Source organism: Cellulosimicrobium funkei, assembly GCF_004519295.1.
GTDB classification, from domain to species: domain Bacteria; phylum Actinomycetota; class Actinomycetes; order Actinomycetales; family Cellulomonadaceae; genus Cellulosimicrobium; species Cellulosimicrobium funkei.
In genome coordinates, this window is the sequence record NZ_SOZH01000006.1 from 229,933 (window position 1) to 345,275 (window position 115,343).

99 protein-coding genes, 3 tRNA genes and 1 other RNA gene (1 of these 103 running past the window's edge) are annotated in these 115,343 nt (G+C 74.1%); 61 read left to right on the top strand and 42 right to left on the bottom strand.

Going from position 1 to position 115,343, the window contains the following annotated elements:
- The 8 genes from E1O70_RS11750 to E1O70_RS11785 form a co-directional block, all read left to right on the top strand.
- Positions 1–740: the 3' portion of a 16S rRNA (uracil(1498)-N(3))-methyltransferase gene (locus E1O70_RS11750; RefSeq protein WP_061266747.1), read on the top strand. It extends 73 nt beyond the left edge of the window; 740 of the gene's 813 nt are visible here — the last part of the coding sequence; the start codon falls outside the window, past its left edge; its stop codon occupies positions 738–740.
- A complete protein-coding gene (locus E1O70_RS11755; protein ID WP_021482946.1) occupies positions 737–1,099 on the top strand; it encodes an HIT domain-containing protein in 363 nt (120 codons plus the stop codon). Before E1O70_RS11750 ends, E1O70_RS11755 begins: the two co-directional genes overlap by 4 nt.
- A gap of 121 nt (positions 1,100–1,220) precedes the next feature.
- The gene (locus tag E1O70_RS11760) at positions 1,221–2,309 is read left to right on the top strand and encodes a PhoH family protein (protein ID WP_021482947.1); all 1,089 of its coding nucleotides are present in this window, start codon (positions 1,221–1,223) and stop codon (positions 2,307–2,309) included.
- Positions 2,306–2,758 (top strand): rRNA maturation RNase YbeY, encoded by a 453-nt coding sequence (gene ybeY, locus E1O70_RS11765; RefSeq protein ID WP_021482948.1) that lies wholly within the window; start codon positions 2,306–2,308, stop codon positions 2,756–2,758. Before E1O70_RS11760 ends, ybeY begins: the two co-directional genes overlap by 4 nt.
- Positions 2,755–4,089 carry a hemolysin family protein gene (locus E1O70_RS11770; RefSeq protein WP_061266746.1) on the top strand — a complete coding sequence of 445 codons (1,335 nt, stop codon included), beginning with the start codon at positions 2,755–2,757 and terminating at the stop codon, positions 4,087–4,089. Before ybeY ends, E1O70_RS11770 begins: the two co-directional genes overlap by 4 nt.
- Entirely contained in the window at positions 4,086–5,036 is a 951-nt protein-coding gene (gene era / locus E1O70_RS11775) for a GTPase Era (RefSeq protein WP_061266745.1), read from the top strand. The genes E1O70_RS11770 and era overlap by 4 nt, the downstream gene beginning before the upstream one ends.
- A 77-nt stretch (positions 5,037–5,113) precedes the next feature.
- Positions 5,114–6,712 (top strand): alpha/beta hydrolase family protein, encoded by a 1,599-nt coding sequence (locus E1O70_RS11780; protein WP_061266744.1) that lies wholly within the window; start codon positions 5,114–5,116, stop codon positions 6,710–6,712.
- An 82-nt stretch (positions 6,713–6,794) separates the two neighbouring features.
- Positions 6,795–8,447, top strand: coding sequence for an outer membrane protein assembly factor BamB family protein (locus E1O70_RS11785; RefSeq protein ID WP_061266743.1), 1,653 nt, complete (start codon positions 6,795–6,797; stop codon positions 8,445–8,447).
- An 8-nt stretch (positions 8,448–8,455) separates the two neighbouring features.
- Here the strand turns inward: E1O70_RS11785 and E1O70_RS11790 are convergent, their stop codons facing one another.
- From E1O70_RS11790 to E1O70_RS11815, 5 genes are all read right to left on the bottom strand, one after another.
- The gene (locus E1O70_RS11790; RefSeq protein WP_157464291.1) at positions 8,456–9,448 is read right to left on the bottom strand and encodes a hypothetical protein; all 993 of its coding nucleotides are present in this window, start codon (positions 9,446–9,448) and stop codon (positions 8,456–8,458) included.
- Positions 9,449–9,522: 74 nt separating this feature from the next.
- Positions 9,523–10,140, bottom strand: a complete 618-nt coding sequence (locus tag E1O70_RS11800; RefSeq protein ID WP_061266741.1) for an ABC transporter ATP-binding protein — start codon at positions 10,138–10,140, stop codon at positions 9,523–9,525.
- On the bottom strand, positions 10,137–11,201 hold the full coding sequence (locus tag E1O70_RS11805) for a peptidoglycan-binding domain-containing protein (RefSeq protein ID WP_163186977.1): 1,065 nt from the start codon (positions 11,199–11,201) through the stop codon (positions 10,137–10,139). The genes E1O70_RS11800 and E1O70_RS11805 overlap by 4 nt, the downstream gene beginning before the upstream one ends.
- Before the next feature lie 34 nt (positions 11,202–11,235).
- Positions 11,236–11,724 carry a hypothetical protein gene (locus E1O70_RS11810; protein WP_128957480.1) on the bottom strand — a complete coding sequence of 163 codons (489 nt, stop codon included), beginning with the start codon at positions 11,722–11,724 and terminating at the stop codon, positions 11,236–11,238.
- 169 nt (positions 11,725–11,893) lie between these two features.
- On the bottom strand, positions 11,894–12,277 hold the full coding sequence (locus E1O70_RS11815; RefSeq protein ID WP_061266738.1) for a hypothetical protein: 384 nt from the start codon (positions 12,275–12,277) through the stop codon (positions 11,894–11,896).
- A 270-nt stretch (positions 12,278–12,547) separates the two neighbouring features.
- Between E1O70_RS11815 and E1O70_RS20130 the strand changes: the two genes are divergently transcribed.
- The 8 genes from E1O70_RS20130 (at position 12,548) to E1O70_RS11855 (ending at position 21,569) form a co-directional block, all read left to right on the top strand.
- A complete protein-coding gene (locus E1O70_RS20130; protein WP_061266737.1) occupies positions 12,548–14,794 on the top strand; it encodes a DUF7937 domain-containing protein in 2,247 nt (748 codons plus the stop codon).
- A 231-nt stretch (positions 14,795–15,025) separates the two neighbouring features.
- Positions 15,026–16,807, top strand: coding sequence for a 2-isopropylmalate synthase (gene leuA / locus E1O70_RS11825; RefSeq protein WP_043651760.1), 1,782 nt, complete (start codon positions 15,026–15,028; stop codon positions 16,805–16,807).
- A 120-nt stretch (positions 16,808–16,927) separates the two neighbouring features.
- Positions 16,928–18,049, top strand: a complete 1,122-nt coding sequence (locus E1O70_RS11830) for an ABC transporter permease (protein WP_061266736.1) — start codon at positions 16,928–16,930, stop codon at positions 18,047–18,049.
- Complete coding sequence (locus tag E1O70_RS11835; RefSeq protein WP_061266735.1) at positions 18,046–18,756, top strand: ABC transporter ATP-binding protein; 711 nt, start codon at positions 18,046–18,048, stop codon at positions 18,754–18,756. The genes E1O70_RS11830 and E1O70_RS11835 overlap by 4 nt, the downstream gene beginning before the upstream one ends.
- A 120-nt stretch (positions 18,757–18,876) precedes the next feature.
- Positions 18,877–19,449 carry a TetR/AcrR family transcriptional regulator gene (locus E1O70_RS11840; RefSeq protein WP_009862740.1) on the top strand — a complete coding sequence of 191 codons (573 nt, stop codon included), beginning with the start codon at positions 18,877–18,879 and terminating at the stop codon, positions 19,447–19,449.
- Between the two features lie 54 nt (positions 19,450–19,503).
- Positions 19,504–20,322 (top strand): DNA repair protein RecO, encoded by an 819-nt coding sequence (gene recO, locus E1O70_RS11845; protein ID WP_061266734.1) that lies wholly within the window; start codon positions 19,504–19,506, stop codon positions 20,320–20,322.
- Positions 20,322–21,125 (top strand): isoprenyl transferase, encoded by an 804-nt coding sequence (locus E1O70_RS11850; protein ID WP_061266733.1) that lies wholly within the window; start codon positions 20,322–20,324, stop codon positions 21,123–21,125. The genes recO and E1O70_RS11850 overlap by 1 nt, the downstream gene beginning before the upstream one ends.
- A 69-nt stretch (positions 21,126–21,194) precedes the next feature.
- Positions 21,195–21,569: a VOC family protein gene (locus E1O70_RS11855; protein ID WP_061266732.1), complete on the top strand. Its 375-nt coding sequence runs from the start codon at positions 21,195–21,197 to the stop codon at positions 21,567–21,569.
- Between the two features lie 30 nt (positions 21,570–21,599).
- On the opposite strand, the gene E1O70_RS11860 is transcribed toward E1O70_RS11855, so the two are convergent.
- From E1O70_RS11860 to E1O70_RS11885, 6 genes are read right to left on the bottom strand one after another with little or no spacing between them, the layout of a single operon-like run.
- Entirely contained in the window at positions 21,600–22,277 is a 678-nt protein-coding gene (locus E1O70_RS11860; protein ID WP_061266731.1) for an alpha/beta fold hydrolase, read from the bottom strand.
- A gap of 30 nt (positions 22,278–22,307) precedes the next feature.
- Entirely contained in the window at positions 22,308–22,916 is a 609-nt protein-coding gene (locus E1O70_RS11865) for a DedA family protein (protein WP_076405531.1), read from the bottom strand.
- A 3-nt stretch (positions 22,917–22,919) separates the two neighbouring features.
- Positions 22,920–23,312: a Fur family transcriptional regulator gene (locus E1O70_RS11870; protein ID WP_009864106.1), complete on the bottom strand. Its 393-nt coding sequence runs from the start codon at positions 23,310–23,312 to the stop codon at positions 22,920–22,922.
- On the bottom strand, positions 23,309–24,277 hold the full coding sequence (locus E1O70_RS11875) for a metal ABC transporter permease (RefSeq protein WP_061266730.1): 969 nt from the start codon (positions 24,275–24,277) through the stop codon (positions 23,309–23,311). The genes E1O70_RS11870 and E1O70_RS11875 overlap by 4 nt, the downstream gene beginning before the upstream one ends.
- Positions 24,274–25,104 carry a metal ABC transporter ATP-binding protein gene (locus E1O70_RS11880; protein ID WP_082774215.1) on the bottom strand — a complete coding sequence of 277 codons (831 nt, stop codon included), beginning with the start codon at positions 25,102–25,104 and terminating at the stop codon, positions 24,274–24,276. Before E1O70_RS11880 ends, E1O70_RS11875 begins: the two co-directional genes overlap by 4 nt.
- The gene (locus E1O70_RS11885; RefSeq protein ID WP_061266788.1) at positions 25,101–26,117 is read right to left on the bottom strand and encodes a metal ABC transporter substrate-binding protein; all 1,017 of its coding nucleotides are present in this window, start codon (positions 26,115–26,117) and stop codon (positions 25,101–25,103) included. Before E1O70_RS11885 ends, E1O70_RS11880 begins: the two co-directional genes overlap by 4 nt.
- Positions 26,118–26,272: 155 nt before the next feature.
- Here E1O70_RS11885 and E1O70_RS11890 point away from each other — a divergent pair, with 155 nt between their 5' ends.
- Positions 26,273–27,676 carry a glycine--tRNA ligase gene (locus tag E1O70_RS11890; protein WP_031316194.1) on the top strand — a complete coding sequence of 468 codons (1,404 nt, stop codon included), beginning with the start codon at positions 26,273–26,275 and terminating at the stop codon, positions 27,674–27,676.
- Between the two features lie 111 nt (positions 27,677–27,787).
- Here E1O70_RS11890 and E1O70_RS11895 read toward each other — a convergent pair whose 3' ends face one another.
- Complete coding sequence (locus tag E1O70_RS11895) at positions 27,788–27,946, bottom strand: hypothetical protein (protein WP_021483859.1); 159 nt, start codon at positions 27,944–27,946, stop codon at positions 27,788–27,790.
- Between the two features lie 116 nt (positions 27,947–28,062).
- Between E1O70_RS11895 and dusB the strand changes: the two genes are divergently transcribed.
- A complete protein-coding gene (dusB, locus tag E1O70_RS11900; protein ID WP_082774204.1) occupies positions 28,063–29,298 on the top strand; it encodes a tRNA dihydrouridine synthase DusB in 1,236 nt (411 codons plus the stop codon).
- A gap of 135 nt (positions 29,299–29,433) precedes the next feature.
- On the opposite strand, the gene E1O70_RS11905 is transcribed toward dusB, so the two are convergent.
- A complete protein-coding gene (locus E1O70_RS11905) occupies positions 29,434–31,287 on the bottom strand; it encodes a glycoside hydrolase family 13 protein (protein ID WP_061266729.1) in 1,854 nt (617 codons plus the stop codon).
- A 181-nt stretch (positions 31,288–31,468) separates the two neighbouring features.
- The gene (locus tag E1O70_RS11910; protein WP_228485004.1) at positions 31,469–32,545 is read right to left on the bottom strand and encodes a LacI family DNA-binding transcriptional regulator; all 1,077 of its coding nucleotides are present in this window, start codon (positions 32,543–32,545) and stop codon (positions 31,469–31,471) included.
- A 264-nt stretch (positions 32,546–32,809) separates the two neighbouring features.
- On the opposite strand from E1O70_RS11910, the gene E1O70_RS11915 reads away from it, so the two are divergent.
- From E1O70_RS11915 to E1O70_RS11930, 4 genes are all read left to right on the top strand, one after another.
- Entirely contained in the window at positions 32,810–34,042 is a 1,233-nt protein-coding gene (locus E1O70_RS11915) for a sugar ABC transporter substrate-binding protein (protein WP_043651729.1), read from the top strand.
- A gap of 151 nt (positions 34,043–34,193) precedes the next feature.
- Entirely contained in the window at positions 34,194–35,840 is a 1,647-nt protein-coding gene (locus E1O70_RS11920) for an ABC transporter permease subunit (protein ID WP_061266727.1), read from the top strand.
- A 1-nt stretch (position 35,841) separates the two neighbouring features.
- The gene (locus tag E1O70_RS11925) at positions 35,842–36,753 is read left to right on the top strand and encodes a sugar ABC transporter permease (RefSeq protein WP_009864775.1); all 912 of its coding nucleotides are present in this window, start codon (positions 35,842–35,844) and stop codon (positions 36,751–36,753) included.
- A 4-nt stretch (positions 36,754–36,757) separates the two neighbouring features.
- The gene (locus tag E1O70_RS11930) at positions 36,758–38,599 is read left to right on the top strand and encodes a glycoside hydrolase family 13 protein (RefSeq protein WP_061266726.1); all 1,842 of its coding nucleotides are present in this window, start codon (positions 36,758–36,760) and stop codon (positions 38,597–38,599) included.
- Positions 38,600–38,608: 9 nt separating this feature from the next.
- On the opposite strand, the gene E1O70_RS11935 is transcribed toward E1O70_RS11930, so the two are convergent.
- Positions 38,609–39,040, bottom strand: coding sequence for a hypothetical protein (locus E1O70_RS11935; RefSeq protein WP_009862091.1), 432 nt, complete (start codon positions 39,038–39,040; stop codon positions 38,609–38,611).
- Between the two features lie 113 nt (positions 39,041–39,153).
- Here E1O70_RS11935 and E1O70_RS11940 point away from each other — a divergent pair, with 113 nt between their 5' ends.
- Positions 39,154–40,443, top strand: coding sequence for a deoxyguanosinetriphosphate triphosphohydrolase (locus E1O70_RS11940; protein ID WP_051027575.1), 1,290 nt, complete (start codon positions 39,154–39,156; stop codon positions 40,441–40,443).
- A gap of 21 nt (positions 40,444–40,464) precedes the next feature.
- Here the strand turns inward: E1O70_RS11940 and E1O70_RS11945 are convergent, their stop codons facing one another.
- Positions 40,465–40,917 (bottom strand): VOC family protein, encoded by a 453-nt coding sequence (locus tag E1O70_RS11945; protein ID WP_061268625.1) that lies wholly within the window; start codon positions 40,915–40,917, stop codon positions 40,465–40,467.
- A 96-nt stretch (positions 40,918–41,013) separates the two neighbouring features.
- Between E1O70_RS11945 and E1O70_RS11950 the strand changes: the two genes are divergently transcribed.
- The gene (locus tag E1O70_RS11950; RefSeq protein ID WP_061268624.1) at positions 41,014–41,976 is read left to right on the top strand and encodes an AraC family transcriptional regulator; all 963 of its coding nucleotides are present in this window, start codon (positions 41,014–41,016) and stop codon (positions 41,974–41,976) included.
- Positions 41,977–41,985: 9 nt separating this feature from the next.
- Positions 41,986–43,932, top strand: coding sequence for a DNA primase (dnaG, locus tag E1O70_RS11955; RefSeq protein ID WP_061268623.1), 1,947 nt, complete (start codon positions 41,986–41,988; stop codon positions 43,930–43,932).
- A gap of 198 nt (positions 43,933–44,130) precedes the next feature.
- Here the strand turns inward: dnaG and E1O70_RS11960 are convergent.
- Together E1O70_RS11960 and E1O70_RS11965 are read right to left on the bottom strand one after the other, a co-directional pair.
- A tRNA-Asn gene (locus E1O70_RS11960) sits at positions 44,131–44,203 on the bottom strand.
- Positions 44,204–44,258: 55 nt separating this feature from the next.
- Positions 44,259–44,774: a hypothetical protein gene (locus tag E1O70_RS11965; RefSeq protein ID WP_061268622.1), complete on the bottom strand. Its 516-nt coding sequence runs from the start codon at positions 44,772–44,774 to the stop codon at positions 44,259–44,261.
- A gap of 58 nt (positions 44,775–44,832) precedes the next feature.
- On the opposite strand from E1O70_RS11965, the gene E1O70_RS11970 reads away from it, so the two are divergent.
- Positions 44,833–44,906, top strand: a tRNA-Ile gene (locus E1O70_RS11970).
- 51 nt (positions 44,907–44,957) lie between these two features.
- Entirely contained in the window at positions 44,958–45,317 is a 360-nt protein-coding gene (locus E1O70_RS11975) for a DUF488 domain-containing protein (RefSeq protein WP_205688645.1), read from the top strand.
- Here the strand turns inward: E1O70_RS11975 and E1O70_RS11980 are convergent.
- Entirely contained in the window at positions 45,290–46,408 is a 1,119-nt protein-coding gene (locus tag E1O70_RS11980; RefSeq protein ID WP_061268621.1) for an acyltransferase family protein, read from the bottom strand. The genes E1O70_RS11975 and E1O70_RS11980 overlap by 28 nt on opposite strands.
- A 142-nt stretch (positions 46,409–46,550) precedes the next feature.
- On the opposite strand from E1O70_RS11980, the gene E1O70_RS11985 reads away from it, so the two are divergent.
- The 3 genes from E1O70_RS11985 to E1O70_RS11995 all read left to right on the top strand — a co-directional run bounded on the left by E1O70_RS11985 (position 46,551) and on the right by E1O70_RS11995 (position 48,579).
- The gene (locus E1O70_RS11985; RefSeq protein ID WP_240696682.1) at positions 46,551–47,357 is read left to right on the top strand and encodes a DUF1206 domain-containing protein; all 807 of its coding nucleotides are present in this window, start codon (positions 46,551–46,553) and stop codon (positions 47,355–47,357) included.
- Between the two features lie 67 nt (positions 47,358–47,424).
- Positions 47,425–47,910 (top strand): peptide deformylase, encoded by a 486-nt coding sequence (def, locus tag E1O70_RS11990; RefSeq protein ID WP_021481144.1) that lies wholly within the window; start codon positions 47,425–47,427, stop codon positions 47,908–47,910.
- Positions 47,911–48,078: 168 nt separating this feature from the next.
- The gene (locus tag E1O70_RS11995; RefSeq protein WP_021481145.1) at positions 48,079–48,579 is read left to right on the top strand and encodes a DUF3145 domain-containing protein; all 501 of its coding nucleotides are present in this window, start codon (positions 48,079–48,081) and stop codon (positions 48,577–48,579) included.
- Between the two features lie 112 nt (positions 48,580–48,691).
- On the opposite strand, the gene E1O70_RS12000 is transcribed toward E1O70_RS11995, so the two are convergent.
- From E1O70_RS12000 to E1O70_RS12020, 5 genes are all read right to left on the bottom strand, one after another.
- The gene (locus E1O70_RS12000) at positions 48,692–49,936 is read right to left on the bottom strand and encodes a beta-ketoacyl-[acyl-carrier-protein] synthase family protein (protein WP_061268620.1); all 1,245 of its coding nucleotides are present in this window, start codon (positions 49,934–49,936) and stop codon (positions 48,692–48,694) included.
- Positions 49,937–50,033: 97 nt separating this feature from the next.
- Positions 50,034–50,282 (bottom strand): acyl carrier protein, encoded by a 249-nt coding sequence (locus E1O70_RS12005; RefSeq protein ID WP_021482065.1) that lies wholly within the window; start codon positions 50,280–50,282, stop codon positions 50,034–50,036.
- Positions 50,283–50,445: 163 nt separating this feature from the next.
- Positions 50,446–51,453: a beta-ketoacyl-ACP synthase III gene (locus E1O70_RS12010; protein WP_034651764.1), complete on the bottom strand. Its 1,008-nt coding sequence runs from the start codon at positions 51,451–51,453 to the stop codon at positions 50,446–50,448.
- On the bottom strand, positions 51,450–52,436 hold the full coding sequence (locus tag E1O70_RS12015; protein ID WP_061268619.1) for an ACP S-malonyltransferase: 987 nt from the start codon (positions 52,434–52,436) through the stop codon (positions 51,450–51,452). The genes E1O70_RS12010 and E1O70_RS12015 overlap by 4 nt, the downstream gene beginning before the upstream one ends.
- A gap of 131 nt (positions 52,437–52,567) precedes the next feature.
- Positions 52,568–53,767: a PucR family transcriptional regulator gene (locus E1O70_RS12020; protein ID WP_370670920.1), complete on the bottom strand. Its 1,200-nt coding sequence runs from the start codon at positions 53,765–53,767 to the stop codon at positions 52,568–52,570.
- Between the two features lie 119 nt (positions 53,768–53,886).
- Here E1O70_RS12020 and E1O70_RS12025 point away from each other — a divergent pair, with 119 nt between their 5' ends.
- Positions 53,887–54,573 (top strand): hypothetical protein, encoded by a 687-nt coding sequence (locus tag E1O70_RS12025; protein WP_034651756.1) that lies wholly within the window; start codon positions 53,887–53,889, stop codon positions 54,571–54,573.
- 85 nt (positions 54,574–54,658) lie between these two features.
- Here the strand turns inward: E1O70_RS12025 and aceE are convergent, their stop codons facing one another.
- Positions 54,659–57,421, bottom strand: coding sequence for a pyruvate dehydrogenase (acetyl-transferring), homodimeric type (gene aceE / locus E1O70_RS12030; protein WP_034655442.1), 2,763 nt, complete (start codon positions 57,419–57,421; stop codon positions 54,659–54,661).
- A gap of 432 nt (positions 57,422–57,853) precedes the next feature.
- On the opposite strand from aceE, the gene E1O70_RS12035 reads away from it, so the two are divergent.
- The 10 genes from E1O70_RS12035 (at position 57,854) to E1O70_RS12075 (ending at position 72,801) form a co-directional block, all read left to right on the top strand.
- Complete coding sequence (locus E1O70_RS12035; protein WP_031316633.1) at positions 57,854–58,267, top strand: DUF3052 domain-containing protein; 414 nt, start codon at positions 57,854–57,856, stop codon at positions 58,265–58,267.
- Positions 58,251–58,748, top strand: coding sequence for a peroxiredoxin (locus E1O70_RS12040; protein ID WP_061268617.1), 498 nt, complete (start codon positions 58,251–58,253; stop codon positions 58,746–58,748). The genes E1O70_RS12035 and E1O70_RS12040 overlap by 17 nt, the downstream gene beginning before the upstream one ends.
- Before the next feature lie 69 nt (positions 58,749–58,817).
- Positions 58,818–58,891, top strand: a tRNA-Val gene (locus tag E1O70_RS12045).
- 142 nt (positions 58,892–59,033) lie between these two features.
- Positions 59,034–62,759, top strand: a complete 3,726-nt coding sequence (locus E1O70_RS12050; protein ID WP_061268616.1) for a DUF4132 domain-containing protein — start codon at positions 59,034–59,036, stop codon at positions 62,757–62,759.
- 36 nt (positions 62,760–62,795) lie between these two features.
- Entirely contained in the window at positions 62,796–64,217 is a 1,422-nt protein-coding gene (locus E1O70_RS12055) for a YihY/virulence factor BrkB family protein (protein WP_061268615.1), read from the top strand.
- Positions 64,214–65,347: an ATP-binding protein gene (locus tag E1O70_RS12060; protein WP_061268614.1), complete on the top strand. Its 1,134-nt coding sequence runs from the start codon at positions 64,214–64,216 to the stop codon at positions 65,345–65,347. The genes E1O70_RS12055 and E1O70_RS12060 overlap by 4 nt, the downstream gene beginning before the upstream one ends.
- The gene (locus E1O70_RS12065; RefSeq protein ID WP_061268613.1) at positions 65,338–67,845 is read left to right on the top strand and encodes a DUF5682 family protein; all 2,508 of its coding nucleotides are present in this window, start codon (positions 65,338–65,340) and stop codon (positions 67,843–67,845) included. The genes E1O70_RS12060 and E1O70_RS12065 overlap by 10 nt, the downstream gene beginning before the upstream one ends.
- A complete protein-coding gene (locus E1O70_RS12070; RefSeq protein ID WP_205688646.1) occupies positions 67,821–69,026 on the top strand; it encodes a VWA domain-containing protein in 1,206 nt (401 codons plus the stop codon). The genes E1O70_RS12065 and E1O70_RS12070 overlap by 25 nt, the downstream gene beginning before the upstream one ends.
- Positions 69,023–71,113, top strand: a complete 2,091-nt coding sequence (locus tag E1O70_RS19910) for a hypothetical protein (RefSeq protein WP_061268612.1) — start codon at positions 69,023–69,025, stop codon at positions 71,111–71,113. The genes E1O70_RS12070 and E1O70_RS19910 overlap by 4 nt, the downstream gene beginning before the upstream one ends.
- Complete coding sequence (locus E1O70_RS12075) at positions 71,110–72,801, top strand: bifunctional 3'-5' exonuclease/DNA polymerase (RefSeq protein ID WP_061268611.1); 1,692 nt, start codon at positions 71,110–71,112, stop codon at positions 72,799–72,801. The genes E1O70_RS19910 and E1O70_RS12075 overlap by 4 nt, the downstream gene beginning before the upstream one ends.
- A 28-nt stretch (positions 72,802–72,829) precedes the next feature.
- On the opposite strand, the gene E1O70_RS12080 is transcribed toward E1O70_RS12075, so the two are convergent.
- From E1O70_RS12080 to E1O70_RS12095, 4 genes are read right to left on the bottom strand one after another with little or no spacing between them, the layout of a single operon-like run.
- Positions 72,830–73,318 (bottom strand): VOC family protein, encoded by a 489-nt coding sequence (locus tag E1O70_RS12080; protein WP_061268610.1) that lies wholly within the window; start codon positions 73,316–73,318, stop codon positions 72,830–72,832.
- Complete coding sequence (locus tag E1O70_RS12085) at positions 73,284–74,189, bottom strand: helix-turn-helix domain-containing protein (protein ID WP_061268609.1); 906 nt, start codon at positions 74,187–74,189, stop codon at positions 73,284–73,286. Before E1O70_RS12085 ends, E1O70_RS12080 begins: the two co-directional genes overlap by 35 nt.
- Positions 74,190–74,206: 17 nt before the next feature.
- Positions 74,207–75,919, bottom strand: a complete 1,713-nt coding sequence (locus E1O70_RS12090) for a SulP family inorganic anion transporter (RefSeq protein WP_061268608.1) — start codon at positions 75,917–75,919, stop codon at positions 74,207–74,209.
- Positions 75,916–76,362: an ArsR/SmtB family transcription factor gene (locus E1O70_RS12095; protein ID WP_061268607.1), complete on the bottom strand. Its 447-nt coding sequence runs from the start codon at positions 76,360–76,362 to the stop codon at positions 75,916–75,918. Before E1O70_RS12095 ends, E1O70_RS12090 begins: the two co-directional genes overlap by 4 nt.
- Positions 76,363–76,452: 90 nt before the next feature.
- On the opposite strand from E1O70_RS12095, the gene E1O70_RS12100 reads away from it, so the two are divergent.
- The 3 genes from E1O70_RS12100 to E1O70_RS12110 all read left to right on the top strand — a co-directional run bounded on the left by E1O70_RS12100 (position 76,453) and on the right by E1O70_RS12110 (position 79,501).
- Positions 76,453–77,430 (top strand): Nif3-like dinuclear metal center hexameric protein, encoded by a 978-nt coding sequence (locus E1O70_RS12100; RefSeq protein WP_082774663.1) that lies wholly within the window; start codon positions 76,453–76,455, stop codon positions 77,428–77,430.
- 80 nt (positions 77,431–77,510) lie between these two features.
- Positions 77,511–78,254: a zinc ribbon domain-containing protein gene (locus E1O70_RS12105; RefSeq protein ID WP_034653131.1), complete on the top strand. Its 744-nt coding sequence runs from the start codon at positions 77,511–77,513 to the stop codon at positions 78,252–78,254.
- A complete protein-coding gene (locus E1O70_RS12110; protein ID WP_061268606.1) occupies positions 78,251–79,501 on the top strand; it encodes a bifunctional RNase H/acid phosphatase in 1,251 nt (416 codons plus the stop codon). The genes E1O70_RS12105 and E1O70_RS12110 overlap by 4 nt, the downstream gene beginning before the upstream one ends.
- Positions 79,502–79,558: 57 nt before the next feature.
- On the opposite strand, the gene E1O70_RS12115 is transcribed toward E1O70_RS12110, so the two are convergent.
- Together E1O70_RS12115 and E1O70_RS12120 are read right to left on the bottom strand one after the other, a co-directional pair.
- On the bottom strand, positions 79,559–79,894 hold the full coding sequence (locus tag E1O70_RS12115) for a TfoX/Sxy family protein (RefSeq protein ID WP_061268605.1): 336 nt from the start codon (positions 79,892–79,894) through the stop codon (positions 79,559–79,561).
- 104 nt (positions 79,895–79,998) lie between these two features.
- Positions 79,999–80,841 carry a YaaA family protein gene (locus E1O70_RS12120; RefSeq protein WP_061268604.1) on the bottom strand — a complete coding sequence of 281 codons (843 nt, stop codon included), beginning with the start codon at positions 80,839–80,841 and terminating at the stop codon, positions 79,999–80,001.
- 86 nt (positions 80,842–80,927) lie between these two features.
- Between E1O70_RS12120 and E1O70_RS12125 the strand changes: the two genes are divergently transcribed.
- Positions 80,928–81,308, top strand: a complete 381-nt coding sequence (locus E1O70_RS12125) for a tautomerase family protein (protein WP_061268603.1) — start codon at positions 80,928–80,930, stop codon at positions 81,306–81,308.
- 57 nt (positions 81,309–81,365) lie between these two features.
- Here E1O70_RS12125 and recQ read toward each other — a convergent pair whose 3' ends face one another.
- On the bottom strand, positions 81,366–83,195 hold the full coding sequence (recQ, locus tag E1O70_RS12130) for a DNA helicase RecQ (RefSeq protein WP_061268602.1): 1,830 nt from the start codon (positions 83,193–83,195) through the stop codon (positions 81,366–81,368).
- Between the two features lie 68 nt (positions 83,196–83,263).
- Entirely contained in the window at positions 83,264–85,342 is a 2,079-nt protein-coding gene (locus E1O70_RS12135; RefSeq protein ID WP_061268601.1) for a HelD family protein, read from the bottom strand.
- Between the two features lie 118 nt (positions 85,343–85,460).
- On the opposite strand from E1O70_RS12135, the gene rnpB reads away from it, so the two are divergent.
- Positions 85,461–85,874: RNase P RNA component class A (gene rnpB, locus E1O70_RS12140), an RNA gene on the top strand.
- Positions 85,875–86,340: 466 nt separating this feature from the next.
- Here the strand turns inward: rnpB and E1O70_RS12145 are convergent.
- Positions 86,341–86,700 (bottom strand): tyrosine-type recombinase/integrase, encoded by a 360-nt coding sequence (locus E1O70_RS12145; RefSeq protein ID WP_240696683.1) that lies wholly within the window; start codon positions 86,698–86,700, stop codon positions 86,341–86,343.
- 64 nt (positions 86,701–86,764) lie between these two features.
- Here E1O70_RS12145 and E1O70_RS12150 point away from each other — a divergent pair, with 64 nt between their 5' ends.
- From E1O70_RS12150 to E1O70_RS12170, 5 genes are all read left to right on the top strand, one after another.
- Positions 86,765–87,151, top strand: a complete 387-nt coding sequence (locus tag E1O70_RS12150) for a hypothetical protein (RefSeq protein ID WP_061268599.1) — start codon at positions 86,765–86,767, stop codon at positions 87,149–87,151.
- A gap of 1,552 nt (positions 87,152–88,703) precedes the next feature.
- Positions 88,704–89,306 carry a hypothetical protein gene (locus tag E1O70_RS12155; protein WP_128957482.1) on the top strand — a complete coding sequence of 201 codons (603 nt, stop codon included), beginning with the start codon at positions 88,704–88,706 and terminating at the stop codon, positions 89,304–89,306.
- A 6-nt stretch (positions 89,307–89,312) separates the two neighbouring features.
- Entirely contained in the window at positions 89,313–90,692 is a 1,380-nt protein-coding gene (locus E1O70_RS12160; protein ID WP_128957483.1) for a hypothetical protein, read from the top strand.
- A 572-nt stretch (positions 90,693–91,264) separates the two neighbouring features.
- Positions 91,265–92,143, top strand: coding sequence for a DUF2971 domain-containing protein (locus tag E1O70_RS12165; RefSeq protein ID WP_082774662.1), 879 nt, complete (start codon positions 91,265–91,267; stop codon positions 92,141–92,143).
- A 356-nt stretch (positions 92,144–92,499) separates the two neighbouring features.
- Positions 92,500–92,745: a hypothetical protein gene (locus E1O70_RS12170; RefSeq protein WP_134724198.1), complete on the top strand. Its 246-nt coding sequence runs from the start codon at positions 92,500–92,502 to the stop codon at positions 92,743–92,745.
- A 438-nt stretch (positions 92,746–93,183) separates the two neighbouring features.
- Here E1O70_RS12170 and E1O70_RS12175 read toward each other — a convergent pair whose 3' ends face one another.
- Both E1O70_RS12175 and E1O70_RS12180 read right to left on the bottom strand, forming a co-directional pair.
- On the bottom strand, positions 93,184–93,507 hold the full coding sequence (locus E1O70_RS12175; protein WP_061268594.1) for a hypothetical protein: 324 nt from the start codon (positions 93,505–93,507) through the stop codon (positions 93,184–93,186).
- Positions 93,504–94,208 (bottom strand): hypothetical protein, encoded by a 705-nt coding sequence (locus E1O70_RS12180; protein ID WP_061268593.1) that lies wholly within the window; start codon positions 94,206–94,208, stop codon positions 93,504–93,506. The genes E1O70_RS12175 and E1O70_RS12180 overlap by 4 nt, the downstream gene beginning before the upstream one ends.
- An 873-nt stretch (positions 94,209–95,081) precedes the next feature.
- Between E1O70_RS12180 and E1O70_RS19915 the strand changes: the two genes are divergently transcribed.
- From E1O70_RS19915 to E1O70_RS12195, 4 genes are all read left to right on the top strand, one after another.
- Positions 95,082–95,228 (top strand): hypothetical protein, encoded by a 147-nt coding sequence (locus tag E1O70_RS19915; RefSeq protein ID WP_157464314.1) that lies wholly within the window; start codon positions 95,082–95,084, stop codon positions 95,226–95,228.
- 129 nt (positions 95,229–95,357) lie between these two features.
- Positions 95,358–96,176, top strand: coding sequence for a bifunctional hydroxymethylpyrimidine kinase/phosphomethylpyrimidine kinase (gene thiD / locus E1O70_RS12185; protein WP_021483778.1), 819 nt, complete (start codon positions 95,358–95,360; stop codon positions 96,174–96,176).
- A gap of 260 nt (positions 96,177–96,436) precedes the next feature.
- Positions 96,437–99,046, top strand: a complete 2,610-nt coding sequence (locus tag E1O70_RS12190) for a phosphoenolpyruvate carboxylase (RefSeq protein ID WP_240696688.1) — start codon at positions 96,437–96,439, stop codon at positions 99,044–99,046.
- A 326-nt stretch (positions 99,047–99,372) separates the two neighbouring features.
- Positions 99,373–99,738: an STAS domain-containing protein gene (locus E1O70_RS12195; protein ID WP_021482430.1), complete on the top strand. Its 366-nt coding sequence runs from the start codon at positions 99,373–99,375 to the stop codon at positions 99,736–99,738.
- 54 nt (positions 99,739–99,792) lie between these two features.
- Here the strand turns inward: E1O70_RS12195 and ppgK are convergent, their stop codons facing one another.
- Positions 99,793–100,590, bottom strand: a complete 798-nt coding sequence (gene ppgK, locus E1O70_RS12200) for a polyphosphate--glucose phosphotransferase (RefSeq protein ID WP_061268591.1) — start codon at positions 100,588–100,590, stop codon at positions 99,793–99,795.
- Positions 100,587–101,492 (bottom strand): type I methionyl aminopeptidase, encoded by a 906-nt coding sequence (gene map / locus E1O70_RS12205; RefSeq protein WP_061268590.1) that lies wholly within the window; start codon positions 101,490–101,492, stop codon positions 100,587–100,589. Before map ends, ppgK begins: the two co-directional genes overlap by 4 nt.
- Positions 101,493–101,561: 69 nt before the next feature.
- Between map and E1O70_RS12210 the strand changes: the two genes are divergently transcribed.
- Both E1O70_RS12210 and E1O70_RS12215 read left to right on the top strand, forming a co-directional pair.
- Positions 101,562–101,783 (top strand): hypothetical protein, encoded by a 222-nt coding sequence (locus tag E1O70_RS12210; RefSeq protein WP_043653514.1) that lies wholly within the window; start codon positions 101,562–101,564, stop codon positions 101,781–101,783.
- Complete coding sequence (locus tag E1O70_RS12215; protein ID WP_167496883.1) at positions 101,780–102,697, top strand: N-acetylmuramoyl-L-alanine amidase; 918 nt, start codon at positions 101,780–101,782, stop codon at positions 102,695–102,697. Before E1O70_RS12210 ends, E1O70_RS12215 begins: the two co-directional genes overlap by 4 nt.
- Positions 102,698–102,718: 21 nt before the next feature.
- On the opposite strand, the gene panB is transcribed toward E1O70_RS12215, so the two are convergent.
- Positions 102,719–103,567, bottom strand: coding sequence for a 3-methyl-2-oxobutanoate hydroxymethyltransferase (gene panB, locus E1O70_RS12220; protein WP_034653916.1), 849 nt, complete (start codon positions 103,565–103,567; stop codon positions 102,719–102,721).
- A gap of 55 nt (positions 103,568–103,622) precedes the next feature.
- On the bottom strand, positions 103,623–105,326 hold the full coding sequence (locus E1O70_RS12225) for an NAD+ synthase (RefSeq protein WP_061268588.1): 1,704 nt from the start codon (positions 105,324–105,326) through the stop codon (positions 103,623–103,625).
- 116 nt (positions 105,327–105,442) lie between these two features.
- Between E1O70_RS12225 and glnA the strand changes: the two genes are divergently transcribed.
- Both glnA and E1O70_RS12235 read left to right on the top strand, forming a co-directional pair.
- Positions 105,443–106,780: a type I glutamate--ammonia ligase gene (gene glnA / locus E1O70_RS12230; protein ID WP_021483141.1), complete on the top strand. Its 1,338-nt coding sequence runs from the start codon at positions 105,443–105,445 to the stop codon at positions 106,778–106,780.
- Positions 106,777–109,932 (top strand): bifunctional [glutamine synthetase] adenylyltransferase/[glutamine synthetase]-adenylyl-L-tyrosine phosphorylase, encoded by a 3,156-nt coding sequence (locus E1O70_RS12235; protein WP_061268587.1) that lies wholly within the window; start codon positions 106,777–106,779, stop codon positions 109,930–109,932. Before glnA ends, E1O70_RS12235 begins: the two co-directional genes overlap by 4 nt.
- Positions 109,933–109,953: 21 nt before the next feature.
- On the opposite strand, the gene E1O70_RS12240 is transcribed toward E1O70_RS12235, so the two are convergent.
- Positions 109,954–110,742 (bottom strand): NADPH-dependent F420 reductase, encoded by a 789-nt coding sequence (locus E1O70_RS12240; protein ID WP_338077834.1) that lies wholly within the window; start codon positions 110,740–110,742, stop codon positions 109,954–109,956.
- Between E1O70_RS12240 and E1O70_RS12245 the strand changes: the two genes are divergently transcribed.
- Positions 110,684–112,279: an SLC13 family permease gene (locus E1O70_RS12245; protein ID WP_228485379.1), complete on the top strand. Its 1,596-nt coding sequence runs from the start codon at positions 110,684–110,686 to the stop codon at positions 112,277–112,279. The two genes, E1O70_RS12240 and E1O70_RS12245, sit on opposite strands and share 59 nt — an antisense overlap.
- Positions 112,280–112,399: 120 nt before the next feature.
- Positions 112,400–114,133 carry a flavin-containing monooxygenase gene (locus E1O70_RS12250; RefSeq protein ID WP_061268586.1) on the top strand — a complete coding sequence of 578 codons (1,734 nt, stop codon included), beginning with the start codon at positions 112,400–112,402 and terminating at the stop codon, positions 114,131–114,133.
- Positions 114,134–114,252: 119 nt separating this feature from the next.
- On the opposite strand, the gene E1O70_RS12255 is transcribed toward E1O70_RS12250, so the two are convergent.
- A complete protein-coding gene (locus E1O70_RS12255; protein WP_061269445.1) occupies positions 114,253–115,170 on the bottom strand; it encodes a glycoside hydrolase family 19 protein in 918 nt (305 codons plus the stop codon).
- Positions 115,171–115,343: the final 173 nt, after the last annotated feature.

Sequence of the window (115,343 nt, forward strand, 5' to 3'; positions counted from 1 at the left end):
GCGCGGAGGGCCGGCACGCGGGCGTCGTGCAGCGGCGCGGCGCGGGGGAGCGCGTCGACGTCGTCGACGGTGACGGGCTCCGGCTGCGGTGCGTCGTCGAGCACGCCGAGTCGGGCCGCGTGACGCTCCTCGTGCAGGAGGTGGACCGCGAGCCGGCGCCGGACGTCGTCGTGACGCTCGTCCAGGCGCTCGCCAAGGGCGACCGCGACGAGATGGCGATCGAGGCGGCGACGGAGATCGGCGTCGACGTGGTCGTGCCGTGGCAGGCGGAGCGCTCCGTCGTCGTGTGGCGCGGCGAGCGCGCGGCGAAGTCCCGCGCGCGGTGGCTCGCGACGGTCCGCACGGCGACCAAGCAGGCCCGGCGGGCGCGCCTGCCTCGCGTCGAGGTCGCGCTCGACTCGCGCGGCCTCGCGGCGCGGGTCGTCGACGTCGTCGCGGCGGGCGGTCGGGCGATCGTCCTGCACGAGGAGGCGACGACGCCCCTCGCCGACGTCGGGCTGCCCGCCGGCCCGGCCACGGACGGCGCGCCCGCGCCCGAGGTGCTCGTCGTCGTCGGCCCGGAGGGCGGGATCTCCGACCGGGAGCTCGCCGACCTCACGGCGGCCGGCGCGGTCGCGGCGCGGCTCGGGCCCCACGTGCTGCGCACGTCGACCGCCGGCCCGGTGGCCGTGGCGCTGCTCGCGGAGCGGCTCGGCCGCTGGGGCGTGGCCGGGACGCGTGGTCTAGCCTCGGGGTCATGACGAGCACCGACCTGCGCACCGACCCGGACTGCCTCTTCTGCCGCATCGTCGCGGGGGAGGTGCCGGCCGACGTCGTGGCGACCAGCGAGCGCTCGATCGCGTTCCGCGACATCGACCCGCAGGCGCCCGTGCACGTGCTCGTGGTGCCGCGCGACCACCACGGCGACATCGCCCAGCTCGCGGCGGCGGACCCGGAGCTGCTCGGCGACGTCGTCGCGCTGGCGGACGAGGTGGCGGGCGACCTGGCCGACGGCCAGTTCCGGCTCATCTTCAACTCGGGGCCGCGCGCCGGCCAGAGCGTGTTCCACGTGCACGGCCACGTCATCGCGGGCGCCGAGCTCGGCTGGTCGCCCGCCTGAGCCCTGCGCGAAAGCGCGTGTGACGCCCGGCCGCGCTCGGTACGATGGAAGCGATCTGCGGGGCGGTGGCCGTCCCGGACCCACTGCCCGACCGAAGGAGCGCAGCGGCGCAAGCCGGCTCATGACCTCTCTGTCCCGAGAACCCGACCCCTCGTCGCACCGGGTCGAGCACCGCATCGTCATCCCGAACCACGTGCCGATGGTGGCGCTCCTCGGTAGCCGCGACTCCGTGCTCCGGGCCGTCGAGGAGGGGTTCCCCGCCGTCGACGTGCACGTGCGGGGCAACGAGATCGCGGTCGCCGGCCCTCCGGGGGAGGTCGCGCTCGCCGCGCGCCTGCTCGACGAGCTGGTCGAGGTCGTCGAGGCAGGCACGCAGCTCACGGCCGACGTCGTCACGCGGTCCATCGCGATGCTCACCGCCGCGACGGCGTCGCGCCCGGCCGAGGTGCTGACGCTCAACATCCTGTCGAGCCGCGGCCGCACGATCCGGCCCAAGACCGTGGGGCAGAAGCGCTACGTCGAGGCGATCGACGCGAACACGATCACGTTCGGGATCGGCCCCGCGGGCACGGGCAAGACGTACCTCGCGATGGCGAAGGCCGTGCAGGCGCTGCAGTCGAAGCAGGTCAACCGCATCATCCTCACGCGCCCGGCCGTCGAGGCGGGGGAGCGGCTCGGGTTCCTGCCCGGCTCGCTGACGGAGAAGATCGACCCGTACCTGCGCCCGCTGTACGACGCGCTGCACGACATGATCGACCCGGACTCGATCCCCAAGCTCATCGAGGCCGGGACGATCGAGGTCGCCCCGCTCGCGTTCATGCGCGGGCGCAGCCTCAACGACTCGTTCATCATCCTCGACGAGGCGCAGAACACGACCACCGAGCAGATGAAGATGTTCCTCACGCGCCTCGGCTTCGGGTCGCGCATGGTCATCACGGGCGACGCGACGCAGGTCGACCTGCCGGGCGGCACCCAGTCCGGCCTGCGCGTCATCGAGGACGTCCTCACCGGCGTGGACGACGTCGAGTTCTGCCGGCTCACGTCGTCCGACGTGGTGCGGCACCGGCTGGTGAGCGACATCATCGACGCGTACGCGCGGTGGGACCTGGCGAGCGGCGGGGGCTCGGGGAGCTCCGGGTCGCGCCGCCGCGACGACGACCGCCGCGGACGCCCCGCGGCACGAGAACGACGGACGAGGGACGACGCGTGAGCATCGAGGTCAACAACGAGACCGAGGCCGAGGTCGACGAGGCCGAGTTCGCGGCGCTGGCACGGTACGTGCTCGACGCGATGCGCGTGCACCCGCAGAGCGAGCTGTCGATCCTCTTCGTCGACACGGACGTGATGAGCGAGCTGCACGTGCGCTGGATGGACGAGCCCGGCCCGACGGACGTGCTGTCGTTCCCCATGGACGAGCTGCGGCCCGGGCGCGACGGCGAGGTCGCCGGTCCCGGCCAGCTCGGCGACGTCGTGCTGTGCCCGGAGGTCGCCGCCCAGCAGGCGGTGACGGCGGGCCACTCGACGGCGGAGGAGATGCTGCTGCTCACGACGCACGGCATCCTGCACCTGCTCGGCTACGACCACGCCGAGCCGGAGGAGGAGAAGGAGATGTTCGCGCTGCAGCGCAAGCTGCTCCTGACCTTCCTCGCGGGCCGGTGAGCGGCGAACCCGTCGCGCTCCTGGCGGCCCTGACCGTCCTGACGGTCGTGCTCGCGGCCGCGCTGAGCGCGGGCGAGGCGGCGGTCCTGCGCGTGACGCGGGCGGCCGTCACGGAGGCCGCCCTGGGCGACGACCCGGCCGTGCCCGCCCGCCCGGAGGGGCGTCGGGCGCTGGCGCTGCTCGCGGACCCGGCGGCGACCGTGCGCTCCGTCGGCTTCGTGCGCGTCGTCGCCGAGGTCGCGGCGGTCACGTGCCTCACGCTGCTCGTCGCGGCGTGGCTGGAACCGTGGTGGCAGGTCCTGCTCGTCGCGCTCGCGGTGAGCGTCGTCGTCGGGCTCCTCGTCGTGCGCGTGAGCCCGCGGTCCCTCGGCCGCCGCCACGCGGTGCGCGTCCTGCTGAGCCTGTCGCGCCTGCTCACGGTCGTCGTCGGGGCCACGCGCTGGCTCACGCGGCTCGCCCCGGCGCCCGACGAGGGAGCCCACCAGCGCGAGCTCCAGGACATGGTGGACCGCGTCAACGAGTCCGAGGTCATCGAGGAGGAGGAGCGCGAGCTCATCCGCTCCGTCTTCGAGCTCGGCAGCACCCTCACGCGCGAGGTCATGGTGCCCCGCACCGACATGGTGACGACGGCGCGCGACACGCCCCTGCGCAAGACCCTCTCGCTCTTCCTGCGCTCCGGCTTCTCCCGCATCCCGGTCACGGGCACGTCCGCGGACGACCTCGTGGGCGTCGCCTACTTCAAGGACGTCGTGCGCGTCCTTCAGGGCGGTCCCGGGACCGACGCGCGGCCCGTGGGCGAGGTCGCGCGCCCCGCGATCTTCGTACCCGAGTCCAAGCCCGTGGACGACCTGCTGCGCGAGATGCAGGCGTCGTCCTCGCACATCGCCATGGTCGTCGACGAGTACGGCGGCGTCGCGGGACTGGTGACGATCGAGGACGCGCTCGAGGAGATCGTGGGCGAGCTCACGGACGAGCACGACCGGCCGGAGCCCGAGGTCGAGGACCTGGGCGACGGCGTCCTGCGCGTGCCCGCCCGCCTCGGCGTCGACGAGCTCGGCGAGCTCTTCGGCCTCGGCCTGGACGACGATGACGTGGACACCGTGGGCGGCCTGCTCGCCAAGGCGCTCGGCAAGGTCCCGCTCCCCGGCTCCGTGGCCGAGGTCCACGGGCTGCGCCTCGAGGCCGACCGCGTCCAGGGCCGCCGCAAGCAGCTCGCGACCGTCCTCGTCTCCACGGCGACCTCGCCCGACGCTCCGGTCCCTGCGCCGGACGAGCCCGACCCCGCGGCCGACACCCGTCAGCCCCTCCCCACCGTGAAGGACACCCCGTGAGCACGACCACCCCCGAGCACCGCTCCGGCTTCGCCTGCCTCGTCGGGCGGCCCAACGCGGGCAAGTCGACCCTGACGAACGCGCTGGTCGGCCAGAAGGTGGCGATCACCTCCGGGCGCCCCCAGACGACGCGCCACACGATCCGCGGGATCGTGCACCGCCCCGACGCGCAGCTCGTCCTCGTCGACACCCCGGGGCTGCACCGCCCCCGCACGCTGCTCGGCGAGCGTCTCAACGACCTCGTGCGCGAGACGCTCACCGAGGTCGACGTCATCGCGTTCTGCCTGCCCGCCGACCAGAAGATCGGCCCGGGCGACCGCTTCATCGCGAACGAGCTCGCGGAGCTCAGGCGCGGGCGCCGCGGCACGCCCGTGGTCGCGGTCGTCACGAAGGCCGACCTCGTGGACCGCGGCACCCTCGCCGCGCACCTGCTCGCGGTCGACCGGCTGGGGGAGACGGCGGGCGGCTGGGCCGACATCGTGCCCGTCTCGGCCCAGGACGGCTACCAGGTCGACGTGCTCACCGACGTCCTCGTCTCCCACCTGCCCGAGGGCCCCGAGCTGTACCCGGGCGGCGAGCTCACGGACGAGCCGGAGGCCGTCATGGTCGCCGAGCTCGTGCGCGAGGCGGCGCTCGAGGGCGTGCGCGACGAGCTCCCGCACTCGCTCGCGGTCCAGGTCGAGGAGATCGTGCCCCGCGAGGGCAGCGGCGACGAGGCCACGGGCCGGCCGCCGCTGCTCGACGTGCGCGTCAACCTCTTCGTCGAGCGCGACTCGCAGAAGGCGATCGTCATCGGCCGCGGCGGCTCACGGCTGCGCGAGGTCGGGACGCGCGCGCGGCACGGCATCGAGGCGCTGCTCGGGGCGAGGGTCTACCTCGACCTGCACGTGAAGGTCGCCAAGGACTGGCAGCGCGACCCCAAGCAGCTCCACCGGCTCGGCTTCTGACCCGGGGGGACGTCCCCCGTGCCGTCGTCGGGACGGCACCAGGGACCGGCCGGCGGCCCGCGACGTACGATTCCTCGGTGATCTTCCGGACCGCCGCGACGACGGCAGCCCTCGCGATCGTCCTCGCGATCGTCGGAGCGGTCACCGGGCCGCAGTGGGACCCGGTGCCCGTGACCGAGCACCTCGTCCCCGAGACGCCCGACACGACCGTCGGCGGGCAGCCGCCGGGCGGGGCCGCCCCGGTCGGCACCTACGACGTGCGCGAGACCGACGTGACGGTCCGGCTCGACGGCGCGACCGTCGGGGGCGTGCTGCGCGAGCCCGTCGACGCGGGCGACGACCTCCCGGGCATGGTGTTCGTGCACGGGGCAGGGACTGGCCTGGCGTCGGAGGCGTTCGTGGACGTCGCGACCGACCTCGCGAGCGCGGGCGTCGTGACCCTCGTCCCGGACAAGCGCCTGGACACCTACACCACGCGCCACCGCGACTACGAGGCGATGGCGCGCGACTACGCGCACTCCGTGGACCTCCTGCGGGCGCGTCCCGGCGTCGACCCGGAGCGCGTGGGGCTGTACGGAGAGTCCGAGGGCACGTGGATCGTGCCCGTGATGGCGGCCGACGACCCGACCATCGCGTTCACCGTCCTCGTGTCCGCGCCTGTCGTGCCGCCGCGCCAGCAGGCCGCGTTCGCGGTCGACAGCTACCTGCGCAACACCGACGTGCCCCACGGGGTGTTCCGGGCGATCCCGCGGGCCGTCGGGATGGCGATCCCCGGCGGCGGGTTCGAGTACGCCGACTTCGACGTGGAGCCGTTCCTCGAGCAGCTCACCCAGCCGGTGCTCGTCGTGTACGGCACCGCGGACCCGTCGATGCCCGTCGAGCAGGGGGCGCGGCAGATCCTCGACGCCACGGGGCCGTCGTCGCAGGTGCCGGGCGGGGCCGACGTCACCGTGCGCTACTACGCGGACGCGAACCACGGGATCAAGATCGACGACGTGCTCGTGCCCGACTTCCCGCGCGACGTGAGCGCGTGGGTGACGTCCCTGCCCGCGAGCGCGACCGCGCTGCCGCAGGTCGCGGGAGCCGAGCCCACGCAGCAATACCTCGCCGGGCCGGTCCCGTCGCCGCGCTGGCTGGGCAACGGCGACCTGTTCGTCGCCCTCGTCCTCGCCGCCGTCGGGCTGCTAGTGCTCGGCCCGCTCGTCGGCATCGTCGGGGGCCTCGTGCGCCGGCTGCGACGGGTCGCGGGCCGGCCCGGGGCGCCCGCCGGTCTCGCGCCCGGCTTCCGCGTGCCGCTGGTGGGGCTCGGGGTCGGCGCGTTCGCGACGACGGTCGCGCTCGTCGTCTACCTCGTGGCCACCGCGCGGCTCGCGCTCGACTACGAGAAGGACGCGTGGGTCGTGCAGGGCGGCTGGATCGGGGTGCGGCTCGTCGGGCTCGCGACGCTCGTCGCGGGCGCCCTGCTGGTCAACCGGGCCGCCGAGGTCCGCTCCGCGCGCCGTGCGCACGACGAGCGCCGGGGCACCGACGAGGCGGTCGCCGCGGACGAGGGCGGGAGCGTGCTGCAGGTCGCGCGCGGCGTGACCCCCCGCGTCATGCTGTGGTGCGTGATCGCGGGGTCCACCGTCCTGCTCGTCATCCTCGCGTACTGGGGCGTCTACCAGCTCGGCATCTGACCCTGCTCGTGCGCCGTCGTCCGGGCGTGGCGGTCCCGCCGCTCGCCCGGCGCGGCCCGACGGGCGTGCGTATCGTGGACGGGTGAGGCGCCGTCGGCTCGCGCAGGACCGGGCGGCTCGTGCCGGGCACGTCACCCACGAGCCGACGACGGACGGTGCCGGGACGGCGGTCGGCGGCCTCGAGCTGCTGCCGCCCGAGCTGCGGTCCGACGACCGGTTCGACGCCGCCCTCGACGCCGCGCTCGCGGGTCCTGCCGAGGCGCCCGTCCGCCGTCCGCCCGACGGGCCGCGACCCCGGGACGAGGACGGTCCGCCCGCCACGCGGAGCGGGCACCACGACCGAGCGGCCCGCGACGTGCTGCCCCTGTCGCGCCCGCAGGACGAGCGCCCGCCCACGGCCCCCGACATGCCCGGCCCCGCGCGGTCCGGCGCGCCCCGGCCGTCCGGGTCCGCCGGGGGCGGCGAGTCCCCGCAGGTGCGTGCGCCCGGGCGCCGCTGGTTCCTGCACCCCGTCCCGTGGGTGGCGCTCGCGGTCGCCGTCGCGTTCGCCGGCTCCGTCGCCTTCACCGCGTCGATGGAGGACGCGCGGCCCGTCGACGTCACCGCGCTCGCCGGGGGGCTGCGGCCGCTCGAGGACCCGCCCGAGCCGCGCTGGTCGGTCCCCGTCGAGCCCGGCACCGAGGTGGTCCCCGCGGTCGGTGCCGTCGTGACCGTCGACGGGTCGCTCACGGCGTACTCCGTCGCGGACGGCTCGGTCCTCTGGCGGTCCGAGCGTCTCGGCGACCGTGCCACGTGCCTGCCGGCCTCGGGCGAGCCCGCGCGCGAGGTGGTGGTGTGCGCGGTGCCGACGGGGTGGCGCGAGCAGGCGGCCCGGCTCACCACCGTGCGCGCGACGACCGGGGAGGTCGTGGGGGAGCGCACGGCCGCGACGGCGGGGCGGCTGTCCGTCGTGCCGGTCGGCGCGACGGACGTCGTGCGGGCGTGGTGGCGCGGCGACGAGGTCGCGGTGGTGCGCGAGGACGCCGCGACCGGGGAGGTGCGGTGGGAGCGCACGCTCGCGCACGACGGCCTCGGGAGCGGCGGCGACGTCGTGCTCGACGTGCGCCGCGGCGTCGTCGACGTCCTCGCGCCGGGCGTCGCGGCGGCGCTCACGGAGGACGGCCTGTCGCTCGTCGAGGACGACGTGTGGACCATCGTCCGGCTCCAGGACGGGCGCTACGTCGGCAACGAGTACGGCCGAGGCACCGCCACGGTGTTCACCGCCGCGGGCGAGCCCGCGTTCCGGATCTCCGGCCGCGTGCTCGAGGCGCCCCTGTCGGACGGGTCCGCGCCGGGCGTCATCGTCACGAACACGTTCGGCAGCATCGTGGGCGTGGACGCCGCGACCGGCTCGGAGCTGTGGTCGTTGCCGGGCACGGGCATGCGCGCCGTCGCGCGGGTCGACGGCCGCGTCGTCGTCCAGACGGACTCGGCCTACCGCAGCGTCGACGCCCGCACGGGCGAGGAGGCGTGGGCCGTCACGCTCGAGGACGGCGGCCCCGGGCCGGTGCTCACCGACGGCCGGTCGCTGTTCGTCACGGAGCGGCAGCGCCGCCAGCCAGGGCTCGTGTCGATCGCGCTCGACGACGGGGCGGTCGAGTGGCGCTGGACGCTGCCCGAGGGCACCTACGACGTGCTCGCGGTCGAGGGCCGGCTCTTCCTCCTCGGGACCGGCGGGCTGACGGCCGTGTCCTGAGCGGCGTCTCAGCGATCCTTGAAGTAGCGGAACAGCGAGCGCTCGCGGGTTCCGAGGACGCCGAGCAGCGCGCCGAGGAGCGCGCCTCCCGCGCCCACGGCGACCACGCGCAACCCCGTCCACCACGCCTCCGCTCCGGGGTCGGGGTTGCCCCACCGGGAGATCCAGAGCAGGCATGCGCCGGCGATCAGCGCACCGGCGAGCGTCCAGGCGAGGACCTCCAGGAGCACCTGCCAGGCGAGCGCGGGCCGGGGGACCCGCGCGTGCAGCGCGGCCGCCAGCTCGAGCCGCCGCGCGCGGACCGAGGCCGCTCCGAGCACGAACCCTGTGAGCAGCGCTGCGACCGGCGCGTGACGTGTCAGCCGGTGCGCCAGCAGGTCGAGCGCGTCGTGCTCCGCGCCCAGCCGGGTGTTCAGCTGGCCCAGCGTGGCCTCGGTGGGGTCCGTCCCCGGGAGGAGGGCCGTCGGGAGCAGCGCGCTCGACCCGGCGTCGACGGGCCAGACCTCGGCCCAGCAGACGTCGAACGTCCCTGCCGGGGGGACCGGCGTCAGCACGGCGTAGGCGAGCGCGCGATCGCGCCCGTCGTCGGGGTAGGCATAGATGCCGGCCACCGTCGCGTCGCCCGACGACGTGGCGAGCCGGTCTCCCGCCACCACGCCGAGGGTCTCAGCGAGCCCTGCGGACAGCCAGACGCCGCTCGTGCGCGCGGGCGTCGTCGTCCCGGTGAGCACGTCGAGCAGACCCGGAGTCACGTCGAAGACGCTGAGCCGCGAGGAGGGCAGGCTGAGCGCCCGCAGAGGCTCGCCGGCGCGGTAGGCCCCGGCGGTGATGCCGGGGACGTCGCCGATGGCCTCGCACCGACCACCGTCCACGCGTCCCGGCGCAGCGAGCGTCGCGATCGCTGCCCCCGACGCCCGGAAGTCGGCGGCACCGCGCAGCACGTCGACGACGGCACGGGTGTCGAGCGCAGCGAGGGTCCCCACCAGGAGGACGAATGCCACGGCAAGCAGGAGGGCGCGGGTGGTGCCCGAGCGGAGGTTGCGTGCGGCCTCGGACGCGACCGACCGGGGCCGCATCACGAGGTCCTCGTCGCTCGGGCCCGGGTGAGGTCGACGACGCGGGTGCACGCGTCGCGCGTTCGAGGGTCGTGGGTGGCGACCACGACGATCGAGTGCTGCTGCGCCACCCCGGCGAGGACGGCGTTCACCGTGCCGGCGGTGCGCAGGTCGAGCTGGGCCGTGGGCTCGTCGACGAGCAGCAGGTCCGGGGCGAGCGCGACCGCGCGCGCGAGCATCAGCCGTTGTGCCTCTCCGCCTGACAACGCGCGGAACGGACGGTCCGCGGTGGCGGAAAGCCCGAAACGATCGAGGATGGCGCTCGCTCGCGGCTCGGCCTCGCGGCGCCGCAGCCCCCGTGCGAGAAGGGGCAGGACGACGTGGTCCAGGGCGGAGCGCCGCGGCACGCCGTGGGGGTTCTGGAAGACCCACCCGACGTGTTCTATCCCCTCCCGCTCCACCGTGCCCGCGGACGGCGTCACCCAGCCGGCCAGGATGCTGAGCAGGGTCGACTTGCCCGAGCCCGACGGCCCGACCAGCGCGACCACCTCGCCCGGGTCCAGGTCCAGGCCGGAGAACAGGTCGCCGGTACCGGCGAACGCGTGGGCGAGACCCCGCGCACGGACTGCTCGGGTCACCGGCAGTCCCGGCTGCCGGTCGGCGGCGTGAGCGCGACGCGGGCAGGGGTGCTCCCGTCGTCGAACGTGACGAAGGTCTGGCCGAGCGAAGAGGCCACGACGGTCACCGGGCGCGGTCTCCCGTCGGCCACGACGCAGGCCGTGCCGCCCGAGAGGCCGTACAGGGCCCCGGGCGCCACCGTGGAGACCTGGAGCGGCTGCGCCAGCACGTAGTCGAGGGTCATCGGCTCCGTGGCTCCCTCGCTCTGCGAGAAGCGGAACGCCGCGTCGTCGTGGACGGCGTCGAGGAACGACCTGTCCCGGACCACGCCGTCGTCTCCGACCGCGGCTGTGGTCTGGGACCCGGCGAGCCGCACGACGCGGTCGCCCGGCGTCGCGTCCTGCGGCACGGCGTCGATGCGCACGGACTCGAGGACGCCCGCGACGGTCGCCAGCCCGGTGCCGGCGAACGGCTGGCCGACCTGTGCCTCGCACGTCGTGACGGTCACCGAGGGCGCCGGCAGCCACAGGACGGAGGCGACCGCGAGCGCTCCGGGCGGCCGCGCAAGACCGAGCACGTCTCTCTGCAGCGCGGACACGGAGGCCTTCGTCGCCGCGCCGTACTCGCCGTCCGGCTCGACGTCGAAGCCGAGCCGGGCCAGCTCGCGCTGGAGGCTCGCCACGTCGTCGCCCCTCGAGTCCGGCGCGAGGTCCCGCCACAGCGGGACGTCGGTGGCCAGCGCGAGGACGGGGCGGTCGTCGATCGTCGCAGGCGAGCTGCCTGACGCGATCGTCGCACCCGGCGCGCACGCGCTGCGTCGCAGCCGCCCCGAGTCGCCGAGCGTCAGCGTCGTGCTCGGGGTGAGCTGCGGGGTGACCGGGACCTGACGGGCGTCGTCGAACTCCTGCGTCACGACGGCGACGGACGCTTCAGCCGTGGCAGGGCCCCGCAGCGAGGCGGGGGTGCGCTCGGGGACGACGAGGACCCCGGCGATCGCCCCGCCCGTGACGAGCACCAGCGCCGTCAGGGTGGACGTGGCCCACGCGGTCCTGCGCGGGGGAGCGAGAGCGGCTCGCTTCACGGCACCCTCGTCTCCTGTTCGCGCTCCTCGACGGCTATGACACGCACGTCCCGACCTCAGGCGGAGGGACGTAGGACTCGTCGTCGACGAGCTCCTGCAGCTCCTGGTCCGTGAGGTCATGGATCTCGTCGACCCCGGCCGACTCCAGGCACTCGCGCCACAGCTCCAGCAAGGACCTGCCCTCGGGGTTGCTCCGCATCTCGCGGTAGTACAGGCCGATGTCCCAGATCGTCCCGTCCGCGCACGCGTCGGCGATCGTAGGAATCTGGTCCAGCGCGGCCTCGGGGTCTGCCGAGGCGCTACGGAAGGCGTCCTGGGACTCCTGCGTCGCGCCGTAGGAGAACCCGTCGCCGTCGCCGAAGTCCGCCTCCAGGCCGCGGTCAGACATGCAGCGCGCGTAGGCGTCCCGCGCCTCGGCGAGCTCTGCGTCGGTGATCTCGTAGTCGGCGAGCACCTGCCGCTCCAGCGCGCTGACGTCGTCGGCGAGGAGCGCGTCGATCTCCGTGCGCCACCGGTCGGCCACGTCCGGCGCCGGGTCCGCGCCGGAGGAGCACCCCGCCAGTGCCAGCGCGAGGCCCGCTACGGCGACACCGAGGTGCTGCCTGGTCCGTGGACCTTCGAGCGTCCTCGCAGCCTGCCGACCGGTCCGGACGGTCGTTCCTGGGCGCCGGAGCATCGACGTGCGCACTGCTCTACACCGTCTGCTCGTAGAAGCCGAGCTCCGCGCTCCCGGACATGATGGAACCGCCCGTCCTGCCGGAGGCGTACGTGGTGCCGCTCGGTGCGTAGACGGTCACGTTGCTCGTCGAGACCTGTCGGTTCGTCCAGTACGCGGTGCCGCCGGCGGACCGGTACTGCACCCGGGCGGAGACGCGGTAGCAGCTGCTGTTCTGCGCGGTCGCGCCACCGCTCGGCTTCAGCGCCTTGTACTGGCACGTCGCCGTGCTCGCCCGCACGGTGATCGTGCCGGTCGCCGCAGTCGCCGTCGGAGGGAGGGCCACCAGGCCCCCCAGCACCAGGACGCCCGCGGCCCCGATGCTCGCCCACGACTTCCTCGGACTCTTCTGCAGCACCATGTCTGCCCCCCGGGATGTGGTCGCCCTCGTCGGCGGCCATGGAGTCCTCATCCAAGTGTCCCGGACCGCGTTTCGCAGGGGTGCTCACATAATGGGACGGCGGGTCGGTCGCGCTCGTGGGTCTCCTCGGCGGGCGGCCTGATCCGCCCCGGGAGCACGGCGCCGCGCGTGGGCGCTTGAGCCGCACGTGATGAACCGGTAGAAACGGTCGGGGCCCCTCGGCCCGGCGTGCGTGCGACCGGCACCGCGCGACAGCGTAGGGAGTGCACGATGACCAACCAGACAGAGCCGGCCGAGGACCCGCAGCCCGGTGCTGCGGGCACCGGGCCGACCCGGGCGCCCCAGGGCGTCACGGCGGGTGACGGGGACTCCACGGCCGAGCGCGCACCGGACGGTGCGACGGGCTCGGCAGGGTCGGACCCGGACGCGGCGGGAGCCGCGGACACGGGCACGGAGAAGGACACGGGCTCCGCGCGCGAGACCGGCGGGGCCTCGACGGCGACCGCCACCGCGTCGCCCTTCGCCGGGATCCCGGTGAGCGACTACGTGCGCGACGGCGTCGCCGCGCTGCTGCTCCTCGTCTCCCTCGCGCTGCCGTGGGACGTGTCGAGCCGCGCGTCGGACAAGATCGAGGTCGTCCTGCTGACGATCCTCTCGCTGCTGACGCTCGCGCTGCCGTACCTCGCGCGCACGGGCGTGCTCCCGACGACCTGGACCGTGCACACCACGCGCACGGTCCGTCTGCTGGCCAACGCGCCGTACGTGCTGCTCGTGCTCGTCTACCTCGTGGTCGACGTCGTGGGCGGCGGCGACCTCGCCGACGGGTGGGGCGGGGTCGGCTCCGCCGCCGCGCTCGGCCTCGCCGGCGCGCTCCTCGCGGCGCAGCCGCGCGAGAGCGAGCTCGGGCCGCAGGACCAGGACCGCGCGGTCACCGACCGGTGGCTCCAGGCGCTCCTCGCGCTCGCGGCGCTCCTCGCCCTCACCGTGCTGCTCACGGTGATCCTCACCGCCACCGGCACGCGCCTCGGCGGCGCCCTGTTCGTGCTGCTGGTGATCGTGGCCGCGGTGTTCGTCCTCGCGCTCGCCGGGCTGCCGACGTACGGCACGTGGCGCCGGTCCGAGGCCGCGCGCCTCACGCTCGTCGGGCTGGGCGTCATGCTCGCCGTCGGGTTCGTCCTCGGCTCGGGCAACAACGGGCTCGTGACGATCGAGAGCACGCACGGCGGCCGGTTCGGGCTCGTGCTCGTCCCGGCGCTCGCGGCCGTCGCCGCGGCGCCCGCCGTGCACCGCGCGATGGCCGCCGCGGACCCGGTGACCACCTGGGTGCGCGTGGCCGTCAACGCCCTCGACCTCGTGCTCGTCGTCGCGGGCTACGTCGCCGTGAGCGCCGTGCTCACCCTGGCCGACGGCGCACGCGGCGTCCCGGTCGTCCTCGCCGTGATCGTCGGTGTCCTCGCGGCCGCCGTCGCGTTCGTCGCGCGCCGCTCGCTCGCTCGCGACGCCGCCACCGGGCGCCCGCTCGCGCTCGGTGGCGCCGGCGTCGTGGCGCTGCTCGGCATCGTGCTGCTCGTCGTGACGTCGAACCGCGTCGTGCTCGGCGGCGGCGTGGAGCACGTGCTGCTCGCCTTCGGCCTCCCGCTGCTCGTCGTCGGGGCGCTCACCGTCCCGCGCGAGGTCCGTGCGTACTTCGCCGAGCACCGCCCCGTGCCCGCGGCCACCGGGGCGGAGGCGGCACGCGCCTACGTGTGGGAGCCGCCCGCGCCGAAGCCGCCCAAGCCGGCCCGGCCCGCGCCTGCCCCGGCGGGCCCGCCGACCGGCGCGCACCCGACGACCGAGCACTCGGGTGCCTACCCGGGCACGGGCGCCTACCCGGCCACGGGACCGACGGGCGCCTACCCGGCCACCGGACCGACGGGCGCCTACCCGCCGGCCGGGCACACGGGTCCCGTCCCGACGCAGCAGGCGGCGGACCGGCGGTTCGCCGCCGGGTCCGACGCGACCGAGGTGCTCCCGGTCCAGCCGGCGGAGCCGGAGCGCAGCGGGTACGCCGCGCGTCCCGGCCTCACGCCCGACGAGGGCCCGTCGACGGCGGTCCTGCCCGCCTACCAGGAGGAGCAGCCGGGCACCGGCCCGCAGCCGACCGCCCAGCAGCCCGGCCAGGGGTACCCCCAGCAGGGATACGGCCAGCAGCAGGGCTACGCGTCCTCCGGGCCGGGGCAGCAGAGCTACGCGCCGCAGGGGTACGACCCGCAGGGCTACGGCCAGCAGGGGTACGCCCAGCAGCCCGCGGCGCAGCAGCCGTCGTACGCCCCGCCGGCCCAGCCGGCGGGCTTCACCGCGGCCCAGGCGCTCGACCCGGGCACGCCGCTCGAGGTCCTGGCGCAGATCGTCCAGGACGCGCCGCACCTGCGGCCCCAGGTCGCGGCGAACCCGTCGACGTACCCGGCGCTGCTCGAGTGGCTCGGCAACCTCGGTGACCCTGCGGTCGACGCGGCGCTGCGCTCGCGACGCGGCTGACGCACTCCGGCGCCCGGTCGGCCCTCCGCGCGAGGGCCGGCCGGGCGCACCCACGCCGTGCCCGAGGAGCGGACGTCCCGGGCGCGCGGACGGCGGAGGAGTACAGTGGCGTCGTGCACCTGATGCGGCAGCTCCTCCTTCGTTGCCGCGGCGAGGCCCTGTAGCCGGTTCCTCGTCGCGGTGGTTGGTGTGCCGGCTGACACCGATCAGGACGACCCCGAAGGACCGACGATGAACGCCTCCGCCCCCACCTCGACGCCCACCGCCGCGGACCCGAACCCGCAGCAGCCGTCGGGCATGCCGATCCACAAGTACCTGCCGTTCCACCGGCAGATCGACGTCTCCCTGCCCGACCGCACGTGGCCGGACAAGCGCATCGAGACCGCGCCCCGCTGGTGCGCCGTCGACCTGCGCGACGGGAACCAGGCCCTCATCGAGCCCATGAACGCGGAGCGCAAGCTGCGCATGTTCGAGCTGCTCGTCGCGATGGGCTACAAGGAGATCGAGGTCGGCTTCCCCTCGGCCTCGCAGACCGACTTCGACTTCGTGCGGATGCTCATCGAGGAGGACCGCATCCCGGACGACGTCGTCATCCAGGTCCTCACGCAGTCCCGCGAGCACCTCATCGCCCGCACGTACGAGGCGATCAAGGGCGCGAAGCAGGCGATCGTGCACCTCTACAACTCGACGTCCGTCCTGCAGCGCGAGGTCGTGTTCCGCTCGGACGAGGACGGCATCATCGCGATCGCCGTCGACGGCGCGCGGCTGTGCAAGAAGTTCGAGGAGACCGTCCCGGAGACGACGGTCTACTACGAGTACTCGCCCGAGTCGTACACCGGCACGGAGCTCGAGTTCGCGGCCCGCATCTGCAACGAGGTGCTGGAGGTCTTCGAGCCCCGCCCCGACCGCAAGGTCATCATCAACCTGCCCGCCACGGTCGAGATGGCGACACCGAACGTCTACGCCGACTCGATCGAGTGGATGAACCGGCACCTGCACCACCGCGAGAACGTCGTGCTGTCGCTGCACCCGCACAACGACCGCGGCACGGCGGTCGCGGCCGCCGAGCTCGGCTACCAGGCGGGCGCGGACCGCATCGAGGGCTGCCTGTTCGGCAACGGCGAGCGCACCGGCAACGTCTGCCTCGTCACGCTGGGCATGAACCTGTTCAGCCAGGGCGTGGACCCGCAGATCGACTTCTCCGACATCGACCACGTGCGCCGCACGGTGGAGTACTGCAACCAGCTCGGCGTCCCCGAGCGGCACCCCTACGCGGGCGACCTGGTCTTCACGGCGTTCTCCGGCTCGCACCAGGACGCCATCAAGAAGGGCTTCGACGCGATGGCCGTCCGTGCGGAGGCGGAGGGTGCCACGGTGGACGACATCACGTGGGCCGTCCCGTACCTGCCGATCGACCCCAAGGACGTCGGCCGCTCGTACGAGGCCGTGATCCGCGTCAACTCGCAGTCCGGCAAGGGCGGCATCTCCTACCTGCTGAAGTCGGAGCGCCACCTCGACCTGCCGCGCCGCCTGCAGATCGAGTTCTCGCAGTCCGTGCAGCAGCACACCGACGCGCACGGCACGGAGGTCACGGGCGAGGACATCTGGCGCCTCTTCTCGGACGAGTACCTGCCCGTCGAGCCCGGTTCCGGCCTGGAGCCGTGGGGCCGGCTCAAGCTGCGCTCCACGCGCGCGTCGTCGAGCGAGGACGGCCCCGACACCCTGAGCGTCGACGTCCTCGACCGCGGCGAGGAGCTGACGCTCGAGGGGACGGGCAACGGCCCGGTCGCGGCGTTCGTCGACGCGATCGCGCAGGTGGGGGTCGACGTCCGCGTCCTGGACTACGCGGAGCACGCGCTCTCGGAGGGCGGGGACGCCACGGCCGCGGCGTACGTGGAGTGCCAGGTGGGCGACGACGTCCTGTGGGGCGTGGGGATCGACCCGTCGATCACGACCGCCTCGCTCAAGGCCATCGTGTCCGCCGTGAACCGTGCGGAGCGTGCCCAGGGCTGACCGCCCTCCCGCCGATCTCGCCGACGGCCCGGACGACGTCGTCGTCCGGGCCGTCGGCGTTTTGTCGACACCATGTTGGTAAGATGCCGACGCACTGTCGACAAAATTGGAAGGCTTCTCATGTTCCTCGCGTTGCGCGAGCTCGTCTTCGCGCGCACCCGCTTCCTGCTCATGGGCGGTGTCGTCGCGCTGGTCGCGGTCCTCGTCGTCCTCCTCTCCGGGCTGTCCGCCGGCCTCGTCAACGACGGCGTCTCCGGCCTCAAGCGCACGCCCGTCACCGACTTCGCCTTCGCCGAGGGCACCGGGACGGACGCCGCGTTCACGCGCTCCGTCATCGAGACGGACCAGGTCGGCACCATGGCCGAGCAGCCGGGCGTGCTCGAGGCCGCCCCGTACGGCCTGCTCCTGGCGAACGCGCACCAGGAGGACGGCTCGCCCGTCGACCTCACCCTCGTGGGCGTCGAGCCCGGATCGTTCGTGGCCCCGGCCGCGATGGCGGAGGGTGACGCCGTCGGGGCGGCGGACGGCATCGTCGTCTCGGCGACCGCCGCCGAGGACGGCCTCGCCGTCGGCGACACCGTGGATCTCGCGCGCCCGGAGCGCACGCTCACGGTCGTGGGCGTCCTCGAGGACCAGCACACGTTCGGCCACGTCGACATCGCCTACCTCCCGCTCGGCACGTGGCAGGAGCTCCTCGCCGGGGCCGAGCAGCCGGGAGCCGACGTGCCGGACGTCGCGACCGCCGTCGCGCTGCGCACCGACCCCGGGTCGTTCGACCGCGAGGCCGCCGACGCGGCGTCGGGCACGGTGACGCGCACGCTCACCGAGTCCTTCGACGCGTCGCCCGGGTACACGGCCGAGACCGCGACCCTCCTGCTCATCCAGGTGTTCCTCTACGCCATCTCGGCGCTCGTCGTCGGGGCGTTCTTCACCGTGTGGGTCATCCAGCGCCGGCACGAGATCGCCGTGATGCGCGCCATGGGGGCACGGCGCCGCTTCTTGCTCGCCGACTCCCTCGGCCAGGCCGCCGTGCTCCTGCTCGCCTCGATCGGCGTGGGCTTCGCCCTCGGCGTCGCGGCGGGCGCGGGCCTCGGCGCGTCGCCGATGCCGTTCGCGCTCCAGGCCCCCGACCTCGTGCTGGCCGGCGTCCTGCTCTTCGTCCTCGGCATGGCCGGAGCGGCCGTCGCCGTCGCGCGCATCACCTCCGTCGACCCCCTGACCGCCCTGGGAGGGCAGCGATGAGCACCACCACCCCCGCCACGCCCGTGCTCGAGATCGACCGGGTCACCGTCCGCCACGGCGACGGCGACACCACGGTCGTCGCGCTCGACGAGGTCAGCCTGAGCGTCGCCGCGGGCGAGCTCGTCGGTGTCGTCGGGCCCTCGGGCTCCGGCAAGTCGAGCCTGCTCGCCGTCGCCGGTGCGCTCACGGCGCCGGACTCCGGGACCGTCCGTCTCGAAGGGGTCGACCTCGGCGCGACGAACGACCGCGAGCGGGCCCGGCTGCGGCGCGAGCGCATCGGCTTCGTCTTCCAGTCCGGCAACCTCCTCCCGGCGCTCACGAGCGTCGACCAGCTCCGGCTCGCGCTGCGGATCGCCGGGATCGACGAGCGCGACCCCCGTGCCCGCGACCCCCGCGAGCTGCTGGGCTCGGTGTCCATGAGCTACCGCGCCGACCGCCGTCCGGACCAGCTCTCGGGCGGCGAGCGGCAGCGCGTGGGGATCGCCCGCGCGCTCGTCGCGAGCCCGGCGCTGCTCCTTGTCGACGAGCCGACGGCGGCGCTCGACCGGGTGCGCAGCCACGAGGTCGTGAGCCTGCTGGCCCGCGAGGTCGAGGCATACGGCGCCGCGGCGCTCATGGTCACGCACGACCACGACGTGCTCGAGCACTGCCACCGGGTCGTCGAGATGGTCGACGGGCGGCTCGGGCTGCCCGCGGTGGCCGGCTGACGTCGGCGGGCGGCTCCGGGAGGCCGCTCCACCGCCCCCGGTCGGGCATGATGGTCCGGCCGGGGGCCGTCGCGCTCCCGGGGGAGCGCTCCGCAGAGCGCTCCGGGAAGGAGGACCCTCGTGCCCAAGATCGCCGCCCCGACGGTGGCCGAGCACCGCGCGGCGCAGCTCCGGACCCTGCTCGACGCCGCGCGCGACCTCATCCGCGAGGACGGCAGCGGGCTCACGCTCGCGGCGGTCGCGGCGCGGGCCGGGCTCGCCCGATCGAGCGTCTACCAGTACTTCCGGTCGCGGGAGGAGCTGCTCGACGCGGTCGTCGCCGACGTCGTGCCGCGGTGGTCCGCGCGCATCACCGCCGCGGTGGCCACCGCGGCGTCGCCAGAGGACGCGATCGTCGCCTACGCGCGCGAGAACCTGCTCCTCGTGGCCGAGGGCGAGCACGCCGTCGTCGCCGCGCTGCGCGCCGAGGCGGGCCGCGAGGCGCTCGCCCAGCAGAGCGCCGCGATGCACGCGACGATCCTCGTGCCGCTCGTCGAGGCCCTGGAGCAGCTCGGCGTCCCGGACGCCGCGCGCTCCGCGGAGCTCGTCAACGCCGTGGTGCTCGCCGCGGCCCGCCAGGTCGAGTCCGGCGAGGACGCGGGCACGACGCTCGCCCGGGTCCGCGCGGTCCTCGGGTGCCTCGCGCCCGCGTGACCGCCGTCGGCGGGTGGTGCGCGCCGTGTCGGCGGCGTGACGGACAATAGGGGCGTGGTGCTGTACCGAGACGACGCGATCGTGCTGCGCGCCCAGAAGCTGGGCGAGGCGGACCGCATCGTCACCCTCCTGACGCGCGAGCACGGGAAGGTGCGCGCCGTCGGCAAGGGCGTGCGCCGCACGTCGTCCCGGTTCGGCGCGCGGCTCGAGCCGTTCATGCTCGTGGACGTCCAGCTCTACGCGGGCCGGTCGCTGGACACGGTGACGCAGGCGGAGACGATCGGCCCGTACGCGCGCCGGATCTGCGAGGACTACGGCCTGTACACGGCGGGTGCCGCGATGCTCGAGACCGCGGAGCGCCTCGTCGCCGACGAGCGCGAGCCCGCCGTGCAGCAGTACTGGCTGCTCGCGGGCGCGCTGCGGGCGCTCTCGGAGCACGCGCACGCGCCGGGGCTCGTGCTCGACTCCTACCTCCTGCGCGCGCTCGCCGTCGCGGGCTGGGCGCCGTCGTTCGTCGACTGCGCGCGGTGCGGCGAGCCGGGCCCGCACCACGCGTTCGCCGTCGCGCAGGGCGGGGCCGTGTGCTCGCGCTGCCGCCCGCCGGGCTCGACGGCGCCCGCGCCCCAGACCTTCGCCCTGCTCGCCGCGCTGCTCGCGGGGGAGTGGGACGCGGCCGACGCGTCGGACGCCCGGCACCGCAAGGAAGCGAGCGGCCTCGTGGCCGCGTACAGCCAATACCACCTGGAGAGAACGTTGCGATCACTGCGCATGGTGGAGCGGGACGCCCCCGCCCCGCACGTCCCCGCCGTCCCGCACGCCGACGAGGCCGCCGCCTCCGCGGACCCGCGCGCCGGTGCCGGGGCGGACGCCTGATGGCGCGGCGCACGTACCAGCCGCCGTTCCCGCACCCCAGCGGTGCGCGGCCCCCGGCGATCCCGGCGCAGTTCGTGCCGAACCACGTGGCGGTCGTCATGGACGGCAACGGCCGCTGGGCCAACGCGCGCGGGCTGCCGCGCACCGCGGGCCACGAGGCCGGCGAGGCGGCGCTGCTCGACGTCGTCGCGGGCGCCATCGAGATCGGCGTCAAGCACGTGTCGGCGTACGCGTTCTCGACCGAGAACTGGAAGCGCTCGCCCGACGAGGTCCGCTTCCTCATGGGCTTCAACCGCGACGTGATCCGGCGTCGCCGCGACGAGATGGACTCGTGGGGCGTGCGCGTGCGGTGGGCGGGGCGTCGTCCGCGGCTCTGGGCGTCCGTGATCAAGGAGCTCGAGGTCGCGGAGGAGCAGACGAAGCAGAACGACGTCTGCACGCTCACGATGTGCGTCAACTACGGGGGGCGCGCCGAGATCGCCGACGCCGCGGCCGCCATCGCGCGCGAGGTCGCCGCCGGGCGGATCGACCCGCGCAAGGTCACGGAGCGGACCGTCCAGCAGCACCTCGACGAGCCCGACCTGCCGGACGTGGACCTGTTCCTGCGCAGCTCGGGCGAGCAGCGCACGTCGAACTTCATGCTGTGGCAGGCCGCGTACGCGGAGCTCGTGTTCCTCCCGGAGCCCTGGCCCGACGTGGACCGCCGCTCGCTGTGGCGCGCCGTCGAGGAGTACGCGCGCCGCGACCGCCGCTACGGCGGTGCGGTCGACGCGGTGGGCGGGACGGCGGGCGGCCCGGCCTGACGTCGCGCGCGGAGCAGCGCGTGCCTTGTCGCCGGGACGCCGTGGGAGGCGGCCGGTAGCGTGCGCGGCATGACTCTGAGCATCGGCATGGTGACCGTCGACTCCACCGACCCGCGGCCGCTCGCCCAGTGGTGGGCGCGCCACCTCGGCGGGCGGCTCGTCGACGAGGCGGACGGGTGGTTCCTCGAGGTCGTGCCCGCCGAGGGGGTGACGGCTCCGGTCCTCGGGTTCCAGCGCGTCGAGGACCCGACGCCCGGCAAGAACCGGCTGCACCTCGACCTCGGCACGTCCGACCGCGAGGCGGACGTCGCGTCGCTCGTGGCGGACGGCGCGACGCTCGTCGGGGAGCACACCATCCCCGGGTACCGCTGGGCGGTGCTGGCCGACCCGCAGGGCAACCAGTTCTGCGTCGGCGCGCCCGAGGAGCCGACGAGCGTCGGTTGAGGCGCGCGGTCGTCCCGTCGGGTCGGCCCGTCAGCGAGCCAGCGCGTCGAGCCGGGCGGCGAGCTCGGCCGGGCGGCTGAGCGCCACGAGGTGGCCGCCCGGCATCGTCTCGACCTCGGCACCGAGCCGCTCGCGCGCGACGGCGCGTTGGAACGGCGGCGGGAAGAGGCGGTCGTCGTCGCCCTGCAGCACGACCGTGGGCACGGCCGGCCAGGCGCAGGCGGGCCACGGCTCGGCGAAGGACCGCTCGGACGGCTGCCGGTCGCTGCGCTGCACGACGGCCGCGACCGGGTCCGGCACGTCGTGGAAGAAGTCGTCCACGGGGTCGAACGGGCCCAGGCCCGTGGCGGCACGACGCGCGGCGTGGTCCGTCGCCCGCCACCAGTCGCCCCCGCTCTCGCCCGGTCGCGGGATCATCGGGTTGAGCAGCACGAGCAGGCGGACCGCCTCGCGCTCGCACACGAGCGGCCCGACGTACGCGCCCATGGACTGGGCGACGACGACGAGGTCGTCCCGCTCGGCGGGGGCCGTCGCCCGGCGCAGCGTCGTCACCGCGACGTCGGTGAGGTCCGCCCAGTCGTGGCCCTCGTCGTGCTGGGGGAGGTCGACGGCGACCGGCCGGTGGCCGAGCCGGTCGAGCTCCGGGACGAGCAGGTCCCAGTACGCGGGGTCGCCGCCGGCGCCGGGCAGCAGGAGGAACGTCGTCATGGAGGTTCGGACGGTCCGGGACGCGTCATCTCATCGGTCGGTGTGCGGCGCGTCCTCGTCGCGAGGGAGCGTCGCCTGCCCGTCCAGCGCGGGGACGTCCCCGGCGGGCGCGCCGGTCGGCACGACCGCGGCGTCGGCGCCCGCCCGGGCGGCCCGACGGCGGGCCATGAGGACCACCGCCACGACGACCACGACGACGATCGCGACGAGCACCGCGACGCCCGTCGGCGAGCCCGTCGCGGCGGCGAACGCGGCGGTCCACACCGCCCACCCGACGGTCGCGTAGATCGTCGCGTGCACCGCGCACCCGAGGATCATGGCCGCGAGGTAGCGCCCGAACGGCATGCGCACGACGCCCGCGGCGGCGTTGATCACGGTCTTCGTCCCGGTCGCGAGGAACGACGCGGGCACCGCGAGCACGCCCCACCGCCGCACGGTCTCGATCCCGCGTGCGGCCGACCGTCCGGACAGCCAGGCGTGGACGCGCGCGACCCACGGCTTGACGGGGCGTGTGCGGTCGAGCGTCCACGTCGTGACGAGGCGCGCGATCCAGTAGGTCGCCTGCGTCCGCACGAACGCGATCGCGAAGAAGAAGGCGAAGAGCGCGGCGAACGGGGCGCCGTCCAGCGCGTCGGGCACCGCTCAGTCCTGGACGGCGGTGGCCCGCGCGCAGCCCGCGCACGTGCCGAACAGCTCGATGGTGTGCTGGATGTCGACGAACCCGTGCGAGGTGCCGACCTGGTTGGCCCAGGCCTCGACCGTCGGGCCGTCGATCTCGACGGTCCGCCCGCACGCCCGGCACACGAGGTGGTGGTGGTGCTCGCGGCGCTCGCACCGGCGGTAGAGGTTCTCGCCCTCCTCGGTGCGCAGCACGTCCACGTCGCCGCCGTCCGCGAGGCTCTGCAGCGTGCGGTAGACGGTGGCGAGCCCCACGTTGTCGCCGCGCGTGCGCAGGATCTCGTGGAGCTGCTGGGCGCTGCGGAAGTCCTCCAGGTCCTCCAGCGCGTCCGAGACGGCGGCGCGCTGGCGGGTCATGCGCTGCACGGGTCACCTCCGGTGGTGCGGTGGGTCGACCCCGAGGGTACGAGGTCGAGCTCGACGTCGTCGGGGATGTCCGGGTGCGGGTCCCGCGCGACGCGCGGCCGCCGTCGGACCCACAGGGGTCGCAGCGCGGCGACGACGAGGTACGTCGCGATCGCGAGGACGACGATCGTCGCACCCGGCGAGACGTTGTTCCAGTACGTGAAGGACAGCCCGACGACGCACACGACCACCCCGACGACCGACGCGACGAGCATCGTGCGGCGGAACGAGCGCGTGACGAGCTGGGCGACCGCGACGGGCACGATCATGAGGGCGCTGACGAGCAGCAGCCCGACGACCCGCATCGACACGGTCACGGTGAGCGCGGCGACGACGGCGACCGCGATGTTCAGCGTGCGCACGGGCAGGCCGGACGCGCGCGCGAACTCCTCGTCGTGGCTCACCGAGAACAGCGCGGCCCGCAGGCCGACACCGACGAGCAGGATCACCGCGCTGAGGACGACCGTGAGGACGAGGTCCGACGACGTCACCGTCGAGATCGAGCCGAACAGGTACTGCATGAGGCTGCCCGACGAGCCGCCCGCGAGGCCGATGAGCAGGACGCCGCCCGCGATGCCGCCGTAGAACAGGAGCGCGAGCGCGAGGTCACCGCTCGTGCGGCCCCGCTCGCGCACGAGCTCGATCGCGACCGCGCCGAGCACCGCCGCGACGACCGCGCCGGGGATCGCGAGCGCGTCGTTCGGCACGACGCCCATCGCGGCGCCGACGAGCCACCCGAGCGCGACGCCCGTGAGCGCGACGTGCCCGATGCCGTCGCCGAGCAGCGAGAGCTTGCGCTGCACGAGGTACGTGCCGACGACGGGGGCGCTGACGCCGACGAGCAGCGCCGCGAGGAGGGCGCGCTGCATGAGCGGGTCGGTGAGCAGCAGGGAGATCTCGGAGAACAGGGGGGTCATGAGGCCGTCCTGGGTGCGTGGCCTGCGGAGAGGTCGGGGTTCAGGGTGTCGGTGAGGCCCGTCTCCGGGCCCGCGGGACGGTTGTCGCCGTCGACGGGCTCGTGCGGGTGCAGGTGCTGGTGCGTCGCGCCCGCGTGCGTGGACGACGCGCGGGGCGGGGCGCCGTCGTGCACGACGCGCCCGTGGCGCAGGACGACCGCGCGCTCGACGAGCGGGGCGAGCGCCCCGAGCTCGTGGAGCACCACGAGGACCGTGAGGCCGTCGCCCACGAGGCGCGTCATCGTCGCGGCGAACGCCTCCTGGCTCGGCTTGTCGACGCCCGCGACGGGCTCGTCCAGCACGAGCAGGTCGGGCCGGCGCACGAGGGCGCGCGCGATGAGCACGCGCTGCTGCTGCCCGCCCGAGAGCTCGGCCGTCGAGTCGTCGGCGCGGTCCGCGAGGCCCACGAGCTCGAGCGCCTCGACCGTGCGGTCGCGCCACCCGCGCGGGAGCCGGAGACGGCCGCCGCCGAGGAGCCCGGACGCGACGACCTCCGACGCGGTGGACGGCATGCCCGAGGGTGCGCTCACGCGTTGCGGCACGTACCCGAGCCGCCGCCACGGCAGCCGCGGGCCGAGCGGCGCGCCGAACAGGTCGACGGAGCCGCGGGAGAGCGGCACGATCCCGACGAGCGCGCGGACCAGCGTCGACTTGCCCGAGCCGTTCGCGCCGAGGAGCGAGACGACCTCGCCCGCGCGGACCGAGAGGTCGATGCCGCGCAGGATCTCGCTCCCGCCGAGGGTCACGTGGACGTCGCGCGCGGCGATCAGCTCCGGTGCGTCCGTCATGCGCACGCGAGGCCGGACGTGAGCGCCTCGAGGTTGGACTCCATGACCTCACGGTAGTCCGTCGCGCCCTCCGCGAGGCTCTCGAGCGGGTCGAGCAGCGCGGTCCGGACGCCGAGGTCGTCGGCGAGCGTCTGCGTCACCTTGGGGCTGACGAGCGTCTCGAAGAAGAGCGTGGTCACGCCGTTCTCCCGGACGACCTCGCCCACCTCGCGCAGGCGCGCGGGGGAGGGCTCCGCCTCCGGGTCGATCCCGGAGATCCCGACCTGGTGCAGGTCGTAGCGCTCGGCGAGGTAGCCGAAGGCCTCGTGGGAGGTGACGAGCGTCGCACCCGCGCACGGGGCGAGCGCCCCGGCGAACTCGGCGTCCAGGTCGTCGAGATCCGCGGTGAGGGCGGCGGCACCGGCCGCGTAGTCGTCGGCGTGGTCGGGGTCGAGCGCGGAGAGCTCGTCGGCGACGGCGTCGCCCACCGAGGCCAGACGGGTCGGGTCGAGCCAGAAGTGCGGGTCCGTGGAGCCGTGGTCGTGACCGTCGCCCGACTCGTCCGCGTGCTCGGCGTGCTCCTCCGCGGTCTCGTCGGCGTGCTCGCCCTCGCCGCCGGGGTGCTCCTCGAGCCCGGCCGACGCCGCGGCGTCGACCACGTGCTCGGGGGCGCGCTGCTCGATCCCCTCGTCGACCGCGGGCTGGAACCCCGAGAGGTAGACGACGAGGTCGGCGTCGCCGATCGAGCGGACCTGCGCGGGCGCGAGCTCGAGGTCGTGCGGCTCGGCCGCGGGCGGCGTGAGGTTCGCGACGTCGACGTGCTCCCCGCCGACCTGCTCGACGACGTACTGGAGCGGGTAGAACGACGCGAGCACCTGGAGCCGGCCGTCGTCGCCTCCTCCTCCTCCTCCTCCTCCTCCCGAGCCGCCGTCCCCGGGGGAGTCGCCGGGGGAGCAGGACGCGACGAGCGCGGCCGTGGCGAGGGCGGCGGTGGTGGCGAGGGCGCGACGGCGCCGGGCGGGGGAGCGGTGCATGACCACCAGTCTCCGCCTTCTTGAGAATGAATGTCAAAACCGTTCCCGGTGAGCCGGGTCACGGCCGGGTACGCTGGTCGGTCGGCGCCCGTGCGGGCGTCGCCCACCCGTCCAGCCCCCACGAGCCACGTGCGGGGCCGTGAGCACCAGGAGTGATGTCCGTGGCCGCAGCGCCCTCACCCACCGCCCGTCTCGACGCCGTCGTCTCCCTCGCCAAGCGGCGCGGGTTCGTCTTCCCCTCGGGCGAGATCTACGGCGGTACCCGCTCCGCGTGGGACTACGGGCCCCTGGGCACCGAGCTCAAGGAGAACATCAAGAAGCAGTGGTGGCGCGCGATGGTCACGAGCCGCGACGACGTCGTGGGCCTCGACTCGTCCGTGATCCTGCCGCGCCAGGTGTGGGTCGCGTCGGGCCACGTGGGCGTCTTCACCGACCCGCTGACGGAGTGCCTGCACTGCCACAAGCGGTTCCGCGAGGACCAGATGATCGAGGAGTTCGAGGAGAAGAAGGGCCGCGCGCCCGAGGGCGGCCTCGCCGAGATCGTCTGCCCGAACTGCGGCACGCGCGGGCAGTGGACGGAGCCGCGCGACTTCAACATGATGCTCAAGACGTACCTCGGCCCCGTCGAGGACGAGTCGGGCCTGCACTACCTGCGCCCCGAGACGGCGCAGGGCATCTTCGTGAACTTCGCCAACGTCATGGGAGCGAGCCGCAAGAAGCCGCCGTTCGGCATCGGCCAGATCGGCAAGTCGTTCCGCAACGAGATCACGCCCGGCAACTTCATCTTCCGCACGCGCGAGTTCGAGCAGATGGAGATGGAGTTCTTCGTCGAGCCCGGCACGGACGCCGAGTGGCACCAGTACTGGATCGACACGCGCACCGACTGGTACGTGGACCTCGGCATCCAGCGCGACAACCTGCGCCTGTACGAGCACCCGCAGGAGAAGCTCTCGCACTACTCGACCCGCACGGTCGACATCGAGTACCGCTTCGGCTTCTCCGGCTCGGAGTGGGGCGAGCTCGAGGGCATCGCGAACCGCACCGACTTCGACCTCAAGACGCACGCCGAGCACTCGGGCAAGGACCTGTCGTACTTCGACCAGACGAAGAACGAGCGCTGGGTGCCCTACGTCATCGAGCCGGCCGCGGGTCTCACGCGCTCGCTCATGGCGTTCCTCGTCGAGGCGTACACCGAGGACGAGGCGCCGAACGCGAAGGGCGGCGTGGACACGCGCACGGTCCTGCGCCTCGACCACCGCCTCGCGCCGGTCAAGGCCGCCGTGCTCCCGCTGAGCCGCAACGAGCAGCTCTCGCCCAAGGCGAAGGACCTCGCGACGGAGCTCCGCAAGTACTGGAACGTCGACTTCGACGACGCCGGCGCCATCGGCCGCCGGTACCGCCGCCAGGACGAGATCGGCACGCCGTTCTGCATCACGGTCGACTTCGACACGCTCGACGACCAGGCCGTGACGATCCGCCACCGCGACTCGATGAGCCAGGAGCGCGTCGCGCTCGACAAGGTCACCGAGTACCTCGCCGGGCACCTGCTCGGCGCCTGACGCGTCACCGGCCCGGCGCACCGGCGCCGGGCACGCAGGAGGGGCGGGACCGTGCGGTCCCGCCCCTCCTGTCGCGTCTCGTCGGGACGCGTCGCCCCCAGCGGCCTCGCGCTAGCGGGCCGCCCCCTTAGCCCTGTTGAGCAGGCCGATCACCAGGCTCACGACGAGCACGATGATGCCGATCCAGATGAGGATCTTCGCGGCCTCGATGGCGACGCCGAGGATGAGGAGCACGGCGCCGACGATGACCAGGATGAGCCAGAGAGGCATGTCGTCCCTTTCGTCCGTGTCCGGCCTGGATTGCCGGACCTCCTCAACACTGCCACGACCGTACGCTGCTCGCTCGTCGAAACGGGCTCGTCGTGCAGCGGGAGCCGGGTGGGACAATGGAGCGCGTGACTGCACCCGCTCCTGCCCTCAGCACGACGACCGACCGCCCCGACCCGGGGACCGGTCCGCTCGTGGCGCCGCTGCGGATCGGCCCGATCGTCGTCCGGACGCCGGTGGTCCTCGCCCCGATGGCCGGCGTCACGAACCGCGCGTTCCGCACGCTGTGCCGCGAGGCCGGCGCGTCCGGCGGCGACGACCCCGGCCTCTACGTCGCCGAGATGGTCACGAGCCGCGCGCTCGTCGAGCGCAACCCCGAGGCGCTGCGCATCGTGACGTTCGGCGCGGACGAGACGCCGCGGTCCGCGCAGGTGTACGGCGTGGACCCCGCGACCGTCCGCGAGGCCGTGCGCATCATCGTCGCCGAGGACCGCGCCGACCACGTCGACCTGAACTTCGGCTGCCCGGTGCCCAAGGTCACGCGCAAGGGCGGGGGAGCGGCGCTGCCCTGGAAGCGCGACCTGTTCACCGCGATCGTGCAGGGCGCGGTCGAGGCCGCCCGCCCGTACGGGGTCCCCGTCACCGTGAAGATGCGCAAGGGCATCGACGACGACCACCTCACCTACCTCGAGGCCGGCCGCATCGCGGAGGGCCTGGGCGTCGCCGCCGTCGCGCTGCACGCGCGCACCGCCGCCGAGCACTACTCCGGCACGGCTGACTGGTCCGCGATCGCGCGTCTCAAGGAGGCCGTCACGAGCGTGCCGGTGCTCGGCAACGGCGACATCTGGTCGGCCGAGGACGCCGTGCGCATGGTGCGCGAGACCGGGTGCGACGGCGTCGTCGTCGGGCGCGGCTGCCAGGGCCGGCCGTGGCTGTTCGCCGACCTCGCCGCGGCGTTCGCGGGCCGCCCCGAGCGCGTGCGCCCCGGGCTCCGCGAGGTGGCCGGCACGATCTACCGCCACGGCGAGCTCATGATCGAGTACTTCGACGGCGACGAGGGCAAGGGCATGCGCGACCTGCGCAAGCACATGGCGTGGTACCTCAAGGGCTACGCGGTGGGCGGCGACGCGCGCCGCGCGCTCGCGAAGGTCTCGACGCTCGCCGAGCTGCGCGCGCTGCTCGACGACCTCGACCAGGACGCGCCCTACCCCGGCGAGGCCGCCGAGGGGCAGCGCGGCCGGGCCGGGTCGCCCAAGACGCCGCACCTGCCGTACGGCTGGCTCGACTCGCGCGAGCTCGACGCCGAGCACGAGGAGCGCCTGCGCGAGGCCGAGCTGAGCGTCTCCGGCGGCTGAGCGCCGCCTCCTCCGCAGGCTGGGCGCCGCCTCCTCGCCGGCCGCCCGAGCGCGGCCCTGCACCGGCGGGACGCAAAGAACGACGGCCGGGACCCCCGCGGGGTCCCGGCCGTCGTGCACATGTAGCGGCGTCGGTCAGTGCGCGCGCAGCCAGACGGTCGTGTCCGACGGGACGCGGACCTGCGGGTCCGCGGAGCGGTCGGTCACGACCGGGCCGGAGGCCACGAGGACCTCCGTGCCGTGCGGCAGCACGACGGGCTCGGCGCCCAGGTTGGCGAGCACGACGACGTCGCGGTTGCGGAAGGCGACGACGTCCGCCGAGCCGGCGAACTCCTCGACCCACGCGAGGGTGCCCGCGCCCAGACGCTCCGCGCGACGCGTGGCGAGGGCCGTGCGGTACGTCTCGTAGGTCGAGCCCTCGACGCCGCGCTGGACGTCCGCGGCGTAGCGGCCGTACGACTCCGGCTGGGGGAGCCAGGTCTTGCCGGACGGCCCGAACCCGAAGCCCTCGGCGTCGGCGCGCCAGGGGAGAGGGATGCGGCAGCCGTCGCGGCCCGCCTCGGCGCCCTGGGTGCGGAAGAACGCGGGGTCCTCGCGGACGTCGTCGGGCAGGGCGGTGTGCTCGGGGAGACCGAGCTCCTCGCCCTGGTAGAGGTACGACGACCCGGGCAGGCCGAGCATGAGCAGCGACGCGGCGCGCGCACGGCGCAGACCGAGCTCCTCGTCGGGCTGCGGGTCGTGGGCGAAGATGCCGTTGGGGCGCAGGCCCGGGTCGGCCAGTCCGAGGCGCGACGCGTGGCGCACGACGTCGTGGTTCGACAGCACCCACGTCGTGGGCGCGCCGACCTCGTCGTTCGCGTGCAGCGACGCCGCGATCACGGTGCGCAGCGGCGCGGCGTCCCAGCCGGTGGTGAGGAACGAGAAGTTGAACGCCTGGTGCATCTCGTCCGGGCGCACGTAGCGCGCGAGGCGCGAGAGCGGCTCGACCCACGCCTCGGCGACGAGCGCACGGTCGCCGTCGTACTCGGCGAGGACGCGGTGCCACGCGCGGTAGATCTCGTGGACGCCGTCCTGGTCGAACATCGGGCCGGAGTTCCCGGCGCCCGTCGAGCCGTCCTCGGGGGCGCCCGGGTCGGTGCCCTCCTCGCCGTCGGCGGCCTCGGTGCCCTCGACCATCGAGACGGTGCCGTCCCAGTCGGGCAGGCCGTCGGCCTTGATCATGCCGTGCGCGACGTCGACGCGGAACCCGTCCACGCCCTTGTCGAGCCAGAAGCGCAGGACCTGCTCGAACTCCTCGCGGACCTCCGGGTTGTCCCACGCGAGGTCGGGCTGGGTCGAGTCGAAGAGGTGCAGGTACCACTGCCCGGGCGTCTCGCCCTCGGCGCCGGTCACGGGGCGGGCGTTCGCGCCGGCCGTGACGCGGGTCCAGGCGGGGCCACCGAAGATCGACTGCCAGTTGTTCGGGGGCAGCTCGCCGTGCTCGCCCTCGCCCTCGCGGAAGATGTACCGCGCGCGCTCCGGCGAGCCCTCGGGCGACGCGAGCGCCGCCTGGAACCAGGCGTGCTGGTCCGACGTGTGGTTCGGGACGAGGTCGACGATGATCCGGATGCCGCGCGCGTGCGCCTGGGCGAGGAGCTCGTCGAAGTCCGCGAGCGTGCCGAACAGCGGGTCCACGTCGCGGTAGTCCGCGACGTCGTAGCCTGCGTCCTTCTGGGGCGAGCGGTAGAACGGGCTCAGCCAGACGGCGTCGACCCCGAGCTCGGCGAGGTGGTCGAGCTTCGAGGTGATGCCGGGCAGGTCGCCGACGCCGTCGCCGTCACCGTCCGCGAAGGAGCGCGGGTACACCTGGTAGATGACGGCGTCGCGCCACCACTCGGGGGCCTCGCCCGGCCCGGTGTGCACGAGCGCCCCCGTGCTGAAGGGCGCCGGGGCGGTGGCCAGCCCGGTGCTGGTCGCGGCGGCGGTCGGCGTCGAATCGATACGAGTCATCGAGCTGTCGGTCCTCACGTACGTGGTGCTGGGGTTTTCAGGGGATCTTCCGGTGGTGGTCACTCGGCTGGCGGAGCGGGGTGTCGCCGACCCTCCGTCGAGTGTAAGCGCTTGCGGTGCGGTGTCGACGAGGGGTCGGCGGACGCCCGCAGCGAGGTGCGTGGACTTCCGGGCGCCGGTCTCAGGCGGTCGGCGAGCCCGCCGCGGCGACCGTGCTCGCGTCCGTCGCGGACGCCGCGCGGGCCGGGGCGGCCCCGGTCGAGTCGCGGACGATGAGCTCCGGCTGGAAGAGGAGCTCGGTCCGCGGTGCCCGCTCGCCCGCGATCTCCGTGAGGAGCGCGCTCACGGCGGCGTGCGCCATGGCGCTCACGGGCTGGCGCACCGTGGTGAGCGGCGGGTCGGTGAAGGCGATGAGGGGCGAGTCGTCGTAGCCGAGCACCGAGACGTCCTGCGGCACGCGCAGCCCGCGCGAGCGCGCCGCGCGGATGGCGCCGAGCGCCATGAGGTCGGAGCCGCAGACGATCGCGGTGTGGCCCGAGTCGATGAGCTCGCCGCCCGCGGCCTGGCCGCCCTCGACGGTGTAGAGCGTCACGACGACGTGCTGGGCAACCTCCGCCTCGTCGGCGACGAGACCGTGCCGCACGAGCGACTCGGCGAAGCTCGCGAGCTTGCGCTGCGCGGGGACGAAGCGGTCGGGGCCGATCGCGAGGCCGACGCTGCGGTGCCCGAGCGAGACGAGGTGCCGCACCGAGAGCTCGACGCTCGCGACGTCGTCGGGCGAGACGAACGGGGCGTCGATGCCCTCGGCGAAGCCGTTGACCAGGACGATCGGGATCCCCCTGCTGCGCAGCCGCTCGTAGCGCTCGTGGCTCGCCTGGGTGTCCGCGTGCAGGCCGGAGACGAAGACGATGCCGTCGACCGCGTGGTCCATGAGCATGTCGACGTAGTCGTCCTCCGTGGTCCCGCCCGGCGACTGCGTGCACAGCAGCGGCGTGTACCCGTGCTCGGACAGGAGCGACTCGATCGTCTGGGCGAACGCGGGGAAGACGGGGTTCGTCAGCTCCGGGACGACGAGGCCGACGAGGCCGGCGGAGCGGGTGCGCAGCGTCGACGGTCGCTCGTAGCCCAGCACGTCGAGCGCGGCGAGCACCGCCTGGCGGGTCTCGCTCGCGACGCCGGGCTTGCCGTTGAGGACGCGCGAGACCGTCGCCGTGGAGACGCCTGCCTGGGCGGCGAGATCACTGAGACGGGTACGCACATGGGGCAGCGTAGGGGACACCGGACCTCCTCGTCCTGGTCGTCCGGTCGGCGAGCCGCGATCCCCTGTGCGGAGGCGCGCGGACCCGTCGGCCGGCGGAGGCGGGTGGGCGCCGGTCGACGCCCTGCAAAGCGTTGCATGAAAGTTACCGCAACGACTTGCACCTGTGCCACCTCCCGCTCTACCGTCGTGCCCATCAGGGTCCGGCGCCGGTGCCAACGCCGGAGCGGGCCGCCCATCACGACACGCTTGGAGTGACCACTGATGCGACGGAGCATCCTTCTTGCCGCCGCGCTGACCACGACGCTGGCGCTGACCGCCTGCTCGTCCGGCGGCTCGGGCGACGAGACCACCGACGAGCCGAGCGCCGAGGGTTCGTCCGCCGGTGGCTCGCTGACCGTCTGGGTCGACGAGACCCGTCAGGACGCCGTGACCGCGGCGGCCGAGTCGTTCGAGACCGAGACGGGCACGACGGTCGACGTCGTGCTGAAGAACTTCGAGGACATCCGGGCGGACTTCCTCGCCCAGGTCCCGACGGGCGAGGGCCCTGACATCACCGTCGGCGCCCACGACTGGCTGGGCGAGCTCACGACGAACGGCGTCGTGGCGCCGCTCGAGCTCGGGGACAAGGCGGCCGAGTTCGAGGACGTCTCCATCGAGGCGTTCACGCAGGACGGCCAGGTCTACGGCCTGCCCTACGCGATCGAGAACATCGCCCTCATCCGCAACACCGCGCTCGCGCCGACCGCCCCCGCCACGTGGGACGAGGCCGTGGCCGCGGGCCAGGCCGCCGGGACGCAGTTCCCGATCCTGGTCCAGTCGGACGGCGACAAGGGTGACCCGTACACCCACTACCCGTTCCAGACGTCGTTCGGCGCCCCTGTCTTCGCGCAGAACGAGGACGGCAGCTACTCGTCCGAGCTCGCGATGGGCGGCCCCGAGGGCCAGGCGTTCGCGCAGTGGCTCGGCGCCCAGGGTGCGGCCGGCGTGCTCAGCCAGGACACGACCTACGACATCGCCGTCGAGGCGTTCAAGAACGGCCAGTCGCCGTTCATCGTCGGCGGTCCGTGGATGATCGACTCGTTCGAGGGCCTCGACCTGTCGATCGACCCGATCCCCACCGCGGGCGGCCAGCCCGCGCAGCCGTTCGTCGGCGTCCAGGGCTTCTACCTGAGCGCGGAGAGCGACAACGCGATCGTCGCGAACGACTTCCTCGTGAACTTCCTGTCCACCGAGGAGGCGCAGCTCGCGCTGTACGAGGCGGGCAACCGTCCGCCGGCGCTGACCGCCGCCGCCGACACCGCCGCCGCGGACGACCCGATCGTCGCGGGCTTCCGCGCCGTGGGTGCCGAGGCCGTGCCGATGCCGTCGATCCCCGAGATGGCTGCCGTGTGGAGCTTCTGGGGCGTCACCGAGGCGGCGATCGTCGCCGGTGCCGACCCGGTCTCGAGCTGGGACAAGATGATCGCCGACATCCAGGGCGCGATCGACTCCTGATCCGGGTGCAGCCCGCCGTCGCGGTGCGCAGGGCTCCTGCGCACCGCGACGGCGCGTCCCCACCTCCGGCCCGGAACGGGCCGCGACACAGCACGACGACACTCCAGAAGACGCAGCACCCCGCGCGTCCGACGACCTCGGAGGCACCACGATGTCCGCCCCTCAGACCACGGCCGGCGACGAGCGCGTCGGCACCTCCGGAGCCGACGGCCCGCCGCCGCGCGGCGAGCGCCGCCTGCGGCCGCGCGACGCCTCGCACGCGCGCGACTACGGGCCCGGGTTCTTCGTCAAGCTCGCCCTCATGGCGGTCGTGGACGCGCTCGGCGTGTACGTGGTCTGGTCGGCGTGGACGGCCGGCTCGTACGGCATCCTCGCCGCGACGCTCGCGCTGCTCGTCGCGGCGAACTGGGTGTACTTCTCGAAGCGGTCCCTGCCGCTGAAGTACATCCTGCCCGGCCTGATCTTCCTGCTCGTCTACCAGATCTTCGTCGTCGGGTACACGGGCTACGTGGCGTTCACCAACTACGGGACGGGCCACAACTCGACGAAGGAGCAGGCGGTCTCCGCGCTGCTCGTCCAGAACGAGCGCCGGGTCGAGGGCTCGGCGTCGTCCGCGCTGACCGTCGTGGAGGACGGCGACGCGCTCGGGTTCGCGGTCGTCACCGACGACGGCGAGGTCGAGGCCGGCACGGCCGACCGGCCGCTGTCCGTCGTCGACGGCGCGACCGTCGAGGACGGCCGCGCGACCGAGGTTCCCGGGTACACGGTCGTGCCGCGCGACCAGGTGCTGCAGCGCCAGGCCGAGGTGACCGAGCTGCGCGTCCCCGTCTCGGACGACCCCGAGGACGGCTCGATCCGCACCACCGACGCCCGTACCGGCTACGTGTACACGTCCGCCCTCGAGTGGGACGCGGCGGCGGACACGATGACCGACACCACGACGGGCACGGTCTACACGCCGAACGACGAGGGCCAGTTCCAGGCGCCCGACGGCTCGACCCTCGCGGTCGGGTGGCGCGTCCCGGTCGGGTTCGACAACTTCGTCACCGCGTTCTCGGACGCCCGCTACGCCCAGCCGTTCGTCGAGATCCTGGTGTGGACGTTCGTGTTCGCGATCGGCTCGGTCGCCACGACGTTCCTGCTCGGCCTGTTCCTCGCGATCGTCTTCAACGACACCCGGATGCGCGGGCGCAAGGTCTACCGGACGCTCATGATCCTGCCGTACGCGATCCCGGGCTTCCTCGCGGCGCTGCTGTGGTCGGGGCTGCTCAACACGCGGTTCGGGTTCATCAACGAGGTGATCCTGGGCGGCGCGCACATCCCGTGGCTCACCGACCCCTGGCTCGCGAAGCTGTCCGTGCTCGGCGTGAACCTGTGGCTGGGCTTCCCCTACATGTTCCTCATCTGCACGGGCGCCCTGCAGTCCTTGCCGTCCGACGTCATGGAGGCCGCGAAGATCGACGGCGCGGGCCGCTGGACCACGTGGCGCGCGATCACGCTGCCGCTGCTGCTCATCTCGACCGCGCCGCTGCTCATCTCGTCGTTCGCCTTCAACTTCAACAACTTCACCCTGATCTACATGCTCACCGGGGGCGGGCCACGCTTCGCCGACGCGTCCGTGCCGCTCGGCCACACGGACATCCTCATCTCGATGGTGTACTCGATCTCCGGCGTCGACGGCTCGGCGCAGAAGGACTTCGGGCTCGCGAGCGCCCTGTCGATCGTCATCTTCGTCATCGTGGGGACGATCTCGGCCATCGCCTTCCGCAGCACGCGCAAGTTCGAGGAGATCAGCTGACATGGCGACCACCCAGGCACCCCCCGTCGTCGGCGGCACCGCCGTCCCGGCGTCCCGGAACCGCATGCGCCCGGGGCGCTGGTTCTCCGAGCTGGGCTGGCGGCACGTCGTCGGCGTGATCGCCGTCGTCTACGCCGCGTTCCCGCTCGTGTACGTCCTGTCGGCGTCGCTGTCGGAGAACGGGACGCTCACCGGCTCCAACTCGCTGTTCTCCGACGTGAGCACCGCGAACTACGCCCAGCTCGGCACCACGATGTTCTGGACGTGGATGGGCAACACGCTCGTCATCGCGGTCGCGACGTCGGTCGGCACCGTGCTCATGGGCGCGGCGGCGGCGTACGCGTTCTCGCGGTTCCGCTTCAGCGGCCGGCGCGCCGGCCTCACGTCCCTGCTGATCATCCAGATGTTCCCGCAGATGCTCGCGTTCGTCGCGATCTTCCTGCTGCTCATCTCGCTCGGGAACGTCGTGCCGGTCCTCGGCCTCAACAGCAAGATCGCGCTCGTCGCGGTGTATCTCGGCGGTGCCCTGGGCGTGAACACGTTCCTCATGTACGGGTTCTTCAACACCGTGCCGCGCGAGCTCGACGAGGCCGCGAAGATCGACGGCGCGACCCACACGCAGATCTACTGGACGATCATCCTGCGCCTCGTCGCGCCGATCCTCGCCGTGGTCGCGCTGCTGTCGTTCATCAGCACGTTCGGCGAGTTCATCATCGCGCGCATCGTGCTGTCGTCCGAGAGCAACTGGACCCTCGCGGTCGGGCTGTACGGGTGGGTGTCGTCGCTCAAGGAGGCCAACTGGGGCCTCTTCACGGCCGGTGCCGTCATCTCGGCGCTGCCCGTGCTCGCCCTGTTCCTCTACCTGCAGAAGTACATCGTGGGCGGCCTCACGGCCGGCTCCGTGAAGGGCTGACCGCGTGCACGACGTCGCCACCCCCGTCCCGCACCACGACGGCTCGGCGCTGTACGTCCCCGAGGGCGTCCCCGCCCTCGGGGACACGGTCCCCGTCCGCGTGCGCGTGCCCCGGTCGGCCGGCGTGCGCGACGTGTGGCTGCGCACCGTGCGCGACGGCGAGCCGCGCCTCGCCCCGGCGCGCCTCGACCGCTCGGACGAGCACGAGGACTGGTACGTCGCCGAGGTGCTCGTGCACAACCCGGTGACCGGCTACCGGTTCTTCCTCGACGAGGGCGAGCGCGGCTACCGCTGGCTCAACGGCCGGGGGGTGTGGGACCGCGACGTGCCCGACGCCGCGGACTTCCGCCTCACCGTCCACGAGGGCGCGCCCGCGTGGATGCGCGACGGCGTCGTGTACCAGGTCTTCCCGGACCGGTTCGCGCGCTCGGCCGCGGCCGACGGGCGTCCGCTCCCCGAGTGGGCCGTCCCCGCGGCCTGGGACGAGGAGCCGCACGGCGCGGGGCCCGACGTCGGCACGCAGTACTACGGGGGCGACCTCGCCGGGGTCGAGGAGCGGCTCGACCACCTCGTGGCGCTCGGCGTCACGACGCTCTACACGACGCCCGTCTTCCCGGGGCGCTCCAACCACCGCTACGACGCGAGCACGTTCGACCACGTCGACCCGCTGCTCGGCGGCGACGCGGCGTACGCGTCGCTGATCCGCGCCGCGCACGCGCGCGGGCTGCGCGTCATGGGCGACCTCACGACGAACCACACGGGCGCCGGGCACGAGTGGTTCGCGCGGGCGCTCGCGGACCCGGGCGCGCCGGAGCGTGACTTCTACTACTGGACCGACGTCGAGCCTGGGTACGTGGGGTGGCTCGAGCACGCGTCGTTGCCGAAGCTGTCGTACGGCTCGGCCGAGCTCGGGGCGCGCATGATCGACGGGCCCGGGTCCGTCGTCGGGCGCTACCTGCGCGAGCCGTTCGGTCTCGACGGGTGGCGCATCGACGTCGCCAACATGACGGGGCGCTTCGGCGCCGAGGACCGCACGCTCGACGTCGCGCGGCGCCTGCGCACGACGATGCGGGGCGTGAACCCGGAGGCCGCCCTCGTCGCCGAGCACTTCCACGACGCCTCCGGTGACCTCGCGGGCGACGGCTGGCACGCGAACATGAACTACTCGGCGTTCACGCGCCCGGCGTGGACCTGGCTGTCTCCCGCGCACTCGCCCGTGCCCTACCTCGGGCTGCCCGTGCGCACGCCGCGCCGGGCCGGGCCGGCGGTCGTGGAGACGATGCGCGAGTTCGACGCCGTGCTGCCGTGGCGCGTGACCGCGTCGCAGTGGAACATGCTCGGGTCGCACGACACCCCGCGGCTGCGCTCGATCGTCGGCTCGCGCGAGATGGTCGAGGTCGCGGCGACGCTCCTGCTCACCTACCCGGGCACGCCCGTCGTCTTCGCGGGGGACGAGGTGGGGCTCACGGGCCTCAACGGGGAGCACGCGCGCGCGACCATGCCGTGGGACGACGCGGACTCGGGCCAGGGGCGCTGGGACGGCGCGACGTTCGACCTGTACCGGGCGCTGATCGCGGTGCGCCGCGGCTCGGACGCGCTGCGCCACGGCGGCCTGCGCTGGGTGCACGTCGCCGACGACGCGCTCGTCTACCTCCGGGAGACGCCCGAGGAGCGCGTGCTTGTCGCGCTCGCGCGCGCGCCGTGGGGCGGCGTCACGCTGCACCCCGCGCTCGTGGGACGCGGGGAGCCCGAGCGGCTGCACGGCGCGCTGACCCTGACGACGTACGACGGCGGCGCCCGGCTCGCGGGCGACGGCCCGGCCGTCGGGGTGTGGCGCCTGCCCTAGACATCACACCTAGCCGAACAGGTGCGCGACCGCGCGCACCGCGTCGTCGTACTGCGCGCGGTCGAACGTGAACGGCCCGAGCGCGGAGTAGTCCCACTCGGGGCGGAACGGCTGCGTGAGGTCGCGCCACGTGACGGTGGTGGCGTCGGCGGCCACGGCCACCTCGAACGGCCAGCAGCCCGCCTCGTGGCAGTCGCACGCGAGCACCCACGCGCGGCCGCCCGCGGGCACGCGTCCCCGCCCGTACCACTGGTGCGCGGCGTCGCCGTAGCGGAAGAACGCGGGGACCAGCCCGCCGTACGCGCCCGCGGGGGAGTACCCGCGCGCCGACTCGAACCGTCCGACGACGTCCACGAGCGACCGGCCGTCCACGTACGGGACGACCTCGACCAGGCCGTCGACGGTGACGGCCCGCAGCTCGAGCGCACGCGCTGCACCCATACGCCGGAGGGTACGCCCGTGGCAGCCCGCCCGCCGTCCGCCGGGCGCCGACCGGCGTCGTTACGCTGGGGCCCGTGCAGACGTTCGAGCAGCAGGCGTTCGACCCGGCGGTCGTGGGGACCGGCCCGCGCCCGGCGCGCGGCGAGGAGGGCACGGCGTCGTACTCCGACGCCGACACCGAGCGGTGGTTCGTCGAGTCCGCGAAGTCCCGGGCCCGCACGCCGTTCGAGCGCGACCGCGCGCGCATCGTGCACTCGTCCGCCCTGCGCCGCCTCGGCGCCAAGACGCAGGTGCTCGGGCCGGGCAGCGACGACTTCGTCCGCACCCGGCTCACGCACACGCTCGAGGTCGCGCAGGTGGGTCGCGAGATCGGCAAGGCGCTCGGCTGCGACCCGGACATCGTCGACACCGCGTGCCTCGCGCACGACCTCGGGCACCCCCCGTTCGGGCACAACGGCGAGCGGGCGCTCGCGGACCTCGCGGTCGACGTCGGCGGGTTCGAGGGCAACGCGCAGACGCTGCGCCTCCTCACGCGGCTCGAGCCCAAGGTCGTGGAGGACGGCCGGTCGTACGGGCTCAACCTCACGCGCGCGAGCCTCGACGCGAGCGTCAAGTACCCGTGGGGCGCGGGGGAGGCGCCGCTGCGCGCGGACGGTCGGCCCACCCACAAGTTCGGCGTCTACGAGGACGACCGCCCGGTGTTCGACTGGCTGCGCGCCGGGGCGCCCGCGCAGGTGAAGTGCCTCGAGGCGCAGGTCATGGACCTCGCGGACGACGTGTCGTACTCGGTGCACGACGTCGAGGACGCCGTCGTCGGCGGGCGCATCGAGCTCGCGGTGCTCGACGACCCCGACGAGCGCGCGCGCGTCGTGCGTGCCGTCCACTCCTGGTACGGCACCGCGTACGACGAGGCGGCGCTCGACGCGGCGATCACCCGGCTCCAGGGCACCGGGCACCTGGTCACCGGGTTCGACGGGTCGCGCCGCGCGCTCGCCGCGCTCAAGGACGCCACGAGCCAGCTCATCGGCCGGTTCACGGGCGCGGCCCAGGACGCGACGCGCGCGCTGTTCGGGGACGGCCCGCTCACGCGGTACGCGGCGCGGCTCGTCGTGCCGGACGAGACGGTCGCCGAGATCCTCGTGCTCAAGGGCGTCGCGGTCGCGTACGTCATGGCGCCGCGCGAGCAGGAGCCGCTCTACCAGCGCCAGCGCGAGGTGATCGCCGACCTGGTGCACGTCCTGGGCGACCGCGCGCCCGTCGCGCTCGAGCCGTCGTTCGCGGCGGACTGGGAGGCGGCGCCCGACGACGCGGCCCGCCTGCGCGTGGTGATCGACCAGGTCGCGTCGCTCACCGACGTGTCCGCGATGCAGCTCCACGCGCGGCTCGTGCGCCCGCCCGCCTGACCGGCGGGCGCACGGGCCGGGTCAGCCGCGCTCGGCGACCCACGCGTCGCTCGCGCGCTGCACGTCCTCGGCCGTCACCGACTCGGCGACGGTCGCGAAGTACCAGCGGTGCCCGAACGGGTCGCGCACCGCCGCCTGGCGGAACCCCTCGAACCAGTCCGACGGCTCCGCGAGGCTCGACGCGCCGGCCGCGAGCGCCCGCGCGTACGCGGCGTCGGTGTCCTCGACCGGGACGGTGAACGACGCGTGCGTCGGGGCGCCGGGCTCCGGCGCGACCGAGTCCGGCGGGAACGCCTCCGCGACGGTGAACGTGCTGGTCCCCGCCGGGGAGACGAGCCGCAGGTCGGAGTGGATGACGGCGTCGCCCGCCGTGATCGTGTCGACCACCTCCGCGCCGAGCGCGGCCTCGTAGAACGCGATCGCCTCGCGCGCGCCGCTCACCGTGACGTTGGGGTGCAGTGCCGACATCTCCATGGTGTCCTCCTCCTCGTGGTTCCCCGCCCCCCGGGGGCGGGCCGTCCCCCCATGCTCGTGTCGGCGGGCCGTGCCAGTCTTGGAGGAATGCGACAGGTGTTCGAATCCGCCCGTGCCGGCGCCCCCGCGGGGCCCCGGCGCCCGACGACGTCCGTCCGCGGCCTCGTCGACCCCGCGGCCGCGCGCCGCGGCTTCGAGCTCGTGCGCATCGAGCCCGCCCCCGACCTCGCGGACCTGGTGGAGCGGCACTGGGTCGTGCGGTGGGACCTGCCGCCCGGCGCGGCGTTCACGCAGGTCCTCGTGCCCCACCCGGTGGCGAACGTCGTGGCCGAGGAGTCGGGGTACGTCGCGCACGGGATCCCGCCCGGGCTGTTCGAGCGCACCCTGACCGGGTCGGGCGCCGTCGTCGGCACCAAGCTCCGGCCGGGCGCCTTCCGGGTGCTGCTGGGCCACCCGGACGCCGTGCGTCCGGGCGTGCAGGTCCCGGCCGCGGCGCTGCTCGGCCCGACGGCGGAGCGCACCGGCGCCGCCGCTCTCGCCCTGGCGGTCACGGGCCGCGACGAGGAGGCCGCGCGGACGGTCGAGCCCCTGCTGCGCGCCCGGGCCGAGCGGGTCCGCACCGCACGCGCGACGCGTGACCTCGACCGGGTCGCGCAGGCGTTCGCGGCGCTCGTCGGCGGCGAGCTCGGGCCGGGGGCGGGCGTGGGGGACCTCGCGGACGTCGTCGGCACGTCCGCGCGCTCGCTGCAGCGGCTGTTCGCCGCGTCCGTCGGCGTGAGCCCCAAGTGGGTGCTCCAGCGGCACCGCGTGCACCTCGCCGCGGACCTCCTGGCGGCGGACCCGGGCCAGGACCTCGCGGCGCTCGCGACCGCCGTCGGCTACTACGACCAGGCCCACCTCGGGGCGGACTTCGCGCGCGCGACGGGCGTCACCCCGGGTGCGTACGCGCGCCGCTGCGCGGCGTCGCGCGCGGCCCTCGTGGGGGCGGCGGCGGGGACCGGCGCCGGGGTGACGGACGCCGCCACCGGGGCACCCGCCGGGCCGGCCCGGGGCGCATAGACTCGCCTCGTGGCAGGCCTGATTCGACGCGAGGACGTGGAAGCCGTCCGCGACCGCGCGCGGATCGACGAGATCGTCTCCGCGCACGTCACGCTCAAGACCGCAGGCGTCGGCTCGCTCAAGGGCCTGTGCCCGTTCCACGACGAGCGCTCGCCGTCGTTCCACGTGCGCCCCGGCGTCGGGCGCTGGCACTGCTTCGGCTGCGGCGAGGGCGGCGACGTCATCTCGTTCGTGCAGAAGATCGACGGTCTGACCTTCGTCGAGGCCGTCGAGTACCTCGCGGACCGCATCGGCATCCAGCTCCGCTATGAGGACTCCGGCGGCCCGCAGCGCCCCCGCGAGGAGCCCGGCCGTCGCCAGCGGCTGCTCGAGGCGCACCGTGTCGCCGCCCAGTACTTCTCCGAGCAGCTCTTCGCCCCGGGCGCCCAGGCCGCGCGCGCGTTCCTCGCCGAGCGCAGCTTCGAGCGGGCCGACGCCGAGCACTTCGGCGTCGGGTACGCGCCGACCGGCTGGGACAACCTCCAGCGCCACCTCCAGGGCCGCGGCTTCACGCAGGCGGAGCTGGTCGCCTCCGGCCTCATGAGCCAGGGGCAGCGCGGCATCTACGACCGGTTCCGCGGCCGGCTCATGTGGCCGATCCGCGACGTGACGGGCGAGATCATCGGGTTCGGCGCGCGCCGCCTCTACGACGAGGACCAGGGCCCCAAGTACCTCAACACGCCCGAGACCACGCTCTACAAGAAGTCGCACGTGCTTTACGGCATCGACCTCGCCAAGCGCGAGATCGCGAAGCAGAAGCGCGTCGTCGTCGTCGAGGGGTACACGGACGTCATGGCCGCGCACCTGTCCGGCGTGACGACCGCCGTCGCGACGTGCGGCACCGCGTTCGGCTCGGACCACGCGCGCATCGTGCGGCGCCTCCTCGGCGACACGACCGCGGGCGGCGGCATGCAGCTCGCGTCGGGCGCGTCCGTCGGGGGAGAGGTCGTCTTCACGTTCGACGGCGACGCCGCGGGCCAGAAGGCCGCCGTTCGGGCGTTCGGCGAGGACCAGCGCTTCTACGCCCAGACGTTCGTGGCGGTCGAGCCGAGCGGCATGGACCCCTGCGAGCTGCGCATGGCGCGCGGGCCGGACGCGGTGCGCGCGCTCGTCGACGGCCGCCAGCCGCTCTTCGAGTTCGTCATCCGCACGACGCTCGCCTCGTTCGACCTCGACACGGCCGAGGGGCGCGTCGGCGCCCTGCGCGCGGCCGCTCCCGTCGTCGCCGGCATCCGCGACACCGCGCTGCGGCCCGAGTACGCGCGCATGCTCGCCGGCTGGATCGGCACCGACGCGGAGCGCGTCCGGCGCGAGGTCGCCGCGGCAGCCAAGCGCGGCAGCGCACCCGGGCCCGTGCGGACCTCCCGGCCCGACGACGCCCGCCCCGGCGCCGAGGCCCGGCCGCCCGAGCCCGAGGTCCCCGCGCTGCCCCCGCCCGACCCGCGCGACCCCGTCGCGCGCCGGGAGCGTCTCGCGCTCGCGGCCGTCCTCCAGTACCCCCAGCACGTGCCGCCGATGTTCGACGACCTCGGCGAGGACGCGTTCGCCGTCCCCGCGTGGCGCGCCGTCCACGCCGCGATCCGCGCCGCGGGCGGGGTGCGCGAGGGCGCGACGCTCGGCGCCGGGCACTGGGTCGAGGCCGTGGTCGAGCAGGCCGCCGAGCCTGTGCGCGGCCTCGTGACCGAGCTCGCCGTCGCGCCCCTGCCCGAGGACCGGGAGAACGTCGTCGGCGGCTACGTCGCGGGCGTCGTGCGCGGCCTCGTCGACCTGGGCCTCACCCGCCGCGTCGCCGACGCGAAGAGCCGGCTCCAGCGGCTCGACCCCTCGGTCGACCTCGCCGCGTACCAGGAGGCATTCGCCGCCCTCCTCGCCGTCGAGGCCGAGCGCCGCACGCTGCGCGAGGGCGAGATCGCCTGACGCTGGCGGCCTCGGTCGGTCCGGGGCGTCCAGCGCCGACGGAGGTGTGTCCGCAGACGACCGGCCCGCGCGAGCGGCGCGGACGCGTCGACGGGTGCTCGGAGAGGTCGGACGCTCCCGCGCCGGACGGAGGTTCGTCCCGGAGACGCAAAAGGCTCGGCCCCGGATCGCTGTACGATCCGGGGCCGAACCTGAGGGCTCCCGCGGTAGGACTTGAACCTACGACCGTCCGATTAACAGTCGGATGCTCTGCCAGCTGAGCTACGCGGGATCGACCATGGCCGTCGGGGTTTGCACCGCAGCGACCGGGGAAAACTCTAGCAGGCTCAGAGGGGTAGTCCGGACGCCGACCGGACCCGACCCTCGGCCGCGTCGACCCGTGCCTCGACCTCCGGGTCCGTCAGGTCCAGCCCGGGGTCGGCGACGACCTGCGAGAAGAGCTCGCCGTCTGCGTCCCGCCGCACGGCGACGCGCGCGGTGAGCCCTGCGGCGAACGTCACGGTCTCCGAGAGCACGACCGACGACTGCACGCGCTCGCGCAGCGTCTGCGCGAGCGACGTACGGCGCGGGTCGGCGAGGCGCAGGGCCAGGGGAGGAGCGCCGTCGACCCACGAGACGGTGATCGTCGCGCTCTCCGGGTCGTACCCCGCCCGGTCGACGTCCGACCAGAGGTGCCGGAGGACGGTCGTCCCGCCGGCGTCGCTCGTGAGGAGCCCGGCCCGCGTCGCGACGGCCCACGACCCGTCGGCGAGCTCCGCCGACGCGAGGACACGATCGGTGGCCGGGAGGTCGAGCGCACGACGGACAGGGTCGGGCAGCGCGGGACGGCGGAACCAGGACACGTCCCCACCGTAGCGGCTCTCCGACCGCCTGCCGCACGGGCGGTATGCTCGCCCGCGCGCCCCGTTAGCTCAGCTGGTCAGAGCAGGAGACTCATAATCTCTCGGTCGCGGGTTCAAGTCCTGCACGGGGCACCCTTCCGCGTCGCGCGTGCGGCGCGAGCGTCCGCGCGGTGTCATGGCCTCATGACGGTGCGGACCAAGCGCGTGTACGAGCCGGCCGAGGAACAGGACGGGTTCCGCGTGCTCGTCGACCGCCTGTGGCCGCGCGGCGTGAGCAAGGAGGCGGCGCACGTCGACCTGTGGCTCCGGGACGTGGCGCCGTCGACGGACCTGCGGCGCTGGTTCCACCACGAGGAGCGGCTGTTCGACGAGTTCGCCGAGCGGTACCGCGCCGAGCTCGACGCCCAGGGCGACGCGGTCGCGGAGCTGCGGGACGTCGTCGGGCAGCACCCCGTGGTGACGCTGGTGTACGGGGCGAGGGACGAGCAGCACAACCAGGCGGTGGTGCTGCGCGACTACCTCGCGGCGAGCGCCTCGTCCTGAGCGCCCCGGGACGCGGCGGCCCGGGTCGGGCGGTCGAGGTCGCGTCGCAGGTCGCGGTCGAGGGCGTGGCGCAGCCGGGGTCCGAGCGGCCGTTCGACGGCGCGGTGGATCACCCAGGCGAGGGCGAGGCACACCGCGACCGCCACCGCGAGGGTCGCGGCGCGCGAGAGGTACGGGTGCACGGACTCGATGACCCATCGCCCCCAGGACGAGTGCACGAGGTAGAGCGGGTACGTGAGGGCGCCGAGCGCGGTGAGCCAGCCCCCGGAGACGCGAGCGAGCGGGGTGAGGGTCGCGACGGCGACGAGCGCGAAGCACACGACGATCGCGACCCACCACGCGGTGGGGGAGACGACGACGTCGGTGCTGTTCTCGATGCGGCCGGACTGGATCTGCCCGGAGAGCGCCGCCCCGAGGAGCACGTTCAGCGCGAGCGCGAGCCAGAGGACGGGGGAGCGGCGCTCGCGGGTCAGCAGATAGAGCACCATGCCGCCCGCGAAGAGCGGGGCGTCGGGGGCGACGAGCACCGTCGCGGCCAGCTCGGAGCCGGTCTGGGTCGCGATCGCGCCGGCGACGGGCCACAGCACGACGAACGCGAGGACCCGCGCCCGGGTGAGGCCGACGGCGACGAGCACGCCGACGAGGACGTAGAACCGCAGCTCGGACCAGAGCGTCCAGTAGACGGCCTCGAGGTCGGGGATCCCGAACGCGCGCTGGACCATGGTGAGGTCGGCCGCCGCCTGCGGCAGGTCGACGTCGCGCCGGCCGGGGACGACGAGCACCAGCAGGACCACCGTGAGCAGCACCGAGGCCCAGTACGCGGGGAAGAGCCGCCCGGCGCGCGACGCGACGAAGCCGCGCACGTCGCGGCCCCACGCCGTCATGAGGATGACGAAGCCGCTGACGACGAAGAAGAGCTGGACCCCGAAGGACCCGTAGGCGGTGACCGCCTGGGCGTCGGGGAGCGAGGCGCTCGTGCGCGCGCCCCACGCGTGGTGGTTGACGGCGACGAAGTGGTAGACGAGCACCGCAGCTGCTGCCGCGAACCGGAGTCCGTCGAGCACGGCGAGGCGAGGGTTCTGCGGGGGCATCCGCGGCACGTTACCGAATCGTGACCAGCGCCGCCTGGCAACGCCGTCCGGCGTGCGCGGAGTGCGCAGTTCTGGCACCGTGTGCGGGCCGGAGAACCCGGCGACGCGGTGGGGGCGGCGTCCCGACGACCGAGGAGGTCCTGTGGCACCGAGCTTGAGCTCGACCGGCAAGGCGGCATCACGCGGCGCACGCGGCAGCAAGACCCTGGAGCTCCTGGCCCGCGGGGGCTACGCGGTGAGCGGCCTGCTCCACCTCGTCGTCGGCGTCCTCGCCGTGCAGGTGGCGACGGGCTCGGCCTCGAGCGAGCAGGCCGACCAGACCGGTGCGCTCACGGCCATCGCGCAGACGCCGGGCGGCACCGCGCTGCTGTGGTTCGCCGTCGTGGCGTTCGCGGCGCTCGCCTTGTGGCAGGTCACCGTCGCGCTGAGCGGCGCGGCCGAGACGTCCGACCGGCTCAAGGCCGCGGGCAAGGCCGTCCTCTACCTGGCGCTCGGGGTGATCGCCCTCCAGGTCGTGACCGGGTCCGCAGGCGGCTCCGGCCAGGAGGAGAGCATGACCGCGACCCTCATGGAGAAGCCCGGCGGCGTGCTGCTGGTCGGCGCGGTCGGGGTGGGCATCGTCGCCGGCGGCGTCTACCACGTCGTCAAGGGGTGGCGGAAGAAGTTCCTCGAGGACCTCCAGGGCGGGACCGGGGGGCACCTGGGCCGCGCCGTGGTGACGCTCGGGCGGGTGGGGTATATCGCCAAGGGCGTCGCGCTCGGCGTGCTGGGCGTGCTGTTCGTCGTGGCCGCCGTCCAGCACGACCCGCAGCAGGCGGGCGGTCTCGACAGCGCGTTCGCCACGCTCGCGACGCAGCCGTTCGGGGTCGCGCTCCTCGTCGCCGTCGGGCTGGGCTTCGCGGCCTACGGGCTCTACTCGTTCGCGCGGGCGCGGTACGCGCGGATGTGACGCGCGCCCTGGTGCGGGGCTGGGGACGACGGCCGGACGCCGTCGTGCGCATGGAAGAATGGTGACCATGGCGATGAGAGAGATCCGGACCATCCCGGACCCCGTGCTCCGCACCCCCTGCGACGAGATCACCACCATCGACGACCGGGTGCGCTCTCTCGTCGCCGACCTCGTCGAGACGGTCGACCACGAGGGGCGCGCGGGGCTCGCCGCCAACCAGATCGGCGTCAACCTCCGGGCGTTCTCGTGGAACATCGACGACGAGATCGGGTACGTGCTCAACCCGCGCATCGTCGAGCTGTCCGACGACTACCAGGACGGCGACGAGGGCTGCCTCTCCGTCCCCGACCTCTGGTACCCGACGCGCCGCGCCTGGTACGCGCGCGTGGTCGGCACCGACCTCGACGGCAACGAGGTCGTGGTCGAGGGGACCGAGCTCATGGCCCGGTGCCTCCAGCACGAGTGCGACCACCTCGACGGCATGCTCTACCTGGACCGGCTCGACCGCTCCGTGCGCAAGAAGGCGATGCGCGAGCTGCGCGAGCACCTCTGACACGGGTGTGCCCGGTCGGTCCCGGGCACGCCCGCCCGATCTCTCGCGCGCACGCGGGATGTCGTGCAAGATGAGCACGAGACACGCCGCGACATCGGTGCGAGCGCTGTGGACCCGCCCTGGGTGAGGACGTTGGGGAAGACGAAACCTCGACCTAGGGAGGCAGACATGGCCGGTGCCATCACCCGCGGTGTTCTTTACGTGCACTCAGCACCGCGTGCTCTGTGCCCGCACATGGAGTGGGCCGCGGGCAACGTCCTCGGCGTGCGCGTGTCGCTCGACTGGACCGAGCAGCCCGCCGCGCGCGGCCTCTACCGGGCCGAGTACTCGTGGCAGGGGCCGCAGGGGACGGGCGCCAGGCTGGCCTCCGCGCTGCGCGGATGGTCCCACCTGCGGTACGAGGTGACCGAGGAGCCCAGCCACGGGGTCGACGGCGGTCGCTGGTCCCACACGCCCGACCTCGGCATCTTCTACGCCCAGACGGACGTGCACGGGAACATCGTCGTGCCCGAGGACCGGATCCGGGCCGCGCTCGAGCAGGTGAGCGAGCCCTGGGCGATGCGCGACGCCCTCCACCTCGCGCTCGGCAAGGCCTGGGACGACGAGCTCGAGCCGTTCCGCTACGCCGGAGCGGGCGCTCCGGTGCGCTGGCTGCACCGCGTCGGCTGACCCTCAACAACGCCGCTCCGCCGAGACGGCTCACGCGCGCTCGTCCGCGAGGACCACGAAGGGCGCCTCCCCGAGATCGGGGAGGCGCCCTTCGCGTCGTCGTGGCGTGCGGTCAGACGCTGGCCACGGCGAGGGCGACGTTGTGGCCCCCGAAGCCGAACGAGTTGTTGATCGCGACGACGTCGCCGCTCGGCAGCGGCGCGGGCGTGTCGCGCACGAGCGGCACCTGGAGCTCCGGGTCGGGGTTCGTCACGTTGATCGTCGGGGGGGCGAGGCGCTCCGCGACGGCCTTGATCGTGAAGATCGACTCGAGCGCGCCGGCGCCGCCGAGGAGGTGTCCGGTCATCGACTTGGTGGCCGAGAGCAGCACGTGGTCGGCGTCGTCGCCCAGGAGCGAGCGGATGGAGCGGGTCTCGGTGAGGTCGCCCACCTTGGTCGAGGTCGCGTGCGCGTTGACGTGCACGACGTCCCGCCCGGTGACACCGGCCTCCTCGAGCGCACGGCGCATCGCCGCGACCTGGCCCCGGCCCTCCGGGTCGGGAGAGGTGATGTGGTAGGCGTCGGAGGACAGCCCGACGCCGGCGAGCCGCGCGTAGACGCGGGCGCCGCGGGCCGCGGCGTGCTCGGCGCTCTCGAGGACGACGACGCCCGAGCCCTCGCCGATGACGAAGCCGTCGCGGTCGACGTCGTACGGGCGCGACGCGCCCTGGGGGTCGTCGTTGCGCAGCGAGAGCGTGCGCGAGGCGGCGAAGGCCGCCATCGGCATGGGGTGGATCGTGGCCTCGGTGCCGCCGGCGACGACGACGTCCGCGCGGCCCGCGCGGATCATGTCGACGCCGTAGCCGATCGCCTCGGCGCCGGACGCGCACGCGGAGACGAGAGCGTGGGCGCCCGCCCGAGCGCCGAGCTCGAGCGAGACGTACGCGGTGGGGGAGTTCGGCATGAGCATGGGCACGGTCATGGGCAGCATGCGGCGCGCGCCGCGCTCACGCAGCGTGTCCCAGCCGTCGAGCGTGGTCCAGATGCCGCCGATGCCGGACGACACGACCGTGCCGAGCCGGTCGCCGTCGACCTCGGGGCTGCCCGCGTCCGCCCACGCCTCGCGCGCGGCGATGATCGCGTACTGCGTGGAGGGGTCCATGCGCTTGATCTCGGGGCGCGCGAGGACCTCGGCCGGGTCGACCTTGATCGTCGCGGCGAACGTCACCGGGATCTCGTAGCGCTCCGCCCAGTCGTTCTCGAGCGTGCGCGCGCCGGACTCGCCGGCCAGTGCCGCGGCCCAGGTGGAGGGCACGTCGCCGCCGAGCGGCGTGGTGGCGCCGAGGCCGGTGACGACGACTTCAGTAGCGGCAGACATGGTGCTCCTCGGGGGTTGCGGCGGGGGCGGGAGGACGGGCGGGCCGGCGTGGGTGACGCCGGCCCGCCCGCAGGCCTGCGAGGCAGGCGGGGCGTGCTCAGGCCTGGGCGCCCGTGATGAAGGACACGGCGTCGCCGACCGTCGTGAGGTTCTTGACCTCGTCGTCCGGGATGCGGACCCCGAACTTGTCCTCGGCGTGGGTGACGATCGTCATCATCGACAGCGAGTCGATGTCGAGGTCGTCGGTGAAGGACTTCTCGAGCGCGACGGCGTCGGTCGGCAGACCCGTCTCCTCGGCGACGATCTCCGCGAGGCCGGCGAGGACTTCCTGCTCGGTGTAGGCCATGGTTTCTCCTTGTCGTGGGGCCGGCGGCGACCGGTCCCGGTGGCGGTGCCCGGTGGGTGTGCCGGGCGGTACTTCGTCAGACGGTGCGCGCGACGGACGGGTCCGCCGACGGCGTGGGTCCTCCCCGCGGGGAGGGCGGCCGTCCGTCCAGGGTGATTCTCCCCTACGGCAGCACGACCACCTGCGCCGCGTAGACGAGCCCGGCGCCGAACCCGATCTGGAGGGCGAGGTCGCCGGAGCGGACCTGCCCCTCGTCGAGCAGGCGCCGGGTCGCGAGGGGGATCGAGGCGGCCGACGTGTTGCCGGTCTCCGCGATGTCCCGGGCGACCGCGACGGACGCGGGGAGCTCGAGCTGCTTGATCATCTGGTCGATGATCCGCATGTTCGCCTGGTGCGGCACGAACGCGCCGATGTCGGCCGGGGCGACCCCGGCCTCGGCCATCGCCTTGGCGGCGACGGGGGCCATCTGGAACGCGGCCCACTTGAACACGCTCTGACCGTCCTGGCGCAGCGTGGGCCACCCGAGCGAGGGGTCCTCGCGCAGGTCCGACCATGCGTGCGTCTGGCGGATCGCCTGCGCCTTGCCGCCGTCGGAGCCCCACACCGTCGGGCCGATGCCCGGGGTGTCGGACGGCCCGACGATCGCGGCGCCGGCGCCGTCGCCCAGGAGGAACGAGATCGAGCGGTCGGTCGGGTCGATGAAGTCGCTCATCTTCTCCGCGCCGACCACGAGCACGTGCGTCGCGATGCCGGCACGCACGAGGGCGTCGGCCTGCGCGATGGCGTAGGCGTAGCCCGCGCACGCGGCGGAGACGTCGAACGCGGCGGCGGGCGTCGCGCCGAGGCGCTCGGCGAGCACCGCCGCGGCGGCGGGGGTCTGGTGGAAGTACGTGACCGTGGAGACGATCACCGCGTCGACGTCGGCGCCCTGGAGGCCCGCCCGGGCGAGGGCGTCGCGCGCCGCGGCCTCGGACAGGTCCAGGACGTCGACGTCGGCGCCGGCACGACGCCGCGTGACGATCCCGGTGCGCTGCCGGATCCACTCGTCGGAGGAGTCGATGGGCCCGGCGATGTCGTCGTTCGTGACGACGTTCTCGCCGCGCACCCCGCCGATCGCGAGGATGCGCGAGTGCGCCGGGCCCGTGGCCTGGCGCAGGGTCGCGCCGCTCACGCGTCGACGCCCGGGGCCGCGCCGGCCGCCACCGAGTGCCGGGCGACGAGGTCGCGGGCGGCCTCGACGTCGTCCGGCGACTTCACGGCCACGGCCTCGACGCCCTTGAGCGACCGGCGGGCGAGACCCGTGAGGACGCCCCCGGGCGCGAGCTCGAGCAGCGCGGTGACGCCGAGCTCCGCGAGGGTCTCCTGGCACAGGTCCCAGCGCACGGGCGCCGCGATCTGCGCGGTGAGGCGGCGGACGACGTCGCGCGCCTTGCCGTACGTGCTGCCCTCGATGTCGATGGTCCCGTAGGACTCGCCGTCGGCGTTGGACAGGAGCGGCAGGCGCGGGTCGGCGACGTCCCACGACGCGGCGACCGGTTCGAACTCCTCGAGCGCCGGCTGCATGAAGGGCGTGTGGAAGGCGCCCGCGACCTGGAGCGGGATGACGCGCGCCTTCGCGGGCGGGTTCTCCGCGAGGGCGGCGAGGTGGTCGAGGGCGCCGGCGGCGACGACCTGCCCGCCGCCGTTGACGTTCGCGGGCCACAGGTGGGCCGCCTCGATCGCGGCGAGGACCTCCTCCGGGTCGCCCCCGACGACGGCGCTCATGCCGGTGGGGGTCGCGGCGGCGGCCGCGGCCATGGCGCGCGCGCGGTGGGCGACGAGCCCGACGGCGCCGGTGTCCGTCAGCGCCCCCGCGACGGCCGCGGCGGCGAGCTCGCCGACCGAGTGCCCGGCGGTCACGTCGACGACGTCGGCGGTGTCGCGCCCGTCGAGGATCACGCGGAGCGCGACGAGCGACGACGCGACGATGAGCGGCTGCGCGACGGCCGTGTCACGGATCGTGTCGGCGTCCGACTCCGTCCCGTGCGCGCGCAGGTCGAGGCCCGCGGCCTCGCCGAACGCGGAGACCTGGTCGGCGACGCCGGGCAGCTCGAGCCAGGGGGCGAGCATTCCGGGGGACTGGGAGCCCTGTCCAGGGCACAAGACGGCGAGCACCCGTCAACTGTGCCAACGCGAGGGCCGTGCGCCACGTCACGACGCGCACCAACCTTGCGGAGGGTGGTTGTGCTGAACCTACAAGGCGCCGCGGGCGGGGAGCCCGCGGGACGTCGGGCGCGCCCGGCTCCTCAGCGGACCGTCGAGAGCTGCCCGAGCGCGAGCGCGACCTGCAGCACGAACGACTCGCGGGCGTCGAGCGGGTCCCACCCGGTGATCTCCGAGACCTTGCGCAGGCGGTAGCGCACGGTGTTGGGGTGGACGTACAGGGACCGGGCCGCCGCCTCGAGCGACCGGCCCGTGCCGAGGTAGGCGGACAGCGTCTCGAGCACCGAGCCCGTCGCCTCGGCGAGCGGCCGGTACGCCTGGGCGACGAGCGTGCGTCGCGCCGTGGTGTCGCCGGTGAGGACGCGTTCCGGGAGCAGGTCGTCGGCGAGCACCGGGCGCGGGGCCTGCGGCCAGGCGGGCGCGGCCCGCAGCCCCGCGAGCGCGGCCTGCGCCGAGCGCGCGGCCTCCTCCAGCCCGGGGACCGTCGGCCCGATGACGACCGGGCCGGGGCCGAAGCGGGGCAGGAGCGACGCCGCGGCGGCCTGGAGGTCCCCCTCGCCGCCGAGCACGAGGACGAGCCGGTCGCCGTGGATGCCCACGAGCGCGTCGCCCGCCGCGCGGCGCGTCGCGCGGCGCAGCTCCGCCGTCCGCACCTCGTCGAGCGTCGCGGCGATCGTGCCCGCCATGACGAGGGTCGAGCCGTGGCCGCTCCAACCGAGCGCCGAGACGCGCGACCGCAGGGAGTCGTCGCCGTCGCCGCGGATGAGCGCGTCCACGACGAGGGCCTCCAGGCGCGCGTCCCACGCGCCGCGGACCTCCGCGGCGCGGGCGTAGACCTCGGCCGCGGAGAACGCCACCTCCCGCGAGTAGCGCAGCACGGCCTCGCGCAGGTCGCGCTCGCCGCCCGGCGCCGCGAGCTGGTCGGAGTACGCCTCGACGACCTCGACGACGATGCGGACGAGCTGGAGCGTGTTCTGGAGCGAGATCGAGCGCGTGAGCTCGGGCGGGGCCGCGGCGAAGATGTCGCTCACGCCGTGCGGCGGGGCCTGCGGGTCCGCGTACCAGGTGACGAACGCCGTGATGCCGGACTGCGCGACGAGACCCACGTAGGAGCGGTCCTCGGCCGGGAGCTCGCGGTACCAGCGGATCTCGTCGTCGAGGCGGCGCAGCGCGGCGGACATGAGCAGGCCGCTGCCGTCGCGCAGGCGCTGGAGGTTGTCCGCGTTGCCGGCCGGGCTCGTCGGGGTCGGCGCGGTCGCCGGGGTCCTGGGGGTGGCCGTCACGCGCCGAGCATACGGCCGGGGTTGTGGACAGTCCACAAAGCGCGCACCGTGGCGGCGGCCGGGTCGCCGGGGGACCGGGTCGCTGGGTGAGCACCCGGACGACCCGCTAGGGTCGGGGAATGGCACTCATGCCCCGACTTCGACAGCTCATGCGTCGGCCGACGTCCGCGTCGACCGTCGGCACGCGCCGCCCACGGTCCGGGGAGAAGCGTGGCGACACGGTCCACGAGGACGCGCTGCGGGCGATGCTCGTCGACGACCCGAACGACGAGCGGGCTTTCCGCGCGCTCGCGGAGCTGGTCCGCCGTCGCGCCGCGGAGGGACCGACCACGGACGACCCGCTCGCCGCCCCGGCGGACGAGACGGAGAAGCAGCGTGCCGCCGACCTCGCGGTCTGGGCGCTCGCCGAGGAGCTCGCCGGGCATCCCCGCGGGTGGTACCCGCTCGTGGAGCTCGGCCGTCTCTCCCTCGACGACGACCCGGAGGCGGCCCTGCGCCGTTTCGCGACGGCCGCGGAGCGCGACCCCTCGGGGCACGCTCTCGCGCAGTCGATGGAGGTCTTGCGCACAGCGGGCCTGCCGGTCGAGGCGCTGGGCCTCGGCGTCGGCCACTGGCGCGCCCGCGAGCACGAGGCCGAGGTCGGGCGCCAGCTCGTCCTCGCCGCCATCGAGGCCGACCGTCCCCTCGACGCCCGCCACCACCTCGAGTCGCTCGTCGAGTACGGCGACCCCCGGGGCGTCGCGCCGCTGCGCGCGGACCTCGAGCGCGCCGTCGCGCAGGCCGAGCAGCACCGCGCCGGGACCTGACCCACGGCGTCCGGCACCTTCCGGAGACGACGACGGCCGGCCACCCCGCGGGTTGACCGGCCGTCGTCGTCTCAGGCGGTGGCCGTCAGGCCTCGCCGCCCGCGTTGCCGGACGTGCCGGCGGTGACGTCCATCAGGCGGTACTTCTCGATCGCGCGGGCCGACGCGTCCGCGGGGACCTTGCCCTGCTTGGCGAGCGCCTGGAGCGTGCGCACGACGACGGACGGGCCGTCGATCTTGAAGTGCCGGCGGGCCGCCGCGCGCGTGTCCGAGAACCCGAAGCCGTCGGCGCCGAGCACCTCGTAGTCGCCCGGGACCCATTTGCGGATCTGGTCGGGGACCAGGTGGTCGTAGTCGCTCGTCGCGACGAACGGCCCCTCGGCGCCGGAGAGCTTCTCCGTGACGAACGGGACGCGCGCGGGCGCGGCCGGGTCGAGGAACGCGGCCTGGTCGGCGGCGAGCGCGTCGCGCCGCAGCTCGTTCCAGCTCGTCACGCTCCACACGTCCGCCGCGACGCCCCAGTCCTCCCGCAGGAGCTGCTGCGCCTCGAGCGCCCACGGCACACCGACGCCCGACGCGAGGATCTGGGCGCGCGGCCCGTCGCCCTCGCCCACGGAGATGCGGTGGATGCCCTTGAGGATGCCCTCGACGTCCACGTCCTCCGGCTCGGCCGGCTGGACCATCGGCTCGTTGTACACCGTGAGGTAGTACATGACGTTCTGGTCGCGGCCGTCCGCGCCCACGCCGTGCTCGCCGGGACCGAACATGCGCTCGATGCCGTCGCGCACGATGTGCCGGATCTCGTAGCCGAACGCCGGGTCGTACTGGACGATCGCGGTGTTCGTGCCCGCGAGGAGCGGCGAGTGGCCGTCGGCGTGCTGCAGGCCCTCGCCCGTGAGCGTGGTGCGGCCCGCGGTCGCGCCGATGATGAAGCCGCGCGTGAGCTGGTCGCCCGCCGCCCAGAACTGGTCCCCGGTGCGCTGGAAGCCGAACATCGAGTAGAAGATGTAGAACGGCACCATGATCTCGCCCTGCGTGGCGTAGGACGTGCCGACCGACTGGAAGGCGGCCGCGGAGCCCGCCTCGTTGATGCCGGTGTGCATGATCTGCCCGGCCTCGGACTCCTTGTAGCTCAGCATGAGCTCACGGTCCACGGCGAGGTAGTGCTGGCCCTGGGTGTTGAAGATCTTCGCCGACGGGAAGATCGAGTCCAGGCCGAACGTGCGGGCCTCGTCGGGGATGATCGGCACGACGCGCTTGCCGAACTCCTTGTCCTTGATGAGGTCCTTGAGCAGGCGGACGAACGCCATCGTCGTGGCGATCTCCTGCTGGCCCGAGCCCTTCTTGAGGATCTCGTAGGACTTGTCGCCGGGCAGGGTGATCGGCTTCGGCGACGAGCGGCGCTCGGGCACGAACCCGCCCAGCTGCTGGCGACGGTTCAGCAGGTACTGGATCTCCGGCGCGTCGGGGCCCGGGTGGAAGTACGGGGGCTCGTACGGGTTGGCGTCGAGCTCCTCGTCCGTGATCGGGATCCGCAGGGAGTCGCGCAGCGCCTTGAGGTCGGCCAGGCCGACCTTCTTCATCTGGTGCGTCGCGTTGCGGCCCGCGAACGACGGCCCGAGCGCGTAGCCCTTGACCGTGTGCGCGAGGATCACGGTCGGCTGGCCCGTGTGGGCGCGCGCCGCCGCGTAGGCCGCGTAGATCTTGCGGTAGTCGTGGCCGCCGCGCTTGAGGTTCCAGATGTCGTCGTCGGTCATGTTCTCGACGAGCGCCTTCGTCCGCGGGTCGCGGCCGAAGAAGTGCTCGCGGATGAACGCGCCGGACTCCGCACGGTACGTCTGGTAGTCGCCGTCGGGCGTGACGTTCATGAGGTTGACCAGGGCGCGGTCCTTGTCCGCGTTGAGCAGGACGTCCCACTCGCGGCCCCAGATGACCTTGATGACGTTCCAGCCCGCACCGCGGAACTGCGCCTCGAGCTCCTGGATGATCTTGCCGTTGCCGCGCACCGGGCCGTCGAGGCGCTGCAGGTTGCAGTTCACGACGAACGTCAGGTTGTCGAGCTGCTGCTGCGCCGCGAGCTGGAGCATGCCGCGCGACTCGGGCTCGTCCATCTCGCCGTCGCCCAGGAACGCCCACACGTCCTGCTGCTCCGTGTCACGGATCCCGCGGTTGTGCAGGTACTTGTCCGTCCACGCCTGGTAGATCGCGCTCGCCGGGCCGAGACCCATGGAGACGGTCGGGTACTCCCAGAAGTCGGGCATGAGCCGCGGGTGCGGGTACGACGGCAGGCCGCCGCCCGGGTGCGACTTCTCCTGGCGGAACCCGTCGAGCTGGTCCGCGGAGAGGCGGCCCTCGAGGAACGCGCGCGCGTACACGCCGGGGGAGGCGTGGCCCTGGAAGTAGACCTGGTCGCCGCCGCCGGGGTGGTCCTTGCCGCGGAAGAAGTGGTTCAGGCCCACCTCGTACAGCGTCGCCACCGACGCGTAGGAGGAGATGTGGCCGCCGACGCCGATGCCGGGCCGCTGCGCCCGCGTCACCATGACGGCGGCGTTCCAGCGGATCCACGAGCGGTAGCGGCGCTCCAGCGCCTCGTCGCCGGGGAAGTAGGGCTCCTCGTGCACACCGATGGTGTTCACGTAGGGGGTGGTCAGCGAGGTCGGGACGGCGACGTTGCGCTCCCGGGCCCTCTTGAGCAGGTTCAGCAGGACGTAGCGGGCGCGCGGGCCCCCGCGGTCGTCGATCAGGCCGTCGAGGGCCTCGACCCACTCGCCGGTCTCGGCGGGGTCGAAGTCCGGAACCTGGCTGAGCAGACCGTTGATCAGCGGTCCGGTCTCGTCGTACGAAGCCACCAGCAACCTCATATCTCGTCGGATGCCGGGCACTCGGCCGCGCGGTACACGGCCGACACCCGTCTCGGGCCCACTCCGGGCACGCGGCCGCGGCCGCTGGTGGCGACCGCGCCTCTTCACGAGACCAGGGTGGTCTACCCATTGTGTTCACAACGCGCGCGTAAGTCACACCATCGGGTGGTCAAGAGGGCGTGATTTCGGCGACACGGGCCGGGCGGCGTGCGCGCCGCCGTCGTGCGGCCGCCCGGCAGCGTCCGGGGGACGGCCGACGGCCCGCGGGACGGCCGTCCGTGGGCGGCGCCTTGCCAAGCACCGCACCCTGCGGTGGGCTACCTTTGCCAGACACGGCAGGTCGTCGTGCGCGCGGGCGCCCGCCCGGGCGCGCGCGACGGCCCACCGCACGGACAGGACGAGGAAAGGAACGACACGACAGTGACCGACACCGTAGGGCCCAGCGGGGCGGACCGACTGGGGTTCGCGCCCGGCAACGTGGTCCAGGAGTTCGGCTGGGCGGACGACGTCGACGACGACCTGCGCGGGGAGCTCGAGGAGCTCGTCGGCGGCGAGCTCGTCGACGAGGACTACGACGACGTCACGGACGGCGTGGTCGTGTGGTTCCGCCAGGACGACGGCGACCTCACCGACCTGCTCGTGGACGTCCAGACCGTGCTCGACGACGGCGGCCTCATCTGGGTGCTCACCCCGAAGCCCGGCCGGCCGGGCCACGTGGGCCACAACGACATCCAGGAGGCCGCGACCACGGCCGGGCTGCACGCGACGAGCACGTTCGCCATCGCGCCCGACTGGTCCGCGACGAAGCTCGGGACCCGTGGCCGCGGTCGCTGACGACGCCGCGACGACCGGGCGCACGACGCCGCCCGGTCCGGGCGACCCGGCGCCCGACTTCACGCTGCCGGACACCCACGGCACGCCCGTCCACCTCGCGGACCTGCAGGGTGGGCCGGTGCTCCTCGTGTTCTACCCCTTCGCGTTCTCGGGGATCTGCACGGGCGAGCTGTGCGAGCTGCGCGACAACCTCGAGGAGTTCGAGGCGGCCGGCGTCACCCTGCTCGGCATCTCGTGCGACTCGGTGTTCGCGCAGAAGGCGTGGACGGCGCAGGAGGGCTTCGAGTTCGACCTGCTCTCCGACTTCTGGCCGCACGGGGACGTCGCACGGGCCTACGGCGTCCTCGACGAGGACGACGGCCTCGCGCTGCGCGGGTCGTTCCTGCTCGACGCCGACGGGATCGTGCGCTGGTCCGTCGTCAACCCGCGCGGGCAGCGTCGTGACCTCGACGGTTACCGACGGGCGCTGGAACAGCTCTGAGCCCTGGGAGCCGGGCGGTCGTGGCAGGTGGCGGGGTGCCGACCCGGTAGGCTGTGCTCCGCCGTTCCAGGGCCTGTAGCTCAGCTGGTTAGAGCGCCACGCTTACACCGTGGATGTCGGGGGTTCGAGTCCCTCCGGGCCCACCCACCCCTCCCTCCCCGCCGGTCACGGTCGTGCCGCGCTACGACGTGGCACCCGTCGCCCGAGCCCGGGCAGCGCGCCGTGTCGGCGGCCGCCCCTAGCATCGGGCCCTCCAGCAGCGACGACGTGACGGTGAGGTAGAGGGTGCTCGAGAAGGTCAAGGGTCTGTTCCGGCGTGACGAGGGGCAGACAGGAGGCGACCGCCCGAGCGCTCGGCTCGTCGACGCCCTGAAGGTGCTCGCCGTCGCGTCGCCGGAGCTCGAGGACCGTGCGGTCGCGTACGTGCACCGGGGCGAGGGACCGGAGGTCCTGCTCGAGCTGGAGGCGCTGCGGGGCGGCGACGTCGAGGCCCTCCTCGGCCGTCCGGGTCAGTCCGGGGTCTACTCCTGGACGACCCCCGCCCAGGACGACCGGCTGAAGGCCGCCGTGCCGGGGTGGACGTCGGCGAAGGCGGTCACCGCGCGCTCCAACCTCTACACGCTCTCGGACTCCGTCACCGTCCCGGAGCTCGTGCGCCTCGGCCGCGTCCTCAGCGCGGTCTCGTCCGAGGTGGACCGCGAGCGGGCGTCGGACCCGCGCTGGCTCACGACGCTCGTCAACGACATGTCGCGCCGCGCGAACGAACGCCGGCACGGGCAGAAGGGCAAGGGCGCGCCCGACCGCTGGACGCCGGACCTGCTCGTGGCCCTCGCGGTCGAGGGCGGCGTGCCGGAGGCGGACGCGCCGGCGGTGGTGCTGCGCGAGCTGTTCGAGCGGCCGGCGTCGGCAGGCTGGGCGTCGCGGCACCTGGGCCCGGCGCTGCTCGGCGACCCGGCGCGGGAGTTCGTCGTCGCGCACCTGGACGTCGCGACGCGGGTGCTGCCGGGGGTGAGCGCCGCGGGGCGCGGTGAGCTCGTGGCGCTCGTCGCGGCGGACCCGGCGGCGACCGAGACGCTCGCCCCGCTGCTCGCCGTGCTCGCCGCGGACACGAGCAAGGCGGTGCGCGAGGCGGCGGTCGCCGCGCTCGTCCCGCTCCCCGCGGCGCGCCAGCGCGAGCTCCTCGCCCCTCTGCTCACGTCGCTCCCGGCCTCGCGGCTCGGCGCCGTGGTGACGCGCCTCGCCCAGGTCGACGGCGGTCTGGCCGCCCTGGAGGAGGCGGCCGAGCGGTCGACGGGCGCCCGGGCGACGCTGCTGCGCGACACCGTCGAGCGAGCGCGTGTGCTCGACGCCGCGCAGGAGGACGAGCCCGAGATCGACGTGCCGCCCTTCGAGCCGCTGCCGGAGACGGTGCTCGGCGACGAGTTCGTGCGGGCCGCGCGGGCCGCGATCGACACCGCCCTCGAACGCGCCCGCGCCGACCACGCGGCGCACGCAGGGAAGAAGGACGACGGGTGGCCGCGTTGGCGCCGCCTGACCGTCGAGCAGGACCTCAAGGAGCTGCCCGGCATCACCGACGAGGACCTCCGGGTCTTCGCGGCGTTCCTGTCCGGGACGAGCACCCGGCGCCCCGGCGGCGTCGTCATGCGCCGGCTGTCCGCGCCGGGCGTCTTCTCGCGCCTCCCCGGCATCACGCTCCTGCACCGGCTGCGGCTGCAGGGGAACGAGGGGCGCGGGCGCAGCGAGCGGTTCGGCTGGTACCGGCTCCATGAGGGCGACCTGCTCGACGTCGACCTGCGCGTCCTCGACGAGGCGCTGCGGCGCGTCGGACGCGACGACGCCGGGGCGCTGGTCGACGAGCTGTACTTCTCGACCTGGTGGGCGACCGACACGGTGACGCCCGAGCACGCGTGGCCCTACTACGCGGGGCACCTCGACCGGCTCGCCGCCGCGCTCGACGACCGCGAGCGCACGTACGGCAGCGCCAAGCCGGCCCGGGCGCTCGCGGTGCTCGCACAGCTGCCGCAGGTCCCGCGCCGGTTCCTGCCGCGCCTGACCGAGCTCGCGCTGGGCGAGGGCCGCACCTATCGCGCGACGGCGCAGGCGGCCCTGAGCACGCACCCCGGGGTGCGCGGGCTGGCCGAGCAGGGCCTGGGCAACGGCCGGTCCGAGGTGCGCCGCAGCGCGGCGGAGTGGCTGGCCCGGCTCGGCGACGTCGAGGCGGTGCCTGCGCTGCGCGCCGCGCTGGGCAAGGAGCGCAGCGAGGTCGTGCGCGCCGCGCTCCTCACGGCGCTCGAGGCGCTGGGCGAGGACATCTCGGCCGACCTCGCGCCCGAGGCGCTGCTCGCGGAGGCGACCAAGGGCCTGCGCGCGAAGAAGCCCGTCAGCATGGCGTGGTTCGACCTCGACGCGCTGCCCGCGGCGCGCTGGGCGGCGGACGGCTCTCCGGTGGAGCCGACGGTCCTGCGCTGGTGGGTCGTGCTCGCGGTCAAGCTCAAGGACCCGAGCGGTGCCGGGCTGCTGGAGCGGTACCTGTCGCTGCTCCAGGAGGAGGACCGCGCCCGGCTCGGCAGCCACGTGCTCGCGGCGTGGGTCGCGCAGGACACGCGCAACCCCTCGCCGCAGGAGAGCGACGCGTACGCGACGGCCGGTGCCCAGCTGCGGTACGACCAGTACCAGGCGTGGGCCAAACGCTCGCCCGAGCACTACTCGGTCGAGGCGTCCAAGACGCTCGAGGACCACCACCGCGACCTGTACCGCGAGCACCAGGCCACGTACGTCGGCTCGGCGGTCAAGGACAAGGGTCTGCTCGCGCTGACCGTCGCGATGCCCGGCGCCGAGCTCGCCGCGACGTTCCAGCGCTACGCGAAGGCGCACGTCGGGCGTCGCGCGCAGACCGAGGCGCTCGTGCACGCGCTCGCGGCGAACGGGCAGCCGGCCGCGATCCAGGAGCTCCTCGCCGTCTCGCGGCGGTTCCGCCAGGCGACGGTCCAGGAGACCGCGCAGCGGCTCGCGGGCGAGCTCGCGGAGCGGCGCGGCTGGACGGCGGACCAGCTCGCCGACCGCACCGTCCAGACCGCGGGCTTCGAGGACGACGGGCTGCTCCACCTCGACCTCGGCTCCCGGGAGTACGTCGGGCGCATCACCCCCGCGTTCACGCTTGAGCTCACGAGCGACGCCGGCAAGGTGGTCAAGGCGCTCCCGGCGCCCCGGGCGCTGGACGACCCCGAGCTCGTCGCGGCCGCTAAGAAGCAGCTCACCGCGAGTCGCAAGGAGCTCAAGGCCGTCGTCGCCCTGCAGACCCAGCGGCTCTACGAGGCGATGTGCGTGGGCCGCACGTGGACGGCGTCGGAGTGGCAGGAGTACCTCCTCGGGCACCCCGTGATGTCGCGCCTCGTCGAGCGGCTCGTCTGGGTCGAGAACCCCGGGACGGAGGGAGCCCGCCCGTTCCGGCCCGACGGCGGCGCGCTCGTCGACGCCGACGACGAGGACGTGGAGCTCGGGGCGGAGTCCACGGTCGGGCTCGCGCACGCCGTCCTGCTCGGCCCGGAGGCGACGGCGGCCTGGACGGCGCACCTGGCGGACTACGAGGTCGCCCCGCTCTTCGCGCAGCTCGACGTCACGACGCCCGACGTCCCCGCGGGTGCGACCGCGATCGACGACCACAAGGGCTGGTTCTCCGACAGCTTCTCGATCCGCGGGCGCGCCACGAAGCGGGGCTACTCCCGCTCGCAGGCCGAGGACGCCGGGTGGTTCAGCGCGTACACCAAGGCGTTCACCAGCGCGGGGATCGTCGTGCAGATCGAGTTCACGGGGTCGTTCGTCCCCGAGGAGAACATCCCGGCCGCGGTGACGGCGCTGACGTTCGAGCGGACGGGCCGCGGCTCCGGACGGGGGACCGCGCGGATCGCGGACCTGCCGCCCGTCCTCGTCGCGGAGGCGTACCGCGACTACGTGGCGGTGGCCGAGGCGGGGTCGTTCGACCCTGACTGGGAGCGGAAGAGCCAGTGGTGACCCGGCGGACGCTCCCGTGAGCGGCGGCGCCGACCCGTGATCGTCGTCGCGACGCTCGCCTGGTTGCTCGTCGCCGTGCTCGCGCGCCGGTCGCCGGCGGTCCGGTCCGCCGTGAGCACGGCGACGTCGACGCTGCTCGCCCTCGCGGGGGTCGGGGCGGTCGTCGTCGTGGTGGCCGTCGCCGCGGACGACGGCGGGACCCGCGCGCTCGGCGCGCTCGCGAGCGTGCCCGTCGCGGCCGGCGCGGTCGCGGCGGGCACGTGGTGCGCGCGAGCGGTGGTCCGCCCGTGGACGGTGCGGCGGCGCGAGCGTGCGGCGGGCCGGGTCCCGTGGCAGGACCGCGTGCTCGCCGCCGCGTCGCGCACCGGGCCGCGCGTGCGGGGCGTGCGCGTCGCCGACGTCGCCGCCCGCTCGGCGTTCCGCGTCGCCGGGGTTCGCGTCACGGGCCTCGCCGCCGAGATGTCGTACTACGGCCTCATCTCGCTCATCCCGCTGACGACCGCGATCGGGTCGAGCCTCGGCTTCCTGCGCCCGCTCCTCGGCGACGACACCGTCGACTCGATCCGCTCCTCGATCGTCGGCGGGCTCACCACGGTGTTCGCCGAGCACGTGTCGACCTCGGTCGTCGCGCCGCTCGTCGACAGCCTCCTCGACGAGCAGCGCACCGGGTTCGCCGTCGGGTCGTTCCTCGTCGCGCTCTGGCTCGCGAGCCGCGTCTTCCGCGCCGCGGTCCGCGCCCTGGACGACGCGTACGGCGTCGAGCGGCGCCGCGGGGTCGTGGCGCAGTACGTCCTGGGGGTCGCGCTCGCCCTCGGCGCGATCGTCACGGCGGTGTCCGTCGTCGCGCTCGTCGTCGTCGGCCCGCTCCTGGGCGACGGCGCCGACCTGGCCGAGCGGCTCGGTCTCGACGCGGCATTCCGGCAGACGTGGGACGTGCTGCGCTGGCCGACCGTCGTGCTCGTCTGCGGCGCGTACCTCACGCTGCTCTACCGCTACGCACCGAACGTCGACACGACGTGGCGGCGGTGCCTGCCGGGCGCGGCCGTCGGGACCGGCGGCGTCCTCCTCGTGTCCTGGGGGTTCGGTCTCTACGTCCGGCTCGCGGGACCGGCGGCGCCGGGCTCCGAGGCGGGGACGACGGCGGTCGTCCAGGCGGCCGGGCAGATGCTCGGCCTTGTCCTCGCCGGGGTCCTCTGGGGCTGGCTCACGAGCATCGTCGTGCTCGTGGGCGGCGTCGTGAACGCGGAGGCCGACCCGCACCGCGTGGTCCCGGCGGGACGCGCCACGGGCGCAGCCTGGGCCGGTGGGGAGAGCGCCCCCACGACGGGCACGGCCGCCGAACCCGTCGACGACCGCTCCCGCGGCACCGGCGCCGGCCGTGTGGGACGCGGCTCCTACGCTGACCTGCAGGACCACGGGCACGGTGCCCGCGACCGGACCGAGGAGGAGCCCGGGTGACGAGCACGACGACCGGTGACGAGCAGGCGCCCCCGGCGCTCGCCGAGCTGCGACCGCCGGCGGAGGTCCGGTACGCCGACGAGCTCGCGGTGCTCGCGCAGGCCGACGCCCGACGCGGGGCCGACGTCCCGCCGGGCTGGCGCCTGAGCCCGCGCGCGGTGCGGGCGTTCGTCGTGGGCGACCGGGAGCTGGGCGTGAGCCGCAAGTTCTTCGGCGACGACCCGCTCGTCGACCGCGCGGTCGTGTCGTTGCTCGGCCGGCAGGGCCTCATGCTCGTCGGTGAGCCCGGTACGGCCAAGTCCCTGCTGTCCGAGCTGCTCGCGGCGGCCGCGAGCGGCACGTCGACCCTCACGGTGCAGGGCACCGCGGGCACGAGCGAGGACCACGTGCGGTACTCGTGGAACTACGCGCTGCTCATCGCGGAGGGTCCCAGCGAGCGCTCGCTCGTCCCGTCGCCCGTCTACCGTGCGATGGAGAGCGGGCGCGTCGCGCGGTTCGAGGAGATCACGCGCTGTGCCCCGGAGATCCAGGACACGCTCGTCTCCGTGCTGTCCGAGAAGCAGCTCATGGTCCCCGAGCTCGGCGCCGACGCCCGCGTCGCGGCGCGGCCCGGGTTCAACGTGCTCGCCACGGCGAACCTGCGCGACCGCGGGGTCCACGAGATGTCGGCCGCGCTCAAGCGGCGCTTCAACTTCGAGACGGTCGCGCCGATCCGCGACCGCGCGTTCGAGATCGAGCTCGTCGAGACGCGCCTCACCGCCGAGCTCGGGCCCGTCGAGGACCGACCGGTGCTCGACCGTGACGTGCTCGAGGTGCTCGTCACCGTGTTCCAGGACCTGCGCACCGGCACGACGGCGAGCGGCGCACCGGTCAAGCGCCCCGAGACCGTGATGTCGACGGCGGAGGCGGTGAACGTCGCGATCGCGGCGTCGCTCGAGGCGCGCTACCTCGGTGACGGCACGGTCACGGCGGGGCAGGTCGCGCGCCAGGTGGGCGGCGTCGCGCTCAAGGGCGACGAGGAGGACGCCCGGCGGCTGCGGCACTACGTGGACAACGTCGTGCGGGAGCGCGCGCGGTCGGACGCGCGCTGGAAGGACTTCCTCACCGCGGCGGGCGACCTGTGGCGGTAGCCCGGCGCGCCGCGTGGGACGCCGCGCCGCCGCGGCTGCGGCAGGCAGCCCACGACCTCGCGCTGCTGCGCGAGCGCGACGGCGTGCACCTCGTCGGGGTGCGCCACCACAGTCCCGCCTGCGCGGTCGCGGTGGCCGCGCTGGTCGCCGAGATCCGGCCGTCCGTCGTGCTCGTCGAGGGGCCCGAGGAGTACACGCGTCTCCTGCCCGCGCTGCTCGACGAGCGGACGGTCCCGCCCGTCGCGGTCCTCAGCCTCGCCGGCGACCTCGCGGACGCCGCGGGAGGCGGCGTGCGCGCCGCGGGCTTCTACCCGCTCGCGCGGTACTCGCCCGAGTGGGTCGCCGTGCGCGCGGGGCACGCGGCGGGCGCGGAGCTCGCGTTCGTCGACTCCCCGTGGGGGGAGCTTGCAGGAGAGGAGGACGACGAGCGGGGAGCCGCCGCGCGGACCGTCCTCGCGGAGCGCCACCTCGCGCACTCGCGCACGGTCGCCCGGCTCGCGGAGCGGCTCGGGTGCCGCGACCACGACGAGCTGTGGGACCACCTCTTCGAGGCGCGCGAGACGGCGCGCCTGCGCGACTGGCGCGAGCTCGTCGACGACGTGTTCGCGTGGGCCGCGCTCGCGCGGCTCGACTACGAGGACGAGGCGCTCGCCGCCGACGGCTCGCTCGACCGCGAGGCGCGCATGTCCGCGCGCGTCGCGGAGCACGCCGCGCGTGCGGACGGGCCGGTCGTCGTCGTGACGGGGGCGTTCCACACCCTCGCGCTCGTCGAGGCGCTCGTCGGGAGCGAGTACGGCACGGCGGTCGTGGCGCGGCGCCCCGCGGACGGGTACGGCGACCTCGCCGACGCTCCCGCGTGGCTCGTCCGCTACGACGACGAGCGGCTCGACGCCCTGCGGGGGTACGGCGCGGGCATGCCCGCGCCGGGCTACTACGACCGGCTCTGGGCCGCGCACCACGACCCGGCCGGGCCCGCTGCCGCCGCGGCCGGGGTGCTGGTCGACGTCGGGCGCGGGGCGTCGGAGCGCGGGGCACTCGTGAGCGTGGCGCAGTCCCAGGCCGCCGTCGAGCACGCGCACCGGCTCGCGGCCCTGCGGGAACGGCCCTGGCCGTGCCGCACCGACCTGCTCGACGCGATCGCCTCGTGCTACGTGAAGGACCCGGACGACCTGGACGCCGCGGGCGACCGACCGCTCGGTCTCGCGGTCGCCGAGGTCTTCGCCGGGCGCGCGCTCGGCGACGTCGCCCCGGGCGGTGCGGCCCCGCCGCTCGTCGAGGAGGCGCGTGCCCGCGCCCGGGCGCTGCGCCTCGACGTGTCCGACGCCGTGCCGCGCACCGTGCGGCTCGACGCCCGCCGTCGTGCCGCGCACCGCGACCGGCGCCGGTTCCTCGCGCTGTGCGCGTTCCTCGAGCTGGGCTTCGCCCGCCGGGTCTCCGGCCCCGACCACGTCGCGGGCCGCGGGCTGGGCCTCGTGCTGGAGGAGTGGACGTACGCGTGGACGCCGCTCGTCGAGGCGCGCCTCGTCGAGCTCTCCCACCGCGGGGCGACGCTCGAGGCGGTCGCGGTCGCGCTGCTCGACGACGCACGTGTGCGGGCGCGCGAGGAGCGCTCGAGCGACGCCGTCGCGCGCCTCGTCGCGCAGTGCGTCGTCGTCGGCCTGCCGGAGCGGCTGCCCCCGCTCGTCGCCCTCGTGCGCACGACGCTCGACGTGGACCCGTCGCTCGCGTCCGTCGTCGCGGGCATGCGACGGCTCGTCGCGCTGTGGCGGGCGCGCGTCGAGCTGGAGCTGGGCGACCACGCGCAGGCCCTGCTCGACCTCGCGGAGCAGGGGCTGGCCACGGCCGCGTACCTGGTCCCGGACCTCGCGGCGGCCGACGCGACGACGCAGGACGACGCCCTGGCGAGCCTCGTCGCGCTGCGGTCCCTCGTGCGCGACGTGCGCGGCGCAGGCCGGGACGGACCGGGCTCGGCGGCCGCGACGGTGGGGCAGGCGCTCGCGCGCGTCCGGGAGGACGCCGACGCGTCCCCGGCGGTGCGCGGGGCGCTCACCGCGTTCGCCGCCGTCGACGACGAGCTCGACGACGAGCCCGGCGACCACGGGCTCGTCGAGCGGGTGCGCGCCCAGCTCGCACCCGGCGCGGACCCCGTGGCGGCGACGGCGTTCCTCGGCGGGGTCCTGCGCGCCGCCCCGGACCTGCTGCTCCACACGCCGGAGATGTTCGACGCCGTCGACGAGGGCCTGCGCGGTCTCGACGAGGACGCGTTCCGCGCGGTCCTGCCGGACCTGCGGCGCGCGTTCACGTGGTTGCGGCCGACCGAGACGCACCGGCTCGCCGAGCGCGTCGCCGCCCGCACCGGGACGCGCGCGGACGCGCTGGACCGGCGCGTGCACGTCTCGGAGGACGACCTGCGGGCCGCGCTGGTGGTGGAGCGCGAGCTCGTCGCCGTCCTCGAGCGGGACGGGCTGGGCGCGTGGGCTCGCGGGAGCGCCTCGTGACGGCGGGCGGCGGTCTGGGCGTGGCCGGGCGGGCGGACGACCAGGAGGCCGCGCGGCGCTGGCGGCTCGTGCTGGGCCGGTACGCGGGCGACACGCTGCCCGTGGCGCCGCCGGACCAGGCGCTGGACCGCACGCTCGGGCACCTCTACGACCGCGAGTACACAGCGCGCGGCCACCGGCACGGCACCGGGGGAGACCCCGACGGCGGCCCGGGCAGGGGCCGTGGAGGCGGCCGCGGAGGGTCGGTCGTCGAAGGGCTCGACTGGCTGGGGTCGGCGCGCGAGCTGTTCCCCCGCGAGACGTTCGAGCGCATGCAGGTCGAGGCGGTCGGTCGGTACGGCATGACGGAGCTGCTCGCGGACCCGGAGGCGGTCGAGGCCGTCGAGCCGAGCGCCGAGCTGGCGTCGGCGCTCCTGCGCGTGCGGGGCAGGCTCGGGCCGCAGGTGCAGGACGGGCTGCGACGGATCGTCGCGCGCGTCGTCGAGGACGTGGTGCGCCGCCTGCGCCCCCGCTTCGTGACGGCCGTCGACGGGCGCCGGGACCGGTCCCGCCGCTCGTTCGTGCGATCCAGCCGCACGTTCGACGCCGCCGCGACGGTCCGCGCGAACCTCGGCCGCTGGGACCCGGAGCGCGGGCGCCTGGTCGTCACGGACCTGCGCTTCTCGGCGCGGCGGCGTCGGGCGCTGTCGTACGACGTCGTGCTGCTCGTCGACCAGTCGGGGTCCATGGCGGCCTCGGTGCTCTACAGCGCGGTGAGCGCGGGCATCCTCGCGGGGCTGCCGGGGATCACGGTCCGCCTCGTCCTGTTCGACACGGCGGTCGTCGACATGTCGCACCTCGCGCACGACCCGGTGACGGTGCTGCTCACCGCGCAGCTCGGCGGGGGGACCGACATCGCGCGGGCCGTGCGGTACGCGGAGCAGCACGTGCGCGACCCGCGGCGCACGGTCGTCGCGCTCGTCAGCGACTTCGAGGAGGGCGGCTCGGTGTCGCAGCTGGTGTCCGCGGTGGGGCGCCTGCACGCGTCGGGCGTCCGGCTGCTCGGGCTCGCGGCCCTCGACGGGCAGGCGAACCCTGCGCACGACCGCGGCGTCGCCCGCCGGCTCGCCGAGCAGGGCATGGAGATCGCGGCGCTCACGCCGGAGCGGTTCGCCGAGTGGCTCGGCGAGGTGCTCCCGTGAGCGGGGCCGGCGCCGGGCTCGGTGCGTGGGCCGCGGTGTACGCGGGGTACGACGACGACGCCCTCGCCACGCTCGCGAGCCCGGGCCTCGTCCGGCGCGCCCGCAAGGACGTCGCGGCCGGGCGGGTCGAGCCGGTCGAGGCGCGCCCCGACGGCGTCGTGGTGTCCGTGGGCGGGGTGCGGGTCGAGCTCGACGCGCGCGGTCCCGCCGGGGCGCGGTGCGCGTGCCCGACGCCGGGCACGTGCCAGCACGTCGTGGCCGCGAGCCTGTGGGCGCGGGAGGCGGGTGCCGCACCCGCGGCGGCTCCCGCCGCGGCAGGTGACGGCGCGGCGCCGTCCGCCCCCGCCCCGGACCCGGTGGCGGAGATCCTCGCGCTCGACCCGCGCGTCGCGCACCGTGCCGCGGGCGCCGCCGTCGTGCGGGCGGTCGCCGAGACCGTGCCTGCTGATCCCGTGGAGGGGGCGGTCGGTGGGCCGCCGGTGGAGGTGGCGGTCGACGGCCCGCGCGCGGAGGTCTCGTGGCCCGGCGCGCCGCGCGTCACGTACGTCGCGGGGGCGGGGTTCCCGGGGATGCTCGTGACCCGCGAGGGGGCGGCGTGGAGCGACGCCGACGAGCGCCGGTGGCGGCTGCAGGCGCTCGTGCACGTGTGGCGTGCGCACGGCCGGCCGTGGCCCTGGCCCTGGCCCGAGCGGGCCGCCGCGACGCCGCGTGCCACGGGCGTCCCCGACGCCCGGGCGGTGGCCGACGAGGTCGTGCGCGCGGTCGAGCGGCTGCTCGACGTCGGGCTCTCGCACGTCGGCCGCGACGACCTGGAGGAGCTGCGCGGTGCGGGCGTGGTGGCGCGGCTCGGCCGGCGGCCCGCGGTCCAGCGTCTCGTCACGTCCGCGGTCGGGCGGCTCGAGGCGCTCGCGGACCGCCGCGACGCGGTCGACGAGACGGACTGCCTCCTCGCGCTGGCCGAGCTGTGGGCGTACGTGCAGGCGGAGCCCCCGCGCGACGCCGGCACGCCCGACGAGCGCCCGACCGACCTCGCGCGGGTCGTGCCGCTCGGTGCACGGTGGTGGGTCGCGGCGTCGGGCGCGCGGGGTGTGACCGTGCACCTGTGGGACGCGGACGCCGGGCGCGTGCGGTCGGTCACCACCGGCCGCCCGCCGGGCGCCGACCCGACCTTCCGGCGCTCGTGGGACCTCCCGCTCGTCTGGGGCCGCTCGGTCGAGGCGCTGTGCCGCGGCCCGTTCGCGCTGCGGGGCGCGACCGAGCGCGCGGATACCGGGCTGCGCGCGGGCGAGGGGCCCGCCGTCGAGCCGCTCGGGGCGCTCGACGCCGACGAGCTCCGCGACGTCGCGGCCCGCACCGCGACGACCCCGCCGCGGGCCGAGGCCGGGTTCGGCCGGGCGCCCGCCGCCGTGCGGGTCGTCATGGTGCGCGAGGCAGGGGCGATCGGCCTCGACGAGGTCGCCCAGGAGCTCACCTGGACGCTGGTCGCGGCGGACGGCGCGGAGACGGTCGTGCGCGTCGACGCCGCGGACGAGGCGGCGTGCGACACCCTGCTCGGGGTCGCGGCGGGGAACCGGCGCGTGGTCGCCGTCGCCGTCGAGCGCGACCTCGCGTCGCGGCGCGACGAGGCCGTCGGGCTGTTCGTCGACCGCCCGGGCGAGGGCCTCGACGTCGTCGTCCCGACGCTGACGCCGGCGTACGACCACCGGGCGTGGTCGACCCCGTGGACCCGGCTCCGCGCCCGGGTGCGGTCGCTGCGCGGGCGTGCCGGCACGCACGCGAGGGAGGTGGTCGTGCCCACGCCCGTCGAGGACGTGTGCGACACGCTGCTCGACACGGTCGTGGCGCTCGCCGCCACGGGGCGCCGGCACCTCACGCCCCACCAGGCGAGCGCGCTCGCGCGCGCCGCGCGCACCGCCGACGACCTCGGGGCGACGACGCTCGCCGCCACGGTCAGCCTCGTCGCGCACGAGCCCGACGCGGCCCGGCTCCTGCGGGCCGGCTTCGTCGCGTCCCGGGGTCGGACGCTCGCGCGCGCCGTGGCCGCCGCGCCCGACCCCGGGCCCCGAGCACGGGAGGCGAGCGCGTGAGCACCTACGCCGTCCACGTCGGCTCGCCCGGACGGGCCCGGGTCGAGCACGTCGCGGACGGTCCGCCGGACCCGGTCCGCGAGACCTGGGACGACACGAACCGTTGGTACCCGCCCCTGCTCGCGGCCGGGCGGCGCGTGGAGCGGTCGCACGACCTGCGCCTGTCCCACGTGCTGCTACGACGCTCGTGGCTCGTCGCGGGCACGCCGTTCGCGCGCCGCGACCCCGGGCCGTGGGACGCCCTCGCCGCGGTGCCGGCCGGGCGCGACCCGTCCGTGCCGCCGCAGCCCGTCGGGCTGTTCGAGCTCGGCGCGCAGGACGGCCCGAGCGTGCGGCTTGACCCGGTCGCGGAGCTCCGCGACCAGCTCGCGACCGTCGCCGCCGCGGACGGGCCGGACGCCGCTGGGCGGCTGCGGCTCCTGCTGGCCGCTGAGTCCGCGGGCGCACTCGTCGCCGCCGAGATGCACCACGCGGGCGTGCCGTGGCGCGCCGACGTGCACGACGCGATCCTCAGCGGCGAGCTCGGGCCGCGGCCGCGGCCGGGCGAGCGGCCCGCGCGCATGGAGGAGCTCGTCGCGCGCATCCGTACGGCGCTCGACGCGCCGCCCACGCTCAACCCCGACTCCCACCCCGACCTGCTCAAGGCGCTGCAGTACGCGGGCGTCGGCGTGCGGTCCCTGCGCAAGGGAGAGCTCGAGCGCACGGACCACCCCGTCGTCGAGCCGCTGCTGGAGTACAAGAAGCTCGCGCGGCTCCTCACGGCGAACGGCTGGGCGTGGCTCGACACCTGGGTGCACGACGGCCGGTTCCGTACCGAGTACGTCGTGGGCGGGGTCGTCACGGGCCGGTGGGCGTCGAGCGGCGGGGGAGCGCTGCAGCTCCCGAAGCAGGTGCGGCGCGCCGTCGTCGCGGACCCGGGCTGGCGGCTCGTCGTGGCCGACGCCGCGCAGCTCGAGCCGCGCGTGCTCGCCGGGCTCGCGCACGACGAGCGCATGGCCGCCGCGGGTCGCGGCGGCGACATGTACGCGGGGATCGTCGCGTCGGGCGCCGTCGCGACCCGCGACCACGCGAAGGTGGGGATGCTCGGCGCGATGTACGGCGGCACGACCGGCGACAGCGCGCTCGTGCTCCCGCGGCTCGCGAAGGCGTTCCCCGACGCCATCGGCCTCGTGGAGCGCGCCGCCCAGGCGGGTGAGCGCGGGGAGGTCGTCTCGACGCTCCTCGGCCGCAGCTCCCCGCGCCCCGGCGAGTCGTGGCACGCCGCGCAGGACGGGGCGTACGCGGTCGAGGAGGTCGGTGCCACGGAGGACGCCGCGTCCGGGGCCGACGCGCAGGCGCGGGCCCGGTCGTACACGCGGGCCTGGGGTCGGTTCACGCGAAACTTCGTCGTGCAGGGCACCGCCGCCGAGTGGGCGCTGTGCTGGCTCGCGTCGATCCGGCGGCGCCTCTGGGACCTGCCCCTCGCCGCGACCCCCGGGGCGGCGCCCGCCCCGTTCGCCGACCGGGCGCACCTCGTCTTCTTCCTGCACGACGAGGTCGTCGTGCACGCGCCGGCCGAGCTCGCCGAGACGGTCGCGCACGAGGTCCGCGCCGCGGCGGCCGAGGCGGGTCGCCTCCTGTTCGGCGACTTCCCGGTCGACTTCCCGCTCACGGTCGCGGTCGTCGACCACTACGCCGAGGCGAAGTGAGACGCGGCGGGCAGGACGCCCGGCGTCGTCACCGCCGCGGCTCCCCGCGGTACGTGCCGAAGGACCAGAGGTTCCCCTCGGGGTCCCGGAGCACGAGCTCGCGGCTCCCGTAGTCCGTGTCCCGCAGCGGCACGACGACGCGACCGCCGGTACCCGGCACGCGCTCGCGCAGCCGGGCGTCGAGCGCCTCGATCGCGGCGTCGTCGGGCACGACGGCGTACGTGCCGCACGTCCCCGGCTCGCGCGACCACTCCCGCTCGGGGGAGTGGCTGCCGAGCATGATCCCGCCGCCGTACGGCCAGTCGAGCTGGGCGTGCGCGACGTCGCGGTCGTCGCCCGCCATGACGGCCGTCGCGACGAACCCGACGACGTCGGTGAGGAACGCGATGAGCGCGCGGGCGTCGCGCGCCTGGAGGGTGGGCCAGACCTGGGGGCTCGGCGTCCCGGTCGGCGTCCCGGCCGCGTCGGCGGCGGGTGCGTGGTCAGTGGTGTCCCGGGTGCTCTCGTGGATGCTCATGGTCCCAGGCTGGGCCGTCGGTGTGGCCCCCGGCTTGGATGTTCCCGAGCTCCTCCCGGACCCACCCGGTCGGGGTCGTACCGGCGAACCGCCGGAAGTCGCGCACGAGGTGGGAGTGGTCGGCGTACCCGGCGCTCGCGGCGACGTCCGCGAGCGTGCGGGGCCCGCGGCCGAGGGCGCGGCGCTGCACCGCGCGACGGGCGGCGTCGAACCGCGCGAGCCCGCGCGCCGCGCGCGGCGAGACCCCGAGCTCCGTCCGGAACAGCGTCTCCAAGCGGCGCTCGCCCAGCGCCACGTGGCGGGCCACGTCCCGGACCCGGGCGCGCCCGTGCGTGCGCACGAGCACCCGCCACGCCTCCGCGACCTCGGGGCGCACGCCGTCGCGCCGGGCGACGGAGCCACCCGGCGCGACGCCCCCGGGCTGCGTGAGCACCGCCCGCACGGCGTCGAACGCCGCGGGCCACGAGCCCGCCTCGGCCACCTGCTCGCGCAACCGCTCGGCGACCGGTCCGAGCACCGCGTCCGCGTCCTCGACGAGGCCGAGGTCGCCGGCCCGGACGCCGAGCAGCTCCCGGCACGCGAGGGGGTCGAGGGCGAGCTGCACGCCCGCCTGCTCGGGCGGCTGGTGGATGTAGGCGGGCCGCGTGTGCAGACCGCCGACGAGCGAGGCGTAGCCCACCGGGGCGTCGTCCGGCCCGACCGCCGTCGGCACGGCGCCCGCGGTGCTCACGACGAGCGTGAGCCACGGCGACGGCAGGCCGCGGTGGACGGACGGCGTGCCGTCCGTCGTCGCGGTCCGCAGGCGGTAGCCGACCATCGACACGACGCCGGGCGGCAGCGCCGGCGGCAGGGCTCGCACGTACTCGTGCACGGCTCCAGGCTAGGCACTCACGTCGCGGGCCGCAGACCGCGCACCTGCGGGACGTCGGTGCCGCTCGCCGCGCGGCGCACGTGGGAGCGCGCGTGCTCGACGGCGGCGTCGAGCGTGTCGAACAGGTGGTTCTCGTGCCGGAGCTCGGCGAGCGCGCCGACGTTCGTGAGCAGCGCGCGGTGCCGGTCCTGGACGCCCTTGACGAGGACGGTCACGCCGCGCGCCTCGAGGCCCTCGATGAGCCCGCCGAGCGCCTTCGCCCCGGTCGCGTCGACCATGCGGAGCTGGGAGAGCCGCAGGACGACGACCGCGACGTCCTCGTGCGCCGAGGCGTCGGTCACCTCGGCGAGCACGCGGTCGGCGGCGCCGAAGAACATGGACCCCTCGAGCCGGAAGAGCGCGACGTGCTCGTCACCCGGCTCGGCGGGGCCGGGCAGCGGCTCGCGGTGGACCCCGGAGGCGCGGGCGACGGTCCGCAGCGCGAAGAACGCGGCGACGAGGATGCCGATCTCGATGGCCTGCACGAGGTCGAACGCGACGGTGACGACGGCGGTCACGGCGAAGGTCGCCGCGCTGGAGCGCCCGGCGCCGACGATGGAGCGGATCGTGCGCCCGCCGATCATCCGGAAGCTCGTCACCATGAGGACGCCGGCGAGCGCGGCGAGCGGGATCCGCGAGACCGGGCCGGTGGCGAGGTACATGACCGCGAGGATCACGACCGCGTGCACGACGGCGGCGAGCCGCGTGCGGGCGCCGGAGCGCACGTTGACCGCGGTGCGGGCGATGGCCCCCGTGGCGGGCATGCCGCCGAAGAGGCCGCTGGCGACGGAGGCGACGCCCTGTCCGACGAGCTCCCGGTCGGGCTGGTAGACGGAACCGCCGCCGGGCCCGGACCGCACCATGGTCGCCGCGACGCGCGCGGACAGCAGGGACTCGATCGCGGCGAGCGCGGCGATGGCGAGCGCGGCGCCGCCGAGGTCGCGCAGCGCGCCGGGCGTGACCGACGGCAGGACGGGCGCGGGCAGCGACGACGGCAGCGCGCCGATGCGCGGGACGGGCGCGCCGAGCACCTCGACGAGGACGGTGGCGAGCACGACCGCGACGAGCGACGCGGGGATCCCGGCGTGGAGCCGGGGGAGCAGCACCATGGTCGCGGCGACGAGCGCGACGCAGCCGAGCGTCCACAGCACCGGGGCGGCGGGCACGTCGGTGACGGCGGAGCGCACGGCCTTCACGGCGGACACGAGGGTGTTGTGGCCGGGCGCGACCTCGACGCCGACCGCGGCCGGGACCTGCTGGAGGAAGATGATGCACGCGATCCCGAGCGTGAACCCCTCGACGACCGGCCACGGGATGTACGTGACGACGCGCCCGAGCCGGGCGAGCCCGGCGACGAGGACCACGAGCCCGGCGAGGACGGTGACGAGCGCGACGGAGCCCGGCCCGTGCGTGACGACGACCGGCGCGAGCACGACCGCCATCGCCCCGGTCGGTCCGGACACCTGGTGGTTCGACCCGCCGAGGACCGCCGCGACGACGCCGGCGACGACGGCGGTGACGAGCCCGGCAGCGGCCCCGACGCCGGAGCTGACGCCGAACGCGAGCGCGAGCGGGAGCGCGACGACGCCCACGGTGACGCCGGCGAGGAGGTCGGCGCGCAGGGTCCGGGGGCGCAGGTCGTAGTCGGAGCGTCGGGGCAGCAGGTCGCGGACGGCGGCGAGGCGGTTCATGCCGAGGGGAACGACGCGGTGGTCGCGTCGAGCACCGCGCGCGCGGACGCGCCGGGCAGGGCCGGGAGCCGGCGCGCGGCCTCGAGCTGGTCGGACGCGCCGGCGAGGTTCGACAGGAGGAACGCCCGCGCGACGACGAGGAGCTCGGCGACGAGCGGTTCGGCGAGGCGGTACTCGACGGCGTTCCCGCTGCGCGTCGAGGTGACGACACCCGCCCGGCGCAGCACCGCGAGGTGCTGGGAGAGCTGGGACGCCTCGCACCCGGTGACGTCGAGCAGCACGGAGACGGGCGCCGTGTGGTCGGCGTCGGCGGCGAGGACCTCGAGCACCTGGATGCGCGTGGGGTGCGCGAGGCACCGGAAGAGCTCGGCCTTGATGCGGTAGAGGGGCGCGGTCTCGTCGGTGCCGGGGGCGCCGTCGTCGGGTCGGGGTGGGCGGGGCACGGGTCCTCCGGGCAACGGGATGATGGCTTGCGCAATCCATCAAACCATGGCGAGCGGCGTCCGGCGGCCCGCCCGGGATAGCCTGCCGCCATGACCGCCGCGCCCGACCCGAGCACCGACACGCCTCCTGCGGACCCGGCGGCCGAGGGCGCGGGACACCCGACGCTCGGCCGCGTCGTGCGGACGCTCGACGAGCTGTACGCGCCCTCGACGGCAGAGGAGTGGGACGCCGTCGGCCTCGTCGCCGGTGACCCGGACGCGCCCGTGCGCAAGGTGCTGCTCGCCGTCGACCCCGTCGAGGAGGTCGCGGACGAGGCACTCGCGTGGGGCGCCGACCTGCTCGTCACGCACCACCCGCTGTTCCTGCGGCCCGTGCACTCCGTCGCCGCGACGACCTTCAAGGGCTCGCTCGTGCACCGCCTCATCCGGGGCGGCTGCGCGCTGTACGTCGCGCACACGAACGCCGACGCCGCGCAGCGCGGGGTCGCGGACGCCCTCGCCGACGCGCTCGACCTGCTGCACCGCGTCCCCCTCGTGCCGCACCCCGCGCCGTCGCCGCACGAGGCGGCCCGTACCGGCACCGGCCGCGTGGGCCGGCTCGCAGAGCCGACGACGTTGCGCGCGTTCGCGCAGCGCGTCGCGCAGGTGCTGCCCCCGACGGTGCAGGGCGTGCGCGTGGCGGGCGACCTCGACGCGCGCGTCGAGTCGGTGGCGGTCGTGGGTGGGTCCGGCGACTCGCTGTTCGACGCCGTGCGCGCGAGCGGGGCCGACGTCTACCTCACGTCCGACCTGCGCCACCACCCCGTGTCCGAGCTGCGCGAGCGCGCGCGGCTCGACGGCGGCGAGGCGGGGACGCCGTTCCTCGTCGACGTGCCGCACTACGCCTCGGAGTGGCCGTGGCTCCGCTACGCTGCCGAGGACCTCGTGCGCGTCCTCGCGCGCTCCGGCGCGGCCGTGGAGACGCGGGTCAGCACGCTCGTCACCGACCCGTGGACGGCGCGGTTCCCGTCCGCACCCGCCGACCCCGCAGCCGACGCCGGACCGCCCCGCGACACCGCGCAGGCCTGACGCCCGCCGCGCGTCGACCCGCACCCGTCCCCACCGACCCGCACGCCGGCCCCGTCCGGGGCCCACGAAAGGAACCACCCGTGGCCACTGCACCGCCCGCCGACCAGCTCCGCCTGCTCGACGTCCAGGAGCTCGACACGCGTGCCCAGCAGCTCGCGCACCAGCGCAAGAACCTGCCGGAGCACGCGCGCATCGCCGAGCTCGACGCCCAGCTCGAGGACCTGCGCGGCAAGCTCGTGGAGTCGCGGACCGCGGTGAGCGACCTCCGGCGCGAGCTGACCAAGGCCGAGGGCGACGTCGAGCAGGTGCGCACGCGCGCCGCCCGCGACCAGTCGCGCCTGGACTCCGGGCAGGTCGGGGCGAAGGACGCGCAGGCGCTCGTCGCGGAGCTCGAGTCGCTCGCGCGCAGGCAGGGCGTCCTCGAGGAGGTCGAGCTCGACGTCATGGAGCGGCTCGAGGCGCACGAGGAGGCCCTCGCGAAGCTCGAGTCGGCGCACGCCGAGCTCGAGTCCGCCAAGGCCGAGGTCGTGGCCGCGCGCGACGCCCGGTACGCCGAGCTCGACGCCGAGGCCGCGCAGGTCGCGGGGCGGCGCACGGACGCCGTCGCCGGTCTCGACGCGGGCCTGCTCGCGCTCTACGAGCGCGTGCGCGACCAGAACGGCGGCCGCGGCGTCGTCGCGCTGCGCGGCCAGCACGTCGACGGGCTCAACGTCTCGCTGAGCCCGGCCGAGCTCGCGGCGATCACGTCGGCCGCGCCCGACCAGGTGGTGCGGCTCGAGGACTACGGCCACATCGTGGTGCGGCCGGAGGGCGCCGGCGCGTGAGCGGCACCAGCGGTCGGCAGCTCGTCGTCGAGGCCGACGGCGGCTCGCGCGGCAACCCGGGGCCCGCGGGCTTCGGGGCGCTCGTGCGCGACGCCGCGACCGGCCAGGTGCTCGCCGAGCGGGCCGCGTACCTCGGGACGACGACGAACAACGTCGCCGAGTACTCGGGCCTCGTCGCCGGGCTGCGTGCCGCCGCGGAGATCGACCCGGACGCGCGCGTGACGGTCCGGATGGACTCGCGGCTCGTCGTCGAGCAGATGTCGGGGCGCTGGCAGATCAAGCACGACGACATGCGCCGCCTGGCGGCCGAGGCCGCGGCGGTGCTCCCCGCCGCGCAGGTCACCTACGAGTGGGTGCCGCGCGCGCAGAACGCGGCGGCCGACGCCCTGGCCAACGAGGCGATGGACACCCGCGGGACCGTCGTGCGCGACCACGACCCCGCGGACCCGTCCTCGGGTGCAGCAGCCGACCCCGCGGCCGAGACCGCGCCCGTCCCCGTGGACGGGGCGACCCTCCCCGCCGTCCCCGAGGGCGCGGCGCTCGACACGCCCGCTCGGCCGTCGGGCGCCACCGTCCGGTTCGACGACGCGCCCGCGCTCACGGTCGTGCTCGTGCGCCACGGCCAGACGCCGCTCACCGTCGCGGGCGCGTTCAGCGGCTCGTCGGTCCCGGGGCCGTCGCTCACCGCGCGCGGCCGGACCCAGGCCGCGCAGGCAGCGGACCTGGTGTTCCGGATCGGTCGTCAGGCGTGGCCCGACCTGCCGCGCCCGTCGGCCGTCGTCTCCTCGCCCATGGTCCGGGCCCAGGAGACCGCGCGCGCCGTCGGCCGCCGCCTCGGGGTGCCCGTGACGACGGACGACCGGTTCGCCGAGGTGGACTTCGGCGCGTGGGAGGGGCTCACGGCCGCGGAGGTGGACGCGGGGTGGCCCGGCCTCCTGCCCGCCTGGTACACGACCGGGACGACGCCGGCCCCGGGCGGCGAGTCCGCCGCCGACGTCGGCGTGCGCGTCCGGCAGGGGCTGTGCGACCTCGTCGACACCGTGCTGCCGGGTGCCGGGCCCGCGGGCCGCACCGTCGTCGTCGTGGGCCACGCCGTCCAGGTGCGGGCCGCGATCGGGACGGCCGTGGGCGCGCCGCCCGAGCAGTGGTCGCGCATCCGTGTCCCTCCGGCGTCGGTGAGCATCCTGCGGCTGTGGGCCGACGGCACGAGCGAGCTCACGGCCCAGGGCGTCCCGAGCGACCTCTGACCCGGCCGAGGTAGAGGCCTGGTAGCGCGAGGTAGAGGCATGGTCGTGACCACGGCTCTACCTCGGCGGCCTCGGACGCGCGGTGCGGGCGGACTGGAGACCGGTCTCCACCCAGGCGTCGAGCTCGCGCGTGTCCGCCAGGCGCGGACCGTCGACGACGACCCACCCCGCCATCGTGCGGGTGCCCATCGTCATCGGCCGGGCGCCGCGCTCCAGGGCGGCGGTGCGTCCGCCCGTGCCGACCCGCACCATGAGGGCGTCCCCGGAGATCGCGACCGCCATGCGCCCGTCGACGAGGAACGCGAGGCCGCCGAACATCGTCCGCTCCTCGAACGGGGCGCGGGGCGCCAGCACCGCGCGGACGCGGTCGGCGAGGTCCTGGCTGACGGCCATGGGTCCACTGTGGACCCCTGCCCGTCCCGGCGCAGTGGCACGCGGCGCCGGCCCGGGCCGACCACCGCGCCGGACCGCTCGCCCGGACCGCTCGGGCGGACCGCTCAGGAGATGACGAGCTCGAGCGTGCGCGGCCCGCTGCGCGTCGTGGCGTCGTGCAGGGTCGCCTCGATCAGCCGGTAGGTGAGGCCCGAGCCGACCTCGGTCCCGATCACCGTGCCGACGAGCTCGCGCGCGGCGTCCAGCAGCCCGGTCGCGGACGACGGCGACGCCGCCTCCCGGCGCACGAGGTGCCCGGCGAGCACGCCGCGCGTGTGCTTGGCGTTGTGCGAGACGACGGTCCGCTTCCCGGCGTGCTCGCGCACGACCCGCACCGCGACCCACTCGGCCGCCCGCGGGCCCGATGTCCGCGGCTTCCACGCGCCCACGTACGTCGCGGACCGGCAGTCCACGACGACGTCGCCCGCGGCCCGCTCGTCGAGCACGGGGGCGAGGTGGGGCCGCCACGCCGTGGCGAGCTTCCCGACGCCCGGCAGGTCCACCGCCATGGAGAGCCGGTACGCCGGGACCCGGTCGGCAGGGGAGAGCGCGCCCCACAACCCCGACACGACGCGCACGTCCTCGCGGGCCCGACGCGCGGGCTCCCCGCCCGCGGCGAGCGCCCCCGCGAGGTCCGCGGCGCCGTACAGCACGCCCGTGTACACGTCGGCCGCCGGTCCGGCCGGGGCCGAGCGCAGCACGGTGTTGCGCCGCACCTCCTCGGCGAGCCCCGGCGTCGTGCCCAGGACCTCGTGGGCGTCCGGCCGGGCGCTCGCGGCGGCGAGCGCGTCGAGGACCGTCACGCGGTGCGCGGTGAGCGCGGGGGAGGTCAGGGTGTCGAGGTCGACGGGCGGGGCGCCGTCGGGCGCGGGGGTCTTGCCCTCGGACGGGGGGAGCAGCACGAGCACCGGGTCACTCTACGAGCGCGCGCGACGTCGCCGCCGCGGGTGACCGGGGCCGACGGCGTGGGGTGCGTCACGGCTACGCTCGCCCGATGGCCCAGGTGAAGATCTACGGACGGCGCAGCGTGTGGGGCGCGCGGCGGACGGAGGTGTCCGACGCGCTGCACGACGCGCTCGTGCGCGCGTGGCAGCTCCCGCCGGACAAGCGGTTCCACCGCTTCCTGCTCCTGGACGACGACGACCTGGTCGCCCCGCGCTCGGACGCGTACCTGGTCGTCGAGGTCGTCTGCTTCACGGGCCGCACGCGCGAGGCCAAGCGCGCGCTGGTCGCGGCGCTGTACGACGTCGTGCCAGCCCTCGGCCTGACGGTGGACGACGTGGAGCTCGTGATCCTCGAGAGCCCGCGCGAGAACTGGGGCATCCGCGGGGTCAGCGGCGACGAGCTCGCGCTGTCGTACCGCGTCGACGTCTGACTCGCGCGTCCCCTGCCTCGGGCGGCGGGGGGCGGTCCGAGCCCCGTGCGGGGCCGCTCAGCCTGCCTCGGCGACGACGGCCAGCACCGCGTCGCCGTAGCGGGCGAGCTTGTTCTCGCCGACGCCGCTCACCAGCGCGAGCCGCTCGAGCGAGCCGGGCCGGGCGGTCGCGATCCCGCGGAGCGTCGCATCCCCGAACACGATGTACGCGGGCACGCCCTGGGTCTTCGCCTCGCCCGCCCGCCAGGCGCGCAGCGCCTCGAAGAGCGGGACGTCGGCCTCGGCCAGCTCGGCGGCGGCCGACGCCTTCCGTCCCTTCGCCGCGCGCACCGGACGCGCCGGCTCGTGCCGCATCCGGACCTCGCGGCGCCGGGCCAGGACCTCCCCGCTCGCCGCGGTGAGCACGAGCGTCCCGTGCGCGCCCTCGACGGTGAGCAGTCCCTGGGCGAGGAGCTGGCGCACCACGGCCCGCCACTCGTTCTCGGACAGGTCGTCCCCGACCCCGAACACCGACAGCTCCTGGTGCCGGAACCGCCGGACCTTCTCCGTGTCCCGGCCGAGGAGGATGTCGACGACCTGCCCGACGCCGAAGCGCTGCCCGCGCTCGCGGTCCAGACGGAACACCGTCGAGAGCACCTTCTGCGCGGCGACCGTCCCGTCCCAGGCCTCGGGCGGGGCGAGGCACGTGTCGCACGTCCCGCAGGCCCCCGGGTGCTCCTGGCCGAAGTAGGCGAGGAGCTGGGCGCGGCGGCACTCCACGGTCTCGCAGAGGGCGAGCATCGCGTCCAGGTGCCGGCCCAGGTTGCGCCGGTGCGCGGCGTCGCCGTCGGACGTCTCGATGAGCTTGCGCTGCTGCACGACGTCGGCGAGGCCGTAGGCCAGCCAGGCGGTGGAGGGCAGCCCGTCGCGCCCGGCGCGCCCCGTCTCCTGGTAGTACCCCTCGACGGACTTGGGCAGGTCGAGGTGCGCGACGAACCGAACGTCGGGCTTGTCGATGCCCATGCCGAAGGCGATCGTCGCGACCATGACCAGGCCGTCCTCGCGCAGGAACCGGGACTGGTTCGCGGCGCGCACCGACGCGGGGAGCCCCGCGTGGTAGGGCAGCGCCTGGATCCCGTTCTCGACGAGCGTCGCGGCGGTCCTCTCGACCGACGCGCGCGAGAGGCAGTAGACGATCCCCGCCTCCCCGGCGTGCTCGGTGCGCAGCAGGTCGAGCAGCTGCTTGTCGGGCCGGTCCTTGGGCACGATCCGGTAGGTGATGTTGGGGCGGTCGAAGCTGGAGACGAAGTGCCGTGCGCCCTCCAGGTCGAGGCGCTGGGCGATCTCGGCCCGCGTCGCGGCCGTCGCCGTCGCGGTCAGCGCGATGCGCGGGACGGACGGCCAGCGCTGGTGCAGCACCGACAGCTCGAGGTAGTCCGGCCGGAAGTCGTGGCCCCACTGGGACACGCAGTGCGCCTCGTCGATCGCGAAGAGCGCGATCGGCGTCCTATCGAGCAGGTCGAGGGTGGCGCGGCTGCGGAGCCCCTCTGGCGCCACGTAGAGCAGGTCGAGCTCACCCGCCACGAGCGCGCGCTCCACGGCGCGGCGGTCCTCCGAGGACAGCGTGGAGTTGAGGAACGCGGCGCGGACGCCGAGCGCCGCGAGGGCGTCCACCTGGTCCTGCATGAGGGCGATGAGCGGGGAGACCACGACGCCGGTCCCCGGACGGACCAGGGCGGGGATCTGGTAGCACAGCGACTTGCCCCCGCCGGTCGGCATGAGCACCAGGGCGTCGCCGCCGTTGACGACGGTGTCGATGACGGCCGCCTGCTCACCCCGGAACGCGTCGTACCCGAAGACTCGCCGGAGCACGTCGAGCGCGGGGTCGGTCGCAGTCGCTGTGGCCACCCGGGCACCCTACCGAGGAGTTCCGACACGACGGTCCCGGCGCGTCCGCGCCACCACCGAGGCGCCCGTCACGGGCGGCGGAGCTCGGCGGGCAGGTCGTCCCGGTGGCGGACGGCGAGGGACGTCACCGCGCGGGTCAGGCAGACGTACAGCCGTCGCAGCCCCGTGACCCGGTCCGGCTCGCCCCGGACGACGCCCTCCGGGTCGTCCAGCACGACGTGGTCGAACTCCAAGCCCTTCGCGAGCGACGCGGGCACGAGGTCGAGGCGCGCGTCGAACTCGACCGCGCCGTCGTCGTCCGACGCCTCGCCGACGACCGCGAAGGCGAGGCCCGCCGCGGCGAGCGCGGCGCGCGCGGCGTCCGTGCCGGCGTCGGGCACGATCAGCCCGACCGACCCCTCCCGGGCGAGCGCCGTGCGGACCAGGTCCACGACCGGCCTCGTGGTGAGGACGAGCTCGCCCCGCGCCCGGCGTACGGCGACCGGCGGGTCGAGGTCCGGCGCGATCGAGGGCAGCAGGCGGGCCGCGTACTCGATGACGTCGCCGGGGACGCGGAAGCCCGCGGTGAGCTGCTCCACGTGGCCGTCGGGCTTGCCGAGGTGCGTCAGCGCGTCGGTCCACGAGGAGACCCCCCACGGCGTCGTCGCCTGGGCCAGGTCGCCCAGCACCGTCAGCGAGCCGGTGCGCGCCCGGCGCCCGAGAGCGCGCAGCATCATCGGCGAGAGGTCCTGCGCCTCGTCCACCACGACGTGCGCGACCGACGCCCCGCGGGCCAGCAGGTCCGCGATCTCGTCGAGCAGGACGAGGTCGGCCAGCGTCCAGCGAGCCGTGCCCGGCGTGCGGGACGGTCGGGCCGGGCGCAGCAGCTCCTGCTCGGCCGGGGTGAGAACGCCGTCGGCGCTCGCGGCGAGGAACGCGGGGTCGACGAGGAGCCGGTGCAGCAGCGCCGTCGGCGTGACCTTCGGCCACACCGCGGCGGTGTAGTCCCGAACCGGCCGCGTGCGTGCGAGCGCGTCCCAGGCCCGCTCGTCGAGCGCCTCCCCGGACTCCTCGATCTGCACGAGGATCCGGTGCGCGAGCGCGTGCCGCAGGTGGTCGCGACCGGCGTCGAAGCGCGGCTCCCGGCCGACCACCTGCGCCACGCACTCGCGGGCCTCGTGCGGGGCGACGCGCCAGCGGCGCGCACCGCGGGGCAGCACGAGCGCCTCGGACGGGTCGACGAGGTGCGACCACACCGCGCGGCGGAGCACCTCGGCCAGCCGCGCGTCGCCCTTGAGCCGCGCGACGTCCGCGGGCTCCGTGCCGCGCAGGCGGCCGTGCGCCGTGACGATCTGCTCGACGGTGGTCTGGGCCGCGTCGACCTCGCCGAGGGCAGGCAGCACGTCGCGGATGTACCGCAGGAAGCTCGCGTTGGGCCCGACGACGGTCATCCCGGCGCGGCTCACCCGCTCCCGGTGGGAGTACAGCAGGTACGCGGCGCGGTGCAGCCCGACGGCGGTCTTGCCGGTGCCCGGCGCGCCCTGCACGACGACGGTCCGGTCGATCCCGCTGCGCACGATGACGTCCTGCTCGGGCTGGATGGTGGCGACGATGTCGCGCATCGGCCCGGTACGGGGCCGCTCGATCTCGGCCTCGAGGATGGCGGAGGACTCCACGCCCGGACCCGGGGCGGTGAGCGTCTCGTCCTCGAAGCCGGTGAGGGCGCCGCGCTGGAAGCCGTAGCGGCGGCGGACGGCGACTCCCATCGGCTCGGTGCGGGTAGCGCGGTAGAAGGGCGTGCTCACCGGGGCGCGCCAGTCGACGACGAGCGGGTCGCCCTCGGGGTCCGAGACGTGGCGGCGGCCGATGTGGAAGACCTCGGCGGGCTCGTGGCCGGTGCCGTCGAGGTCGATGCGTCCGAAGAAGAGCGGGACCTCGGGGTCGTCGGCGAGCTGGGCGAGCCGACGGGCGAGCGCCGCCTCGAGGTACTCGGCGCTGACCCGGTCTCCCGCGAGCGCGTCGAGCGACCCCGCCCGCTCGCGCATGCGCGCGAGCTGCCTGCGGGCGTCGGCGAGGAACTCCTGCTCCCGGGCGAGCTCGGCCGACGTGTCGGTGGCGGGTGCCGCGCTCGGGGCGTCGGGGGCGGACGGTTCGGCGGTGGCGGGCACGACAGACCTCCGGGAGCAGGCTTCGAGGGGGGCGGGCCATCTTACGGGCCATGACCCGCCGGCGGGCCGGTCGCTGGTCCGCCGAGCCGCCCGGGAGCGGTAGCCTTGCTGGCGCGGACGAGTCGGTCGGACGGTCGCGTCGGGAGGCCTCGTGCCTCCCGCCGAGGAACGTCCGGGCTCCGAAGGGCAAGGTGGTGGGTAACGCCCACCCGGGGTGACCCGCGGGACAGTGCCACAGAGAACAGACCGCCGCGTCGGGAAGGGCTCCGGCCCCGACCGGTGCGGTAAGGGTGAAACGGTGGTGTAAGAGACCACCAGCGGACCGGGTGACCGGTCCGGCTCGGTAAACCCCACCTGGAGCAAGGTCAGACAGACTGTGTCTGAGGGCTGCCCGCCCGATTCTCCACGGAGAAGCACAGTCGGGTAGACCGCTCGAGCCCTGCGGCGACGCAGGGCCTAGATGGATGACCGTCGCCCGCGCGAGGGTGACCTCGCGCGGGAACAGAACCCGGCGTACAGACCGACTCGTCCGCACATGAGCCGCTGACCTGGAAATACACTTCTGGCCGTCGTGCCCGGCCCGCGACCAGTCCGCAGAAATCCGAAGAGCGCACGCGGCGAGCGCTGACAGGTGCTGGTCAAGACGCCGAAGATCCTTCACGTCTAGGACCATCTCCCTTTCGGGCTCCCTCGGAGCGACCTGCATGAAGTCTCCGGTCCCGTACTGGATCATGACCACGACGTGTGCGGCGTGATGACGCTCGAGCCGTGCCGTGCGCACATCGGCGTGAAGACGTCGAAGTTCGTTTCCTCGTTCCTTCGGATGGTCCTCCGACACCTGCTCGAGGGTGCGGAGCGCTTCTCCCTGGCTGGAGCACAGGGCGAGAGGATCGTAATGCGCCATCGACACGGCGCAGACAAGCATCGCGACCTGAAACTAAAGGTTCGGGTAGCTCACGCTCACGCGCCCGAGTGCTTTGTAGTACCCGGAAGAGCGCTCAAGCTCCACGACTACTGACCTTTCCGCCCATCGTCCCGAGCACGCTGTCGACTGCGTCGCGGGTGCGGTCGTCGGAGTCCGGCCACAGGTGCGAGTAGGTGTCGAGCGTCTCGACGGCGGACGCGTGCTTGAGGCGCGCCTGGACCGTCTTCACGGACTCACTGTGTCGGATGAGCAGGCTCGCGTAGTGGCGGCGCAGTTCGTGGAAGCTCGCGTTCTCAAGCCCGACGTCGCGAACCGCGGACCGCCAGACGTCGTGCAAGCTTGACCGGCGCAGCGCCGCGCCCGTCGACCAGGTGAACACGAGCCCGTCGCGTCCGGCCGGGAAGGCTGCCAGATGCGCCGCCAGTGCCTCCACGGCGACCTTGGACCAGACGGTTGCGCTCTCGGATCTCATTTCCGCCTAGCGTGAGGTCGCTGGCGTGGTCCTGTCAGCGCGCGAAGCGGAGTCACAGTTTCAGGCGGCGATCGATGGCGTCTCGGAGTCGGTAGGGCAGATCAGCGCGACGCTGGATCTGAACACGGCTGAGGGCCGGGCGAACGATGCCGCCCTTCGAGGCGTTACTGACGCGGCTTGGGGTGTAGTGGTTGCGGACCAGAAGCCTGGCGCGTCGCAGGACGTGCTGCGGGACAAGATGGCGCGCGGTCGGCAGGCGTTCATCACCGCATCAACAACGGCCGGGATGCCCGAGCAGGCAGCAAGTGATCTCGCGGACCGGTACGGGTTGATCCCAGAGACGATACGGACGGACATCTTTGCCGACACGGGTCAGGCGATGAGCGCCGGGGCGAACCTCGCCGCCGCCTAGGTGTCCCTCAAGAACCGCACGATCCAGATCACCACGGCATTCCGGGAGACCGGAGGGGGTATCACGTCCCGAACTCCGCTACGCCTGGCCGCGCGCTCGGCGGCCCGGCCCAAGGCCCGAGAACCTAAAGGACGGCGGCGCCGATCAGCCTCTTTCCAGCATTGGAGCTCGCAGCAGACTTTCCTCGGGATCACAATCGGCACCGACCACGCGGAGATCGTCTCGGGCACGTGGACCTACAGCAAGGCACTCCGGTCGCGTGGCCGACACTCGAAGGTGTACGCCATGCCCCACCTCGATGGGGCGGTCGTCCAGGGAGACGTCGCGTTCGGGGAGCTGTGGGCTGCGAACGTCGCTCACGCTCCGAGTCGCTGCTCTCCATGGATGACATCAATGAGTGCGGCCAGGCGGCGATCAGGGACTCTCCGGAGGCGCTCGACGACCAGCGTGAGGATCCACTCGGGGAGGCACTCGCGCTGCACCCCGTTCCCGTCTCTCGACGACTTCCAGCCAACCGAGGTATTTGGGCCGTTTGTGCATCGGTCCCAGCCGGCACGCGACCATCGGATTACGAGTTCGGGCGGTACCGGAAGGCTCTGATGAACGACCGCACCCGGTACCCGGACGAGGTGACCCGCGAGCGGGTGGAAGCGGCGCACCGTGCCAACCTCGCTGGTGTGGAGTCGCTTCCCGTCGGGATCTACCACCCAACGACGGGACGAGGGCTGGGTTGCACTCGCCGAGCACAGCCGCGCGACTCGTTCGACGTTGGCCGCACAGTCGAAGTTCAAGGTGCTTGTCGGTGGCGAACTGCACCACAAACGGCTCAAGCGTGGGAGTGTCACGACTCGGATCATCCACACGTTTAACGACTCGGGGGACGAGTTCGCGGCCATCATGGGCGGCACCCTGCACCCGGTTGGGCAGCAGGGCCCGTGCCCGTACGGGAGCGAGAAGACGTACAGGGAGTGCTGCATTGCGCGCGAGGAGAACGAACCCTCCTGGTGCGGCGTCCCGCTCATGCGCAAGGACTGCTGCGCGCTCGGGCCTGGCGCACCGATGAGCGCTTCGGACGCCGCCGCGTCAGGATGTGCTCATGCCTGGGGAGTGCACGACGGAGGACGTCAACGCTGGCGTCCGCGAAGCGACCCGGCTCGGGATCAAGGTCGACATGTTCGTTTCCAAGTGGCGCAACAGGTTCCCGAAGTTTGCCATCGACGGCGTCCTGAGCCGCGACTCTCAGGGCCTGTCGCTGAGCCTCAACGGTGACGCGCCTGTCGCGGCGCAGGCCTGGGTGCTGCGACAGGCGATCAAGGAACTCGACCGCGAACCTGGAGGACCAGGCTGGGACCCCGGGTCTGCCCCGGACAGCTGGATCCGCCCACTCGTAGCCCCCGGAGTGACAGCACGATGCCCTCGGCTCGCCTGGACGGCGGGTCGGAGCATCCGCTCATGGGTCGAGGCCGCCGCCGGCGGGTGAACTTGGGGCTCGGACAAGATTGCCACGCGAGGGCGGCGCCGTCGCAGCCCGTTGTGCACTAGCATCCCGGGCATGGTAGGGGAGCAATCGCACCAGAAGGGCGAGGACGGCGTCCGCAGAGCGAAGAAGTGGCTTGATGCGACCACTCGCGTCCAAGCCAGCTGGACTGCCTATGATGACACTGCCTCAGGAAAGCTGGAATTTGTCTGGCCCTATGGCGGAAATCAGTATTCCTACGACCTCGGCGGAGTGCTCGCCGGTGGCGACTATCACTTGCAGCACTTCTTGGCAGAGTCTAAGAAGTACGACGATGCCAGCGACCAGGGCACCCACTTTGACAAGTTCCTCGCTCAGAGCTACGTGACGCTTGATACGGACGGTCGTATGGCGGACCATTTCATGTGGATAACTTGGGCGCCGTTTCGTATAACCACGTGGACATCGCTGTTCTCCACGGGCAAGATTGAGGATGCGCTCCTCAGCGACGTGAATCGCCAAAGGGTCTTCGGGGGCGTTGACGTTGAAACCGCTCGGTCTCAAATCGACCGAGATCTAGCCGAAGAGGTTTCTCGGCGGATCTGGGTCATCGTCCTATCGGATAAGCAGGAGACGCTGGTCATTAGTGATGACGAGCGTGCGCAAGTGGTCGCTCGCCGCATCGCGTCAGGGAGATGAACCAAAATGTCGACTGTAGTCTCGCATGAACCGATCAAGAACGTTTCAATAGAGACGATCAAGAGGAGTGTCGCTGACAATCTGGCCAGCGCGGACCGATCCGCAGTGGTGCGGACAACCGAGTTCTTTAACAATACGTACGCGCCCGACCTTGTTCTCGAATGGCCTCGTGAGAAGACCGTCCGATACGTCTATCTGCGAACCAGTGCGAACCCCGACTACTTGCTAGATGACCTCACATATGTGCGATCCGAACGGCCCATCCTCATGCCTCTTTCGGAGTCTCGGCCGAACGCCGACGAGGGTGTTCGGGACGAGGTACTGACTGAAACTGCGCGTGAGGCCCGCACGCTTATCGCAGAGCCGCAGGGGTTCTCGCGAATGGCAGCGCGACAGATCGATGAACCTGTTATCGAACTGGGCTCACGGTCCCTGCTGCAGGGCGGCGCTGGAGTCGTTAGGCCGGATCAGGCCGATGACTTTGCGAGCGATCTCGCCCTTGGGTTTGTCGGGGCCCAACTCGGCGAATCTGACACGACTCGGTCTGCCGTCAACGCTGCCGAGGCGTACTTGGATCTGGCCCACGCGGCAGAGGTGACCAGTTTCCTCCAGGCAGTGTGGGTTGGGTCTGGTGCTGACGGTGTCAGCTTTCCGGGCGCCACTTCCCTCAGTGCCAGCCCCAGCGACATTGGCCTTGACTTGCTGCTTCGCACGATAGATATTGATGACCCAGAATTTTGGGCGCGCATTGCGAAGAACCTAACTTTGAGTCAGCTGCTTGGCCTCAGCGAGGCTTCAAACGGCAAGAATCTTCAGTTCCTTATGAAGGCTGCGGCGAAACGCCTGCGCGCGAAGGCGGCGCGTGTGGTGCCCGAGCCTGAGGGGACGGCACCATACGAGTGGTTCGTCAGGGATGGCGTGGTTGGACTGGGCCTTCCGGGCGCGGCTGCCATCTTCGCGCCTAATCGAATCGACGAGTTTCAGATTGCTGGATTGCGATCGAGCGTTTCTGCCTCGACGCTCAAGGACCGAGCCAAACGAGCCGGGATCACGCTCTCGGAGATCAAGCTATCTGTGGGTTCTCGCAGGCTTGACTATGCCGCTGAGGATGGTTCGGACATTTCAAAGGATGATGTTCTGGACAATCTCGAGAGTGCGCTGGGTGGTGCGACCATCGTCCAGTCGGCGACTTCGCTGGTGGGGTCGCGCGAAATTCGCTCGGACTTCGGGTCTGGTACCGCTGCCGGCAGGACCAGCGCGGTCTTTTATCTACAAGATTTGGTGGAGTCGGGACTGCCGCTCCTAGCGAATATCGACCGTGTGGCGAGTGACGAGATACGGCAGGCGATCGGACACGTCGACACTGGCCCAAATGTTCTCCCATGAGGCTCTCCTTCTCGCAATGGCGTCAGAGGTCGTGTCTCCACGTCGATGGTCCGGCGCTGGTTGCGCGAGCAGGTCGACCGGGGCGGCGAGACCGGGCCCTGGCTGGTCGACAACGACCTCGCGGAACGCGCACGACCCCACTTCGCTGCGAGGTCGGCTAAGCGAGCCGCGGACCGCAGCACTTGCGTGGTCGACAGTTGCGACCGGGTGGATGTTGCGCGGGAGATGTGGCGGATGCATTACGACCGGTGGGGTCGGCACGGCTTGACGGATCGGCGTGGTGGTGCGGACCACCAGCGCGCAAAGACGCACTGCCTCCGCGGTCACGAGTACACAGAGGAGAACACCATCGTGCACCCCTCCGACGGTCGGCGACGTTGTCGTGCATGCCGAGCCCGCGTGGCTTCCGAGCGAGCCTGAACGCCGGCGCTACGCTCGTGCCATGGCTCTGTATGGTGAACTTTCGGACCTGGTAGCGGCAGACACTGATGTCATATACCACTACACCGACGCCGGCGGCCTCTTGGGGTTGATCCAGGGGGGGCGAGCTCTGGGCCACCGAATCCCATGGCATGAATGACCTGGCAGAAGTTCGCCAAGGCGTGGAGTACATCAATGATTGGCTGAACCGGCAGTCATCTAGCCTACCCTTTCTGGACTACCTCAAGGAAGCTGCGGAGGTTGGCATCCACGAACTAACTACCGCATTTATGTGCTGCGCCTCTACGCGTCCCGACGATGCAAATCAATGGAGGCTGTACGCAGATGGAGGCCGTGGCTATGCGGTTGGACTGGACCCTAGCGTCCCCCTAAGCGTGCTCACCGAACACGGGCCCCTGGAAGTCCCGGAAGGTGTTTCGGAAATAAGACGGGCAATGCGCCAATTCGAAGATGTCGTCGAAATTTCGCCCTGGCAAAAGGTGCTTTACGCCAAAGAGAGACGTGAAGAAGCCTTGGAGCTCTTTCTTAGACAGGCTGCGTCGGAGTTCGAGAAGTTTGAGCGCACAGTTGACGACCTGGCGTCATCGTCCGGCAATGTTGATGATTATATGGCTGAGCGAGACGGCGCGAGGCAGATGCTGCTTTCGTCATTCGCGGGCGACCTCGCGGCCATAGCAACCCTAATCAAATCGCCAGGCTTCTCTGGCGAACATGAAGTTCGCACAATCGTGACGGCGTACGGTTCTCGCCATAGTATGTTCCGCCCGAGCCGATATGGCGTCGTCATGTACCAGCGCATCGGGAGGAGTGTTCCAGGCACGAAAATGGAAGCTCGCTGGGAGGTGCGTCGCGGTATCGCCAAGGGCTCGTCGGGCGAGCCGTTGCCGGTCATCGATGTGACAATGGGTCCCCTTCTAGATCACGACCACAATGCCGCGACCGTCAGGTCGTTATTGGTGCGAGGCGGAGTAGGGGCCGAGGTGTTGGCGTCTCGAGTGCCGCTCCGCTAGCCCGCGAACTCTCGCTTCCGGCGTCATGTCTCGAACGCGGCGATCGTTCGGCTGAACGTGCGGTGCATCGGGCTGGCGGTTGCCGCAGCTCCTCCTTGGCTGAGCCCCGGACGCAAAGTGCGTGGGCGACTCTCTGTTCAACGCGATAGTCGATTCCGTCGCTGGTGCGGGCGGGCGCTGGGCGTTGCCCGGGCGGCATCATGGCGCCCAAGATAGGACACGAATTGGTCTTCTCAAACCCGACGTATCCATTTGCATGCTTAGATGCCAAATGGCGCCATGAAGGCTAGGTCGAGCCCGTGCCGAGCGCCCAAGGGACTCCCGATGTGCCGGGCGATGATGGCACCATCGCCGGTATGGAAAACGACCCGGCTGAGACCGCCGTACCTGTCGCCCTCTTCGATGCGGGAGAGTTCGGACGCCGCATCGGCATGTCAGAGGACTGGGTGCGACGCAAGGCGAGGGGCATTCACCACCACCGCATTGAACGACTCCTCAAGTTTTCCGACGAGTCCGTGGAGGACTTCAAGATGCGGACCGCGGTGCAGGCAGCTGACCCGTTGCGGCGCACGGGTAGGTCCCGCAACAGCCGTCGGAAGTAGTCCGCAGGGAGTCCGCAAGAGGACCACAAGCGTCCCGTGTCGGTCAACGGTGCCCAACGTGGAGAGTGGCGGAATCCCAACGCTCCAACGCGTACGATGGCCACCGCGGACCGCCCAAATTTCCGTCGATACAACCCGGCGTACAGACCGACTCGTCCGCATCGCACCGCCCGACCTGAGACAGCGGCACGTCCTCTGGTGACGTGACGATCGACGCTGGCGGCGATCACGACTCAACGGCGTCGGGAGGTTGTGCCCTACCCGCTGGCGCTGACGGTCCCCGGACTGGGGTGAGCCCGGCGCGGACTCTTCCACTCCGCCCACGCCGGGCTCTGCGACAGAGGTTCGGCCGCCTCGCATCAGAGACGGCGCGAGCCGGGCACCTTCACGCGTTCCCGGCCCGCGTCGTGTCGAAGGTCGTCAGCCGCCTCTGAACGGCTAAGGCGCCCTGAGCTGCCCTGCTTCGTCGAAACCCAGTCGGGCGGGCGGTGTCTCGCGCGTTCGCAGCAGTTCGTCGATGTGGGTCATCAGGAGAGCGAAGCCCGCCCAACGCGGCTCTCGTCCGGGCCAGAGCACTTCGACGTCCTCGGCGACCGCGTCGAGGAAGCGGTTCAGGTCCTCGTCGTCGACGTCCAGGACGATCGGCGGGGCGTAGTGCCTGTCGTCCCAGCGGTGGATCTGCGCTCCGTCGGTGGTGACGCGCACGTCGTTGCCGTCGGAGGCCGACTGGAGGGCGAACTGCTCGACGGTTCGGGTGGTCATGAACTCGCAGGATAGGTGGTGATGATGTTCTTGGAGACCCTGGCCACGACGACGTAGGCATACTTCACCGCGCGCACTCGATCGCTGCGGTCGCGAATCTGGATCTTTGTCTTGTAGACGTAGGTGTCGTTCTTGCTCTCGTACCAGACGTGGGCCGGGGACCTCAGCGCCTCGTTGATCGCCCAGTCCGTGAACGTGCGCCAGCTGGAGCTGCCGCCCATCATCGCCAACATCTCCCACTGGGTGCGGTGCCGATCCGCGACGTGGCGCAGACCCCAACTCGGCGAGCCGCACCGCAGGTACGTCTTTCCAGACGAGAAGCCAGCACGCGCAACACGCTGGAACGTCCGGACGAGCTTGGTGTTCTTGTCGAAGACTCCGCACGCGGCCCACGTCGCCTGCGGCGAAGGGAGCGTCGGTTCAGTGCCGCCCCTCGGCGGCAGGAGAGGAATGGCCTTCGGGTCGAACCTCTGAACGGTGAGCCCGTCCCCGCCCGGAACGGCGAGGGTGTAGTCCTCCGCGACCGGATCGAGGCCGGTGTAGTCGAGCGGCATGTACTCGCCGTCGCCGACAGCGATCTCGTCATCCTCGGTCGTCGAGGCGGCAACCGGTGCAGCTGCGGCGCTCACCAGCCCGGTTCCAACCAGCACCGCTACCAAGACACCGGTGGTGCCGACTCGCAGCAGCTTACGTACGTTCATGCTTGTCCCCCTTCTTCGCGCACACCATGGGGCGCGTGGGCGTGAAGGATGGCACCCCCGGGGACCGCCGGGAAGGTGCGCCGTTCGTGATGTCGATGACCTTCCGCAACAGGGTGCGTTCACGGTATGCAAGCCGCCACGACATGCGATGGAGGGGCGCCGAAGGCGCAGGTGGTCACGGACCGAGGCAGGAAGACGAGGCGACCAGGACGCCCATCGCGGGTGCCCTGGTCACGTCAGTCGAGGTCCGTCCAGACCCGCTCGATGCTGTAGTCGACATAGCGGGTGACGCGGCGACGGGCTGTCCTTGAAGACGCAGTAACCAGGCGATGCGTCGCTGTACGCGGTAACTCCGGCGTAGGGCGGCGGGTGCAGCACGTTCCCGCATCCTCCTCTTGTCGAGGGGACGGCGCGGGGGTGGGTGCGCAGATGCGCGACCCGCTCGGTGGTCGCCGTGCCCGGCTCGACGGTGGTTCCCGACGTCGGTGTCTTGCGCGTCCCAACCGTCACCGACGAGCTCGACGCCGCACCGATCCTCCACGAACGCGCTGCTGGTCCGAGCGCCCCGCCGTGCGGGGCGTCGCGACAGTGCGCAACGTCGCGCGTGGACCCACGACTCCCCTCGAGCGGAGAACGAGATGGGACGACGCACAGACGCGCCGGACCGCCGTCGGTCGATCGTCGCGACGGCTCTGCTGTGGTGCCTGGTGGTGGCCCTCCTGGTGGTGCCGTCCGCGCCGAGCGCGACGGCCGCGCCCCGGCCCCGGTCCCGGCCTCCCGCCGTCGGGCCCGGGGGAGCCGCCCGCCGGTGCGGTGCCGGGCTCGCACCCGGCCGCCCCGGGGCCGTCCGCGGGGCCCTCGTACGCCCTCGCCGTGACGGGCGCCACGACGGCCGGCCTGGCGGCACTCGCCGCCCTCCTGCTCGGCCTCGGGACTCTGCTCGTGCGCGGGCACGGGAGGGCCGCGCGCGGCCCGGGCGGGCTCGGGCCGCGGCGCCCGCGAGGCGGCGGGACGGCGTGAGCGCCGCGGTGCGGCGTTAGGCTGTCGTGCCGCACCCGCCGCGGAGACGCCGGTCCGCCGGCGCGTCCGCCCGCCTCTCCCGGCACCACCGGGAGGACGGGCCCCGTCCTACTCGTGCCGAGGAGCACCATGTCGCACCACGACTCGCACACGCCTCCGCTCGCCTACGTCATCGCCGGTTCCGAGGCCACCGGCGGCGCCGGCATCCAGGCCGACCTGAAGACGTTCCAGGAGCTCGGCGCCTACGGCGTCGGCACGCTCACGTGCATCGTCTCGTTCGACCCGAAGAACGACTGGGGCCACCGCTTCGTCCCCGTGGACCCGCAGGTGATCGCCGACCAGTTCGAGGCGGCGACGGTCACGCACGAGCCCTCGGTCGTGAAGATCGGCATGCTCGGCACGCCCGCGACGATCGACGTCGTCGCCGAGTCGCTGCGCTCGCGCACGTGGGAGCACGTCGTGCTCGACCCGGTCCTCATCTGCAAGGGCCAGGAGCCCGGTGCCGCCCTCGACACCGACACGGCGCTGCGCGCGCAGGTCCTCCCGCTCGCGACCGTCGTCACGCCCAACCTCTTCGAGACGCGCACGCTCGCGGGCGTCGAGTCGATCGAGACGGTCGAGGAGCTCGTCGAGGCGGCGCGCAAGGTCCAGGCGCTCGGCCCGCGCGCCGTCGTCGCGAAGGGCGGCGTCGAGCTGCCCGGCCCCGACGCGGTCGACGTCCTGGTCGACGGCGACGAGGTGCACGTGCTGCGCACCCCGAAGATCGGCGAGGAGCGCGTGAGCGGGGCCGGCTGCACGTTCGCCGCCGCGATCACCGCGGAGCTCGCGAAGGGCGCCTCGGTGCTCGACGCCGCGCGCGTCGCCAAGGACGTCGTCACCGCCTCCATCGAGGACCGCGTGGCCTCGAACGCGCCGTTCGACGCGGTGCGGGTCGGCGCGCGCCGCTGACCTCCTGCGGTGCGCCCGGGCTGCGCCCCACGACCCCGGGCCGACCCGTGCTCGACCAGCGATCACCCCTCGGACGTCTCGACGTCCCCTGACGGTCAAGGAATACTCTCGTCACCGTGAACGACCTCTCCCCTTCGGAACTGTCCCCGTCCCCGGGTGCTGCCGACGGCCCCGACCGGGTCTCCGCCGACGTCTCCGACCTCCCCGACGACACCGGTCACGCCGGGCGCGGCCTCGCGCGCCACGACGTCCCGGGCCCGCTGCGCGACGACGTCCGCCTCCTCGGCGGCCTCCTCGGCACCGTGCTGCGCGAGACGGGCGGCCAGGACCTGCTCGACGACGTCGAGCGGCTCCGCGAGCTCTCGATCCGCGCGTACGACGACCCGTCCGGTGCCGTGCTGGCCGAGGCGGAGACGCTCGTCGAGGGCCTCTCCATGGCTCGCGCCGAGCAGGTCGCCCGTGCCTTCACGTGCTACTTCCACCTCGCGAACCTCGCGGAGGAGTACCACCGCGTGCGCGTCCTGCGCGAGCGCGAGGCCGAGTTCGCGACCCGCGCCACGACGCCCGACGACTCCCTCCCGGAGGCGTTCGAGCAGCTCGTCGGCGAGGTGGGCCGCGAGGAGGCGCTGCGTCGTCTCCGCGGGCTCGAGTTCCGCCCGGTGCTCACGGCGCACCCGACCGAGGCCCGCCGCCGTGCGGTCTCCGGCGCGGTGCGGCGCATCGCGACGCTGCTCGACGAGCGGGACGCGCAGCGCCTCGGCGGCACGTCGCTCGCGGAGAACGAGCGTCGCCTCCTCGCCGAGATCGACACGATGTGGCGCACCGCCCCCATCCGTGAGCACAAGCCGTCGGTCCTCGACGAGGTGAAGACGGCGCTCGGCGTGTTCGACGCCACGATGTTCGACACGTTCCCCACCGTCTACCGCCGCCTCGACGACTGGCTCCTGGGCGACGAGGCGGGGCGCGAGGAGCCGCTCGTGCGGCCGTTCGTCAGCCTGGGCACGTGGATCGGCGGCGACCGCGACGGCAACCCGAACGTCACGGCCGACGTCACGCGCCAGGCCGCGGCGATCGCCGCCGACCACGCGCTCGCGGCGCTCGAGCAGCAGGCGCGCGCCGTCGGGCGCAAGCTCACGCTCGACCAGGACGGCACGCCGCCGTCGGACGGCCTGCGCGCCCTGTGGGAGCGCCAGCGCCGGCTCTCGGAGGCGGTCACCGTCGCCGCGTCGGAGGCGTCGCCGCGCGAGCCGCACCGCGCGGTCCTGCTCGTCGTCGCGGACCGCATCGCCGCGACGCGGGCCCGCAACGCCGACCTCGCCTACCCGAACGCCGAGCAGCTCGAGTCCGACCTGCGGGTCGTCCAGGAGTCGCTCGTGGCGGCGGGCGCGCCCCGTGCGGCGTACGGGGACCTGCAGCAGCTCGTGTGGCAGGTCGAGACGTTCGGGTTCCACCTCGCGGAGCTCGAGGTGCGCCAGCACTCCCAGGTCCACGAGGGGGCGCTCGCCGAGATCGCGGAGAAGGGCCTGCACGGCGACCTCTCCGACCGTACGCGCGAGGTGCTCGACACGTTCCGCGCGCTCGGCGCGGTCCAGCAGCGCTACGGCATCCGGGCCGCACGCCGCTACATCGTGTCGTTCACGCAGAAGCCGGAGCACCTGGCGGCGGTGTACGAGCTCGCAGAGCTCGCGTTCGAGGGCTCCGACGAGGCGCCCGTGGTCGACGCGATCCCGCTGTTCGAGACCTTCGCCGACCTCCGGGCGAGCGTCGACATCCTCGAGTCCATGCTCACGCTGCCGCAGGTGCAGCGTCGGCTCGCCGAGAACGGGCGCCGCGTCGAGGTCATGCTCGGCTACTCGGACTCGTCGAAGGACGTCGGCCCGGTGTCCGCGACCCTCGCCCTGCACGACGCGCAGAGCCGCATCGCGCAGTGGGCCGAGCGCCACGACATCACGCTCACGCTGTTCCACGGCCGCGGCGGCGCCCTCGGCCGCGGCGGCGGCCCGGCGAACCGTGCCGTGCTCGCCCAGCCCCCGGGCTCGGTCGACGGCCGCTTCAAGCTCACCGAGCAGGGCGAGGTCATCCTCGCGCGCTACGGCGACCCGACGATCGCGTCGCGCCACATCGAGCAGGTCGCCGCGGCGACGCTGCTCGCGTCGGCGCCGTCGACGGAGAAGCGCAACGCCGAGGCGACCGAGCGCTACCGCGACCTCGCGGCCGCGCTCGACGAGTCGTCGCGCCGCCGGTTCCACGAGCTCGTGCGCGCGGACGGGTTCCCGCAGTGGTTCTCGCAGGTGACCCCGCTCGAGGAGGTCGGCCTCCTGCCGATCGGGTCTCGCCCGGCACGTCGCGGTCTGTCGGTCTCGTCGCTCGACGACCTGCGTGCGATCCCGTGGGTGTTCTCCTGGTCGCAGGCGCGCATCAACCTCGCGGGCTGGTACGGGCTCGGCACGGCGCTGCGCGAGTTCGGCGACCTCGAGCTGCTGCGCGAGGCGCACCGCGAGTGGCCGCTCTTCGCGACGCTGCTGGACAACGTCGAGATGTCGCTCGCCAAGACGGACGAGCGCATCGCCGAGCGGTACCTCGCGCTCGGGGACCGCGACGACCTCGCGCAGGCAATCCTCGACGAGCTGCGCCTCACGCGCGAGCAGGTCCTCGCGGTGACGGAGAACGCGTGGCCGCTCGCCGGCCGGCGCGTGCTGGGCCGCGCGGTCCAGCTCCGCAGCCCGTACGTCGACGCGCTCTCGCTGCTCCAGGTCCGCGCGCTGCGCGGCCTGCGCTCCGGCGCGGAGGGCCCCGTGAAGGACGAGCTCCAGCACCTGCTGCTGCTCACCGTCAACGGGGTCGCGGCCGGCCTGCAGAACACCGGCTGAGGTCCGGCGCCCGCCACGACGGCCGTCACGTCGACCCGAGACCGGGTCCGTGGCGGCCGTCGCCGTCTGGACAGCCGTCCAGTTGTTGAATGAACCCTCAACCATCGCCCCGGTGAACGGCCGCCCACGGGGGTCTGGGTAAAGTCTTCGCCAGAGGCCTACCAGCCGACGCTATCCGTGGGGTACTCTGGCGACGACCGACCACGCCGGAGTCCTGCTGTCGCCCGACGACGTACGAGAGCAGGGGGCCGACAGGTCGGGGCGTCGGGCAGGAGGCGCGGCACTCGTCGGGGTGGGCGAGGCAAGGCGGGACGAAGGGCGGGGCAGTGTTGGTACAGGAGCTCGAACGCAGCGACACCGGGGCAGGGACGGGCGGCATCCGGCTGCTCGAGGAACGCGACGCGAGCGTCGTGGACATGTGGGGCGAGATCGACGTCGCCCTGCGCAGCGAGGCGAGCGCCGCGCTCGCCAACGCTCTCGAACGCGACGTACCCGTGGTCATCGACACGTCCAAGGTGACGTTCATGGACTCGACGGGCATCGCGTTCCTCGTGCAGTTCTACACGATCGGCTCCGAGGAGGGGCTGTCCGTGACGCTGCGCAACCCGCCGACGGTCGTCACGGACGTCCTCGAGATGCTCGGCGTCATCGAGATCTTCGGCACCGAGCACCACGAGGTCAGCCCGGCCTGACGGCCCCGGCGAGCCCGGCCCCTCGGGACCGGGCTCGGACCGTGGGCACGATCGTCAGACGGCGTCGGCCGCGAGCGACGCGGCGCCCACGATCCCGGCCGCGTTGCGCAGCTGGGCGGGCACGATCGGCGCCCGCAGGTGCAGCAGCGGCAGGAAGTGCTCGTGCTTCTTGCTCACGCCGCCGCCCACGACGATGAGGTCGGGCGAGAACAGGTCCTCGACGACCCCGAAGTAGCGCTGGAGCCGCTCGGCCCACTGCGCCCAGTCGAGGTCCTCGCGGTCGCGCGCGGCGTCGGAGGCCCGCGTCTCGGCGTCGTACCCGTCGATCTCCAGGTGGCCGAGCTCCGTGTTGGGGAGCAGGTGGCCCTCGACGAGGATCGCGCTGCCGATGCCGGTGCCGAGCGTCGCGACGAGCACGACGCCGTCCGCGTCGCGCGCGGCGCCGTAGCGCACCTCGCCCACGCCCGCGGCGTCGGCGTCGTTGACGGCGACGACGTGCCGTCCCGTCTCGCGCGCGACGAGCGCCGGGAGGTCGACGCCCGTCCACGACTTGTCGAGGTTGGCGATGAACCGCACGACGCCGTGCTGGAGCGGGGCGGGGAACGCGACGCCGATCGGCACGTCCTGCGGGAGGTCGTAGGCGCCCACGAGCTCGGCGATCACCTCCGCGACGGCCTGCGGCGTCGACGGCTGGGGGGTGGGGATGCGGTGCCGCTCCTGCGCGAACTCGCCCGTGGCGAGGTCGACCGGGGCGCCCTTGATGCCGCTGCCGCCGACGTCGATGCCGAAGGCGGTGCGGGGGCGCGGGCGGTCCGTGGGGGGTGCGGCGTGAGAGTCCTGGTGGGCGTTCATGGCAGTGTGAGGATCTCCGCTCCGTCGTCGGTCACCAGCAGCGTGTGCTCGAACTGCGCGGTCCGCGAGGCGTCCGCGGTGACTACCGTCCACCCGTCGTCCCACATCCGCCACTCGGACGTGCCGAGGGTGAGCATGGGCTCGATGGTGAAGACCATCCCGGGCTCGATCACGGTCGCGTGGTCGGGCGCCGCGTCGTAGTGCGGCACGACGAGCCCCGAGTGGAAGGCGCGCCCCACGCCGTGGCCCGTGTACTCGCGCACGACCCCGTACCCGAAGCGGGCGGCGTAGCGCTCGATGACGCGTCCGACGACGTTGATCTGGCGGCCGGGCGCGACGGCCTTGATGCCGCGCGCGAGCGCCTCGCGCGTGCGCTCGACGAGCAGCGCCGACTCCGGGTCCACCTCGCCGACGGTGAAGGTGGCGTTCGTGTCGCCGTGCACGCCGCCCACGTAGGCGGTGATGTCGACGTTGACGATGTCGCCCTCGACGAGCTCGGTGGAGTCCGGGATGCCGTGGCACACGACCTCGTTGAGCGAGGTGCACAGCGACTTGGGGAACCCGCGGTAGCCGAGCGTCGACGGGTAGGCGCCGTGGTCGAGGAGGAACTCGTGGCCCACGCGGTCGAGCTCGTCCGTCGTGACGCCGGGGGCGACGTGGCGCCCGACCTCGACGAGCGCCTGCGCCGCGACGCGCGAGGCCGTCCGGATGCGCTCGACGGTCGCGGGGTCGTTGACCTCGCTGCCCTCGAAGGGCCGCGGTCCCGGCCGGCCCACGTACTCGGGGCGCTCGATCGTCGTCGGGACCTGCCGCTGCGGCCCCACGACGCCCGGCGTCAGGGGACCACGGCGCCCGGGGCGTGGGGGAGCGGCGGCGTCGGCCGGGACGGGGGCGGTGCTCATGGCCGCCAGTCTACGAACGCGCGGGCGCCGTGGGCGGCCGGCCGGGCCGGGATGGGGGAGGATCGAGGCATGAGCACCGGATCACGCTTCAGCGACGACGGCGAGCCCGCGGCCGCGGACGGGTACTACTACGACACGCGCACCGGCGAGGTGCACCGCGGCCCGAGCGCGTCGTGGTCGCACCGCATGGGCCCGTACCCGACGCGCGAGGCCGCCGAGAAGGCCTTGGAGACGGCGCGCGAGCGCACCGACGCCTGGGACGAGGAAGACCGCCGCGAGCGCGAGGAGTGACCCACGCCCCACCGCCCGGCCCGCGCCGGGTGTGGTCGGGCCGTCTCGGCCTGCTCCTCGCCGGGCTGGCGGTGGGCGCGCTGACGTTCCTCGTCGCGCTGCAGGTCCGCGCCGTGTCGGGGGCCGACCCGACGACGGTCACCCCCTCGGGCGGGGCCGTGCCCGCCGCGCCGGAGCCCGCGCCGTCGACGGCGTCGCCCGACCCGACCGCCACGGAGACCGGGCCGGCGCCCCCGCTCGCGGGCGTGACGGTCGCCGTCGACCCGGGGCACAACGGCGGGAACGGGGCGAACCCGCTCGTCGTGAACGCGCCCGTCCCCGACGGCCGTGGCGACACCAAGGCCTGCAACACCGTGGGGACGTCCGCGGACTCCGGCTACCCGGAGCACGCGTTCACGTGGGACGTGGCGGGACGGCTCGCGGGACGCCTGACCGAGCTGGGCGCCGTCGTCGTGCTCACGCGCCCCGACGACGCGGGCGTGGGACCGTGCGTCGACGCGCGCGGCCGGTTCCCGCAGGAGAACGACGCGGACGTGCTCGTCTCGCTCCACGCCAACGGCACGGAGGACCGCCGCGCGCACGGGTTCTTCGCGATCGTGTCCGACCCGCCCGTGGACGAGGCCCAGGGGGAGCCGAGCGTCGCGCTCGCGCACGAGCTCGTGGCCGCGCTGACGGCGGCCGGGTTCGCGCCGTCGTCGTCGGTCGCGGCCGACGACGGCCCCGTCCAGCGGCGCGCCGACCTGGCGACGCTCAACCACGCCGAGCGGCCGGCCGTGATGCTCGAGCTGGGGGAGATGCGCAACCCCGACGAGGCCGCGGTCATGGAGTCGGAGGAGGGCCGCCAGCGCTACGCGGACGCCGTCGCGAGCGGCGTCGCCGCGTGGGTCGCCGACGGCGGTGCGGGCGCAGGGTGACCCGGCGCCCGCACCGGGTGCTCAGCGGGCGAAGCTGTGCGCGTCGTCGGGGAAGGTCCCGCCGCGCACGTCGGCGGCGTAGTCGGCCGCCGCCTGGCCGAGCGCGGCGCCGATCTCGGCGTAGCGCTTGGCGAACCGGGGCGACCAGTCCGTCATCCCGGCCATGTCGGTCCAGACGAGCACCTGGCCGTCGCACGCGGCGCCCGCGCCGATGCCGATGGTGGGGATGCGCAGGATCTCGGTGACGCGCGCGGCCACCTCGACCGGCACCATCTCGAGCACGACCGCGACGGCGCCCGCCTCGGCCACGGCGAGCGCGTCCTCGCTGAGGCGCTCCGCGGCGTCGTCGCCCCGCCCCTGGACGCGCGGGCCGCCGAGCAGGTTCTCGGACTGCGGCGTGAAGCCGAGGTGCCCGACGACGGGGATGCCCGCGTCCGTGAGCGCCTGGATCTGCGCCGCGACGCGGCGGCCGCCCTCGAGCTTGACCGCGCTCACGCCCGTCTCCTTGAGGAACCGGACGCCGGTGGCGAGCGCCTGCTCGGGGCCCGCCTCGTACGAGCCGAACGGCAGGTCCACGACGGTGAACGCGCGGCGCGCGGCGCGCGCGACGGCGCGGGCCGGGGGGATCAGGTCGTCGACCGTGACGGGCAGGGTCGACGCGTGCCCGTGCATCGTGTTGCCGATCGAGTCGCCGACGAGCAGCATGTCGATCCCCGCGTCGTCGAAGATGCGCGCGGTCACCGCGTCGTAGGCGGTGAGCATGGTGATCTTCTCGCCGCGCGTCTTGGCCTCGGCGAGGTGGTGCACGCGGACGCGGCGCGGTCCCGTGCCGCCGGTCGCGGCGGGCTCGGGGGCGGTGTGAGCAGACATGACGGCCTTTCCTGGGTGCGGGAGGGGGCGGACGACGCGCGGGGTGCCGGCGTCGTCAGGCGAGCGGCTCGCGCCAGCGGTTCGTGATCGGCAGACGGCGGTCGCGGCCGAACGCGAGCGCGGTGACCTTGGGGCCCGGCGGGTACTGGCGGCGCTTCCACTCGGCGCGGTCGACGAGCGTCACGACCTTGTCGACGACCTCGGGGTCGAACCCGCGGGCGAGGAGCTCGGCGCGTCCCTCGGCGTGCTCGATGTAGGCGTCGAGGACCTCGTCGAGCAGGTCGTAGGGCGGCAGCGAGTCCTGGTCGGTCTGGCCGGGGCGCAGCTCCGCCGACGGGGGCTTGGTGATCGACGACTCCGGGATGGGCGGGATCTCGCCGCGGTCGAGCGCGGCGTTGTTGCGCCAGCGCGCGAGCTGCCACACGCGCGACTTGTCGACGTCCTTGAGCGGCGCGAACCCGCCGATGCTGCCGGCGTCGTAGATCGTGGCGTACCCGGTCGCGAGCTCGGACTTGTTGCCGGGCGCGATGACGAGGTGGCCCTCGCGGTTGGAGATCGCCATGAGGATCACGCCGCGCACGCGCGCCTGGAGGTTCTCCTCCGCGACGCCCTCCAGTGCGAGCTCGCCCTGGAACGCCTCGACCATGGGCGCGATCGGCTGGACGCGGTAGTCCGCGCCGAGCCGCTTCGCGAGGTCGGCCGCGTCGTCCTTGCTGTGGTCCGACGAGTACCGCGACGGCATCGAGACGCCGACGACGTTCTCGCCCCCGATCGCGTCCGCGGCGACGGCGGCGGTGAGCGCCGAGTCGATGCCGCCCGAGACGCCGAGGACGACCGAGCGGAAGCCGTTCTTGCGCACGTAGCCCGCGAGGCCCGTCACGCACGCCCGGTACACCTCCTCGTCCGGGTGCAGCTCGGGGGCGCGCGGCCCGCGCGGGGCGCCGTCGGCGGGGAGCTCCCAGACGAGCAGGTCCTCCACGAACTGCGGCGACGAGGCGACCACCGTGCCCGCGGCGTCGGTGACGAACGAGCCGCCGTCGAACACGAGGTCGTCCTGGCCGCCCACGAGGTTCACGTACGCGACCGGGGCGCTCACCTCGCGCGCGCGGCGCGCGGCGAGGTCGGTGCGAACGTGCCCCTTGCCCTCCTCGTACGGCGACCCGTTGAGCACGAGCAGCAGGTCGAGCCCGTTGCCCGCCTCGTCGAGCGTCGCCATCTCCGCGACGGGGCCGCCGTCCTGCCAGATGTCCTCGCAGATCGCGATGCCGACGCGGCGCCCCTGGACCTCGACGACCGTCGTCGTCTCGCCGGGCGCGAAGATGCGGAACTCGTCGAACACGCCGTAGTTGGGCAGGTGGTGCTTGTCGTACGCGGCCTGCACGGCGCCGTCGCGCAGCACGACGGCGCGGTTGGTCGGCAGGTCGGCGGGGGAGCCCGAGGCCTCGCGCTCCGCGGCGCCCGCACCGCGCGGCGCGCCCGAGGTTCCCACGGTGCCGAGCACGACGGTGACCGCGCCCAGCCCCTCGGCGTCGAGCCGCGCCGCGATGTCCGCCGCGGCGTCCCACGCCGCGCGCCGGAACGACGCCCGCAGCGCGAGGTCCTCGATCGGGTAGCCGGTGAGGGTCATCTCCGGGAAGGCGACGAGCTGCGCGCCCGCGGCCGCGGCCTCCCGGGTGCGCTCGAGGACCAGGGCGGCGTTGCCGTCGAGGTCCCCCACGCACGTGTCGACCTGTGCCAGCGCGACGCGCAGATCAGCCATGCGTCCACCCTAGACGAGCAGGGCGGACGGCTCGTCCGGGGGCCCGCCGCGCGGCACGACGTCCAGGACACGACCGTGTCACCCGTTCGTCACACGGATCAGGCAGGATGTACCGCATGGACAGGCAGCAGGAGTTCGTGCTCCGCACGGTCGAGGAGCGCGACATCCGCTTCATCCGGCTCTGGTTCACCGACGTGCTCGGCATGCTCAAGTCGGTGGCGATCGCGCCGGCGGAGCTGGAGTCGGCGTTCGCCGAGGGGATCGGGTTCGACGGCAGCTCGATCGAGGGCCTCACGCGCGTGTACGAGGCCGACATGATCGCCAAGCCGGACCCGACCACGTTCCAGGTGCTGCCGTGGCGCGGCGAGCGGCACGGTACCGCCCGCATGTTCTGCGACATCCTCACGCCCGACGGCGAGCCGTCCCTCGCGGACAGCCGCAACGTCCTCAAGCGTGCGCTCGCCCGGGCGAGCGACAAGGGGTTCACGTTCTACACGCACCCCGAGGTCGAGTTCTACCTGTTCAACCAGCCGGCGGACGCCGGGTCGCCGCTCGTCCCCGTCGACCAGGGCGGGTACTTCGACCACCTCGCGCGCGGGAGCACGCACGACTTCCGGCGCGCCGCGATCACGATGCTCGAGTCCATGGGCATCTCGGTCGAGTTCTCCCACCACGAGGCCGGGCCGGGGCAGAACGAGATCGACCTGCGCTACGCCGACGCGCTGACGACGGCCGACAACCTCATGACGTTCCGCACGGTCGTCAAGGAGGTCGCGCTCGAGCAGGGCGTGTTCGCGTCGTTCATGCCCAAGCCGATGGCCGACCACCCCGGCTCGGGCATGCACACGCACCTGTCGCTCTTCGAGGGCGACCGCAACGCGTTCCACGAGCCCGGCGCCCAGTTCGAGCTGTCCAAGACGGCGCGCCAGTTCATCGCGGGCCTGCTCGTCCACGCGGCGGAGATCACCGCGATCACGAACCAGTACGTGAACTCGTATAAGCGCCTGTGGGGCGGGGCCGAGGCCCCCAGCTACGTGTGCTGGGGCCACAACAACCGCTCCGCGCTCGTGCGCGTCCCCATGTACAAGCCGGGCAAGGGCAACTCGAGCCGCGTGGAGTACCGCGCGCTGGACTCGGCCACCAACCCGTACCTGGCGTTCGCCGTCATGCTGGCCGCCGGGCTCAAGGGCATCGAGGAGGGCTACGAGCTCCCCGAGGAGACCGAGGACGACGTCTGGGAGCTCACCGACGCGGAGCGTCGTGCGCTCGGCATCAAGCCGCTCCCGCAGTCGCTCGACGAGGCGATCCGCATCATGGAGGGCTCCGAGCTCGTCGCCGAGACCCTGGGCGAGCACGTGTTCGACTTCGTGCTGCGCAACAAGCGCCAGGAGTGGGACGCGTACCGCGCGCAGGTCACGCCGTTCGAGCTGAAGCGGTTCCTCCAGGTCCTGTGAGCGGGTCCACGACGACGTCCGGTCGGTCCGGCGGGTCCCGCCGGCCCACGCTCACGGGTCGGCTCGCGCGGTTCGGCTTCGCCGACATCACGCGTTCGGCCGGCCTGCTCGCGGACCCGGACCTGGCGCTGCTGCTCGACCCGGGTGCCCGGTCCGTCGACGGTCCCGAGGCCGGCGCCGCCGACCCGGCGGGCGTCGTCGACGACGAGCTGCTCGCCGCGTTCGGCCAGGCCGCCGACCCGGACCTCGCGCTCCTGCAGGTCGTGCGGCTCGCGGGCGCGCTGCGCCCCGACGTCGAGGCGCGCGGTGCGCTCGCGGACCTCGCGCGCGGCACCCTGCGGCCCGGCCCGGCCCGCGACCGGCTGCTCGCGGTGCTCGGAGCGTCGGTCGCGCTCGGCGACGACGTCGTGCGGCGCCCCGCGCTGCTCGAGGTCGTCGCGGACCCGGCGCCGGGAACCGGGGTGGCCGCGGGCGACGTGCGGGTGGAGCTCCTGCGCGCCGTGGGCGCCGACCCGGATGCCGCCGTCCCGGTCGCGGACGAGTCGGGGCCCGAGCGGGTCGACGCGCTGCGCCGCGCCTACCGCGAGCGGATCCTGCGCATCGCGGCGACGGATCTCACCGTGACCGACCCGCTGACGCGCATGCCCGCGGTCGGCGCCGCGCTGGCGGACCTCGCGGCTGCCGCGCTCGAGGGCGCGCTCGCCGTCGCGCGCGCGGAGCTCGACGACCACGGCGCGGGGGTGCGCCTCGCGGTCGTCGGCATGGGCAAGTGCGGGGCGCGCGAGCTCAACTACGTCTCCGACGTCGACGTGATCTACGTCGTCGAGCCCGCCGAGGGCTTCGACGAGGGGTACGCCACGACCGTGGGGGCGCGCCTCGCGACGAGCCTCGCGCGCGTGTGCTCGGGCACGTCCGGCGAGCCCGCCCTGTGGCAGGTCGACGCCGCGCTGCGCCCCGAGGGCAAGCAGGGGCCGCTCGTGCGCACGCTCGCGAGCCACGTCGCGTACTACGAGCGCTGGGCCAAGACGTGGGAGTTCCAGGCGCTGCTCAAGGCGCGCACCGTCACGGGCGACCGCGAGCTCGGGCGCGCCTACGAGGAGGCGATCGCCCCGTTCGTGTGGTCGGCCGCGGGTCGCGAGAACTTCGTCGAGGACTCGCAGGCGATGCGCCGTCGCGTCGAGGCGCACGTGCCCGCGGCGGAGGCCGACCGCCAGCTCAAGCTCGGCAAGGGCGGCCTGCGCGACGTCGAGTTCACCGTGCAGCTGCTCCAGCTCGTGCACGGGCGGTCCGACGACTCGATCCGCAGCCGCAGCACCCTCACCGCGCTCGCCGAGCTCGCCGCCGCCGGGTACGTGGGGCGCGAGCACGCGGCCCGGCTCGGCGTCTGCTACCGGTTCCTGCGCTCGCTCGAGCACCGCATCCAGCTCTTCCGGCTCCGGCGCACGCACCTGCTCCCGACGGCCGACGACGAGCTGCGTCGTCTCGCCCGGTCGCTCGGCATGCGGACCGAGGGCGCGGCGGGCCTCACCGAGCGGTGGCGCGCGACGCGGCGCGAGGTGCGCGGCCTGCACGAGGAGATCTTCTACCGGCCGCTCCTGCCGGTCGTCGCGCAGCTCTCGCCGGACGAGGTGAGCCTGGCGCCGGAGGCCGCGAAGGCGCGCTTCGCCGCCATCGGCTACCGCGACCCGGCGGGCGCCATGCGGCACGTCACCGCGCTCATCGAGGGCGTGAGCCGTCGCGCCGCCATCCAGCGTCAGCTCCTGCCCGTGATGCTCGGCTGGTTCGCCGAGGGCGCGGACCCGGACGCCGGGCTGCTCGCGTTCCGCACGCTCTCCGAGACGCTCGGCACGACGCACTGGTACCTCCAGCTCCTGCGCGACTCCGGGTCCGCGGCCCAGCGGCTCGCGCACCTCCTGGCGAACTCGCGCTACATGGCCGACGCGCTCGGCCGGTCGCCCGAGTCCGTGCGCTGGCTCGCGGGCGACGCGGACCTCGTCCCGCGCGGCATCGAGCGCCTCGCCGCGGAGACCGACGCGATCCTCACGCGCGCCGACGAGGTCGAGCCGGCCACGGTGAGCCTGCGCGCCGTGCGGCGGCGCGAGCTGGCCCGCACGGGCGCCGCCGAGCTGCTCGGGGTCGTCGACCCGGTCGACGCCGCGCGCAGCATCTCCGACGCGGCGGACGTCGTGCTCGCGGGCGCGCTCCGGGTCGCGGAGTTCGTGGCGCGCGACGAGCTCGGGTACGACGCGCCGGACCCGTCGTCCGCGCCGGCGCGCCTGCTCGTCGTCGCGATGGGGCGCCTCGGCGGCCGCGAGATGGGCTACGGCTCGGACGCCGACGTCATGTTCGTGCACGACCCCGCGCCCGGTGCGGCCGGCGACGCCGCCCAGGCGTACGCGCTCGCCGCGGCGACGCGGCTGCGGCAGCTGCTGTCCGCCGTCGGGCCGGAGCCCGCGCTGCCCGTGGACGCCGACCTGCGACCCGAGGGGCGCAACGGCCCGCTCGTGCGCTCGCTGGCGTCGTACACCGAGTACTACGAGCGCTGGTCCAGCGTGTGGGAGGCGCAGGCGCTCCTGCGCGCGCGGCCCGTCGCGGGCGACGTCGCCGGGCTCGGCGAGGCGTTCACCCGGGTCGTGGACGAGCGGCGCTACCCGGCCGGAGGTCTCGACCTCGCGCACGTGCGCGAGGTGCGGCGCATCAAGGCCCGGGTCGAGGCGGAGCGGCTCCCGCGCGGCGTGGAGGCGTCGCGGCACCTCAAGCTCGGGCGCGGGGGAGTGTCCGACGTCGAGTGGACCGTCCAGCTCCTCCAGCTCCAGCACGCCCACGAGGTCCCCGCGCTGCGGACCACGTCCACGGTGGACGCGCTCGACGCCGCGGTCGACGTCGGGCTCGTCGACCCCGACGACGCCGCGACCCTCGGCGAGGCGTGGCACCTCGCGTCGCGCCTGCGCAGCGCGCTCGTGCTGTGGTCCGGGCGGACGACGGGCACGACGGTGGACGTGCTGCCGCACGACCGCTTCGCGCTCAACGGCCTCGCGCGCGTGCTCGACCTGCCGGGCGTCGACACGGGCGCCGAGCTGGAGGAGCACTACCTCCGCACGGCCCGCCGGGCCCGCACCGTCATGGAGCGCGTCTTCTACGGCGAGGACTGACCGGGGGCCGTGCGGGGACGGTCAGATCGTGCGCGGGGCGCGCGCGAGGTTGGCCCGCAGCTCGTCGGCGTCCTGCCGCGCGACGTACGCGGGGCGGTCGCGCTCGACGCGCCACGACTCCGCGAGCGGGCTCGTGTCGACGGTGTCGAAGCCGAGCTCGTCGTAGAACCGCTCGACCCACGCGGCGGCCTCGGGGAAGTCGCTCGACGTCGCCAGCGCGCGGCGCCCCGGCGTCCCGGCGGGCGTGCCGTCGGTCGTGATGTGCGGCGCCTGGATGTGGTTGAACGCCTTCGCCACCTTCGACGCCCGCAGATGCTCCTGGAGCAGGCCCGACGACGTCGCATCGCCGCGGTCGAGCGCGTCGACGTGGCCGTCGCGCTCCCAGTAGTAGTTGTTCGTGTCGAGCACGATCTTCCCCGCGAGCGGCTCGACCGGGACGTCGCGGTACGCGTGGAACGGCACCGCCACGACGGCGACGTCGGCGGCCCGCGCCGCCTCCTCCGCGGTCGCCGCGCGCGCCCGCGGACCGAGCTCGGCGACGAGGTCGTCGAGCGTGCGGGGGTCGCGCGAGTTCGCGATGACCACGTCGTACCCCTGCCCGACGGCGGCCCGCGCCACCTGGGAACCGATGTTGCCTGCGCCGATGATCCCGAGAGTCGTCATGGTCATCGACAACGCGTCCGCGGCGTCACTATTCCGCACGGCTCGCCGTCCGGACCGTGTGGCATCCTGACGTCCGAGAGGGGGGCCCATGATCGACCCGCTGGTCGCCACGTTCGCGATCCTGGCCCTCGCCGTCGTGGGCTTCATGACGAACCGCCTGCCGCTCGTCGTCGTCGCGCTCTTCGTGCCTGTCGCGCTGTGGGCGACGGGCGTGCTCCCGCTCGACGAGGCGCTGGGCGGATTCAGCGACCCGATCGTGCTCTTCATCGCGTCGCTCTTCGTGCTCAGCGACGCGCTGGACTCGACCGGCGTCACGGCGTGGATCGGGCAGTGGCTCGAGCGGCGCGCGTCGCTCGGGCGCGCGGGCCTGCTCACGCTCATGGTGGGCGTCGCCGCGCTGCTCGCCGCGGTCATCAGCATCAACGGCGCCGTCGCGGCGCTGCTCCCCGTCGCGGTGGTCGCGGCGGCGCGCGCCGGGATCGTGCCGTCGCGCATGCTCGTCCCGCTCGCGTTCGCCGCCGGCGCGGGGTCGCTGCTCACCCTCACGGGCACGCCCGTGAACATCATCGTCTCCGAGGCGGCGGCCGAGGCCGGCGGTCGCGAGTTCGGCTACTTCGAGTTCGCGCTCGTCGGCGTCCCGCTCGTCCTCGCCACCGCGGTGCTCGTCGTGACCCTCGGCGACCGGCTGCTGCCCGAGCGCGTCCCCGAGCACCTCGCCGACACCGCGACCGACCCGCGCGAGCGCGTGCGCTCGTGGCGCGAGAGCTACACGCCCGACCTCGACACGGGCCGCCTGTTCACCGGCGGCACCGGGGTCGTGGAGGTGGTCATCGCACCCCGATCGACCCTCGTCGGGCGCACCGTCAGCCCGGGCATGACGACGCGCGACGAAGGGCTCGTCGTGGTCGCCCTCCGGCGGGGCGAGGCGCACGCGTCGGCGTCCGACGCCGAGCGGGCCTCCGGGACGCTGACCCTCCAGCCGGGCGACGCCGTGCTCGTGCGCGGCCCGTGGGACGCGCTCCACCGGTACACGCAGTCGCCCGACGTGCTCGCGGTCGACTCGGCGCGCAGCCTGCAGCGCGGCGTCCCGCTGAGCCGCGGCTGGCGCCGCTGCCTCGCCGTGCTCGTCGTGACCATCGTGCTGCTCGCGACCGGCGTCGTGCCGCCCGTCATCGCCGGTCTGCTCGCCGCGGGTGCCCTGGTGGTCGGCGGGGTGGTCACCGTGCCGCAGGCGTTCCGTGCGATCTCGTGGGACACCGTCGTGCTCATCGCGGCGCTCATCCCGCTGTCCGCGGCGTTCGTCTCGTCCGGGGCGGCGGAGGCGATCGCCGGGCTCGTGCTCCGGCTCACGGGCGACGGGTCGCCGCGCCTCGCGCTGCTCGTGGTGTGCGTGCTCACGCTCGTGCTCGGGCAGTTCATCTCGAACGTCGCGACGGTGCTCGTCATGGCTCCCGTCGCGGTGTCGTTCGCGCAGACGCTCGACGTGAGCGTGCTGCCGTTCATGATGGCGCTCACGGTCGTGGGCGCGGCCGCGTTCCTCACCCCGATCGCCACCCCCGTCAACCTCATGGTCCTGCAGCCCGGCGGGTACCGGTTCGGCGACTACTGGCGCCTCGGCCTGCCGCTCGCCCTCGTCTTCCTCGCGGCAGCGGTCCTCTACGTGCCGCTCGTCTGGCCGTTCTGAGCCGCGAGCCCGTGACCGTCCTGCGGTCACCGTGGCACGACGTCGCAGGTCGTGGCACGGTATACCGCGTCGCGCGGGCACCGGGCCCGTGCCGACGTACCTGACACGGGGGAGTCGTCCATGGCGGAGACCACGAACGGCACGTCCTACGACGCGGTCGTCATCGGGGCGGGCTACTCGGGCCTGGCGATGCTGCACCATCTGCGCGAGATCGGTCTGTCCGTGCTCGTCGTCGACGCCGCCGACGGGATCGGCGGCACCTGGTGGGCCAACCGCTACCCGGGCGTGCGGACCGACTCCGAGTACCTCGCGTACGCGTACTCGTTCTCGCGCGAGGTGCGCGACGAGTGGGACTGGTCCGAGCGCTACCCGCGCGGTGAGGAGATCCGCGCCTACCTCGAGTTCGTCGCCGACCGGCTCGACCTGCGCCGCGACATCCGGCTCGGCGTCGCCGTCGAGCGGGCCGAGCACTCCGACGCGACGAACCTCTGGACCCTCACCCTCGCGGACGGCTCCCGGCTGCAGGCGACGTACGTCGTCTCCGCGACCGGCCTGCTCTCCCGGCCCCTGTACCCGGACCTGCCGGGGCTCGACACGTTCGCGGGGCCGGTCCACCACTCGGCCCGCTGGCCGCACGAGGGCGTCGACCTGGCGGGCAAGCGCGTGGGCCTGCTCGGGGTCGGTGCCTCGGGGATCCAGATGCTGCCGGAGCTCGCGGCCGTGGCGGAGCACGTCACCGTCTTCCAGCGCACCCCCAACTACGTGCTGGAGACGACGAGCCCCGCCGTGACGGCCGACGAGCTCGCCGCCCTGCGCGCCCGCTACGACGACGTCTTCGAGCGCGCCACGCGCCACCCCTTCGGTGTCCCCATGGAGATCCCCACGCGGTCCGCGCTCGAGGTCGACGCCGAGGAGCGCCGCCGCGTCTTCGAGTCCCGCTGGGAGGCGGGCGGCTTCCGGTTCGCCAACGAGTGCTTCACGGACCTCGTGTCCAGCCCCGAGGCGAGCGAGCTCGCGTCCGAGTTCCTGCGCGGCAAGATCCGCGAGGTCGTCGAGGACCCACGGACGGCCCGCCTGCTCACCCCGACGACGTACCGCTTCATGGGCAAGCGACCCCCGACGGGCCACGGCTACTACGCGGCGTACAACCGCGAGAACGTCGAGCTCGTCGACGTGCTGACCACGCCGATCACGCGCGTGACACCGCGCGGAGTCGTCGTGGGGGAGGTCGAGCACGAGCTCGACGTGCTCGTGCTCGCCACCGGCTTCGACGCCATGACCGGGGCGCTCACGGCGTTCGACGTCGTCGGGCGGGACGGCGTCACCCTGCGCGAGCGCTGGGAGCGCGACGGTCTGCGCACCTACCTCGGCATCTCCGTCCACGGCTTCCCGAATTTCTTCATGTCCCTCGGGCCGCAGACGCCGCTGTCCAACCTCACGGTGCCCGTCCAGCGCGGCGCGCAGTGGCTCCAGCGCGCGCTCGCGTACGCGCGAGAGCACGGCGTCGACCGGCTCGAGGCCACGCCCGAGGCGGAGGAGTGGTGGCGCGCCGAGACGGACCGCGCGGCCCGCGCGACCGTCATGTACGAGGAGGGCAGGAAGGCGGGCGCCTGGTTCGTCGGCGGCAACGTGCCGGGCAAGCGCGAGGAGATCGCCGTGTACCTCGGTGGCGGGCACGTCTACCAGGACGAGTGCGCCCGCGCCGCGGCCGAGCACTACGCCGGGTTCCGCCCCGGCACGGGGCTGCCGTCCTCCCACGTCGTGCGGCCTGAGGATGACCCGGAGACTGCGCCCGACGCCGGCTCGGCATCCGGGACCGAGGAGGCGCCGGTGGCCGCCGGGGTCGGCGGCTGACCGGCGGGCTCGGCGGCTGACCGGCGGGTGCGGTGCGCCCCCTGCGTGCACCGCACCCGCCGCTCACGCCGCCGGACGTGCTGCGGCCGACCGGCCGCCCACGCCGCGGTCCGGACCGCTCAGCAGGTCAGTCCCGAGCCCGGGGCGACGCCCAGCACCTCGGTGATCCGCACGTAGCGGTCCACGCGGGACTGCACCGACGCCGGGTTGCCACCGCCGCACTCGAGCGCCCCGTTGAGCGAGTTGATCGTCTGGCCGAAGCCCGCGCCGGACACCATCGCCTGGTGCGACGTCATCACGCCGGGTCCGTTCTGGGTGTTCCAGTACCAGAGCGCGGTCTGCCACGCGACGGACGGGTCCTCCTCGACGAGCCACGGGTCGTTGAGCAGGTCGAGGCCCAGGGCGTCGCCGGCAGCCTTGTAGTTGAAGTTCCAGCTGAACATGATCGGCCCGCGCCCGTAGTAGGCCGTCTGGCCCGCCGGGCAGCCGAACGGCTGGGAGTAGTCACACTTGATCCAGTAGTTCGCCTCGTTGATCTCCTTCACGTACCGGAGCCCGACCGACTCGAAGTCCGCGTGCGTGAGGAACGCCGCGGCCTCGCGCGTCCGGGTCTCCGGCGTCCCCGTGCTGGCGAACGCCGGGTACGCACCGAGCGCGTCGACGAACCCGTCGTACGTGTAGAACGGCTGCCGCTTCGGGAAGATCGCGTCGAACTCCGCGCGGCTCACCACGAAGTCGTACCCGCCGCCCGTGCACCGGCCCGCGTCCACCCAGACGCTCGTCGACCCCGGCGTCTCGCGCTGGGTCCACCACCGCGCCGTCCAGTTCCGCCCGTGGTGCGACGCCGTCTTCCCGCCCGAGTACGCGGTCGTCGGCGACCACGTCGCGGCGCACGCGGCGGCGCTCGCGGGCTGGTCGGCGCTCGCGGGGGAGAGGCCCGTTCCCGCGCCCGCCGGGGCCGTGACGGACACGGCGAGGACCGCCGAGGTGAAAACGGAGACGACGGTGGTGAGGGCGCGCCGGAAGCGAGTGCTCATGAATCCCCCTGCTGTTGCGGGCGGCATCGTTACCGCCGCTCGCAAACCTAGCGCGAGGGGTGCTCCGGCGACAAGGGCATGCTCGTCGCACCACGCGGAACGGCGCCCGGCCTGCACCGGAGAGGTGCGGGACGGACGCCGTTCGCTGTCATCCTGGGCAGGGCCGTGAGGCC

Coding starts and splice junctions, on each gene's coding strand:
- E1O70_RS11755 (WP_021482946.1), top strand. CDS start 737: ATGACGAGCACCGACCTGCGCACCGACCCGGACTGCCTCTTCTGCCGC.
- E1O70_RS11760 (WP_021482947.1), top strand. CDS start 1,221: ATGACCTCTCTGTCCCGAGAACCCGACCCCTCGTCGCACCGGGTCGAG.
- E1O70_RS11815 (WP_061266738.1), bottom strand. CDS start 12,277: ATGGTGCTGCAGAAGAGTCCGAGGAAGTCGTGGGCGAGCATCGGGGCC.
- E1O70_RS20130 (WP_061266737.1), top strand. CDS start 12,548: ATGACCAACCAGACAGAGCCGGCCGAGGACCCGCAGCCCGGTGCTGCG.
- leuA (WP_043651760.1), top strand. CDS start 15,026: ATGAACGCCTCCGCCCCCACCTCGACGCCCACCGCCGCGGACCCGAAC.
- E1O70_RS11830 (WP_061266736.1), top strand. CDS start 16,928: ATGTTCCTCGCGTTGCGCGAGCTCGTCTTCGCGCGCACCCGCTTCCTG.
- E1O70_RS11835 (WP_061266735.1), top strand. CDS start 18,046: ATGAGCACCACCACCCCCGCCACGCCCGTGCTCGAGATCGACCGGGTC.
- E1O70_RS11850 (WP_061266733.1), top strand. CDS start 20,322: ATGGCGCGGCGCACGTACCAGCCGCCGTTCCCGCACCCCAGCGGTGCG.
- E1O70_RS11855 (WP_061266732.1), top strand. CDS start 21,195: ATGACTCTGAGCATCGGCATGGTGACCGTCGACTCCACCGACCCGCGG.
- E1O70_RS11860 (WP_061266731.1), bottom strand. CDS start 22,277: ATGACGACGTTCCTCCTGCTGCCCGGCGCCGGCGGCGACCCCGCGTAC.
- E1O70_RS11870 (WP_009864106.1), bottom strand. CDS start 23,312: ATGACCCGCCAGCGCGCCGCCGTCTCGGACGCGCTGGAGGACCTGGAG.
- E1O70_RS11875 (WP_061266730.1), bottom strand. CDS start 24,277: ATGACCCCCCTGTTCTCCGAGATCTCCCTGCTGCTCACCGACCCGCTC.
- E1O70_RS11880 (WP_082774215.1), bottom strand. CDS start 25,104: ATGACGGACGCACCGGAGCTGATCGCCGCGCGCGACGTCCACGTGACC.
- E1O70_RS11885 (WP_061266788.1), bottom strand. CDS start 26,117: ATGCACCGCTCCCCCGCCCGGCGCCGTCGCGCCCTCGCCACCACCGCC.
- E1O70_RS11890 (WP_031316194.1), top strand. CDS start 26,273: ATGTCCGTGGCCGCAGCGCCCTCACCCACCGCCCGTCTCGACGCCGTC.
- E1O70_RS11895 (WP_021483859.1), bottom strand. CDS start 27,946: ATGCCTCTCTGGCTCATCCTGGTCATCGTCGGCGCCGTGCTCCTCATC.
- dusB (WP_082774204.1), top strand. CDS start 28,063: ATGGAGCGCGTGACTGCACCCGCTCCTGCCCTCAGCACGACGACCGAC.
- E1O70_RS11905 (WP_061266729.1), bottom strand. CDS start 31,287: ATGACTCGTATCGATTCGACGCCGACCGCCGCCGCGACCAGCACCGGG.
- E1O70_RS11915 (WP_043651729.1), top strand. CDS start 32,810: ATGCGACGGAGCATCCTTCTTGCCGCCGCGCTGACCACGACGCTGGCG.
- E1O70_RS11920 (WP_061266727.1), top strand. CDS start 34,194: ATGTCCGCCCCTCAGACCACGGCCGGCGACGAGCGCGTCGGCACCTCC.
- E1O70_RS11925 (WP_009864775.1), top strand. CDS start 35,842: ATGGCGACCACCCAGGCACCCCCCGTCGTCGGCGGCACCGCCGTCCCG.
- E1O70_RS11935 (WP_009862091.1), bottom strand. CDS start 39,040: ATGGGTGCAGCGCGTGCGCTCGAGCTGCGGGCCGTCACCGTCGACGGC.
- E1O70_RS11945 (WP_061268625.1), bottom strand. CDS start 40,917: ATGGAGATGTCGGCACTGCACCCCAACGTCACGGTGAGCGGCGCGCGC.
- E1O70_RS11975 (WP_205688645.1), top strand. CDS start 44,958: ATGACGGTGCGGACCAAGCGCGTGTACGAGCCGGCCGAGGAACAGGAC.
- E1O70_RS11980 (WP_061268621.1), bottom strand. CDS start 46,408: ATGCCCCCGCAGAACCCTCGCCTCGCCGTGCTCGACGGACTCCGGTTC.
- def (WP_021481144.1), top strand. CDS start 47,425: ATGGCGATGAGAGAGATCCGGACCATCCCGGACCCCGTGCTCCGCACC.
- E1O70_RS11995 (WP_021481145.1), top strand. CDS start 48,079: ATGGCCGGTGCCATCACCCGCGGTGTTCTTTACGTGCACTCAGCACCG.
- E1O70_RS12000 (WP_061268620.1), bottom strand. CDS start 49,936: ATGTCTGCCGCTACTGAAGTCGTCGTCACCGGCCTCGGCGCCACCACG.
- E1O70_RS12005 (WP_021482065.1), bottom strand. CDS start 50,282: ATGGCCTACACCGAGCAGGAAGTCCTCGCCGGCCTCGCGGAGATCGTC.
- E1O70_RS12025 (WP_034651756.1), top strand. CDS start 53,887: ATGGCACTCATGCCCCGACTTCGACAGCTCATGCGTCGGCCGACGTCC.
- E1O70_RS12080 (WP_061268610.1), bottom strand. CDS start 73,318: ATGAGCATCCACGAGAGCACCCGGGACACCACTGACCACGCACCCGCC.
- E1O70_RS12090 (WP_061268608.1), bottom strand. CDS start 75,919: ATGAACCGCCTCGCCGCCGTCCGCGACCTGCTGCCCCGACGCTCCGAC.
- E1O70_RS12100 (WP_082774663.1), top strand. CDS start 76,453: ATGACCGCCGCGCCCGACCCGAGCACCGACACGCCTCCTGCGGACCCG.
- E1O70_RS12115 (WP_061268605.1), bottom strand. CDS start 79,894: ATGGCCGTCAGCCAGGACCTCGCCGACCGCGTCCGCGCGGTGCTGGCG.
- E1O70_RS12125 (WP_061268603.1), top strand. CDS start 80,928: ATGGCCCAGGTGAAGATCTACGGACGGCGCAGCGTGTGGGGCGCGCGG.
- E1O70_RS12155 (WP_128957482.1), top strand. CDS start 88,704: ATGGTAGGGGAGCAATCGCACCAGAAGGGCGAGGACGGCGTCCGCAGA.
- E1O70_RS12160 (WP_128957483.1), top strand. CDS start 89,313: ATGTCGACTGTAGTCTCGCATGAACCGATCAAGAACGTTTCAATAGAG.
- E1O70_RS12165 (WP_082774662.1), top strand. CDS start 91,265: ATGAATGACCTGGCAGAAGTTCGCCAAGGCGTGGAGTACATCAATGAT.
- E1O70_RS12170 (WP_134724198.1), top strand. CDS start 92,500: ATGGAAAACGACCCGGCTGAGACCGCCGTACCTGTCGCCCTCTTCGAT.
- E1O70_RS12175 (WP_061268594.1), bottom strand. CDS start 93,507: ATGACCACCCGAACCGTCGAGCAGTTCGCCCTCCAGTCGGCCTCCGAC.
- E1O70_RS12180 (WP_061268593.1), bottom strand. CDS start 94,208: ATGAACGTACGTAAGCTGCTGCGAGTCGGCACCACCGGTGTCTTGGTA.
- thiD (WP_021483778.1), top strand. CDS start 95,358: ATGTCGCACCACGACTCGCACACGCCTCCGCTCGCCTACGTCATCGCC.
- ppgK (WP_061268591.1), bottom strand. CDS start 100,590: ATGAACGCCCACCAGGACTCTCACGCCGCACCCCCCACGGACCGCCCG.
- map (WP_061268590.1), bottom strand. CDS start 101,492: ATGAGCACCGCCCCCGTCCCGGCCGACGCCGCCGCTCCCCCACGCCCC.
- E1O70_RS12210 (WP_043653514.1), top strand. CDS start 101,562: ATGAGCACCGGATCACGCTTCAGCGACGACGGCGAGCCCGCGGCCGCG.
- panB (WP_034653916.1), bottom strand. CDS start 103,567: ATGTCTGCTCACACCGCCCCCGAGCCCGCCGCGACCGGCGGCACGGGA.
- E1O70_RS12225 (WP_061268588.1), bottom strand. CDS start 105,326: ATGGCTGATCTGCGCGTCGCGCTGGCACAGGTCGACACGTGCGTGGGG.
- glnA (WP_021483141.1), top strand. CDS start 105,443: ATGGACAGGCAGCAGGAGTTCGTGCTCCGCACGGTCGAGGAGCGCGAC.
- E1O70_RS12245 (WP_228485379.1), top strand. CDS start 110,684: ATGATCGACCCGCTGGTCGCCACGTTCGCGATCCTGGCCCTCGCCGTC.
- E1O70_RS12240 (WP_338077834.1), bottom strand. CDS start 110,742: ATGAAGCCCACGACGGCGAGGGCCAGGATCGCGAACGTGGCGACCAGC.
- E1O70_RS12250 (WP_061268586.1), top strand. CDS start 112,400: ATGGCGGAGACCACGAACGGCACGTCCTACGACGCGGTCGTCATCGGG.
- E1O70_RS12255 (WP_061269445.1), bottom strand. CDS start 115,170: ATGAGCACTCGCTTCCGGCGCGCCCTCACCACCGTCGTCTCCGTTTTC.